Genomic DNA, 113651 nt, shown 5'->3' on the forward strand with positions numbered 1-113651 from the left:
CGCCCACGCGATGGCGCGGCTGCGCACCAGCTCCACGCTCATCGCGCTCGACGCGATGGTCGACGAGCAGCTGATCAGCCCGATCGACGCCGAACAGCTCACCGAGGCCTGGAAGCTGTGCACCCGGGTCCGCTCCGCGACCACCGTGTGGAGCGGCAAGACCGCCGATGTGCTGCCCTCGGCGCGCCGAGATCTCGACGCAGTGGCCCGTTGGTGCGGGTTCCCGCCCGGAGGCAGCGCCGACTTCGAGGACCACTACCTGCGCACCACGCGGCGCTGCCGGCAGGTCTACGAGCGATTGTTCTACGACGAGGTCTAGGAATCGAGGTGGACGGCGTCTCAGGGACTCAGGCCCCCCAGCGCCTCTGGGCACTGCGGCGGATCATGATCTCGTGGTGGAGACCCGCGTTTAGTGGCTTGGACGTCTCTGTGAGGTTGCTCAGACCAGGCCGCCGTTGGCGTAGAGGGTCTGGCCGCTGATCCACCGTCCTGGCCAGGGCTTACGGAGAATTCAAGGGCGGCGATGGACATCATGGTTGTGCTGCTGAAGAGCGCGGATGCGCCTGTCGTGTGGCGCATGGGTGCCGTTCTGTCGTCAGGGCTGCTGTGTCGTCGAAAAGGGTTCGTCGACGAGCGCGGCCATCCGGGCGTGGATCGGATTGGTGTGCTGGCGGGCAGCGTCGTCGGAATGCTTGTCCACGCGTCACCTTCCCGTGCTGCGCCGGCGAGAGTTATGGACGCACCGAACCGATGACGGAGAGCAGCTGCAGCTTTTCGTAGCTCTCGGAGCCTGGCGATGCTGTGTAGACCAGCAGCAGATGGAGCTGGTGGCGATCCACGAGCGTCTGGCAGTTCAGTTCCAGTGCTCCCACCTGGGGGTGGATGAAGTGCTTCACCTCGCCGGGTCGGATTCCGACTTCGTGGTTGTTCCATGCCTCCTGGAACTCCGCATCGTCCTTGAGCAGCTCGACCAGGTGTGCGGCTTCTGACCCGGGGCCGCGCAAGGTCGTGACCTGACGCAGGTGAGACACCCACATCCTCGTGAGAAACGGATGATCCTCCGGACGGTAGAAGTCCCGCGCGCCCGGACGGGCGAACCAGCGATAGCCGATGCTGCGCTCGGGACCGGTGAATGAGGTCAGGTTCCCGCTCAGGGCGACACCGAGCGGCGTCTGTTTCAGAGTCTGTCCGAGCTCGGTGACGATCTCGGCCGGCGTGTCGTGGAGGCGGTCGAGGATCCGCAGCAGACCGGGACTGATGTGCGCGCTCTCAGGCCCCCGACTCGGTGCGTTGCGCCCATTGAGTACGAACAGGTGATCCCGTTCATCGAGGGAAAGGTGAAGCCCCTGGGCGATGGAGGCCAGCATCTGCTCGGACGGCTGCGTGCCGCGCTGCTGCTCCAGCCGGGTGTAGTAGTCGGTGGACATGTGGCAGAGCACTGCCACCTCCTCTCGCCGCAGCCCGCCGGTGCGTCGTCGTTCCCCGCGGGGGAGTCCGACGTCCTCGGGCTGCAGCAGCTCGCGGCGCCTTCGGAGAAACTGCGCCAAGCCGGCGCGATCCGTGGTCATCGGTGTCTCCTTCATCTGGTGTCCCTCAAGTCTTACCGGCACGCGGGTTCCGCCACCAGGGACTGATGGTCCCCCTCGCCGGCGAACCAGGGACTGCCAGTCCCGGGATGAGCCGACACTGCCTCGTCTGCTGAATTCTCGGCACAGTAAGTGGCACCACCCCACAGGAGGAGCGAATCATGAAACAGAGATTCAACATTTCAGTCCCGGATCTCTCGGGCCGCAGAGCGGTTCTTACCGGAGGCAGCGACGGAATGGGTCTTGAGATAGCCGCGCGTCTTGCCGACGCGGGGGCAGATCTCATCCTGCCGGTCCGCAATCGCAGAAAGGGCGAGGCCGCTGTCTCGTCGATCCTGCAGCGAAGCCCCGGAGCCCGGGTCGAGCTCGGCGAGATGGATCTCTCGTCTCTCGACTCGATCGCAGAATTTGGGAGCACCATGCAGGACGCTGGGAAGCCGATCCATATCTTGATCAACAACGCCGGCGTCATGACTCCGCCTGACCGGAGGGCGACCTCGGATGGGTTCGAGCTGCAGTTCGGCACCAATCACCTCGGACACTTCGCGCTGACCGCGCATCTCTTCCCGCTTCTGCGTGCCGGGGGCGCCCGGGTGACCTCCCAGCTGAGCGTCGCGGCCTCCCGCGGGTCCATCAACTGGGATGATCTCCATTGGGAGCGTGCGTATCGGGGAATGGAGGCGTACCAGCAATCGAAGATCGCGTTCGGACTGTTCGGGCTGGAGCTGGATCGGCGCAGTCGAGCGCATGGCTGGGGTCTCAGCAGCAACATCTCGCACCCGGGGATCGCCCCGACGTCCTTGCTCGCGGCGCGGCCCGAGCTTGGGCGGGCGCAGCCCACTCCCGGTCGGCGGCTCATCCGGGTCCTCTCCCGGCTCGGACTGACCGGCACCGTGGAAAGCGCCGGACTGCCTGCGTTGGCAGCGGCCACCTCGAAGGGGGCTCAGGGCGGGCAGTTCTGGGGGCCGTCAGGATTCCAGCATCTCGAAGGTGCCCCGGGTCTGCAGCGGCTCTACACCCCCTTGGAGGACCTGAATCAGGCCAGGCGCATCTGGTCGAAGTCGGAGGAACTCGCGGGCGTGTCATTTCTCTCTGAGTCGAGGAGTCAAGTTCGGTGATCCTGGGTCACCGCGGACGTCTGCGGTGACGGAGCACCGCACCACCAGATCTGGAGAGAGGAGGGCATCACCAGTGCGAGTTCATGGAGTGTCCGGCAGGGGGTGAGAGACCCCCAGATCGAGGGGAGGCCGCTTTGGTCCACTGGACAGCACGATGTGGCGCTGGCGCTGCGGGAGCGACTCCGCCCTCGCAGCGTCGGCGCGGTTCATCAGTGACCTGACGTCCAGGCCTCGACGTCAGAGCGTGAAGATGGCGGCGTCGAAGGTGACTCGCAGCAGGGCGCGGGGTGAGCGGGTCTCGTCCGGCTGGGCCCAGGCGACGAGGGCGACGTCGAAGCACGCGAGGCTGGCTTGAACGATCGCCTCCGCTCGAACCTCAGTGTCCTCGCCGGTCAGTCGCTCGGCGGCGAGAGGGGCGAGCATTCGCGCCCAGGCAAGGTGCTTCTCGAGGTGACGAGCCCGCAGCGTGGGAGCAGTGATCAGGACGCGCATCGTCAGCTTCTGTCGGGCCTGGTCTGATTCAAATGCCGCAATCATCAGATCGTACGCGGCATGCAGCGAATTCCATACGGGCTCATCGGTCGGCCGCTTCACGAAGGCTTCCCGGATGAATTCGCCCCAGAGCGGCGCGTCGCCCATGACCGCGTCCTCTTTGGTCGGGAAGTACCGGTTGAAGCTGCGAGAGGAGATTCCCACAGTTGCTGCGATCTGGTCGACGGTGACCCGCTCGAACCCATGCTCGGCGAACAAGTCGATCGCGGCGTCTGCGATGCGAGCGCGCACGACGTCGCGCTTCAGCTGTCGCAGCGACCGCTCAGGAGTCAGGGATGGGTCAGTCACCCCATAATTGTATGCGGTGAGCCAAAAGTGTCTGACTAAGACATTTTAGGCGTATGCTGACACCACCAATCTACGAGAGGATCCACCATGCAGATTCGCACCCTCGGCCAGCAGGGCTTCACCGCATCGGCGATCGGCTACGGCTCTATGGGAACCAAGATGGCCTACGGCCCGAGCGACGACACCGAATCGATCACCGCAATCCGTCGGGCGCACGAGCTTGGCGTCAGCCACTTCGATACCGCCGAGCTCTACGGCTGGGGCGAGGGCGAGAAGCTCCTGGGCGAAGCCCTCGCGCCGGTTCGCGACGAGGTCACGATTGCGACCAAGTTCGGCTTCACCTCGTCGTTCGGCACCGATTCCCGGCCCGGCCACATCCGAGGCGTTGTCGATGCCAGCCTGCGCAACCTCGGCACCGACCACATCGATGTGCTCTACCAGCACATTGACGACACCGACGTTCCGATCGAGGACGTGATCGGCGTTATGAAGGAATACGTCGACTCCGGCAAGGTCTCCTACCTCGGCCTCTCGAATACCACCCCGGAGAATATTCGCCGGGCCCACGCGGTGCACCCCATCAGCGTGCTTCAGACCGAGTACTCGCTCTTCGCCCGCGAATCTGAAGAGGTCCTGCCGGTCCTGGAAGAGCTCGGGATCGGTCTCGTGGCCTACTCCCCGCTAGCTCGCGGATTCCTCACCGGCGTGGCGAAGCCGCGCTCAGAGTACGCCGAGGATGACGCCCGCCAGCAGACCCCGTGGTGGGCTCCGGGCAACTTCGAGGCGAACCAGGCTGTCGTCGCCGAGCTCACGGCGATGGCGGAAAGCAAGGACGCCACCATCTCGCAACTTTCACTGGCATGGCTGCTGGCGCAGCGGGGCTCCATCGTCCCCATCCCCGGTTCCCGAAGCACCACCCGCGTGGCCGAGAACACTGCCGCCGCAGACCTGACTCTGACCACCGAAGATCTCGCCCGCATTCAGGCCATCGTCCCCGACGGCGGAATCGGCGGACGCCTGGCGTTCTGACATCTCGAGACCAGCCGGCTCAGCATCGAAGTTTGTGGTGAGCCGGCCGGACTCGAGGCCGGCGGGCAACGGATGTTCACGGGGCAACGCCAGCGGCGGCGCGACTCTGGTCACTCCGGCTTCGGGATGGGGTGATCAGACGGAGGTCAGATGGAGCTGCGACTGGTGCACCCGACTCATTCCCGCTGCCGGGTGAACCCCAGGGCCGGATCCGTTCCGTATCTCGGCGAGACGATGGGCTGGTGGGCTCGGTGGATGCTCAAAGGGGGATGCGCTGATCGAGGGGAAGTGCTGCGCCTCGCAGATGACGAATCGTATTCTTCGTTCGAGGTCCAGGAACTCCATCTGCGCCAGCAGGATGATCTCCCCTGCAGTCGGGCCGATGCGGGCGTTCGTGAGAGATGCAACGTGGGTGCAACTCAAGTGTGACTAGAGTCACTCTCAGAGGCCGCGTGAAGAATAGCCCGCTCTGGGGAGTCGGCGTGGTCCAACCGCAACCCCGACTGGTGCCGAAGCGATGGCCAGGGGCAGGCGCTATCAAGCAGCCTCCGTCTGGACCCGGACCCCAAGAGAAGTGCCGCCACGATCTAGGAGCCATCATGAGCAATGCCACCGTTTCCTCCGCCCATACACACTCGGACATTCGACCAGGCCGCCACACCACGATGAGGGCAGCGGTCGTCGAGGTCTTCGGCCAGGACCTCGCCATCAAAGAGGTCGCCATTCCCGAGCCAGGGCCGGGACAGGCCCTGGTCAAGCTGATCTCCTCGGGTGTCTGCCACACCGACCTGCATGCCGCCGAGGGCGACTGGCCGGTCAAGCCCAGTCCGCCGTTCATCCCCGGCCACGAAGGTGTGGGCGCCGTGGAGAAGCTGGGTGAGGGAGTCACCGAGCTCTCGGTGGGGCAGCTGGTGGGCAATGCCTGGCTGTGGAGCGCCTGCGGAGCCTGCGAATACTGCCGCACCGGGTGGGAGACGCTGTGCGAGTCTCAGAGCAACGGCGGATACAGCGTCGACGGATCATTCGGCGAGTACATGATCGTCGACGCCAAGTACGCCCCCCTCATCCCCGAGGGTTCCGACCCCTACGAGGTCGGACCGGTGCTCTGCGCCGGCGTGACCGTCTACAAAGGGTTGAAGCAGACAGAGGTCCGCCCCGGCCAGTGGGTGGTGATCTCGGGCATCGGTGGTCTGGGCCACATCGCTGTTCAGTACGCGGTGGCCATGGGCATGCGAGTCGTTGCGGTGGACGTCGCTGACGACAAGCTGGCCCTGGCCAAGCAGCACGGGGCCGAGATCGTGGTCAACGCCATGGTGGCGGATCCGGCCATCGAGATCCAGGAGAAGACCGGCGGGACCCACGGCGTTCTGGTCACCGCCGTGCACCCCAAGGCATTCGGCCAGGCCATCGCCATGACACGACGCGGCGGAACCATCGTGTTCAACGGTCTGCCCCCGGGAGAGTTTCCCGCTCCGATCTTCGACATCGTGCTGAAAGGGCTGACCATCCGCGGATCGATCGTGGGTACCCGCCAGGACATGGTGGAAGCCTTGGAGTTCTACGCCCAGGGAAAGATCCATCCCACGTACAGCCGCCGTCCACTCGAGGACATCAACGCGGTTCTCGACGAGATGCAGCACGCCAAGATTGAGGGGCGTGTGGTGGTGGACTACAGCGCCACCCCGCAGCGCTGACCGAAGCCGCACCCGTGGACGGTCGAAAGTGCCGTCCGTGAACAATACGAAAGAAATACGAGCGTGGGAGAAAATATATGATGCATTATGAGTCATCTGACGCGAAGTACATGCAGAATATCAAGGAAAGATATCCGAAAGGATTCGAGGCTTTCGCGGCGTTCGACGGCGCCGTATTCTCCGAGAACGACCATGTATTGTCCAAGAAGACCCGCGAACTCATTGCGATCGCAGTAGCGACCACTACCCAGTGCCCGCACTGCGTGGAGATCCACTCCAGGGGTGCATTCCAGGCTGGGGCTTCCGAGGAGGAGATCTCCGAAGCCGTCATGGTCTCCGCAGCGATTCGGGCAGGTGGCGCGGTGACCCACGGTTGGATGGCGATGAAGTTCTTTCAGGATGAGGCAGACAGTGGGTGAGGTGCGTTCCTGGTCAGCCCTCGCCGCTCCAGGGCCCGCTCACTGATGAGGCTCGCAGGAGGCTGCCTCATCGAATAAGCCTGCCCAGCCCGGCTGGGGAAGTCTGAGACTGCCCCAGCCGGCCGGGCCGATGTCCGATTCAGGCTGCGAGCTTGGCGATCAGCGCCTCTGCGGTCTCCGCGGAGGACTGCGGGTTCTGACCGGTGATCAGCAGGCCATCCTCGACCACATAGGAGCTCCAGTCCTCGCCCTTGGAGTACCTGCCGCCGAGTTTGGTGAGCTCGTCCTCCACCAGGAACGGCACGACGTCGACCAGGTCGACCCCGGCCTCTTCGGTGTTGGTGAATCCGGTGACCAGCTTGGCCGCCACCAGCGGGGTGCCATCCTCGTTCTTGGTGTGGCGCAGCACTCCAGGGGCGTGACAGACCAGCGCCACCGGCTTGCCGGCGCGCAGCGTGGTCTCGATCAGACGGATCGAGGCGGGGTCCTCGGCGAGGTCCCAGAGCGGGCCATGGCCGCCCGGGTAGAACACCGTGTCGTAGTCGGGCTCGAAGACGGTGTCCAGGCGCACGGTCTCGGCCAGGGCGGCAGTGGCCTCGGCGTCGTCCTCAAAGCGGCGTGTGTCATCGGTCTGGAAGTCCGGCGTGTTGCTCGCGGGATCCAGCGGCGGCTGACCGCCCTGCGGGGAGGCCAGGGTGATCTCGTAACCGGCGTCCTTGAACCGGTAGTACGGGGCGGCGAGCTCTTCGAGCCAGAACCCGGTCTTCTTACCGGTGTCGCCGAGCTCATCGTGTGAGGTGAGGACGATCAGGACCTTCATGGGGAACTCCTTGAGATAGACGGTCTTACGGTGGTGACGAGGTCGTACCGCGCGTGCTGAGGCGCGCGCAGCGACCTGGGTTCAGGGGTCAGGCGACCTGCGAGCGGGTCTGCGGGGAGACGCTCACGCTGGGTGCGAGCAGCTCCAGGGTCCGGTGCTGGACCGCCTCCTCGGGGGCCAGGTTCACCAGCATCAGCTCATCGGCCTGGACCTCCTCGGCGAAGGCATCCAGCCAGGAGACGACCTCCGCCTGCGTCCCGACGGCGGCCCGGGAGAGCATGCTCAGCACCTGCTGGCCGGCGGGATGGTCGCGCAGCATCACCACATCCTCGTCGGTGATCGCACGGTTGCGGCCCAGGTGGTTCTTGATCCATGCGTTCTCGGCCAGGGTCTTCTGCTCCCGGGCGATCTCGGCGTCGTCGTGGGCGATCACGTTGGCCGCCGCGATGAAGTGCGGCTGAGCGTCCGGGCCCATCAGCGAATGGGTGGCGTCGAAATGCTCGCGGTAGATGTGGGCCGCCTGGTTCAGCATCTGCGGGGCGAAGTGTGAGGCGAACGCATAGGGCAGGCCCAGCTGCGCGGCGAGCTGGGCGCCGAAGAGCGAGGACCCCAGGATGTAGAGCGGCACATCGGTGCCCGAGCCGGGATACGCGTTGACCCCGGGGATCCGGCTGTGACCGGTGAGGTATCCGCTGAGCTCCATCACATCGGCCTGGAAGCGGTCGGCCTCGGTGCCGTCACGGCGCAGCGCGCGCATGGTCGGGCCGTCGGTGCCCGGCGCACGGCCCAGACCCAGATCGATCCGGTCGGGGTAGAGCGTCGCCAGGGTGCCGAACTGCTCCGCGATCATCAGCGGGGCATGGTTGGGAAGCATGATGCCCCCCGAACCGACCCGCACGTTCTCGGTCGCTGCCGCCACATGCTGGATCAGCAGGGCCGTGGCGCTGGAGGCGATATTGGGCATGTTGTGGTGCTCGGCGAACCAGATGCGCGTGTAGCCCAGCTTGTCCGCGGTCTTGGCGAGCCTGACGCTGCGAGCGATGCCGTCGGCGACGGTCTCGGGCGGGCGGACGAACGCGAGGTCAAGAAGGGACAGCGGGCGCGAAGCGGTGTTGGGCATATTGGATGCAACAGCCTGGGGGAGTGTTCTCATTCCGCGACGTGAGCACCGGCACCCCCGCGGGGTCTCGGGGCGTCACTCCGGTGAAGCCGGAGCGGGTGGGGGATCGAAGAGTCTCCGGGTGCCTCCGCGGGCCAGCATCAGCACGATGATCAACGCGGTGACCAGGAAGAACCCGCCCAACTGCACCTCGCCGCGGAAGATCAGAGCGGTGAGCTCCAGGACCACGAACTTGCTGCCCGGCAGCACCAGGATCAGGACCAGTCCGTTGAGGGCGCGTCGCACGCCGCGCCGCGCCCGGAGCCGTGCCACCAGGGACTTCTTCGCCGAGGTCACCAGCTCGAGCACCAGCTTCAACAACACTGCCGTGAGCAGCGTCATCGAAAACGACTCCGAGATGACCTCCGGGAAGAACTGGACGAAGAGCCCCAGCACCACGGTGTAGACGAAGACGTCGACCACATCCAGCGGTCCTGGCCGTGTCATATAGCCAGTCTAACGAGCATCGTCTGGTCAGGTCAGCGGCTCACGGGCTACCGTGAGGCCATGGCTCTCATCAACAGCAACGGGCTGGCACACGTCCGGCTCACCGTCACCGACATCGCGCGATCCAAGGCGTTCTACGACCAGGTCTTCGGCTGGCCCGCCGTGGTGGACACCTCGGCACACGCCGATGACCCAGCGGTCCGGAGCTCCCAGGAGCAGTTCTACGGCGGAGTGATCTACCAGACGCCGCAGGGGACGCTGGTCGGTCTGCGTCCGGTGGGGGAGACCTCCTTCGACGCCGAGACCACCGGACTCGATCACCTGAGCTTCGCGGTCGATTCTCGAGATGCGCTGCAAGACGCGGCGCAGGCTCTGGCCGGCGCGGGCATCGAACACGGAGAGATCAACGATCTTGATGATTCTGGGCTCGCGATCCTCTCCTTCCAGGACCCCGACGGCATCAACCTGGAGCTCACCGCGCCTCTGGGCTGATGTTCTCCAGTCCTGGACCGTGCTGGTCTGAACCCTGCTGTCCCGGACACCGGCACAGCTGACACAGCCGACACAGATACAGCTGCGGCCCCGCACCGATGGATCGGTGCGGGGCCGCAGCTGTTGAAGCTCGGTGTCAGATCAGACCGAGTAGTACAGCTCGAACTCATAGGGGTTCAGCCGCAGGTTCAGCGGAGCGATCTCTTCTTCACGCTTGTACTCGATCCAGGCCTTGACCAGGTCCTCGGTGAAGACCCCGCCCTCGAGCAGGAACTCGTGGTCGGCCTCCAGGGCCAGCAGCGCCTCTTCCAGCGAGCCGGGAGCCTTCTGGATGCTGGCAGCCTCTTCGGCGGGCAGCTCGTAGAGGTCCTTGTCGATCGGGTCTGCGGGCTCGATCCGGTTGCGGATACCGTCCAGGCCAGCCATCAGCTGTGCCGAGAAGGCCAGGTAGGGGTTGGAGGACGGGTCCGGTGCGCGGAACTCCAGGCGCTTGGCCTTCGGGTTCGCTCCGGTGATCGGGATGCGGATCGCCGCCGAGCGGTTGCCCTGCGAGTAGACCATGTTGACCGGAGCCTCATAGCCCTTGACCAGGCGCTTGTAGGAGTTCACGGTGGGGTTGGTGAAGGCCAGCACGGCGGAGGCGTGCTTGAGCAGACCGCCGATGTACCAGCGGGCGGTGTCGGAGAGGTTCGCGTAGCCCTTCTCGTCGAAGAACAGCGGGCTGCCGTCGGTCCACAGCGACTGGTGGCAGTGCATGCCGGAGCCGTTCTCGCCGAAGATCGGCTTGGGCATGAAGGTGGCGGACTTGCCGAACTGATCCGCGGTGTTCTTCACGATGTACTTGAACTTCATCAGGTCATCGGCAGCGTGGGTCAGGGTGTTGAACTTGTAGTTGATCTCCTGCTGACCGGGGCCACCGACCTCGTGGTGGGAGCGCTCGACCTCCAGGCCGACGGCGTCCAGCGCCACGCAGATCGCGTCGCGCAGGTCTGCGCTCTTGTCCTGCGGGCTGACCGGGAAGTACCCGCCCTTGGTGGCCATCTTGTGACCGAGGTTGCCGCCGGGGATCTCCTCGGAGGACTGCCAGGAGGCCTCATCGGAGTCCAGTGAGTAGAAGGAGGCATCCGGGCTGGACTGCCACTTCACATCGTCGAAAAGGAAGAACTCGGCCTCGGCGGCGAAGAACGCGGTGTCGGCGATGCCTGAGGCCTCGAGGTACTCCTCGGCCTTCTGCGCGACGCCGCGGGGGTCACGGGCGTAGGGCTCGCCGGTGCGCGGGTTCACGATCGAGAACGTCATCACCAGGGTCTTCTCCACGCGGTACTCGTCGAGGTACGCGGTGGTCACATCGGGGATGAGCTGCATGTCGGACTCGGCGATGCCCTGGAACCCTCGGATGGAAGAGCCGTCGAAGAGCTGTCCGTTCTCGAAGAAGTCAAGGTCAACGGTCTTGGCCGGGAGGTTGAAGTGGTGCTGAAGGCCAGGAAGGTCGGTGAAGCGGACGTCGACGAAGACGACATCCTCTTTCTCGATGAACTTCAGAACTTCGTCAGGGCTTGTGAACATACGTCCGTGCTCCTCGTCAGGTGGCTGGGCTTGCGTGCGTCACTGGGATGAACGCTCAATCCCACGCTATGGGCCGGGCGTTTCCCGGCCATCACGCAAATGTTTCCGTCATGTAACTTAAGTTGCTCATGGGCCCGTGACAAGGCGTCCCCGGTCGGAGGAATAGACTGACCAGGGCCGTGCTCGTACGGCCACATGTCAGACATCACTCTCTCATATCCGAGACAGAAGGAGATCTGTGGCGAAGAACGACGGCGCACCCCCCAACGGCTCCGCGGCGGGGGCGGAAGGACCTCGATGGGCCGGGGACCAGCTGGGTCTGCCGGAGTCAGGTCCCGGCAGCATGGCGCCCTGGAGTCGACGCCTCCTCGCCCTTTTCATCGACTGGGGGATCGCGACTGTGATCTCGATGGCCTTCTTCGGCGGCGATGAGCTGGTGACCCTGGGCATCTTCGCGGCCAGCCACATCATCCTGATCGGACTGCTCGGGGTGACCATCGGCAAGCGGCTGATGCGGATCCAAGTGGTCCGCGGCCAGAACCTCCCGGGCCCGATCTTCTCCACGGTCCGCACACTGCTGCTGATGCTGATTCTTCCGGCCATCCTCATCGGGACCGACGGTCGCGGCGCCCACGATCGGGCGGCTGGCACCGTCCAGCTGCGCATGTGAGCGCCCCCGGACCCGCACGGGTCAGTCGACTCAGCGGTCGCCCGGGCCGCGGCCTGGCGGTGATCTGCGCCAGCGCGCTCAGCACCCAGTCCGGCGCCGCCGTCGGCTCGCTGGCCTTCAGCGGCCTCACCCCGGTCGGGGTGGTCGCGGCTCGCCAGCTGGTGGCCGCCACCGTCCTGCTGGCGATCGCCCGGCCGCGGTTCTGGCGCTTCACCGGCAGCCAGTGGTCGCCGGTGCTGCTGCTGGCCGTGTTCTTCGCCGGCATGAACACCGCGCTCTACGCCGCCCTGGACCGGCTGGGACTGGGCACCGCGGTGACCATCGAGTTCCTCGGACCGCTCGCCGTCGCCGTCCTCTCCTCCCGGCGCCCCCGCGACGGGCTGTGTGCCCTCATGGCCCTGACCGGAGTGGTGCTGCTGACCCGCCCGGGCCCCACGAGCGATCTGCTGGGCCTGGGCTTCGCGGTGCTCGCGGCGGGTTGCTGGGCCGGGTACATCCTGACCCACCGAGTGGTGGGCCAGCGCCTGGAGGGGGTGCAGGGCGTTGCGGTGGGCACCGCCATCTCGGCGCTGGGACTGCTGCCCATCGCTGCGGTGATCGTCTGGCAGCTGCAGCCGCCGCTGGAGGCGTTCCTCTTCGCCGCCGTCGCCGGAGTCCTGGCTTCGGCGGTGCCGTACTCCCTGGATCTCATCGTGCTGCGCCACATCTCTCCAGTGGTGTTCGGTCTCGGCATGTCCCTGCACCCGCTCTTCGCGGCGCTGATCGGGGCCGGCTTCCTGGCCCAGCACCTGCCGCTGATCGCCTGGGCCGGCATTCTGCTGGTGGTGCTGAGCAACGCGCTCACGCTCAGCGGCCCGCTCCGGCGGCCCCCGCCCCGCGTGCCGACCGATCCTGGTCCCTCGCATTGAGGGCACATTGACAGGCTCTATCCTTGAAAGCCGATATTGCAGGCTGTAGCCTGTCTCTATGTTTGTCGTCACCGCTGATCAGCGCCGCAGCACCGAGACCGGGGAGCGCGTCGATGCCCTGATCGAGGAGCTCACACCCTGGAGCGCACGCCGGGAGAAGCAGATCGTGCTGCCGCTGGAGCGCACCGTGGGCGATGAGGTGCAGATCCTGCTGAGCAGCGCCGAGGCGGCGGTCGATCTCGCGCTGGCGCTGTGCCGCACCGAACTGTGGGCCGTGGGCATCGGGGCCGGAGCCGTGGAGCGCCCGCTGGGCGCCAGTGCTCGGGCCAGCTCCGGGAGTGCGTTCATCCAGGCCCGGTATGCCGTGGAGCGGGCCCGCAGCCGCACCGAACCGGTCCCGCTGGTGGTCCAGGGGGACCACCAGGACGCTGCCGTGGCCGCCACCGCGGTGCTGCAGCTGCTGGGCGGGGTGGTGCGACGACGCGCGGACACCGGCTGGGAGGTCAGCGACCTCACGGCGCAGGGGCTCAGCCGAGCGCAGATCGCCGAGAAGCTCAGAATCACCGTGTCAGCGGTCAGCCAGCGGGCGCGCTCTGCGATGCTGGAGGAGGAGCGGCGCAGCCGACCTGTCGCGGCGGCCCTGATCTCCGCCGCCGCTGGTGAAGGCAGCTGGAGGATCGACCCTGCACAGGATCAAAAAGGTGGACATCTATGACATGGCTTGTGATCTCGGCGGTGGTGCTGCTGTCCCTCGGCCTCTCGGCGTTTCTGGGCGTGTTCCTGGTGGGCTGGCTGCTGCGCCGGGTGGAGCCCGAGGGCTACGGTCCGGGCATCCTGCGCGGGGGGACCTGGATCGGGATCCTGGAAAGACTGGCGATCACCGGTGCGGTCTTCGGCGGCTATCCCGAGGCGATCGCGGTGGTCCTGGCGGTCAAGGGCCTTGGCCGCTACCCGGAGCTGCGCGCCTGGCAGGCCGACCAGCGCGCGAAGGCCACCGAACGATTCATCATCGGCACCCTGGCCAGCTATATCTGGTCCGGTGCGGTGGGCCTGATCGGTGTGGCGGTGATCGGCGCGATCAGCTGAGCGCCCCACGCCGCCCGGTGAGCGACGTCGCGCCGGCTGGAAGCTCCGCGCCCTGGGTCAGCCGGCCCTCGATCGCGCGAGCCAGCTCGGCGGCGGCCGCGGGTGCGCGGTGCAGGTTCAGTGCGGGTTCGAACAGCTCCGCCTCCAGCAGCACGGTTCCGTATCGGGCGGAATCCACCACATCGATCCTGGCGTAGAGCGGGGTCTCGGTGCCGGTCCTTCGGGCCGCGGCGGCCAGGGCGCGCTCACCGAAGCCGATCTCTGCGGCGGTGGCCTGGACCAGCTGCGGATCCTCCAGGTAGGTGCCGCCGCGCAGACCTCCGCCGCGGGCCAGCAGCGCGCCCTTGGAGATCGCATGCGTGTGGTGCCCATCGATGAAGTACAGCGCCTTCTCTCGTCCCTGACTCAGCTCTGGGATCTCGGGCTGGAGCATCACGGTGAGGCCGCGGGCCAGGATCCGTTCCCCCAGGGTGCGCGCCGCGGCCGAGTCCGCGCGCAGCAGCTCGGTGTCGAAGGCACCGGCGGAGATGCTGGGCTTGATCACCACCCACTCGTCGCCGTGCTCGGCCAGACCGCGGCGCAGCGCGGCCCCGTCCTCGGCCCAGCTGGTGGGCACACCGGCGAGCCCTTCAGCCTCGAGCTCGCGCAGGTAGACCTTGTCCAGGTTCCAGCGGATCAGCTCGGGACTGTTGAGCACCGGGAGCTGCGCCTCTGCGCGCTCCAGCCAGCTCAGGAACTCCTGGGTCCGGGAGGAGTAGTCCCAGGGGGTGCGGATGACCAGCAGGTCGAACTCCGGTCCCGGCTCCCAGCGGTGCCAGATGACCGGCTCGGCCGCGATCTCACACCGCTGCAGCGCCGCGATCAGCGGATCGGTGTCCCGGTCAGGAGCCTTCGAGTAGTCATCGGTCACCACGATCCCGACCCGTCGGGGCCGTGGTGCGGGGACCAGGCTGTGTTCGGGAAGCCACCGGAAGCGTTCGACGACGATCAGCTCATCATCGCCCAGGCCGGGTCCCTGGGTCCCGCCGTCGGCGACCTCGCCGGTGCTGCGCCAGAATTCCTCATGGGAGGCGCGCCAGGCCGCCACGGAGGCGTAGCCCTCGCCCTCGCCGCGGGCCACCTCCTGGGAGATCTCGCCCAGCGGCACCAGTGCCACCTCCACCACCTCGACGACGCCCAGGCTCTCCTCCTCGACGCCCAGGAGGCGCTGCAGCCCAGGCGTCGGCAGCGGCTCGGCCTCGGCGAGGTAGCTGCGGTGCAGGCTGGTGGTCATGGTCTTGACCCCGGTGATCACCGCGCGGGTGAGCCGCGCGCGCAGCTCCCCGGAGGCCAGGTCCATCACCGGCAGCGCGTCGACCTGTTCAGGTGTCACGGCTTCATCCGGCCGTTGCGCTGGTAGTTCTCGTGCCAGCTCAGTGCCTCGCCCAGCAGGTGCGGGGTGTGCCTACCGCGCTGGTTCTGCGCCACCGCCCGATCGAAGTAGTCCTGCAGCAGGTCCTGGTAGTCCGGGTGGGCGCAGTTGCGGATGATCGTGCGGGCGCGGGCCGCGGGGGAGAGGCCGCGCATATCCGCCAGGCCCCGTTCGGTGACCAGGATCTGGGTGTCGTGCTCGGTGTGGTCGATATGGCTGGCGAAGGGCACGATGGAGGAGATCGCGCCGGCCTTGGCCATCGAGCCGGAGACGAAGAAGTTCAGGTAGGCGTTGCGGGCGAAGTCCCCGGAGCCTCCGATTCCGTTGATGATGGAGCTGCCCATCACATGGGTGGAGTTCACGTTGCCATAGATGTCCGCCTCCACCATCCCGTTGATCGAGATCCCGCCGAGCCGGCGGATCGCCTCCGGGTGGTTGGAGACCTCCTGGGTGCGCAGCAGGATCCGCCCCTTGTACTCCCCGGCGCGGGCGTTGAACTGTTCTGCGCGTTCGGCGGAGAGCGAGAAGGAGGTCGCGGAGACCGCGGTCAGCTTGCCGGTGTCGATCAGGTCGAGCATGCCGTCCTGGATGACCTCGGTGTAGGCCAGCAGGTCCTCGAACTCGCTGTGCGCCAGCTCGGCCATCACCGCGTTGGCGACATTGCCGATCCCGGACTGCAGCGGCAGCAGGTTCTTGGGCAGCCGGTCCTGTTCGATCTCGTAGCGCAGGAAGTCCACCACGTGGGAGGCCATGGCCTTGGACTGCTCGTCAGCGGGCTTGAAGGGCAGGTTCCGATCCGGTGCGTCGGTCTGGACCACCGCGACCACCTTCTCCGGGTCCACGCGCAGGTAGGGATCCCCGATCCGCTGAAGCGGGTCGGTCAGCTGCAGCGGCCGCCGCTCCGGGGGCAGCTTGGTGCCGTAGTAGATGTCGTGGAAGCCCTCGTAGGCGCGCGGGTGCCAGTCGTTGACCTCCAGGATGACCTTGTCCGCGAGCTGCAGCCAGGTCTTGTTGTTGCCCACCGAGCTGCCCGGGACCAGCAGTCCGTTGGGCAGGATCGCGGCCACCTCGATGACCGCGACGTTGAGCTTGCCGTAGAAGCCGAACCAGGCCTGCTGGGCGGAATGGCTCAGGTGGGTGTCGATGTAATCGGTCTCGCCGGTGTTGATCGCCTCACGCATGGTGGGGTCCGACTGGAAGGGCAGTCGTCGGCGCACCGCGCGGGCCTCGGCGAGCACGCCGTCGAGCTCCGGCGCGGTCGAGGCGCCGGTCCAGAGGTCGATCCCGAAGTCCTCGCCGCGGTCATGGGCGTCCTTGGCCCGTTCGGCCAGGGCCGCAGGGACCGCTTTGGGGTACCCGGCCCCGGTGAAGCCGCTCATCCCGACCCGATCACCGTCGTGGATGAAGCGGGCGGCCTCCGCGGCGGTGGTGACCTTGGTGGCCAGGGTGGGGCAGGTGATTCGACTCGAAGCGGCGCTCATTCTCCCAGCCTAGGCGAACAGAGACCCTGCCGGGATTCGCGCGTCTGGCGCTACGCTGGGTGACACGAGGCGGGGTCGGCCCGCAGCTGGACCCGCACCTCAGCCCCAGCTCACAACGGAGGACGCACCATGAACGGATTCGTGCCCTATCCGGTCCGAGACACCTACCGGCTGATCGAGCCGGGCCCCACGGTATTGATCTCGACCTCCGACGGCGTCCGCGACAACATCATGACCAACGCGTTCAACATGCCGGTCCGCCACGACGGGATCCTGGCGGTGATCGTGGGCACCTGGGACGCGAGCTTCGCGGCGCTGCAGGCCACCCGGCAGTGCGTGATCGGCATTCCCGGCGCCGATCTGATGCGCACCACGGTGCAGCTGGGGAACTGTTCCGGAGAGGACCTGGACAAGTGGGACCATTTCGGGCTGACCCGGGTGCCAGGCGTCAGCGTGGCGGCGCCGCTGATCGGGGAGTGTGTGGCCAATATCGAGTGCAAGGTCGAGGATGACTCGCTGGTCGAGGACTATTCGCTGTGGCTGCTGCGCACCACCGCGGCCTGGATCAGGCCCGATGCCGCGCCCACCCCGGAGTTCCACCATCGAGGCAACGGAACATTCTCCACCAACGGTGAGCTGCATGACCTCAGCGACGAGATGACGAAGTGGAAGTACTTCACGAACTAGGGTTACGAGGGTGCTCGGCGCGGCGCCCGGGCGGAGGCCTCTAGCGCTCCTCGAGGCCCCAGGGCGACCCGTAGCCGACCGGTGCCTCGGCCGCCAGCAGCTGAAGGAACGGCCGGGAGTCGAAGGCCTCCGGGCCCAGGACGCCGGTGCACTGCCAGGTCCCGTTCGCCAGCAGCTCCAACGCGATCACCGGGTTCACCGCCGTCTGCCACACCACGGCCTGTGAGCCGTACTCGGCCATCGACCACTGGTTGTCCACCACGTGGTAGAGGTATACTGCCCGGGGTTCACCGTCGGTGCCGAATCCGGTCACGTACAGGCCTGCACAGGTCTTTCCCGTCATGCGATCACCCAGGGTGGCTGGATCGGGCAGCGCCGCGGCGACGACGTCGCGTGGGGCCACAGGCACGCCCTTCACCAGCAGCGGCTCGGTGGAGTCGAGACCCAGCTTGTGCAGGGTCTTGAGCACGTCGATGAACTCGTCGCCGAGCCCGTACTTGAAGGTCACCTTCCGGGCCTTGGTCCAGCGGGGCATCAGGATGACCTCCTCGTGCTCCACATTGACGCACTCCACGTCCCCGATGCCTTCGGGGAAGTGGAAGACCTCGGTCTCGCTGAAGGGCTCGGTGGTGTACCAGCCGGTCTCGCGCTCGAAGATCACCGGTGGGTTCAGGCACTCCTCGATCGTGGTCCAGATCGAGAAGGACGGCGCGAAGGCCGGCTCGCCGTCGGCCCCCGCCACGACCAGATTCGCGCCGTCGCGCACGCCCAGCTCCTCGATCGAGGAGAATAGCTCATCCTCGGCGTAGCGGGCGAAGACGTCGGAGAGTCCCGGCTCCACGCCCATGCCCACCAGGGCCAGCCGACCGGCCTGCTCCCACTGCGGGGCCAGGGCGAACTGTTCCTCGCCCAGCATCACACCGGTCTTGGAGTAGGGCTGCTCCGGGTGCCGGACCGAGAGGCTCATCGCCATGTCGAGGTAGGTCGCGCCGGCGGCGAAGCTGCCGTTGAAGATCGGCATCACGAACCGCGGATCCACCGCATTGAGCACATGGGTGATCTGGTGCCTCCTGGCGACCTCGGCCACCGCCTCCACCGAGGAGGCGTCCACCTGCGCGGCCACCAGTCGATCGTCCTCCAGGGAGTCCACCAGGGCCTGCGGCCGTGAGGGATCGTAGTCGGCGATCACCAGCAGGTCGAAGAACTTGCGGCGGACGGCGATCCGGACGGCGGCGGATCCCACGCCGCCGGCTCCGATGATGAGAATGCGCATCAGGTCAAGCCTCCATTGCTAGGACGTGGGCGTACATCGGGTGCATCGGGGGAGTCGGGCACGAGCACGGCGGTCTCGGCGTTCAGGCTCTCCCCGCGGAAGAACGGCAGTGATCCGGACCGGGTCCGCCAGAGCAGCATCAGCACCAGGCCGAGGGCCAGTGAACCGATGCCCACGACGAAGGTGCCGCCCACGCCGAGGAGCACGCTGTATCCGTAGTCGACGTCTGCCATGTCGATCGCTGACTTGATGAATGCCGCGCTCAGGATCAAGGCGCCCAGCAGCGGGAGCAGGAAGCGGAAGACGAAGTTGTGGCCCGAGGTGAACAGCTCTCGGCGGAAGTACCAGACGCAGGCGTACCCGGTGATGGCGTAGTAGAAGGCGATCGCCAACCCCAGGGACAGGATGGAATCGGCCAGGATGTTCTCGCTGACCAGGGTCATCACCACATAGAACCCGATCCCGGAGATCCCCATGACCAGCGTGGAGAAGGACGGGGTCTTGAACCGCGCGTGCACCGTGCTGAACCTGCTCGGCAGCGCCCGGTATACCGCCATGGACAGGGTGCCCCGGGCGGTGGGCAGGATGGTGGTCTGGGTGGAGGAGACCGCAGAGACGAGCACCGCGACCACGAGCAGCCATGCGGCGGGGCCGAGGACGACATCCTTCAGCGCGAAGAACACGTCCTCTGCATTGCCCTCGTTTCCCAGGCCGACCCCCTCCTCGCCGACTCCGGCGTACATCATGGCGGCCACGGTGACCCCCACATAGGTGATCAGCAGCAGCACCGTGGAGATCAGGGCGGCCAGGCCTGGGATTCGACGGGCATCGCGGGTCTCCTCGTTCAGCGCCAGGCAGGCGTCCCAGCCCCAGTAGATGAACAGCGCCAGCAGCACCGCCTCGGTGAAACCGGCGAGGCTCTCGAAGGCGAAGGGGTTGAACCAGTCCAGGGACGGTGCGGTGGCGTTCTCGGCGGTCCCGTTGGCGATCCCGATCAGCGCGAACACCACGAAGAGGCCCAGGGCGAGGTACTGGATTCCCAGCAGGACGTTCTGCAGCTTGGCGCCGATCTCGACCCCGCGGTAGCTGATGTAGGTCATGGCGGCGATGAAGAAGACCCCGGTGGCGGTGACCACCAGGGAGTTCTCGGCGAGAGAGCCGTCGCCGATCAGCAGCCAGAGGTAGATTCCGGCGATCTGCGCCAGGTTGGCCAGCACGATGATGCCCGCGACCGCCACACCCCAGCCGGCCATCCAGCCCACCCACGGGCCGAAGGCCTTGGTGGCCCATGTGAAGGAGGTGCCGCAGTCGGGAATCTCGCGGTTGAGCTCTCGGTAGGCAAAGGCGATGAACAGCATCGGGATGAACGCGAGGATGAACGCGATGGGCGCCTGAGCTCCGACCGCGAGGACCACGAACCCCAGGGAGGCGGCGAGCGAATAGACCGGTGCGGTGGAGGCGAGTCCGATGACCACCGATCCCCAGACGCCGAGCGTGCCGGCGGAGAGACCCTTGCCCGCACCCGGGGGCGCGCCAGGGAGATTCTTCCCGAGAGCTGCCTGACTCATGGTGCTCCTCCGATCCCCGGCCGGGCCAGCGTGAAGGACCCGGATCAGCGTGATGCGCGCCACTATACCGACTAGTCGGTTTTTTCGATAGGCCTTAGAATCGCTGTCATGGGCCATGCTGCGAGCACCGTTCACCGGCTGATCACCGCGTACCAGGACATCCTGGTGTCCGAGGGGGAGCGCAGCGCCACCCTCGAGGCCATCGCTGCGCGCGCCGGGGTCTCCAAGGGCGGTCTGACCTATCACTTCAGATCCAAGGATGAGCTGGCGGCAGCGCTGTTCGAGCGGCTGCAGGTACTGGTGGAGGCCGATCTGGCGGTGATGCGGTCGGAGCCCTCACAGGCCGCGGACTATTACATCAGAAGCTCGCTCGACGTGCAGAGCCCGCTGGAGCGCTGCAACATGGCGGTCACCCGGCTGGCGCAGGGGTCGCACCCGGAGGCCAACGAACTCCTCGCCAGGTGCCGGACCCAGTGGTTCGAGGTGCTGATGGACGCGGTGGGGCACGAGGACATGGTCCACCTGGTGATGCTGCTCGGCGATGGGATCTATTTCAACGCCTCGCTCACCGGCACCGGCGCCATGCCCGAGGAGACCGATCCGGCCACGATCGACCGGATCGTCCGCCTGATCGGCACCATCCGGTACTGAGCGCCTGGTGCCAAGGACTAGGCGCCGTGCGGCGCGCGGCGCTCAGTGCCTTCCGACCTCGCGGGCCGCCGTCACGGCCGCCTCTGCCCCTTCGGACCAGACGGCCCCATGACCGGGGAGCAGGTGCTCGGCCTCGGTGAGTGCGATCGCGTCCAGCGAGCGGATCGCGCGCGCAGTGTCCTTCGTGGCGGCCCCGGCGACGATCTGCGGACCGGTCTGCCCCGTGTAGGGGTCCAGGGTGACCAGTGCGTCCCCGGTGAAGACGGCTCTGCGGTCCGGGAAGTGCAGGATGCAGTGTCCATCGGTGTGTCCCGGGGTGTGCACCGGCACAGGGAACCCAGGAACCTCCAGCACCGATCCGGCCGTCATCAGCTGCACCCCATGGACGCCCTTGACGGTCAGCGCGCCGGAGCTCACCATCCGTCCCAGCAGCGGCAGCGACCGCGGGTGGCCCAGCGGGTAGAGCAGTCGATTGCGCTCGGTGGCGTAGCGATACGGCGTCGTGGCCAGCTCGGCGTCCTCGTGGTGGATGATCACCGGAACTCCCAGGCTCTGCTGCGCGCGCAGCGCGAAGCCCAGGTGATCGAAGTGACCATGGGTCAGCACCAGCGCCTTGACCTCATAGGGCATCCGTTGGCGCGTCTTGAGCACCTCCATGACCTCGTGCCACATCCGGGGCAGTCCGGCGTCGATCAGGGTGATCCCGTCCTCGGCCTCGACGACGTAGCAGTTCACATTGGCCTGCGAGATGAGATGGATGCCAGGGGCGACGCCGTATTCGATCATGAGCTGCGCTTCCGTTCCGTGGGGGGTTTCCTCAATCCTTGTTCTCCACACGGGGGTTGGTCAAGCGTCACCCGGGCGCAGAGACCTGTGGCCCCCACCCGGACGCGGGTGAGGGCCACAGGGGCTGGACTCAAGAGTCATGCGAGGCTGCCAGAAGGCTCCGGCCGCCTCAGGTTCAGATCAGCGTGCCGGGCGCGAGGACCGTCCCGCTGCGGCTGCACCGCTGCGACCCGAGGGGCGTCCGCCGCGGGCGGGTCCGCCGGAGCCGCCGCGAGCCTGGCCGCCGGAGCCGCCGCGACCGCCACGTGCCGGACCGCCGCCACGAGGCGAGGAGGTGCCGGGACGACGGCGGGGCTGCTGCTGCTGGACAGGGGCCCGTGGGGCGGGCTTGACGAACTCGGCGGTGGGACCGACCAGCTCGCTCACGGCCTCGGACTCGGAGTTCACCCGGACCGGGTGCACGGCGATGGCTGCCTTGCGCAGCAGCGCCTGGGTGTCGCGGCGCTGCTCGGGGAGCATCACCGTGACCACGTCGCCGGCGCTGCCGGCGCGGGCGGTGCGACCCGAGCGGTGCAGGTATGCCTTGTGCTCGGCCGGCGGATCCACGTGGACCACGAGCTCCACCGAGTCCACGTGCACGCCGCGGGCTGCGACGTCGGTGGCGACCAGGACCTTGATGTCGCCCTCGCCGAAGGCGGCGAGATTGCGGTCGCGCTGGGACTGGGAGAGGTTGCCGTGCAGGTCCACCGCGGGGGTGCCCTGATCGGTGAGCTGCTTCGCGAGCTTCTTGGCCTGGTGCTTGGTGCGGGTGAAGAGGATCCGGCGTCCGGTGCCGGAGGCCAGCTGCTTCACCAGGTCACGCTTATCGTCGTTGTGGACCTCGAAGACGTGGTGGGTCATCGCGGAGACGTGGGAGGTGGCCTCGTCTACCGAGTGCATCACCTGGTTGTTCAGGAAGCGCTTGACCAGCTTGTCCACGCCGTTGTCCAGGGTGGCGGAGAAGAAGAGCCGCTGACCCTTGGAATCGGTCTTCTCCAGCAGCCGGGTGACCACCGGGAGGAAGCCGAGGTCGGCCATGTGATCGGCCTCGTCGAGCACGGTGATCTCCACCGATTCCAGGCTCAGGGCGCGCTGGTTCAGCAGGTCCTCGAGGCGGCCGGGGCAGGCCACGACGATGTCCACGCCGGACTTCAGGGCGTTGATCTGGCGAGATGCCGTCACGCCGCCGAAGATGGTGGTGGTCTTGAGGTTGTACGAGGCGGCGAGGGGCTCGAGCACCGCGTTGATCTGGGTGGCCAGCTCGCGGGTCGGGGCCAGGACCAGGCCCAGCGGGCGGCCCGGGCGGCGGTTCTTGGCCGCGTTCTTCTCACCGAGGCGTGCCACCATCGGGATGGAGAAGGCGAGGGTCTTTCCGGAGCCGGTCTTGCCGCGGCCGAGGACGTCGCGTCCGCTCAGCGTGTCGGCCAGGGTCTGCTGCTGGATGGCGAATGCATCGATCTTGCCGTCTGCAGCGAGAGCGCGCACCAGCGGTGCGGGAACGTTGAGGTCGGCGAAGGTCTGGGTCTCAGAAATGGCGGGAGCCTTTCAGAAAGCGCCAGACACAGAGGAGGCAGGGGTATACCCGCCTGAGACTGGTCTGGCTTGGGGCGAAGGCATCGGTTGATGCACTCGGTCGCCGCGAGAAAATCACTGCTGAAACGTGGGCCGGTGGATGACACGGCCCCGTTGATCAAGGCGTTCTTACGACGCGGGCACTCACACGAGGTGGGCACCAGAATCTCCACCATACCCCATGTCTGCTCCCGTCAGACCCAGGTCACTTGCCGCTGATCTGGCTGTAGTGCTCCAGCGCCTCCTCGCGCGAGGCCTTCAGGTCCACGATCGGGGTGGCGTAGTCGGGGGAGTTCAGCTCCGGGATCCAGCTGCTGACATAGGTCCCCTTGGGGTCGAAGCGCTCCCGCTGCCGCTCCGGGTTGAAGATCCGGAAGTAGGGGGCGGCGTCCATCCCGCAGCCGGCCACCCACTGCCAGTTCGCGGGGTTCGAGGCGGCATCGGCGTCGACCAGGGTGTCCCAGAACCAGGCCTCACCCTCGCGCCAATCGATGCCCAGGTTCTTGATCAGCAGGCTCGCCGAGGCCATCCGCACCCGGTTGTGCATATGTCCGGTCTCCCAGAGTTGCCGCTGCCCGGCATCCACCCAGGGGAACCCGGTCTCGCCCTTGGACCAGGCGTGGAAGTCTTCGGGTGCGTCGTGGCGCGACTTCCAGGGGTAGGCATCGAACTGGGTGCGCAGATTGGTGTGCGGCAGCTGCGGGAAGTGGAAGAGCAGATGCCAGCAGAACTCCCGCCAGCCGATCTCCGAGAGGAACTTCTCCACCGCCTCGTCGGTCTGCTGGTGCGCGGCGTGCCACACCTGGCGCGGACCGAGCTGGCCGAAGCGCAGGTAGGGCGAGATCCGCGAGGTGCCGTCTCCGGCTGGGACATCCCGGGCGTCGTCGTAGTCCTCCACCTGATGCTCCAGGAACTCACGCAGCCGCTCCTGGCCCCCGGCCTCGGTGGGGGTCCAGTTCTCCCACAGGCCCCCGGCCCAGTCCGGACGGGTGGGCAGCAGCTCCCAGGCCTGAAGATCTCCGGCGCCGTGTTCCAGGGTGGGGAGCGCCGCCTCGGCCTGGGCGAGCGTGCCCAGCGCGGCGGGACGCTCATGTGGCGCCCCAGGATCTCGGACGCTGATCTGCTTCCAGAAGGGGGTGTAGACCTTATAGGGTCCGCCGGTGTTGGTCTCCACGGTCCAGGGCTCATGCAGCAGCGAGGCGTTGAAGCTCTCCACCTCGATGCCCAGCTCGGGCAGCGCGGCCTTGATGCCGGCGTCCACCGCCCGCTCGGGTCCGCCGTAGCGCCGTGACCACTGCACCTTCTCCGCACCGAGCTCCTGAGCCAGGGCGGGCAGGATCGCCGCGGGGTCTCCGGCGCGCAGCAGCAGCGGGATGCCGAGCTCGGCAAGTTCTTCCCGCAGCGACTCCAGCGCGTGATGCAGCCACCACTTCACCGCACCGCCCAGCGGACGCACCCCCGGACTCACCTCATCGAGGACATAGAGTGCGACGACGTCGCCCGGATTCTGCGCGCGCTGACACGCGGTGAGCAGCGCTTCATGGTCTGCGGTGCGCAGATCGTCGCGGAACCAGAGGAGCGTGCGGGTCATCAGTGCCCTTTCGGCGAAGCGTCGCCGCGCGAGCGGCCGTCCTGGCTGGCACAGTAGCAGGAGTGCCCGTTCATCCACTGGGCCGATGAAGGAGATGTCGATGGCCGAGGAGACAGGATCCGCCCGGGAGTCCGAGCGCTGGCTGGTGATCAAGGGGCGACGCTGGCGCCGCACCGATCCGGCGCTTCCCGAGGAGCTGGTGGCCGCGCTGAAGTCACACCTGGGCCGCGGGAGATCCGGGGTCGGGGCCGGAAAGAAGGCTGACGACCAGGAGCGGGTGACCGCCTCGCGCAGACGAGTCGGTCTCGCCAAGACCGGGCTGGGGGAGCGCGGCCCGTACTGGTGGGAGCTTCCCGAGGCCCAGCGGATCGCGGCGGCCGAGGAGGCGCTGGCCGAGCTCGATGCGTTGGACGACACAGATGCGAGTGCGTCTCAATAAATATATTGCAATATTCTTATATGTCTGGTGTTCTATTGCGGTGAGTGACAACCCGGCGCTGAGCAGCGCGGCCCAGCTGTTCAAGGTGCTCGGTCATGAGTCGAGGCTCCGGCTGCTGTGTCTGATCGGAGATTCTCCCAAGACCGTGAACGAGCTCGTGGAGCGGACTTCGATGTCTCAGCCGCTGGTCTCGCAGCATCTGCGCACGCTCAAGCAGGCGGGCCTGGTGCTCGCCGAGCGCCAAGGCCGGGAGATCGAGCACCGCTTGGCCGACGAGCATGTCTCCCATGTCATCGCCGACGCCGTTGCGCACGTCCAGGAACCTTCACCCGCGGAACTTTCACCCGCGGAACCATCACCCCTAGAATCGGCGGACGAGTCCGCCGGTGAGGAGCACCATCATGACTGAGCACCACACCGCCGAGCACCAGACTGCCGAGCACCGCGCCGCTGAGCACAAGTTCGAGGATCACACCCACGGCGAGAACTGTGGACACGAGGCCGTGGAGCACGGCGACCACGTGGACTACGTCCACGACGGACACCGCCACGCCGCCCACGAGGACCACTACGACGAGCACTGAGTCGCTCGCACACCAGAAGGGGAGCCCCCACGAGGAGCTCCCCTTCTGGTGCACACAAGTGCTACTGGCTGATCACATGCGGCTGAGCGACCTCCTTCAGCCCGGCCACGCCGAACTCCATGCCGAACCCGGACTCTCGGGCACCGCCGAAGGGAATCCGCGGATCCACCGCGCCGTGCTTATTGATCCAGGTGGTGCCCGCCACAAGTCGGGCCGCGACCTCGACCGCGCGTGCAGGGTCCGCTGACCAGACCGAGGAGCCCAGGGCCTCGTCCAGGGCGTTCGCCCACTCGATCGCCTGATCCAGGTCCGTGTACCGGATGATCGGCAGCGCCGGCCCGAACTGTTCCTCGAGGACCAATGGGTTCTGCGGGTCGATGTCGGCCACCAGCGTGGTCGGGTAGAAGTTCCCGGCGGCCTCCAGGTCGGGGTCGCCGCCGAGCAGCACCCGCGCGCCGGAGTCCTTCGCCGCCCGCACCAGCCGATCCACGATCTCCCACTGCGCCCGGTTCTGCAGCGGACCGAGCACATTCTGCTCTTCAAGCCCGATGCCCATCGGCATGGTCTTGGCCACCTCCACGAGCGCCTCACAGACCTCGTCATAGATCGCGTCCGGCACGTAGAGCCGCTTCAACGCCGCACAGGTCTGCCCGGTGTTGATGAACGCTCCCCAGAAGATCCCCTCGGCCAGAGCACGGGGGTCTGCATCCTCGAGCACGATCCCGGCGTCGTTGCCGCCGAGCTCCATGGTCATCCGCTTCATGGTCTCCGAGGCGGCCTTCACGATGGACTTCCCGGTCTCGGTGGAGCCGGTGAACATGATCTTCGCGACATCTGGGTGCCGGGAGAGCCGGTCACCGATGTCACCGCGGCCCGGAACTGCGAGCAGCACATCCGCCGGCAGCGCAGAATTGAGCACCTCCACCAGGGCGAGCACGCTCAACGGGGTGTACCCGCTGGGCTTGATCACCACGGTGTTGCCCATTCGCAGGCTTGGCGCGATCTGCCAGATCGAGATCATCATCGGCCAGTTCCACGGCCCGATCGCCCCGACCACGCCCAGCGGACGGTAGTGCATGATCGCTCGGCCGGATTCATCGTCGACGATCACCTCTGCCTCCAGGGGCAGATCGGCGGTGGTGCGCAGCCAGGCCACGCAGGCGCCGACCTCGAAGCGGGCGTTGGGGCCGTTCAGCGGCTTGCCCTGCTCCCGTGAGAGCAGTCGTGCCAGCTCCTCGGCGTGGGCCTCCACCGCGTCCGCCGCGGCATGCAGGGCCCGCCTGCGGGTGTCCTCCCCGGCGGCGGCCCAGCCCGGCTGCGCCGCGTGGGCGCGGGCCACCGCGGCGTCGAGGTCCTCGGCGGTGGCCTGAGGGGCGAAGCCCACCCGTTCGCCGGTGGCCGGATCGAGGATCTCACGCCCCGCCTCGGGGTCCTGGACACGGTCCAGCAGGTCAGTGGTCTGGGTGCTCATCGGGTGACTCCTTTGTCGGTGGGGGATGGTCCTGGGATCAGGATGGCCTCGTTCGCGTGGATCGAGATTGACTCAGCGTGCAGGGCACTGTTGCCTGTCTGCACGCCTGGCGCTGGGCCCGGCAATTCTGCGCGGCGCGTCGGCGCGACCCCTCGGCGCAGCAGGATCAGCGCCGTGACCGCCAACAGGATCTCCAGCGCCGCCAGCCCGGAGGCCACCGGCAGCAGCACCTCGTGCAGCAGCCCCGGGCCGGATCCGGGCTCTACGACAGCGGCGGTCGTGCCTGCGGGCAGGCCGGTCTCGAATGCGCCCGCAGCCGCATGGTCATGGGCGCTCAGCGCAGCCTGATCGGCGCCAAGCGTCCGGCTCACTGGGTGCGGGTGCCCCTGCTCGGTCCCGGTGATCATCCAGAGGTGCAGCCCCAGCATGGCGGTATTCATCGTCGCGATCGTGAACCAGGTGCCCGGACTGGGCGTCCGCCAGAGATGCCCGGCGCAGGGCAGGCAGATGATCGCCATCCCCGCCATCGCCAGGGCCAGGCCAAGGTGGTGGCCATGGGTGAGCATGACCAGATGCAGCAGGCCCGAGAGGGCGGCGCCCACGGCCGCCGTTCGACGAAGCGCGATCGTCATGTGCATCTGACCCTTCCGTAACGCATGTGAAATATGTCATATTTATTGTTGAGCGTGCGCTCAACTATAAGGAGGATCACCATGGCTGACAAGACCTCAGACCCGCAGTCCCGCCACCCGCTGACACCGCTCTCGGTCCCCGAGATCGAGGCGATGCGCGGCGTGCTGGAACGCGAATCGCTGCTCACCGATGCCACCCGCGTGTCCTACGTGACGCTGCGTGAACCCAGCAAACAAGACGTCATCGCTTGGCGCCCCGGGGTGCGGCTGCCGCGTCAGGTGGCGCTGCTGCTCACGGACCTGAGCACGCTGACACTCACCGAGCTGGTGCTCGACCTGGACCGGGAGGCCGTCGTGGAACGCCGGGAAGTCGACGCGGTGGAGAAGGGCTCGGCCCCGAGCTTCGACGAGGACCTTGCCGGCGCGGACCCGATCGTGAAGGCAGACCCGCGCTGGGTCGAGGCGGTCGCCAAGCGGGGTGTGACCGATCTGGACAAGGTCGTCGTCGTCGGGCTCTCGGCTGGGATCTTCGGCTATTCCGATGAGGTCGGGGTGCGCATGGTCCGCGCGCTGGCCTTCCGCCAGGACTACCCGAGCGACTCGGTGTGGGCACATCCGATCGACGGAGTCGTGGCCCACGTGGACCTGACGAATAAGAAGGTCCTGCGAGTGGTGGAGACCGAGGTGATGCATGTGCCCGAGGAGTCCGGTGACTACCTGGACCCCGCCGTGCGGGGGGAGTACCGCACCTCGCTGAAGCCGATCTCCATCACCCAGCCCGAGGGGGTCAGCTTCAGCCTCCAGGACGGCGTGCTGGCCTGGGAGAACTGGAAGGTCCGGGTCGGGTTCAACGGCCGCGAGGGTCTGACCCTGCACCAGCTGAGCTTCCATGATCGCGGCGTCGACCGGCCCATCCTCTACCGCGGTTCGATCGCGGAGATGGTGGTCAACTACGGGGACCCCACGCCCACCCACGCCTGGCAGAACTACTTCGATGTCGGTGAGTACCAGTTCGGTCGGCTCGCCAACGCCTTGGAGCTCGGCTGTGACTGCAAGGGGGAGATCACCTATGTGGACGCCGTCGTCGTCGATGACCACGGTCGGCCCACGACGTTGCCCAATGCGATCTGCATCCACGAGGAGGACTACGGCATCCTCTGGAAGCACACCGACGACTTCTCGGGCACCAGTGAGGTGCGCCGCCAGCGCCGACTCGTGATCTCCTTCTTCGTCACGGTGGGCAACTACGACTACGGCTTCTACTGGTACCTCTACCTCGACGGCAAGATCGAGCTGGAGTCCAAGGCCACAGGAATCGTCTTCACCTCCGGCATGCCCTCGCCCGACTACCCCTACGCCACTGAACTCGCCCCGGGCCTGGGGGCACCCGTGCACCAGCACCTCTTCAGCGCCCGGCTGGACATGACCGTGGACGGGATCAGGAACTCGATCGACGAGATCGACGCGGTCCAGGTGCCCACCAGCGAGGAGAACCCCTGGGGCAATGCCTTCACCCGCAGCGTCACCCGGCTGCGCTCGGAGAAGCAGGCCGTGCGCGACGCCAAGGGCTCGGTGGGACGGGTCTGGCAGATCAGCAGCGCCGAGCATACGAACCGGCTCGGAGCTCCCACCTCGTATCTGCTGCACCCTGAGGAGAGTCCCACGCTGCTGGCCGCCGAAGACTCCTCGATCCGGCGCCGCGCCGGCTTCGCCGGGCACCACCTGTGGGTGACCCAGCATCATCCCGACGAGCAGTTCCCGGCCGGTGACCAGGTGAATCTCAACCCTGGATTCGGCGGGCTGCCCAGCTACATCGAGCAGGATCGCTCGCTGGAGGGTGAAGACCTGGTGTTGTGGCACACCTTCGGGCTGACCCATTTCCCGCGGACCGAGGACTGGCCGATCATGCCGGTGGACTATGCCGGGTTCACGCTGACCCCCAACGGCTTCTTCGACCGCAACCCGACCCTGGACGTGCCCCCGGAACCCTCTGGGCACTGCGCGGCGACCACGGAGGGCTCCGGCGGCTGCGGCTGCAGCTGAGCCGGTTCACCCGGGGGCGGGCAGCCTTGAGGCGCTGACCGCGGCATGGCCCGTTTCGGTCAGCCAGGGGGAGAGGCAGTGGTGGATCATCCGCCACTGCCTCTGCGTCTCTGCCAGCGGTGTGCGTAGCGCGCATTCCACCTGCAGGCCAGTGATCAGGACCATCACGACGTCGGCGAGATCCTCCACTGGGGTTGCGGGGAGGAGCTCCTTGGCCTCCACCGCCTCGGTCAGACGGTCGGCGATCTGGCGCCGCCACATCGCACCCACCTCGGTCTGGACCTTGCCGAACTCGGGCTTGGAGGACGCTCGACCCCAGAAGTTCGTCACGATCAGGGCTTCGCGTTCGGTCTCCTGACCTACGGGGAGCACCTCCCGCAGCATCGCGTTCAGCGCCTTCAGACCTGAGCGCCTGCCGACCTGCTCGGTGATGCGGGAGTTCGTGCGATCGAAGATCAAGGTGAAGGCGCGAAAGACGACGTCGTCGAACCCGGTGAAGTAATGCCAGAGCGACCCGGTCGAGACTCCCAGCTCGCTGGCCACGGCTCGGGAGGTCGCCGCCTCCAGTCCATCTCGGTCAGCGATGCGCAGGTAGGTCCGCACGATCTGCTGGCGGCGGTCTTCACGGTCGATCTTCTTCGGCATGAGCCGATTCTCCCGCATCCGGCGAGCTCAGGCGGCCCGCGACCCCACGGCCAGACGCTGCCGGCGGTACACGCTCGGGGATTCGCCGTACTCGGCCTTGAACAGCCGGGAGAAGTGCGCGGCGTCGTGGAGGCCCCAACGGCCCGCGATGCATGAGACGGCGCGATGTGCGTGGAGCGGGTCGAGCAGGTCCCGGCGGATATGCTCCAGCCGACGCGTGCGGATCCAGGCGGAGATCGTGTCGCCCTGCTCCGCGAAGATCGTGTAGAGGTAGCGCAGCGAGACGAAGTGTGCGGCGGCGATGGAGGCCGGGGTCATGGTCTCGTCGCTGAGGTGATTCAAGATGTACTCGCGGATCTCCCGGTGGAGACTTCCGGTGCAGGAGCGGGGTTCCTCGCGGCGGCTGTCGAGCTCCTGGGCGAGCATGGTCACCATCAGGTCCAGCGCTGAATGGACCAGCCGAGCGCCATAGGCCCCTGGCAGCTGTTCGATGCTGTTGCAGAGCTCGACGAAGAACGGGTTGACCAGTCGTCCGAATCCGCGGTCCTGGGAGAAGCAGGTGGCGGTGACCCCAGCGATCTGTTCCGCGGTGAGCTCCACCGGGTCGCGAGGGATCACCATCACCATGGTCCGGCTGGGCTCCGGGAAGTGCAGGGCATAGGGCCGGTGGGTGTCATAGATGGCCAGATCCCCGGGGCCCAGGTCGGCGCGGCGGCCGTCCTGCTCCAGGATGCCCCGTCCGGAGAGCTGCAGGCTGAGCTTGTAGAACCTGGGGTCGTGTGTGGAGATCAGGTTCGGGGTGCGCCGGACGGTATGGGCGGTGGTGAGCAGCTCATAGACGCCCACGCCGTCCACGCAGGAGCTGCGGATGCGCCCGGCAAAGGTGGTCCCTGGTTTCGTCTGGATGTCGAGCGGCACGACGGCGGCGGCGATGGCCTCGCGCCAGGTGGCGAGGTCGGTGGTGGGAGGGGAGAGCTCGGGGGAGGGCCGCTCGAGGTCCGTGCTCGTGGCGTGGGGGGTGGGCATCGTCTCTCCTGTGCAGGGGGCCGCGGTGCAGGGTTCATCCCAGATTATTGAGCGCATGCTCAAAATCGGTGACACAGGGGTTTCGAGCACGTGAACCTGGGTGATTTCTGAGTGTGACAGTGCTCACAGGGAATGTAAAGGGTGGGGCGGGGCAACCGGGCAAGCGCGGTGTGCCGAGAGGTCTCAGCCCGGATCCGCAAGGCCTGTGCACCGTGGTGCAAGAGCCATACCTCCGCGTCTCGGGATACTTCGAAGCACCGGCAGCTGCACCCGGCCGGCACCTGCGAAGAGATGGAGCACCTGATGACTGAGCACTCTGCCTCAACCCGGCCCGCGGCGGTGGCGGACACCGCACTGGCGCGACGCACGCTCGGCGTTCCCGCCCTGGTGTTTCTGATCATCGCCGCATCCGCGCCGCTGACGGTTCTGGCCGGCGGTGCCACCACCAGTTTCGCGATCACCGCGCAGTCCGGCGTGCCGGTGGGGTACCTGCTGCTGGGCGTGATCCTGGGTCTCTTCGCCGTGGGCTACGGTCGGATGAGCACCTACGTGCAGAACGCCGGCGCCTTCTATGCCTATGTGGCTTCGGGGCTCGGCACCCGGCCCGGCATCGGCACCGCATTCCTGGCGCTGATGACCTATAACGCGATGCAGATCGGCATCTACGGCGTGTTCGGGTTCACCGCGTCCTCCCTCATCGAGGGTCTCTTCGGCGTCACGATCGCCTGGTGGATCTGCGCTCTGGCCGGGTGGCTGCTGGTGGCCTGGCTGGGTGTGAACCGGATCGACCTCTCCGCGAAGGTGCTCGCGGTCATCGTGTTGCTGGAGTTCCTCGTCGTGATCGTCGTGAGCCTGCTCTCGCTCTCCGCGGCTCCCGAGGGGGTGACCGCGGCCCCGCTGCTTCCGCAGAACTGGATGAACGGAAGCCTGGGAGCGCTGCTTGCGTTCGGCATGGCGGCCTTCATGGGCTTCGAGTCCGGAGCGATCTACTCCGAAGAGGCGAAGAACCCGGAACGGTCCGTGGCTCGTGCCACCTACATCGCCGTCGGGATCATCGCGGTCTTCTATGCAGCATCCTCCTGGGCGCTGGCCATCGGCCTCGGCCCCTCTCAGATCGTGGCGCAGGCCCAGGAGTGGGGGCCGGACCTGGTCTTCGTCTTCCTCGAGGGCAGGCTCCCGGCCCTGCTGGTCGATCTTGCCGCGGTGCTCTTCCTGACCAGCATCATGGCGGCACTTGTGGCGTTCCACAATGCCGCCGCCCGGTACTTCTTCTCCATGGGCCGCGCCCGGGTGCTGCCTGCAATTCTGGCGCACACCGGGGCACGCAGCGGTGCGCCGGTGGTCGGTTCTCTGGTGCAGAGCGGACTCGGGCTCGGCTTCATCCTCATCTTCGCGATCGCCGGGGCCGGATCGGAGCTGGGTCCGCTGTTCCCGGTGCTGACCATGTTCCCCTGGCTGACCAATGCTGCGGGCTTCGGCCTGGTGCTGCTGCTGTGCATCACCTCCGTGGCGGTGCTGCGCTATTTCAACCGAGATCCTGGGCAGCATCCGCTGTTCGTGCGCACCATCGCTCCGCTCTTGGCGGCCATCGGACTGGGCATCATCGCGGTGCTCATCATGTTCAACTTCGAGGTGATGATCGATTCCTCCAGCTCCCCGGCGCTGGTGGTGATCCTGCCCGGTGTGATCGTGGGATCCGGGGTGGTCGGGCTGCTCTGGGCCCAGTACCTGCGGGTGAGGCGCCCGGAGGTCTATGAGCGAGTCCGCCAGGCGAACATCGGCTGAGCAGGGCCTGCCGAATCGCGCTCGCCAAGCCGCCCCTCCGCCACTGTCACCCGTCCGCCCTCTCGCCGCACCACCCGACGGCTCTCCCGCATCGAGTGTGCAATTCGAGCGCCGTTCGGCGCGATTTCGGCGGAAGAACCTGCACAGATTGCACACTCGATGCCGGAAGCCAGCGATTCCACGGAGGCACTTGTGCGCCGCATCACATACCGTATACGATCTGAAATATTATCCGCCGGAGGGATCCGGGAGGGCTCGAGGAGGAGACCATATGAGCGCACAAGATCTGGGCACACCGGGCAAGATCGTCGCCGTCCACATCAGCTACGAGTCTCGTGCCGCGGAACGGGGCCGACGTCCCGCCACCCCGTCCTACTTCTTCAAGCCGACCAGCTCGCTGGGCGTCTCCGGGGACGCGGTGCAGCGCCCCGGCGGCACCGAGCTGCTGGCCTTCGAGGGTGAGATCGCGCTGGTCATCGGCACAGAGGCGCGGCAGGTCACCGCCGATCAGGCCTGGGGCCATGTCCGGGCGGTCACCGCGGCCAACGACTGGGGGCTCTACGATCTGCGCGCCGCCGACAAGGGCTCCAACGTCCGCAATAAGGGGCGCGACGGCTACACCACGGTCGGTCCGGAGCTCATCGACGCCGCCGCGGTGGACCCGACCCAGCTGCGCGTGCGCACCTGGAAGAACGGCCACCTGGTACAGGAGGGCGCCAGCGACTCGATGATCTTCCCGCTGACCCAGCTCATCGCCGACCTCTCCCAGCACCTGACCCTGCAGCCCGGGGACATCATCCTCACCGGCACCCCGGCGGGCGCCTCCGTGGCGGAGCCAGGGGACACCGTCGAGGTCGAGGTGGACGCGGCCGGCGGGCTCAGCAGCGGCCGGCTGATCAGTCCGGTCACCGAGGTTCCGGGAGAGTTCGATCCCGCACTGGGATCTCTGCCCACCGTGGATGACACCCAGCGCGAAGAGGCCTGGGGCTCTCGCGAGGCGGCCGGACTCCCGCCGAAGCAGGCTCCCGGGGTGCACGCCGAGCTGCGCGCCGTGCTCGAGCAGGTGCCGGTGGCCGCGCTCTCCCAGGAGATGCGCCGACGCGGCTACAACAACGTCACCATCGACGGCGTGCGCGCCACCCGGCCAGGCGCCACGCTCATCGGCACCGCGCGGACCCTGCGCTTCCTGCCCCACCGTGAAGACCTCTTCGCCTCCCACGGCGGCGGCTTCAACGCGCAGAAACAGGTGTTCGACTCCGTGGACCCGGGCGAGGTCATCGTGATCGAGGCCCGCGGTGAGCGCGGCTCCGGCACCCTCGGAGACATCCTGGCGCTGCGCGCCCTGCACCGCGGTGCGGCCGGCGTCGTGACCGACGGAGGGGTGCGCGACTACTCCACCGTGGCTGAGATCGGTCTTCCGGTGTTCAGCCAGGGCCCGCACCCAGCGGTGCTGGGCCGCAAGCACGTGCCCTGGGACGCGGACCTCACCGTGGCCTGCGGCGGGGCCACCGTCCAGCCCGGGGATGTCATCGTCGGCGACGACGACGGCGTGATCGTGCTTCCCGCGGCGATCGCCGCGGAGGTGGCCCAGGCGGCGTTGGTCAAGGAGACCGAGGACGCCTGGGTCGCGGAGCAGGTCCGGGCCGGACACCCGGTAGACGGGCTGTTCCCGATGAACTCGACCTGGCGGGCCCGCTACGAGATGGAGCAGGGGCGCGCCGGCGCCGAGGCCCCGGTCGAAGCCGGAGAAGGTCCGTGATCCGGATCGACGAGCGGATCAGCAAGTCCGAGCTGACCTACGACTGGATCCGCGAGCGCATCATCGGCCGCGAGTTCAACCCCGGCTACCGGCTGGTCCTGGGCGCCATCGCCAAGGAGCTGGGCATCAGCGTGGTTCCGGTCCGCGAGGCGGTGCGCCGGCTCGAGGCCGAAGGGCTGATCGAGTTCGAGCGCAACGTGGGGGCCCGGGTCGCGATGGTGAACCAGGACGAGTACATCGACACCATGCAGACCCTCGGCGTGCTGGAGGGTGCCGCCACCGCGCTGGCGCTGCCGCTGATGAGCGAGGCCGACCTCGCCCGTGCCCAGGCGATCAACAATTCCATGCGCGCGATGCTGGAGGACTTCGACCCGGTGGCCTTCACCTCGCTCAACGAGAAGTTCCACCGGGCTCTCTTCCAGCGCTGCCCCAACCCGCACATCTCCGAGCTCGCCGACCGCGGCTGGAACCGGATGTCCGGTCTGCGCAGCTCCACCTTCGCCTTCGTCCCGGACCGGGCACCCCGCTCGGTGCAGGAACACGACGACATCCTGACACTCATCCGCGAGAACGCCGAGCCGCTGGAGATCGAGCTGGCCGTGCGCCAGCACAAATGGCGCACCGTCGAGGCCTACCGCCAGCAGCGCACCTCTTCCTAAGGAGACCCACCAGAGATGAACGACTACCAGAGCCCCGTCCCGGCCGATCTGCCGGATCGGATCCAGCACTACATCGACGGCGAGCTCCTCGACTCGGCCGAGGGCGGCAGCTTCGAGGTGCTCAACCCGGTCACCAACGAGGTCTACGTCAGCGCCGCCGCCGGGACGAAGGCCGACGTCGACCTCGCCGTCGCCGCTGCCGCCCGGGCCTTCGAGACCGGACCCTGGCGTGAGACGCTGCCCCGGGAACGCTCCCGGGTGCTGCACCGGATCGCTGATCTCGTCGAGTCTCGCGGCGACCGGCTCGCCGAGCTGGAGTCCTTCGACTCCGGGCTGCCCATCACCCAGGCGCTCGGGCAGGCCAGACGCGCCGCGGAGAACTTCCGCTTCTTCGCCGACCTGATCGTCGCCCAGGCCGATGACGTCTATAAGGTGCCGGGTCGCCAGATCAACTATGTCAGCCGCAAGCCCATCGGGGTGGCCGGTCTGATCACGCCGTGGAACACCCCGTTCATGCTGGAGAGCTGGAAGCTGGCCCCCGCCCTTGCCGCGGGCAACTCGGTGGTGCTCAAACCCGCCGAGTTCACGCCGCTCTCCGCCAGCCTCTGGGCCGAGATCTTCGAGGAGGCAGGACTGCCCAAGGGCGTGTTCAACCTGGTCAACGGGCTCGGTGAGCAGGCCGGGGATGCCTTGGTGAAACACCCCGACGTGCCGCTGATCTCCTTCACCGGAGAATCCAGCACCGGGCAGATCATCTTCGCCAACGCGGCACCGGCGCTGAAGGGGCTCTCCATGGAGCTCGGCGGGAAGTCGCCCGCCGTGGTCTTCGCCGATGCGGACCTTCAGGCGGCCGTCAACGCCACCATCTTCGGGGTGTTCTCGCTCAACGGCGAGCGCTGCACCGCGGGCAGCCGGATCCTGGTGGAACGCAGCATCTATGCGGAGTTCCTCGAGCGCTACGCCGCTCAGGCCGAACGGGTCAAGGTGGGGCTGCCGCACGAGCCCGGCACCGAGGTCGGCGCCCTGGTGCACCCGGAGCACTTCGAGAAGGTCATGAGCTACATCGAGATCGGCAAGCAGGAGGCCCGGCTGGTCGCCGGCGGCGGCCGCCCCGAAGGGTTCCCCACCGGCAACTTCGTGGCTCCCACGGTCTTCGCCGACGTCGCGCCCGAGGCAAGGATCTTCCAGGAGGAGATCTTCGGTCCGGTCGTGGCGATCACCCCCTTCGACTCCGATGAGGAGGCGCTTGAGCTGGCCAACAACACCAAGTACGGGCTGGCCGCATATATCTGGACCAATGACCTCAAACGCTCGCACAACTTCGCCCAATCGGTCCAGGCAGGCATGGTCTGGCTGAACTCCAACAACGTCCGTGACCTGCGCACCCCCTTCGGCGGGGTCAAGGCCTCCGGACTGGGCCATGAGGGCGGCTACCGGTCGCTGGACTTCTACACCGACCAGCAGGCCGTGCACATCAACCTCGGCGAGGTCCACAACCCGGTCTTCGGCAAGGCCGACTGAGCCGGTTGATTCGACCGAGCCGGCTGATTCGACCGAGCCGACTGAGCCGACCGAGCCGGCGGTCCGGCCAGCAAGGCTGTCCCGCCACTGCCCACCGCAACTGCGCACTGCCGCAGGACCCGCCAGCCCGCACTGTCACACCGGCAGCGCAACACCCGCACACCTTCCACATCGAGCAAGGACGCTTCTGATGACTGACACCCCCACCCAGGATCGGATCCCGACCCCCGCCTCCCCGCCGCCGGACATCCTGCGCTGCGCCTATATGGAGCTGATCGTGACCGATCTGCAGCGCTCCCGGGACTTCTATGTCGACGTCCTGGACCTCACGGTCACCGCCGAGGACGAGGACGCGATCTACCTGCGCTCCATGGAGGAGTTCATCCACCACAACCTGGTGCTGCGCCGCGGCGAGCAGGCCGCCGTCGCCGCCTTCTCCTACCGGGTCCGCGCCCCGGAGGACCTGGACAAGGCCGAGGCCTTCTACACCGAGCTTGGCTGCGAGGTCATCCGCAACAGGGAAGGCTTCACCCGCGGCATCGGGGACTCCGTCCGAGTCCAGGACCCGCTGGGCTTCCCCTACGAGTTCTTCCACGACGTCGAGCACGTGGAGCGCCTGGCGTGGCGCTACGACCTCTACACGCCCGGCGCCCTGGTCCGGCTGGATCACTTCAACCAGGTCACCCCGGACGTGCCCAAGGCCGTGGCCTATATGGAGGACCTCGGCTTCCGGGTCACCGAGGACATCCAGGACGAGCACGGCACCACCTATGCGGCCTGGATGCGGCGCAAGCCCACGGTGCACGACACCGCGATGACCGGTGGCGCCGGACCTCGGATGCACCACGTGGCCTTCGCGACGCATGAGAAGCACAACGTGCTCGCCATCTGCGACAAGCTCGGGGCGCTGCGGCTCTCCGATCACATCGAGCGCGGCCCGGGCCGTCACGGCGTCTCCAACGCCTTCTACCTCTACATCCGTGACCCCGACGGGCACCGGATCGAGATCTATACCCAGGACTACTACACCGGAGACCCGGACAACCCGGTGGTCACCTGGGACGTGCATGACAACCAGCGCCGTGACTGGTGGGGCAACCCGGTGGTCCCGTCCTGGTACACCGAGGCCTCCACGGTGCTGGACCTGCATGGTCGCCCGGTGCCCTCGGTGGAGCGCACGGAGAACTCCGAGATGGATGTGACCATCGGCGCCGACGGGTTCTCCTATACCCGCAAGGAGGACGAGGAGTCCATGCCCTCCGGGAAACAGGGCGAGTACAAGCTGGGCCACCAGCTCTGATGCCACCTGCTCTGATACCCCCAGCGACCATGATCCGGAGAAGACCATGCTGACCCCAGAACAGATCACCGCCATCGCCGACGAGCTCGCGGCGGCCGAGGCGCAGCGCAGCACGATTCCGCTGCTGACCGCCCGCCACCCCGAGATGACCATCGAGGACTCCTACGCGGTGCAGAACGAATGGCGACGCCGCGCCGTCGCCTCGGGCCGCCGGATGGTGGGCCGCAAGATCGGGCTCACCTCCAAGGTCATGCAGGTGGCCACCGGGATCACCGAACCCGACTACGGGGCGATCTTCGACGACATGGTCTTCGAGAACGGCTCGGTGATCGAGCACGACCGCTTCTCCAACGTCCGCATCGAGGTCGAGCTCGCCTTCAAGCTCGGCAAGCCGCTGAAGGGCCCCGGGATCACGGTCTTCGACGTCCTGGATGCCACGGACTACGTGGTCCCCGCGCTGGAGATCCTCTCCAGTCGGATCGAGATGGCCGGACGCACCATCGTGGACACCATCAGCGACAACGCCGCGATGGGCGCCATGGTCTACGGCGGCACCCCGGTCGCCCCGGATGCGGTGGACCTGCGCTGGGTCTCCGCGCTGCTCTACCGCAACGAGACCATCGAGGAGTCCGGCGTCGCCGCGGCCGTGCTGAACCATCCTGCGATGGGCGTGGTCTGGCTGGCGAACAAGCTCGCCTCCCATGGCGACAGCCTGGCCGCCGGCGAGCTGATCCTCGCCGGCTCCTTCACCCGACCGATGTGGGTGGAGCCCGGGGACACCGTGACCTGTGACTACAAAGAGCTGGGAACCCTGACATGCCGCTTCAACTGACCCCTACCCTGCGCGAGGAGCTCGCCGCCGCCGACCGTGCGCTGATCGGCGGCTGGGTCTGCTCCGGGTCACCCGTGATGGCCGAGATCATGGCCGGCTCCGGCCTCGACCTGGTGCTCATCGACATGGAACACGCCCCCAACGGGTTGGAGTCCGTGCTCGCCCAGCTGCATGCGCTCTCCGGCTACCCGGTGACCCCGCTGGTCAGGCTCTCCTCCGACGATCCGGTCAGCATCAAACAGGTGCTGGACCTCGGCGTGCAGAATCTGCTGATCCCGATGATCTCCACCCCCGAACAGGCCCGCGCGGTCGCCGCGGCGACCCAGTACCCGCCGGCCGGTCGGCGCGGGATCGGCAACGCCCTGGCCCGCTCCGGGCGCTGGAACCGGGTGCAGAACTATCTCGACGACGCCGCCGCCCACATCAGCGTCTATCTTCAGATCGAGACCATGCAGGGGGTCGAGAACGCCGAGGCCATCGCCGCGGTGGAGGGCATCGACGGGATCTTCGCCGGTCCCAGCGATCTCTCGGCCTCGATGGGTCTGCTCGGTCAGCAGACCCACCCCCAGGTGGTCGAGGCCGTGAAGGCCACCTTCGGCGCCGCGCAGCGTGCCGGCGCCACGGCCGGCGTCAACGCCTTCGATCCAGCGGCCGCCCGGGACTACCTCGACGCCGGAGCGTCCTGGGTGCTCGTGGGCGCCGACGTCACGCTCGTGGCCCGCGGCTCGGAGCAGCTCGCCGCCGACTTCATCCCACGCACCGCTCACTGAGGAGTCCTCCATGCAGTTCCACCACCACGGCTACGTCTCCAAGAACCCGCGCGTGCAAGCACCCGCCGGCATCGGATTGGAACGCCCGCAGGAGCTTCCCGAGCACATGGACGTGCTCATCGTGGGCACCGGCCCGGCCGGGATGATCGCCGCCGCACAGCTGGCGCAGTTCGCCGAGGTCCATACCCGCATCATCGAGAAGCGCGCAGGCCGCCTGGAGGTCGGGCAGGCCGACGGCATCCAGGCGCGCAGCGTGGAGACCTTCCAGGCCTTCGGCTTCGCGGACGAGATCTCCAACGAGGCGTACCACATCACCGAGATGGCGTTCTGGAAGCCCAACCCCGAGGCGCCGGAGGACATCGTGCGCACCGCGCGTCCCGCCGATGATCCGCACGGGATCAGCGAGTTCCCGCACCTGATCGTCAACCAGGCGCGGGTGCTGGACTACTTCGGAGAGTCCATGGCCAACTCGCCCTCCCGGATGGCCCCAGACTTCGGCTGGGAGTTCGTGGACCTGACCGTGCACGAGTCCGGGGAGCACCCGGTCGAGGTGACGCTGCGCCGCACCGCCGGCACCGATGGCGACGCGACCGGCGCCGCCGCCGGAGCCTCAGCCGAGCCGGGGGAGCAGCGCACCGTCTGGGCGAGGTATGTGCTCGGCGCCGACGGGGCCCGCAGCGGGGTGCGTGCAGCGATCGGTCGAACCCTGGAAGGGGACAAGGCCAACCATGCCTGGGGCGTGATGGACGTCCTGGCGGTCACCGACTTCCCGGATATCCGCCGCAAATGCGCCATCCAGTCGCGTTCCGGAGGCAGCATCCTGCTGATCCCGCGGGAGGGCGGACACCTGTTCCGGATGTATGTGGACCTCGGGGAGGTCCAGCCCGGAGAGGGCGCGCAGGTCCGGCAGACCAGCATCGAGACGATCATCGACCACGCCAACCGGATCATGCACCCCTATACGGTGGAGGTCAAGCACGTGGCCTGGCACAGCGTCTACGAGGTCGGTCACCGGGTGACGGACAGGTTCGACGACGTGCCCGCCGAGCTCGCCGCGCAGCGCACCCCGCGGGTGTTCATCGCCGGGGACGCCTGCCACACGCACAGCGCGAAGGCCGGGCAGGGGATGAACGTGTCCATGCAGGACGGCTTCAACCTCGGCTGGAAACTGGGACAGGTGCTCACCGGACGCAGCCCGGCGGCCCTGCTGAGCACCTATTCGGACGAGCGTCAGGTGATCGCGCAGAACCTGATCGACTTCGACAAGAAGTGGTCCACCCTGATGGCGCAGAAGCCCGAAGAGATGGAGGACCCCTCCGCACTGGAGGACTTCTATGTCAAGACCATCGAGTTCCCCGCCGGATTCATGACCGAATACACCCCCTCGATGATCACCGGGAGGGCCACCCATCAGGCGCTGGCCACCGGCTATCCAGTGGGCAAACGGTTCAAGTCCGCCCTGGTCTCCCGGGTCTGCGACGGCAACCCGCTGCAGCTGGGACACCTCGCCACGGCAGACGGCCGCTGGCGGATCTACGCCTTCGCCGACGCCCCCGCCGCGGGTGCGCCCTCGGCGCTCACCGACTGGGCGCACTGGCTGCACACCGACCCCGGATCACCGGTGCTGCGCCACACCCCGGCAGCCCAGGACGAGGACACGCTCTTCGACATCAAGGTGATCTATCAGCAGCCGCATGAAACCTTCGACGTCACCGAGGCGCCGCGCGCGTTCCTACCCACGGTGGGACCCTTCGGGCTCACCGCCCGGGACCGGATCTTCGGCACCCACCCCGAGCAGGACATCTTCAGCGAGCGCGGGATCAGCCGGGAAGGCTGCGTCGTCGTCGTGCGACCCGACCAATACGTCGCCCACGTGTTGCCGCTGACAGAGACCGCGGCGCTGAGCGCCTTCTTCGCCGGAATCTTCATGGAGGCCATCTGATGACTGCTGACCACGCACAAGACCGCATGCTCGCGGTGCGCAACCCCGCCACCGGAGCCGTCCTTGACCAGGTTCACGACCACTCCGCGGAGCAGGCCGCAGCCATAGTCGACGCCGCGGCGGCCGGATTCCGCTCCTGGCGCGGCACCACGCCCCGGCAGCGCTCCGAGGTGCTCATGGCGGCCTTCCACGGCATGCGCGAACAGGCGCAGCGGCTCCGGGACCTGATCGTGGCCGAGAACGGAAAGTCCCAGGCCGACGCCGCCGCCGAGGTCAGCTACGCCGCCGAGTTCTTCCGCTGGTACGCCGAAGAGGCGGTGCGCAGCCCGGGGGACTACACCGAGGCGCCGGCGGGGGGAGTGCGCAACGTGGTCACCCGGCACCCGGTGGGCATCGCGGTGCTGATCACCCCCTGGAACTTCCCTGCCGCGATGGCTACGCGCAAGATCGGCCCTGCGCTGGCGGCGGGGTGCGCGGTGCTGCTCAAACCCGCGAGTGAGACTCCGCTGACCGCCTTCGCGATCGCCGAGATCCTCACCGAGGCCGGGGTCCCGGAAGGGGTGGTCCAGGTTGCGGCGTCGAGCTCCGCGAGCCGTGTGGTCACCGCCTGGCTCGCCGATGACCGGGTGCGCAAGCTCTCCTTCACCGGCTCCACCGGAGTCGGCAGGCGGCTGCTGGCGCAGTGTGCTGAACGTGTGGTCAACACCTCCATGGAGCTGGGCGGAAATGCGCCGTTCATCGTGACCTCCGGGGCCGACATCGACGCCGCCGTGGACGGAGCGATGCTCGCGAAGTTCCGCAACGGGGGTCAGGCCTGTACCGCGGCGAACCGCTTCTACATCCACCAGGACGTGCTGGGGGAGTTCACCGAGAAGTTCGGTGCCCGGATCGCACAGCTGCGCGTGGGCGATCCGGCCTCCGGCGCAGACATCGGCCCGATGATCACCGAGCAGGCGGCGCAGGAGATTCGCGGACTGATCCGGCGGGCGACCGAGCAGGGCGCGGTCATCGCCGCCCAGGCGCACCTGCCGGAGGGGGCCACTGGAGCGTTCCTCGCCCCGACCCTGCTCACGGGCGTGCCGCTGGACGCAGAGATCCTCCGCGAGGAGATCTTCGGGCCGGTGGCCCCCGTGGTGGCCTGGACCGATCTGGACGCCGTCATCGAACTGGCCAATGCCGCGGAGGTCGGGCTCTCCGCCTATGTCTATGCCGGCAAGCTGCAGACCGCGATGAAGATCGCAGAACGGCTCGAGGCCGGAATGGTCGGGATCAACCGCGGGATCGTCTCGGACCCCAGCGCGCCCTTCGGTGGGGTCAAGCAGGCAGGAATCGGCCGCGAGGGCGGGGACTTCGGCATGGAGGAGTTCACCGAGGTGCAGTACCTGAGCGTCGATTGGTCCTGACCGCTTGAGGGTCACTGCCTGGGCCCCGCGGGGCGGGCTCAGCTGCGCAGCACCTTCTGCATCGCCTTGCCCCGCGCCATCTCGTCGATGAGCTTGTCCAGGTAGCGGATCTCGCGCATCAGCGGCTCCTCGATCTCCTCCACCCGGATCCCGCAGATCACCCCGGTGATCAGCGAGCGGGAGGGGTTCATCGCAGGCGCCTGGGCGAAGAACGTCTCGAAGTCGACCTCCTCGTCGAGGACGGTCTGCAGCTGTTCCGCAGAGTATCCGGTGAGCCACGTGATGATCTCGTCGACCTCGGCCTGGCTGCGTCCCTTGCGCTCCGCCTTGGTCACATAGTGCGGATAGACGCTGGCGAAGCTCATCGTGTAGATCCGGTGGGCGGGCATCGGGGCTCCTCGTCAGGCACGGAACGCTGCGGACTTCTGGTGTACCAGGGTCCCATGGTCCGCAGCCCTGGTTCAACGGCCGAGATTCCGCGCAGGTGGATCCATCTCGCGCACCCCGGGCCTGATGCGGCGCCTGGCGGTTCCTGGCGGTTCGCGGGAGCCCGGCCCTCATGATCCTGCGCGTCAGAGGAGGGTCTCGTCAGAGAGTTCCCCTCCTTGCGGAGGGGGAGAGGTCCGTCCCCGAGGAGGGGGCGTCTGCGCGCGACCCGCGATGGACTGGAGTCACCGACGTTCGGGAACACCGAACAACCACCACAGGCGCCCCGGCGCCGGGACGGACACCGATGACCACCCCCACACCCGCTCTGCAGATCACCGGGCTCTCCAAGAGCTTCGGCTCCACCCAGGCGGTGACCGATGTGAGCCTGATTGCGAACCCCGGCCGGGTCCTCGCACTGCTCGGCCCCAACGGAGCCGGCAAGACCACCACCATGCGGATCCTGCTGGGCCTGGTGGCGCCTGACGCCGGAGAGGCGCTCATCGAAGGACGCCGCTACGCCGAGATCCGCCACCCCGCCCGGCGCATCGGCGCGGTGCTCGACGCCGGCGGACTGCACCCGGGCCGCACCGGCGCCCAGCACCTGGGCATCACCGCGGCCATGATCGGTGCCACCCGCCAGCGGGTCACCCAGCTGCTCCAGGAGGTGGGACTCACCGAGGCTGCGCACCGCCGGATCGGCGGCTATTCCTTAGGCATGCGGCAGCGTCTCGCGCTGGCCAACGCGCTGCTCGGGGAGCCTGCGGTGCTGGTCCTGGAGGAACCCGCCAACGGACTGGACCCGGCCGGGATCCGCTGGCTGCGCGAATACATCCGTAGCTTCGCCGCCGCCGGAGGCACCGTGCTGATCTCCACCCACGTGCTGAGCGAGGTGGCCCTGGTCGCCGATGACCTCGTGATCATCGACCGCGGCCGCAGCCTGCTCTCCGGCGCGCTCGAGGAGCTCACCTCGGCGGAGGGCCGTGACCTGGAACAGCTCTACCTCTCCATCACCACCACCTCCACCGGCGCAGCTTCTGAAGCCGCCCACAGCGGAACCGCCGCTCACACCGAAACGGAGCCCCTGCGATGATCCGCGCAGAACTGCTGAAACTGACCTCCACCCGTGCTCCGAAGATCGCCGCAGCGGTCGGGATCATCGGGGTGGCCGCGACGCAGCTCGCCAGCAGCTGGCTGCTTCCCGCCATCAGTCACGTCGACCCCGACCTTCAGGCAGGCGTCGCGGAGCTCTCGACCTCCACGGCCGAACGTCAGCTCACGGCGATGAACGTGCTCGGCGGGGGAGGCGGGATGGCCTCAGGATCGGTGACCATCGGTCTCGTCGCGATCCTGCTCCTGGGTGCTCTCGCAGCCACAGCCGACTTCCGCCACGGCGGGATCATCACCACCGCGCTGGCTGCCCCGCGGCGGGGTCGAATCATGAGCGCAAAGGCTGCCGCCGTCGCGATCGTCGCGGGGCTCACGGGCCTGGGCTACGCGCTGGTCCAGGGACTCCTGGTCGCCCTGGCGCCGAGCACCATGGGCGCCGGCGGGCTCAGCGCCGGCCTCTGGGACATCACCGAGGTGCTGGGCCGCGGCGTGCTCGCCGTCGTGCCGCTGGCCCTGCTCGGGCTCGCTGCCGGTGTGCTCATCCGCAGCCAGAGCGCGACCTTCCTGGTGCTCATCGGCGCCGCGGTCGCCGATGTGACCCTCGGCGCGATCCTCTCCCTGATCCCGGTCGCCAGCTCCTGGACCCCGTACCTTCCGCTGGCGCTGGTCTCCTCCGCCACCAGTCCCGATGGCGCAGCGGGCCTCGCGCCGGTTCCTGCGCTGGTGCTGCTGACTATGATGGCGCTGGTGGCCGTGAGCGTGGCCTGGCTGTCGCTGCGGCGGCGTGACCTCTGATCCCACGCGGGAGGGTGAGCGGAGACAGATGATCAACAGGCCTGACGTGCCGCTGGACCGGCGCCGCTTCTCCACGGTTCCCGCACTGATCGTGCTGGCGCTGATCCCGCTGCTCTTCGCCGTGCCGGAGTTCCTGGACTCCGGCACGGTGGTGTACCTGACCACCGGGATCCTCCTGGTGCAGGCGCTGTTGCTGCTCGTCTGCGCGCATCGTCCCGGTCTGGTGCTCGCCGGCATCACCGCCGCCGACTGTGCCCTCTACATCCTGGACCCGGGCAACACCAGCGCCGGGCTCGCCGTCCCACTGGCCGTCTACGTGGTCCGTCGGGCCCTGCCGCGGCGCGCCGCCGCCCAGCGGATCATCCCGCTGGCAGCAGTCAGCGCGGTCATGGCCGCTGTGGTCGGGTCCGGGGGAGAGCTGGCGGCCGCCGGGGAGATTCCACTGGGCATCGCGCGGGGGCTGCTGCTCTATCTGTTGCCCTGGGTGATCGCCGAGGTCGTCATCGGACGCACCCAGCTGATCCAGGCGCTGACTGAACGGGCAGAGCTGGCCGAGCGCGAGCAGGAGCTGGCCGCACGCCAGGCGGTTCAGGAGCAGCGCACCATGATCGCCCGGGAGCTGCACGACATCGCCGCCCACCATCTGACCGGGATCATCGTCAGCGCCCAGGCGGCCACCGCACTGACCCGGACCGACCCGCCAGCTCAGCATCGGTACCTGCAGGCGGTGCAGTCCGACGCGCGCTCCGCCCTGGAGAACCTGCGCCGCACCGTGGGTCTGCTGCGCGCGGACGAGGAGTCCACCACCACGCCCGCACCCTCGATGAGCGACCTGCCGCAGGTGATCGACGCCGCCCTGGCACGCGGGACCCGCGTGAAGCTGCACGAGACCGGCGTGGCCTGGTCGTTGGGACCGGTGGCCGGCGTCGTCGTCATCCGCGGAATCGAAGAAGCGCTGGCCAATATCGCCAAACACGCGCCCGGTGCGGAGGCCGGGCTGGTGGTGCGCTGGGAGCCGGCGCGGCTGAGTCTGGAGATCACCGACGACGGCGCCGCCAGCACCGCACCGATGCTGCCTGCCAGCGGCTATGGCCTCGCTGGACTCCGGGAACGGCTCGCGCTGGTCCACGGGAGTCTGCAGACAGGATCTGATGGCACAGGCTGGCGCACCGCGTTCAGCATCCCCCGAGAACACGCAGCCCGAGAAGGAGAGTCGGCATGATCCGAGTGCTGATCGTCGATGACCAACCGATCGTCCGCGCCGGGCTTGCCGTGGTCCTCGACGCCGAAATGGACCTTCAGGTGGTGGGGCAGGCGGGTGACGGCGCGGAGGCCGTGCGGCTGGCCGCTAGGCTGAGTCCCGATGTCGTCTGCATGGACGTTCGGATGCCCATCATGGACGGCATCACGGCGACCCGGCAGATCACCGCCGCACAGGATGCGGTGAAGGTGCTCATTCTGACCACCTTCGACATCGACGAGGACGTCTTCGCCGCCCTGGAAGCCGGTGCCGCGGGATTCCTGCTCAAGGGGGCCGAGGAATCCGTGATCGCAGAGGCGATTCGCTCGGCGGCCGCCGGCACCGGGACGCTGGATCAGCGCATCACGCATAAGGTCATCACCGAATTCGCCGCCCGAGGACGCAGCGGTGGAGCCAGAGCCTCGGCTCCGGAGGCCGAGCTGACGCCCCGAGAGACCGAGGTGCTGCAGCTGATCACCCAGGGCCGCTCCAATGCCGAGATCGCCCGAGCGCTCTTCGTGGAGATCACCACGGTGAAATATCACGTGCAGTCCCTGCTGATGAAGACGCACAGCCGCGATCGACTCCAGGCCGCGATCTGGGGTCTGCGTCACGGCATCACCTCCGCGTGACCTCGTCTCCAGGTCACCCCTCGGATGCGGCCGCAGTGGGACCAATGGCCCTAGGCGGTCAGTCCGCTGCCTACGAGAGTGGGGGAGGGCTCGAGGATAGCGAGCATCGAACGAAAGGGTGCGCCGATGGAGACCGCGACAAGGACCACCACCCCTACCGCCGACGTCACGGTGGACCTCTGTGCGTTGAGACAACTCACCGAGTCCGTGGTCGCTCGAGCCGTTGAAGCGGCCCTGAGCAGATCACCTTCCGTGCCCGAAGGCGTCGCCGCCCAGGTGGTGGACCGGCGCGTCACCCTGACCGGTCAGGTGGACTGGGTCTACCAGCGCGAGGCCGCCGAGCGAATCGTTCGTGGCCTGCCCGGTGTGGGATCAGTGGAGAACCAGATCACCACCGTCGCGCGGACACCTCTGCAGAATGCCCAGGAGCGCCTGAACAACGCCAGGTTCCGGGACCCGCAGATCGAGCCAGACCACGTCGTGGTGACCATCACGGGTCAGACAGCGGTTCTGAACGGGTATGTCAGGTCGCTCGCGGAGAAGCGGCAGGCAGGGCTTGCCGCCTGGATCGCCCCAGGCGTGACCGCCATCGAGAACCGTCTCGACATTCGGCCACTGTGACCGTCGAACCACTGTGACCTTCGAACCACTGTGACCGTCAAGAGGAGCAGAACATGAAGAACAAGACCGTGATGAAGAAGCACCCCGTGGAGGGCGCGAAGAAGAGCTCCAAGAAGAGCTGGAAGGACATGAGCCCGGAGCGCAGGCTCGGCACGATGGTGCTGGCCTCGATCCAGATCTCGCTCGCCGCGGCGGCCTGGATCGATCTGGCGCGGCGGCCCGCGGATCAGGTCAACGGGAACAAGGGCGTGTGGGCGGGCGTCATTGCGGTCAACTACGTGGGCCCGATCGCGTACTTCCTCAAGGGCCGGCAGACCAGCTGAGCCCTGTGTCCGGGATCAGCCCGTGGCGGGGGCTTCGCCGAAATCCCGCGCGGGATCAGGACTGAGCTGGAAGTGGCGCCCGGTGATCTCGGCAGGAGTCACGCGCACGTAGTTGTCCTTCAGCGTGGGCACCCAGGGTCGAAGCTGCAGCTCCTCGGCGGCCTCGATCTCCGAAGAGGTCTGCAGCCAGTGCGCCTGGCCACGGACCGTCACGGTCCATGCGGTGTCGGTCGAGACCTGGTCGGCTTCGAACAGGACCTCAGCGTTGATCGCGAGCTTGGCAAGTTTGGTGCCCGGGGCGGTGCGGAAGATCAAGGTCCGGTCAGGCGCCGCGGCGTAGTTGATCGGGAAGACGTCGGCCCGCTGGCCCGCGACGACGACCAGTCGCCCGAAGCGGCCGGGTTCGATCAGTCCCCAGCTCTGCTCGGCGTCCAGCACCAGGATCGGTGCGCCGTCTGCGTGTTCGAAGATCATCACAATGTCACTCGTGGTGCTTATGGGTCGGCACCACCAGAACCGGACACACTGCACGGTTGAGGACCGCCTGGCTCACGGACCCCAGAAGCAGCCCGGAGAAGCCGCCGTGACCTCGGGTGCCGAGCACCACCAGCGAGGCCGTCCTGGAGGCCTCCGAGAGCACACCGGCCGGTGAGCCGTCGAAGAACTGCCAGCGCACCGACACGGTCGGGAACGCCCCAGTCACCTGTTCAGCAGATTTCTGCAGATGCTCGACGTAGGGGCGGCGCAGATTGGGTATCTCGAGGTTGTGCTCGACGGTGTTGGGCCACCAATGCCCCTGTGCGTTCAGCGGTGCAGCCGAAACCAGGGTCAGCGGGTTCTGCAGCAGGGCGGCGGCCTGCGCCGCCAGGTCCACAACCAGGTCAGGCTCGGTCTCGACGTCGATGCCCACGACGATCTCGGAGTCAAAGTTCAGATCCTGATCCACGTTGGCGAAGTGCCGGCGCTCATGGGACCGCGGGCTCGACTCCTCGACCTGAGTCAGCGGCTCAGACGGCGCCCCATGGTCGGAGGGCAGGTCCTGGGCCGGGGCCAGCAGCTCCGCTGCGGACTCGTTCTCCCAGCGCTCGGGCACCACGAGCGTGGGGCAGCTTGCATGAGCCGCCAGCTTCGCGGAGACGCTGCCCAGGACACGACCGGCGAAGCGGTTTCGCCCGCGCTTGCCCACGACCACGACCTGCGCCGATCGGCTCTCCGCCACCAGCTCTGATCCAGGATCGCCCTGCACCGCCCGAGTGGTGACCGGCACCCCGGCCTGTTCCGCCTGGGCCGCGTACTCGCCCAGCATCTTCTGGACTTCCTGCACCACCGTCTCGAAGTACTCATCCATCATCGGGACGTAGTAGGCGTCGGTGACCACCGGCCGGGGGAATGTGCCGACCAGCCGCAGCGGGAGATTCCGCTGACGCGCGATCCTCAGGCCGGCTCGGAAGGCGCGCTGACTGGCCGGTGAGCCGTCCATGCCCACCAGGACGCCGGGCTCGCGGTCAGAGTGACTCTCCTGTGATGGATTCATGGCCCAACCATACGTCTCATCGTCGAAAGGTCTAGGGTCTTTAGACCCTGGCAGGAAAGCTGTTTCCGAGAGAGAAGTTCTGCGCAAACCGGCGGCCTCCGCGCTTCGGTCCCTGCTCGGGGAAGCCTGCGGGACCAATGGCCCTGCCCGTGCCGCCGGGGAAGTCCCATAGTGAGGGGCAACGTCGGGGGGACCCGAACGGCGACCCGAAGGATTCCTCCTATGACATACCTGAGAAAGAACCTCAACGGCCACCCTCTGGAATCCGCAGCAGCCGCGGAGCCCAGGGAGGATGGCAGCGTTCGAGAGCACTCTGCGTCGCCGCGCAGTGATGCGTCGATCACGAGCCGCGCCGCAGGGATTCTCGCGGGGTCCATGGGCGTACCCAGCACGGTCCGAGTTCGCGTGCAGAACCACACCGCGATCCTCTCCGGTCAGGTGGAGTGGAGCTTTCAGCGAGAACTCGCCGTCCGTGTCGTGAGAGACATCGCGGGAGTCGATCGGGTGGAACAGCAGATCAGTCTTCGGGCGCGCGCCCCGAGCGACAGCCCGTCGCAGCGGGTCATGAAGGCGCTGGCGCTGAACAAGAAGATCGACGCCAGCCACATAGTGGTCACCATCACCGGCAGCACCGCGGTGCTCAGCGGGTATGTCAGATCTCTCTTCGAGAAGAAGCAGGCCGGTCTCGCAACCGGTGCATCCCACGATGTGACGCGGATCGAGAACCGGCTGGCGGTGCGTCGACACCACTCTGGGTCGTTCCGAAGTCACCGATGATGTAGCGAAGCTCCGAGAGGATCACCATGAAGGCACTGCAGTACGTCGCCGTCGGCCAGCCCCCAGAGGTGCGCGAGGTCCCCACCCCGGAGCCCGGTCCCGGCGAGGTCCGGCTGCGTATCACCGCGGCCGGAGCGTGTCATTCGGACAGCTTCGTGATGGGCCTCAGTGCGGAGCAGTACGCCGGCTTCGGCTACCCGCTGCCGATGACGCTGGGCCACGAAGGCGTCGGCGTGGTCGACGCGCTGGGGGAGGGCGCCTCCGGCGTCGAGCTCGGGGAGCCCGTTGCGGTCTATGGTCCGCAGGGCTGCGGACGGTGCCACAGCTGCGCTGCGGGCATCGAGAACTACTGCCCCCATGCCGCCGCCCTGGGCATCACGCCCCCGGGACTGGGCAAAGACGGGGTGATGGCTGAATACATGATCGTCACAGACACGCGGCTGCTGATCCCGCTGGGAGGTCTGGATCCTGTGGCCACGGTCGCGCTGACCGACGCCGGGCTCACCCCCTATCACGCCATCATGGGCTCTCTGGAGCTGCTGGTGCCCGGCAGCGTCGCCGTCGTGATCGGCGTCGGCGGTCTGGGCCACCTCGCGATCCAGCTGCTGCGCACCCTGACCTCTGCCACGGTGATCGCGCTGGACATCAGCCAGACCAAGCTCGATTTCGCCCGGGAGTTCGGAGCCCATCACGCCTTCCTCTCGGATGACCAGGCCGCTGCCCGCGTCGCCGAAGCGATCGGCGCGGGTCCGGTCACGGCGGTCTTTGACTTCGTGACCACCGAGCCGGTGCTCAAGATCGTCCGGTCACTCAGCGGACCGGGTACGGACCTGGTGTTGGTCGGGGCAGGAGCGGTTGAGACCACGGTGGGCCTGCTGGGACAGCCCTTCGGCTCGAGGATCCGGGCTCCCTACTGGGGCTCCCGCCCGGAGCTCATGGAGGTCCTCGAGCTGGCACGCACGGGCCGGCTCAGCGTGGACACCGAATCCTTCAGCCTTCAGCAGGGTCCTGAGGCGTACCGCAGGCTCCACGACGGCGAGCTGCGCGGCCGCGCCGTGGTGGTTCCCTGATCACAGGTCGAGGAATAGGATCAACGACTAAGCGGGCGAATTCCAAACCATGGGGGCGTCGCTCGCGTCGGCCGAGGTCAGGCCCCCGGGAAAGGCACATCATGGACAAGGACATCCACTCGGCGCCGAGGCCTGTGGCCTTTGACCGGGCCACCCGCGATCTCGGTGTGCTGGTCGGTTTCGACGGTTCCCGACAGTCTATCCTGGCGCTCCACTATGGTGCTCTGGCGGCGCAGCGCAGCGGGCGGGTGCTGACCGTGGTGAGTGCCTACAGTGTTCCGACCCCGGTGTACACGACCCTGGCCGCGGTGCCGAACAAGTCGGAGGCCGAGGCCGCCAGCGCCGCTGCCAAGAAGGTGCTCGAGGAGGCCCGGCGATATCTGCAGGACTATCCAGGCAAGGTGATCTACCGGATCGAGCGCGGCGATGCCGCCGGGGTTTTGGTGGACCTCTCCGCCCTCGCCGAGCTCGCCGTGGTGGGGGCCCGGGGCAGGGGCGGCTTCTTGGGCCGGGTACTGGGGTCGGTCTCCTCGGCGCTGCCGGCCCACGCGGACTGCCCGACAGTGGTGGTCCCGAGGCAGTACAAGGTGAGCGAGGCTGGGGGCGCTGCGCGGTTCGCCCAGGGAGAGGATCGGCGGCCTGTGGTGGTGGGGATCGATCGCTCCCCGGCGAGCAGGGTTGCGGTGCTCCAGGCGGCGTTCGCCGCGCAGAACCGCGGGGTGACTCTACAGATGCTGCTGGTGCTGCCCTCGCTGGAGGGTTGGCTCGAGTGGTACCCGGAACTCGAACCCAGTGATGCCGGGGTCACCGACCGGCGCCAGACTCAGCTGGAGAAGGACCTGGAGACAGAGGTCCAGTGGGTCAAGGAGCACTATCCCGCGGTGGAGGTCACGGCTGCGGTGAAGCCGGGGGATCCTGTCGCGCAGCTGGTGAAACAGACCCGAGAGGCCCAGCTCACCGTGGTGGGCACCCGCGGGCGTGGCGGTTTCACCGGAGCACTCCTGGGTTCGGTGTCTCGTGGGGTGCTGCTGCGCGCGATGGGGCCGGTGATGGTGGTCCCTGAGCTGCAGGAACCCCGGTTGAGCGACCAGCCCGGATCGTCCCGGTGAGCCGCGGGACGCCTGGAGACCGGCCCGGACCGTGGGCGGGTGATCGGACGCCAGATGCACCTGTGCTACGCCAACGGTGCTGGATCCGCCCAGATGAAGCGGGCAGCGGTCACCCACGCCCTGGGGGTGGCAGGCACTTCCCGTAACCCCAACACGGTGCCTAAGCTCATCGAGCTCGCCGAGACCTGACATCGGCTGCTCGGCCGTGACGTGTATGGCCCGACCATCGATGTCGGTGAGGCCGGCCGATCCGCCACGGAGCGGGCGGCTCAGCTTCGCTTGGCTCGCTGGGCCGCCTTCTCGTAGAGGTTCTCGACCACGCGCTGGAAGTCACGCATGACCTCGGCGCGGCGGATCTTCAGGGAGGGTGTCAGGTGCCCGGAGTCGATGGTGAAGTCGTCCTCGAGCACGGTGAAGCTGCGGATGGACTCGGCCTTCGAGACACTCGCATTGGTCGAGTCGATGACCTGCTGCAGATGTTCCAGAACCTGAGGATGCTCGGTGAGTTCGCTCATCGGGGTCTCCGGGTCGAGTCCTTTGCTGCGCAGCCAGGCCGGCATGACATCGCCGTCCAGGGTGATCATCGCGGAGATGAAGGGTCGCCCGTCGCCGACGACCACCGCCTGGGAGACCAGCAGGTCTGCCCGGATGGAGTCCTCGAGCTGAGCGGGGGCGACGTTCTTGCCCCCGGCGGTCACCAGGATCTCCTTCTTGCGTCCAGTGATGATCAGCCGTCCCGCATCATCAAGCCGTCCCAGGTCGCCGGTATAGAACCACCCGTCGGCGGTGAAGGATTCAGCGTTCAGCTCGGGCCGGTTGTGGTAGCCGCGGAAGACGCTGCTGCCCTTGACCAGCAGCTCTCCATCGGCTTCGACGCGCACAGCGTTGCCGGGCAGCGGGATCCCGACGGTGCCGATCCGGTAGACCGAGGGGATGTTGCCGGTGACCGGCGCAGTGGTCTCGGTGAGTCCGTAGCCCTCGATGATCTGGATGCCCACGCCGTTGAAGAAGTGCCCCAGCCGCTCGCCCAGCGGAGAGCCCCCGGAGAAGGCGTGGGTGACGTTGCCGCCCATCCGGTGGCGCAGCTTCGAGTAGACCAGCTTGCTGAACACTGCGTGCTTGAGCCGCAGTCCCAGCGGGACACGGCCCTCGGCGGAGGCCCGCGACCAGTCCACGGCCACATCAGCCGCCACGGTGAAGATCCGCTTCTTCCCGTCGCCTTCGGCCTTGAGCGCCGCGGCGTTGTAGATCTTCTCGAAGACTCGCGGGACCCCGAGCAGGAACGTCGGGCGGATGATTCCGAGATCCTCGATGAGCTGCTTGATATCGGGGGTGTGTGCCACGCGACCCCCGGCGGCTACGAAGATCACCGAGATGAATCGCGCGAAGACATGCGCCATGGGAAGGAACAGCACGGTGGAGGAGCGTTTGCCGACGACGCCGTCCATGGCGGCCAAGGTCTGCAGGCTGTGGTCCACGAAGTTGCCGTGCGTCAGCTCGCAGCCTTTGGGCCGACCGGTGGCTCCGGAGGTGTAGATGATGGTGGCGAGGTCTGCGCCCACCGCCCTGGACCGGCGGTTCTCCAGATCCTGGTCCGGGACGGAGGCACCGGCCACACGGAGCTGGTCGAGGGCGGTGGACTCGATCAACAGCACTTCGGGGGGCTTTGGCAGTCCTGAATCCTGCAGGCCCTGAAGGATGGTCTCACGGTGCGAAGGCGTCTCGGCGAAGACCAGGCTGAGCTCAGAGTCCTCCGCGATCCAGGCGATCTGCGCGGCCGAGGAGGTCTCATAGACCGGTACCGAGACGGCGCCGGCGTACCAGAACGCGAAGTCCAACAGGCTCCACTCATACCGGGTGGCCGACATGATCCCGATCCGATCACCCGGCGCGACACCGCGCTGGATGAGGCCCTTGGCGAGAGCTTCCACGTCCGCGTGGAAGGCGGCGGCGGAGACCTCGGTCCATTCGCCTGACGCGTCACGGCGGGTGAAGAGGATGTTTTCGGGGTCCTCGGTCCGCTGCTGCTCCAGAAGATCGGTGGTGTTGATATCTGACGGCACATCGATCAGCGCCGATATCGCGGTTTCCTGCACGGAGTTCCTCCCGGTCTGGTGACGCGCTCTTCGGCGAGTGCTGCTGGTGATCCGGTGGCGACCACTGCCTGGGCAAGAATATCCTGCCCGCGGTGCCGGGTGTTCAGGGGCGAAATCCCGCGACCTCGTGTGAAGCGCCCGTTCGTGCTGACCTGACTGCTCTGGCCCCGGCCTGCCCGGATGCGATGTGTCGCCTCCGGCGGAGGGTCTAGACCGACGGGAGATCGATCTGTCTGATCGCGCCGTCCTGCAGGCGCAGCAGAACGCTGCGCGGCGCGCGACCGAGGTCGCTCTGATACCGGATGCTGAACGGCTCCTCGGCCGCCAAGGTGATCGGAAGGTTCAGCGGGTCCCGCTGGAGAGACTCAGCCAGACTGTCACCGTCGTTAAGGACGGCGACGACCGTGGCGTCGAGACTGCTGGTCAGAGTGATGATGCCAGGCTGATGCGAGGCGGTGATCCGTGCGTCCTTGCCGGCGTGCCCACGCGCAATGGCCACCACGATGGCCGCCACCGCCAATATTGCGATCGCGCCGGCAGCGAGCCCGTTGGCGGAGAGAAAGTCCATGGACCCAACCCTACTCACCTCGTCAGAAGCCGATGACGCTGGGGGAGCGGTGCAGGGCCCGATCCCCGGGCTCCAGAGCCCCCGACCCTGAAGCTTGTGGACCGAACTCGATGGCTGCGAAAAAATCCGACGCGGGGTTGAACGAAACCACGGTGAATGACGTATCCCCTAGACCACCCCACCCGTCGACCGAGGGGACACGAGGACATGAGCACCCGAGCTGAGCTAGAGGACCAGGCCCACTTCGCCCTGATGGACGTGAACAAGCACTGGTTGGAAGCACTCACCGCGGAACAGGCGAGGGATCGGACCGGCTCGCACTCCGCGTTCGAGGACATCATCACCGCCGCGCGCGCTGGCAAAGCTGCGCTGGAGGCCCTGGAGAGCATGGGCGAGGAGCGCCGGCGCCGAGGACACGCGGCCTGAGCCCAGGCGCCATCCAACAACGCTCGGCCGCCACCGCGCAGCTGCCTGACGGTCAGAGCGTGATGTCCCGGCCACGCCAATCTGCCCTCAGGACGAAAAACGGCCCTGGTCGAATGACCAGGACCGTTCCATGGGGTGAGCGACGGGGCTTGAACCCGCGACCCTCGCGACCACAACGCGATGCTCTACCAGCTGAGCTACGCCCACCATGTGGAGCCGAAATCGACTCCTGTGCTCGCTGCGGATCAGCCTCGAGCGGCTGAAAGCAACGCATGTCAGTCTACACAGATTCTCACCGGATCCGGAAATCGGCTCAGTTCTGCTTGAACACCGTCCGGCGATAGTGCCGAAGCTCCTCGATGGAGTCCTGGATATCGCCCAGCGCCCGGTGGTTGCCGGTCTTCGCCGGCGCGGCCTTCTTCGCCTCCGGGTACCAGCGCGAGGAGAGCTCCTTGATGGTGGAGACATCGATCAGCCGGTAATGCAGGTGCTTCATCAGCTCCGGCATGGCCACCCGCAGGAACGCCTTGTCCGCGTGGATCGAGTTCCCGGCCAGCGGTGCGACCCCGGCCTCGGGGATCCAAGCCTTGACGTAGTCCAGGACCTTCTGCTCGGCGACCTGCACCGAGACCCCGTGCTTGAGATCCTCGAGCAAACCCGAGGCTGTGTGCATCTTCTGCACAATGGGCTCCATGGTCTTGAGTCGTTCGGCCGGGTCCGGGGCGATGACGACCTGCACCCCTTCGCCGAGGACGTTCAGCTCGGCGTCGGTGACCAGTGCAGCGATCTCCACCAGGACATCGTGATCGGGGTTCAGCCCGGTCATCTCACAGTCGATCCACACCATCCGGCCCGCCCAGGAGCCCCCGGGGGTGACCGGGACGGTTGCGGCGGATGAGGCGTTGGTCTCAGTCTCTTGGGAAGTCACGCTGCTCACTCTACCGACCGCCCGCCCGGCGCCGGGCTGTGCGGCACCAGTGGTGATAAATTCAAGGGCGATGAGCGCTGAGGCTGGAGCCGCCGAGAACAGCCCTGCACCGCGCGGTGCCGAGGGCGCCGTCGGGCTCGGCAACCCCGCCCACCCCGCCGAGGGTGCAGCTGATCGGCCCACGCAGCGCAAGCGGGACATCTGGCTGCACATCCTGCGCTCCTCCACCCGGCCCAAGAGCGTCTGGTCCCCGATGGTCGAGGGCCTGCTCGGGTCGATGCTGGTGCTGTTCGGCTCCTTCGGCGTCGGATGGCTGGTGAGCGTGTCTCCGTTGTCCCGCCAGCCGTGGATCATCATGTTCCGCACCGAGCCGGTGGGCGTGGTCCTCGCCACGATCGCGCTGACCCTGGGCTGCTGGGTGATGCTGCGCGCCTGGCTGCGGCTGGGCCGGGTGCTGGAGCACCCCGACCCGAACCAGGCGTGGCCCAGCCGCTCGCTGCGCACGGTCAACGCCGCCGTCGTGCTCTGGTCGCTCCCGCAGCTGGTCACGATCCCGATCTTCTCGCGTGACGTCTTCGCCTATCTCAACCAGGGGCGACTGGTCCTGGCCGGGCAGGACCCCTACACCACCGGGGTCTCGAGCTTGGCCAACTGGTTCCAGCTGGGCACCGACATCCTCTGGGCTGAATCCGAGACCCCCTATGGTCCGCTGTTCCTCTGGCTCGAGGCCGCCGTGATGCGCATCGCCGGAGACAGCCCCGACCTTGCGCTGTTCCTGTTCCGGCTCGCCTGCGTGGGCGGGGTGGTCATGATGATGATCTTCGTGCCCAAGCTGGCCCGGATCCACGGGGTCGACCCGGGCCGGGCACAGTGGATCACCCTGGCTAACCCGCTGCTGATCATCAGCTTCATCTCCAGCGCCCACAACGATGCGATCATGGTCGGCTTCGCTCTCGCCGGGGTCTACGCCGCGGCCCACAGCCGCGGAGTGCTCGCCACGCTGCTGGTCGTGGTCTCGATCGGGATCAAACCGATCACCATCGTGCTGCTGCCCTTCATCGGACTGCTCTGGGCCGGCCCGGGCGCCTCCTGGTCGCGGAAGTTCACCTACTGGTTCCTCACCGCCGGGATCGCCGGCACCGTGATGATCGGCATCGGCCTGGTGCAGGGCTACGGGTTCGGCTGGCTCGCCGTGTTGGCAGGCACCGGCACCGGCAGCGTCTTCTGGTCCCCGATCGGGATCGCCGACGGCTGGCTGGGCACGCTGTTGCGCTCCTTCGGACTCGACAGCGGCTGGACCCTGGAGGTCTTCAAGGTGGCCGGTCGGATCCTCTCGGTGGTCGTGGTGCTGTATCTGATGTTCCGCGGCGATGAGAAGTTCATCGTCCAGCGGATGGTCTGGGCGTTCACCGCGCTGGTGGTGCTCTCCCCGATCATCCAGCCCTGGTACCTGCTGTGGCTGCTCCCGCTGTTCGCCATCACCGGGATCCGCAAGGACTGGCAGTTCAAGTGGGTGGTGTTCACCATCGTCTTCTTCCTGGCCTTCGGCGCCTCGGACCAGCTCTCGATCTACCAATTCCTGCAGCTGGACCAGGAGATGCTGGCGCTGTCGATCACCGTGTCCTGGATCTGCATCATCTGGCTGGGGCTGCTGGATCGGCAGACCCGCTGGGTGGTCTGGGACGGCTGGGGACTGCCCGCGGTCCGCTGGGAATGGCCCAGGCTGCGCGGCCGCCGCGCCGCCGAGGACGCACGTGGCGACGACGCAGCACCAGTCTCCGCAGCACCGATCAGCGCAGCACCAGTCTCCGCAGCACCGCTCACAGCCGAGCCGGCCGCCACGCCGGTCGCGCCGCCCAGGGGAGAGGAGCCCACCCCCGGTGCGCGCTAACCTGGTCTCCCGCAACGCGCTGCGCGTCCGGTCCTTCCTGGGTCAATGGCCGCCGACCGCCTGGCTGATCGGCGGAGACGAGGCCGCCGCCTCGCACACCGCACGTCAGGGGCTGCTCGCCTCGATCATGATCATGCTCGGCTCCTGGGGCGTGGGCTGGCTGGCGATGACCCCGCAGTCGCTGCTCGCCGTGAACCCGCTGCTGCTGCCGCTGCGCACGACGACGGCGGGGGTGGTCACCTGCACGGTGCTGCTGGTCTTCGGCGCGCTGCTGCTCGTGCGCTCCTGGCTGCGGCTCTCCCAGCGGGTCGGGTCCTGGTCGACCCGGACGACCCCGGTGATGCGCCGCACCTTGTTCATGTGGGCCACCCCGCTGATGTTCACCCTGCCGATCTTCTCCCGCGACGTCTACTCCTACCTAGCCCAGGGCCGGGTGCTGCACGCCGGGCTGAACCCCTATGAGCACGGGGTCTCCGAGCTCCCCGGCTGGTTCATGGAGGGAGCCGATGGGCTCTGGGCCGAATCCCCGTCGCCCTACGGACCGCTGTTCCTGGTGCTCGCGCAGCTGGTCTGGTTCGTCTCCGGCGGTGTCCCGGAGATCGCCATCCTGCTCTTCCGCGGACTGGCTCTGATCGGGATGGCGCTGATGCTCTACTGCATCCCGCGGCTGGCCAGAGCCTTCGGCTCCGAGCCCTCCTGGGCGCTGTGGCTGTGCCTGCTGAACCCGATGACGCTGCTGGTGTTCCTGCCCGCGGCGCACAACGACGCGCTGATGATCGGGCTGATGCTCGCCGGCACCCTGGCCGGGCTGCGTCGAAGACGTCTGCTGTGCATCGTCCTGCTGGTCGCGGCGATCGCGGTCAAGCCCATCGCCATGGTGGTGCTGCCCTTCATCCTGCTGCTTCCGCTGCGCAGCACCGCGGCGCTGCGCCATCGATTCCGTGAATGGGCCATCGGCGGCACGGCCGCGGCCGTGCTGCTGGTGGGCTCCGGCGCGGCCCTGGGCATCGGGCTGGGCTGGGTGGCCGCGGCCCTCGGCGCCGGTGGCGCGGTGCTGCAGGCTGCACCGGTCGGACTGCTGGGCATCGGTCTGGGCGCCGGGCTGGCGGCGCTGACCGGTGTGGAGGCCGCCGTCGTCACCGAGATCTTCTACAACCTGGCGCGCGCCGCGGCCGGCGCGATGATCGCCTGGATGCTGCTGCGCCGCAACATCGGCAACCCGGTGCTCTGGGCCGGCTACGGTCTGACCCTGGTGGTGCTGACCTCCTCGATCATCCAACCCTGGTACCTGCTCTGGCTGCTGCCCTTCTACGCCGTGGTGCACATCTACCGCGGGCGTGTGCTGGTGCTGGTCACCACGGTCATCACCGTGATGGTGCTGCTCTCCATGGTCAGCCAGCTCTCGGTGGCGCAGTGGATCGATGCCGCCGTGATCCACACCATCGCGATCGCAGTGGTCACGCTGTATCTGATCTACGTGGTGTTCCTGGACCCGAACACCACCGACTTCTTCGACATGCGCCGCCGCTCCCAGCGTTGGAATGCGCAGCACGGGTGGCAGCGGCTGAGAGGATTGAGCGCGCCGCGCACCTCCTGGGCGGCCGAGGACATCTACGAGAAGGACACCACGTGAAGCTCCCCGGCTCCCGACTGCTCTGGCTGCTGCTGACCGCGACCACCCTGGGCGCGGCGCTCTCGGTGGTCGCCGTGCAGTGGTGCCGGATCAACGGCTGGACCGACCCTGACCAGCACATCCACATGTGCTATTCCGACTTCTCGCTGCTGTTCAGCCAGCGCGGACTCGCCGAGGGACTGTTCCCCTTCGTCGACGACGTCCCGGCGGACCAGGTCATGGAGTATCCGGTGCTGCTGGTCATGGTGGCCGGGGTGCTGGCCCTGCTGGTCCCCGGGCAGGGCATCACCGAAGAACGGATCCTGGCGTTCTACGACCTCAACCACTTCGCGGTGGTGCTGTGCTGGCTCGGCGTGGTCCTGGCCACCGCCTACTCCACCGCCGGGCACCGCCGCAAGGACGCCCTGATGGTCGCCCTGGCTCCGGGGATCATCCTCTCGCTCTCGATCAACTGGGACATGTGGGCGGTCTTCCTGGGCGCACTGGCGCTGCTGCTCTGGGGCCGGTCGCATCCGGTCTGGGCCGGAGTGCTGATCGGTCTGGGGACGGCGATGAAGCTCTACCCGCTCTTCTTCCTGGGTGCGATCCTGGTGCTGTGCCTGCGCAGCGGAAGGCTGCGCTCCTTCGCCGCGACCACGCTCGCCGCGGTGCTGACCTGGCTCGCGGTGAACCTGCCGTTCATGCTTCTGCAGTTCGAGCAGTGGTCGACCTTCTACCGCTTCTCCTCCGAGCGCGATGTCAGCTTCTCCTCGGTCTGGCTGTTCTTCAGCTGGCTGCCGCTGGACGGAGCCGCGTTCTCGCTGCTCTCCAACGGGCTCTTCCTGCTGTGCTGCCTCGGCGTCGCCTACCTGGGCCTGGCCGCGCCGACCCGACCGCGGATGGCGCAGCTGTGCTTCCTGATCGTCGCCAGCTTCCTGCTGCTGGGGAAGGTCTACTCCCCGCAGTTCGTGATCTGGCTGATCCCGCTGCTGGTGCTGGCCCGCCCGAAGGTCCGCGGCTACCTTCTCTGGCAGGCCGCGGAGGTCTACCACTGGGTCTCGGTGTGGATGATGAGCGCGAAGATCACCTCCGGCGGGGAATTCGCCGGCGGCACCGAGCTCATCGACTGGGCCTACCACCTCGGGATCCTGGCCCATATGGCCACCCTGATCTATCTGATGGTCCAGGTGGTCCGCGAGATCCTGGATCCTGAGAAGGACATCGTGCGCGTCCGGGACCGGGTCACGGCGAGCGCTTCAGCGGCCGACGACGAGGCGCGCAGCTCCGAGGGGCTCATCGCCGAACCGCGGCCCCAGGAGCTGGGGGAGAGCGACCCGCTGGCCGGGGTCACCCGCGGGCAGCCGGAGACCTTCGCGCTGCCCGGACTTGGCCGGGCCACCTCGTGGAGGCTGCACTGGTGAACCGGCCTCGGAGACCACAGGTCCGCGCGGATTCCGGTGACGGAGGGCTTCCACGGATCCCACGGCTCCCACGGCCCCGGAGGCTCTGATGCTTGAGATGCTCGCGGTGATCGGTCCGATGTTCCTGGTGCTCGGCGTCGGATTCACCGCCGGGTTCGTCCCGCGCTTTCGCAGCGCCCAGGACCACCTCAACGGCTTCCTGTTCTACTTCGCGCTGCCCACGTTCATCTACACCGCGATGGTCACCGCTCCGCCCACCGCGGGGTTCCCGGTGCTGGCGGTGGCGATCGTCGCCGTGGTGACCCCGTTGGTCTCCATCGCGCTGTACTACGGCAGCTTCCTCTTCGGTGACCGCGGCCGGGAGGGCGCGGCGGCGACCTCATTGGCCGGCAGCTTCGGCAACGTCGGGTACTTCGGGATCCCGGTCTCGATCAGCGTGATCGGCCCGGAGGCCGGACTGGCCGCCGGGATCGTGCACATGATGCACAACCTGATCTACCTCAACGGCTACCCCTTGGTGCGCACCATCGTGGCCGCCCGCGCCGAGCCGTCCGCGGCGTCGGGCGCCAATGCGGCCGACGCCAGGAAGACCGGCCGGGCCGCCGGCGTCGGGCAGCTGCTGCGCACCCAGATCTGGCCGATCCTGAAGCGTGCGCTGCTGCTGAACCCGGTGTTCATCGCCATGGGGCTGGCGCTGCTGGTGGTGTTCAGCCCGCTGGGCCTGCCGGCGCCGATCAACGAATCGGTGAGCCTGCTGGGGCAGACCGCGGTGCCACTGGCGCTGTTCTGCGTCGGCCTGGCGCTGCACCCGGCGATCGAGGGGATCCGCAGCGGGGGAGTCCCCAAGCGACTGATCACGCTGGGCACGCTGGGCAAGATCCTGGTCCTGCCGCTGCTGACCTGGCTTGCGGTGCTGCCTTTCTACGACCAGCTCGGACCGGTCTGGGCCGGCACGCTGATCATCATCGCCGCCATGCCCTCCTCCACCACGGTCTACATCTTCGCGCAGCAGTACGAGGGTGACGGCCGCCTGGCCGCCTCGATCCTGGTGACCAGCACGCTGGCCTGCCTGATCACGCTTCCGCTGCTGGCCGAGCTGCTGCTCTGATCCGCCCGGCGTCGATCTCGTAGACGCTGCTGACATGGCGCAGCACCGCGCTGCGGTGGGCGATCATGATCACCGTCGCGCTGGTGGCCTGGGGCATGCGTCGCAGGATCTCGGCCTGGGTGAGCGGATCCTGCGCCGAGGTGATCTCATCGAGGATCAGCACCGGGCTGCGGCGCAGATACCCCCGGGCCAGCGCCAGACGCTGGGACTGGCCTCCGGAGAGCCGCGCGCCCTCAGCTCCCATCGCGGTGTCCAGACCCTCGGGCATCGCGGCGATGTCGCCGTCGAAGCAGGCCGAACGGCACGCGGCCAGCACCTGCTCCTCGGTGGCCGCCGGGCTGCCCAGCAGCAGGTTCTCGCGGATGCTGCCGCTGATCAGCACCGGGCGCTGCTCCACCACGGTGATATGGGCGCGCAGCGCGGCCAGCGAGAGCTCACGCACATCGGTGCCGCCGAGTCTCACCTCGCCGGCCTGGGGGTCCCAGACCCGGGTCAGCAGCGAGGCGAGCGTGGATTTTCCGGATCCGCTGACCCCGACGACGGCGGCCACCGCGCCGGGTTCGATCCGCAGGTCCACCTCATGCAGCACCTCCCGCTCGGTGCCGGGGTAGCCGAAGCTGACGCCGTGGAAGGACACCGAGGCGGCGGCCTCGTGCTCGGTGTGCACCGGGGAGGGGTGCTTCGGCTCGGTGACCTCCGGGGTGCTCTCTTCGAGCTCGCGCAGGTTCGCCGCGGAGGCCAGCGCTGCGGGCAGCGAGATCCCCAGCGCCTCGATCGCGGCCAGGGCCGGTGCGGTGCCCGGCACCAGGGCCAGCACCAGCAGCAGCTCGGTGTAGCCGATCGCGCCTGCCTGGGCCTGGGGGAGTCCCAGGAGCAGCAGCACGAAGAGCGCGAGCACCTGCCAGCCCTGGCCGGAGGCGGCGCGCAGTCCCTGCAGCACCGAGGCGCCGCGTGAGGTCTCACCGATCTGGGCACCGATGCGGTCCACCCGCTCTGCGCGCTGTTCCTGAGCGCCGAAGATGGTGATCTCCTGCCGGCCGCGCAGGTCATCGCTGATCTCCTGGGCCAGCGCGCCGCGTGCCCGGACCGCGGTGGTGCTGCTCGCACGTGCCCCGCGGCGCCCGAGGCCGATCAGCGTGGCCGCGGCGGCCAGGAAGATCAGCAGCAGCCCCAGCGCCAGCGCGGGCCCGGTGAGGGTCCACGTGAGCAACACCGCGGTGGCGGGGATGACCACGGCGGTCACCACCGGGGCCAGGGTGTGCGCGAAGAAGACCTCTACCCGGTCCACGTCGCGGGTGGCCGCCGAGAGCAGCCGGCCGCTGCCGCGGGAGGCGGTCACCGCCGGGGCGAGCGGGATCAGCTTCTCGTAGAGCCGGACCCGCAGCTGCTCCAGCAGGGCGAAGGCTGCGGTGTGCCCGGAGAGCTGCTCGGCGTAGCGGGTCAGGCCCTTGGCCGCGGCCAGGGCGATCATCACCGCGATGACGCTGCCCAGCGGCGGGACCTGTTGACCGTCGGCGAGGCGTCCGACCAGCCAGGCCGGGTAGACCAGCAGGGCGGCGCCGCAGAGCAGGGTCAGTGTGCGGGCGAAGGCTGAGAGGGCGAGCAGCCCGGCGGAGCCCCGGGCCAGTGTCAGCAGATGCAGGATCATCGGTCTTCTCCTTCTCCGGCCGTGGCCTGCGCGTAGTAGCCGGACTGGGCGAGCAGCTCCTCCGGGGTGCCCAGCGCGGCGGGTTCTCCAGCCTCGAGCACCAGGACCTGATCGGCCCAGCGGGTGGTGGTCAGCCGGTGGGCGATGAGGATCAGCGTGTGGTCTCGGGCGAGGCCGCGCAGGGTCTCATCGACCAGGCGTTCCGCCCTCCGGTCCAGGTCGGCGGTGGGCTCATCCAGGATCAGCAGCTTGGCCCCGGAGAGCAGCGCGCGGGCGATCGCCAGGCGGCGGATCTGCCCGCCGGAGAGCGCTCCGCCGTCCTCGCCGACCTGGGTGGACAGCCCGCGTGGCTTCGCGGCGATCTCCGCGTCCAGGCGTGCCTGGGTCAGGACCTCCCAGAGCTGGTCATCGGTGGCCTCGGGCCGGGCCAGGCGGAGGTTCTCCGCCACGGTGCCGGAGAAGATGAACGGCTTCTGCGCGACGGTCACGGCGGCCCGCTGGAGCGCAGTCGAGTCCGCAGCTCGGCCTTCCAGCAGCAGCTCCCCGGTGGCATGCGGGATCAGTCCCTGCAGCACCTGGGCCAGTGTGGACTTCCCCGCCCCGGAAGGTCCGACGACGGCGATCGCGGCGCCGCGGGTCACGCTCAGCGTGACCCCGCGCAGCACGCGCTCGCCCCCGCGATCCACCCCGAGGTCCTCCAGGCGCAGCAGCTCCGTGGCCCGGGCTGAGATCTGGGCGGGGGCCTGCGCTGAGGACTGGGCTGCGGTCTCGCCGGGGGTGCTGGATGTGCTCTGCCCCGGGGTGCTCAGGGTCTGGGTGAACAGTCCCTGCTGGGTCCGCCCGGCCATCGCCACGTAGAAGGAGCGCCCGAGCTTGTCGATGGGTTCATAGAGCAGCGTGGTGAGCAGCACCACGGCGAGGAAGTCGCCGGCGGTGATCGCACCGTCCTGGAAGCGCCACAGCGCAAGGCCCACGGCGGAGGTGATCATCACCAGGGAGAACAGGGCATCGTTGACCAGGATCATCAGCTGGCTGCGCCTGAGCAGGGCCACCGCCTGGACCCGGAGCGCGGCGGCTGCCTCAGCCACGCTGCGCCGTCCGGCATCCTCGGCGCCGAGCAGCACCAGGCCCCCGAGCGAGCGCAGGACCTCCTGGAACTTCGCGGTCGCAGCCCCGGCGAGCCGCCGGTAGGCGGCGGTGGGGCCGCGGAAGCGTTTCAGGAAGAACCGGACCAGGACCGGAACCAGCAGCACCAGGACCAGCAGCACGACCGCGATGATCGGGTCCACGAAGCTGCCCAGCATCAGCAGCACCAGCGCCGGGGCGGTGAAGGCCGCCAGGGCCGGACCCAGAAACTCCGCACGGTATTCGGCGATGCGCTCGACCCCGCCGGTGAGCAGATCAGCCTCACCCATGCCGGGACGCCCAGCACCGGCGTGCCCGCCTGGACGCCCACCGGGACGCCCACCTGAATGGCCGCCCGCGCGCCCCGCCGTCTTCCCCGCCGCTTGTCCCGCCGCGCCCGCCGTCTCACCCGCCGGGTCGCGGTGCAGGGCCGCCCGGATTCCGCTGCCGCGCCAGAGCTGCTCCTCCACGGCGCGCAGCCGAGGCGGGACGGCTGCGGCGATGCCGGAACAGGTCACCGCCACGGCGCCGGCGACCGCGCCGAGGACCAGCCCACCGGTGATGTCCGTGGCGTTCAGCGCGGCGTCGAGCACCCGCCCGAGAGCGAGGAACAGCGTGGCGAGCGCGAGCGTGCGCACCCATTGCAGGGCGGTCGCGATCCAGGCGCGGGGAGGCATGTCTTCCAGAAGCACGCCTCAGATCATTCCAGGTTCAGCGGCCCTCCGGGAGCGAGTGCAACATTTGCGAAGCGGGTCCCGATCCGATGCTGAGCCGCAGTGTCCGGGTGCAGCTGGTCCGGCATCGGCAGCTCCGCCTCGTCGGACTCCCCGAAGAGATGCAGACCGTCGAGGAAGTGCAGCTGCGGATCCTCCTTGCGGCGTGCCTGGACGATCTCGCGCAGCGCACGGCGGATCACCTGCAGGGTGAGCTTGCCGGAGGCGACCTCGCGGGAGTCGCCCATCGAGGAGAAGCGCGGGCCGGACTCCAGCAGGTCCATCTGCAGCGGTCCGGGCCGGGTCTCCTGGATCGAGCAGTGCAGCGGGGAGACCAGCAGCAGCGGGGTCTCGGCGTGGGGGCCCTCGCGGATCGTGTCGAGGAAGCCGTGCACCGCGGGGATGAAGGTGCGCAGGCGCATGGTGTCCCCGTTGGTGATGTTGATCCCCAGCTTCAGGCTGATCACATCGGCCTCGGCGGAGCGGATGGTCCTGGCGGTGAACGGGTCCAGCATCGCCTGCCCGGCGAGCCCGAGGTTGGTCAGCCGCACCCCGGCGGCCCGGGCGGCCACCACGGGCCAGGTGCCGGTGGGATGGCGCACGGCGAAGCCGTGGCTGATCGAGCTGCCGTGATGCAGCCAGCGGGTCATGCCCTCGGCTCCAGCAGGGATCACCGCGGCGTCGGATTCGAGTCCGACCAGCTCGGTCCGCTCATCGTGGGGCAGCCAGATCTGCACATCGTGGGTGCCCGGGGGCAGCCCGGGAAGCTCGATCCGGGCGTCCTCACTCCTGGTGCTGGAGACTTCACCGGTGATCGGGTCGCTGCGGCGAGTGGTGCCCACACCGTCCACCGGCGAGGGCAGCTGCGCATAGAGCTCCCCGTCCACCAGCACGTCGTAGACCGCCCCGTACGGGGTCTCATCCCCGGTGAGCTCGCGGGTCGGGTGGGTGATCAGCGTCAGTCTCGAGGCCTCGGTGCGGACGTCGAGGTGGACGCCGCTGGGCTCTGCGGCCACGCGCTCCACACCTGGATCGGTGCTCTGGCGCCGCGCGGACGCGGGCAGTCGCCAGGGCAGCAGACCACGGTCGGTGAACTCGTGCTCCAGCGCGCCGCGCAGCATCGGCCCCAGGGCCTCGGCAGAGATTCTCATATGTGTCCCCAATCCCAGGAGTTGCTGGGCTGAACAGTACCAACCGGCGGGCGGGGTCTGTTCAACCGCTGTTAACCTTCCTGCCCGAGTGTGGGGCCCGATGACTGAGCATTCAGCGGACGACGCCGGCCCCGCCGCCTCCCGACATCCCGGCACCGTGGCAGAGGTCTTCCTGGTCTTCCTGCGTCTGGGGCTCACCTCATTCGGCGGCCCGGTGGCCCACCTGGCCTACTTCCGCGATGCCTTCGTCACTCGCCGGCAATGGCTGAGCGAGAAGGCCTACGCGGACCTGGTGGGACTCTGCCAGTTCCTGCCCGGGCCGGCGTCGAGCCAGGTGGGCATGGCGCTGGGTCTGCAGCGCGCCGGCTACCCCGGGATGATCGCGGCCTGGTTCGCGTTCACGATGCCTTCCGTGGCGCTGCTGGTCGCCTTCGCGCTGGGAGTCCAGCACGCCGGGGACCTCACCGAGGCCGGATGGATCGATGGGTTCAAGGCCGCCGCGGTGGCAGTGGTGGCGCACGCCGTGCTCTCGATGGCCAAGACACTCACCCCGGATGCTCCGCGCGCCTCCATCGCCGCCGCCGCGATGGTGCTGGTGCTGCTCGTGCCGCACCCCCTGATCCAGGTCGCGGCGATCCTGATCGCCGGTATCACGGGATTCCTCTGGCTGCGCGGCCCCGAGGCCGGACCCAGGTCCGAGGACGCCTTCACCGTGCGCGTCTCCCGGCGCGTCGCATGGACCGCCGCGACGCTCTTCGCCGGGCTGCTGGCTGGACTGCCGGTGCTCGCGGCCACCACCGGCGCCGGATGGACCGCGATGATCGACTCGTTCTACCGGGCCGGGGCGCTGGTGTTCGGCGGCGGGCATGTGGTGCTTCCGCTGCTGCAGGCCGAGACCGTCCCCGCCATGGTGGATCCCGAGGTCTTCCTCGCCGGCTACGGGGCCGCCCAGGCGGTGCCTGGGCCGTTGTTCACCTTCGCCGGGTTCCTCGGCGCCTCCAACATGGGCGAGCCCACCGGTGTGCTGGGTGCGGTCCTCGCCGTGCTGGCGATCTTTCTGCCCGCGGCGCTGCTGGTGATCGCGGCGCTGCCGTTCTGGGAGCGGCTGCGTGGCAACGTGTCTGCACAGAAGGCGCTGGCCGGGGTCAACGCCGGCGTCGTCGGGATCCTGGCCGCGGCGCTCTACACCCCGGTGTTCACCGCCGGGGTGCTCGAGGTCGGGATCGGGGCGCTGGTGCTGGCGGTTCTGGCCTTCGTGGCGCTGAACAGCTGGCGGGCCCCGGCCTGGTCGGTGGTGCTCGCCGCGGGGCTGCTGGGCTGGGCGCTGCTCTGAGCGCCTCGACTGGCCGGGGGACACATATCGAGCCAAAGCTCAGGGCCGAGAGGTACAGTTCTGGGGTACTTGACCGCTCTGGCGAGGAGGGCCCTGCCGCATGCTGAGCTCCCAAGCTCGCGGGCTGAGTCGCCTCTATGCCCTCGACGTGGCGCGGGCCGCCGCGGTGTTCGGCATGATCATCGTCAACGTCGGTCCCTACAACACCGACGGCTGGGCCTCCTGGATCGTCCGGGCGCTCAATGGGCGTGCTTCGATCCTGTTCGTGGTGCTCGCCGGGATCGGTGTGACCTTCCTGGCCCGTCGCTCGCTGACCAAGGGCATCACCCGACGCAGCACGCTGCTCTGGCGGGGTCTGCTGCTGCTCGCGCTGGGGCTGGGTCTGCAGACCCTCGAGCACGGGGTCAACGTGATCCTCTCCACCTACGCGGCGCTGTTCTTCCTTGCCGCGTTCATGGTCAAGATGACCACCCGCTGGCTCTTCTTCTCCGCCACCGTCTCGGCGCTGTTGGGACCGGTGCTCTGGATCCTGGCGCGGCAGACCACCCATTTTCAGATCGAACCGGCCCAGATCGGGGACTCACCGTTCGAGATCATCGGCGCCATCCTGGTCTCCGGTCCGTATCCGCTGGTGGTCTGGATCGCCCCGTTCTTCCTCGGGGTCTGGCTGGGCCGGCAGCCGCTGGGCAACGCCAAGGTCCAATGGCGGCTGGTCTATCTGGGCGCGATCGCCGGTTTCGGCGCGTTCGGCCTCTCTGAGGTGCTGGTGCGGGCCCTGGGCGAACCCGACACCACGCAGGTCGGCTTCGACCGGATGATCTCTGCGGTGGGACATTCCCAGATGCCGCTGTGGCTGATCAGCTCCATCGGCACCGCGGTGATGCTGCTGGGCATCCTGCTGATCGTCGTCCCGCACATCAGCCAGCGCATCCGACTGCTGGTCGTCGTTGGGCAGATGCCGCTCACGGCCTACACGGTTCACCTGGTGATCATCGCGCTGGTGATCTACCCCGGTCCGGAGAACCCCATCGAAGGGTTCCTGATCAGCTGCGCGATCATGTTGGGGCTGATCCTCTTCGCCGTGGTGTGGATGGCCAACTTCCGCTACGGTCCGCTGGAGACGCTGCTGCGCAAGACCCCCGGATTCCTGCGGGTCACCTACCGGCTGCCCGAACGCCACCGCCGCCGCCAGCTCGCCCGGCCCTACCCGCGCCGAGCGAAGCCCGGGTCATCCATGGAACAGAAGCCGACGCCTTCCTGAGGGAGACGAAACATGCAGCCGAAGAACCAGCAGCCGCGCAGCCACGCATCACACACTCTGAGCGCGCCTCGGCGCACCGGGGGAGGCAAGCTCGTGCGCACCACGGCCCTGCTGGCCGCCTGGGGCATGCTTGCCGCCTGCGCCGTCGAGGAAGAGCCGCCCCCACCGCCGGCGCCCAGCGAGGAGCCCGAGGAACCCACCAGCACTCCGGAACCGGTGGAGGATGTGGTGACCCAGCAGGGGGTCAGCGCCGGGCATCCGCTCGCCGTCGAGGTCGGGGAGCAAGTCCTGATCGATGGCGGGAACTCGGTGGACGCCGCGATCGCCACCGCCCTGGCCATGTCGGTGGTGGAGCCCTTCGCCTCGGGCCTCGGCGGCGGCGGCTCCGTAGTCATCGCCGGCCAGGACGGGGATCCGCTGTTCTATGACTACCGCGAGATGGTCGGCGTAGAGGGCGAGATCCCCGAGAGCGGCATCGGCGCGCCCGGATTCGTCGCCGGCATGGGACGGCTGCACCAGGAGCACGGAAGCCTGGAGTGGGACAGGTTGATCCAGCCCGCCCAGGAGCTGGCGGCCGAGGGCTTCGAGGTCTATGACTTTCTGGCCACCCGGATGACCGAGGACCTCGGGCCCGAGGCCATCGAAGGTGTGGAGCCCTTCGAGGTCGACGGCGAGGCGCTGGAGTCCGGAGACCAGCTGGTCCAGACCGAGCTGGCCGCCACTCTCGAGACGCTCGCCGCGGAGGGCTGGGAGTCCTTCTACACCGGTGGCCTCTCCGAGGAGCTGATCCAGGTCGAGGGCATCGACGCGCAGACCCTCGCCGACTACGAGGTCACGGCGTCTGAGCCGGTCTCCGGGGAGTTCGGCGACTACGAGATGCTTGCCGCCGCCCCGGCGCTGCCGGGCCCGGCGATGGTGCAGCTGCTGCAGATCGCCGAGGCCCAGGGGATCGCCGAGATGGAACCAGGTTCCGCGGAGTACATCGAGACCCTCTCGGAGGCCTGGCTGGTGGCGGAGGAGACCGTGTTCACCCAGATCGGTGACCCCGCCTTCGTCCAGGTGCCGGTGGAGGAGATCACCGACCAGGCGGCCAACGCCGAGGCTGAGATCTCCACCCAGTCGGCCCCGCAGTCCCAGACCGAGCCCCAGCCCCAGGCCGGTGCGCCGGCGTCTGCGCAGGTGGAGGCGGAGACCGAGGCGCAGGCCCCACAGGACGCCAACACCACGCATGTCTCGGTGATCGACGACGAGGGCATCATGGTCTCGATGACCAACACGCTGACCAACTTCTGGGGCGCCGGCGAGATCAGCGGGGGATTCTTCCTGAACAACCAGCTCAGCCGGTTCGAAGCGGTGGACTCCCCGGCGAACCGACCAGAGGCGGGCAGGAAGTCCGTGACATGGTCGATGCCCACCATCATCCTCGACGACCAGCAGCGTCCCGTGCTCGGCATCGGGACCCCCGGCGGACACCAGATCCTGAACATCATGGGCACCGTGCTCACCCAGTGGGGACTGCAGGACGCGCCGTTGCAGGAGGCCGTGGACGGGCTGCGCTTCCGTCTGATCGGGGAGGACGAGCTGCTGGTCCTCGACGATGAGCCCGAAGACGAGACCCGTGAGGCGCTCGAGGACCTCGGCTGGGAGCTGCAGGTCTGGCCCGATGAATGGGGCGGCTTCGGGTCGGTCCAGGCGCTGGAGGTCGACTACGAGACCGGCGAGGTCACCGGCGCCGACGATGACCGGCGCGTGGGCAGCCACAGCGTGATCGACTGACCCGGGACGGGCGCTGCGGCTCCGAGCCGCCGGACCGTCTCCGGCCGGCGCCAAACCGCCAAGCCGCCGGAGCGCCTCCGGCCGTCGCCGCGCCCCGGTCCGCCGGACCGGTGGGAGCTGCGTGGGCCGATTAGCATGGAGCCATGAGTCTCACGTCACCGCGCAGCATCCCCAACATCCTCTCGATCGCCGGCACCGATCCCACCGGCGGTGCCGGCATCCAGGCGGACCTCAAGAGCTTCGCGGCGCACCGAGGATATGGGATGTGCGTGGTGACCGCTCTGGTCGCGCAGAACACCCAGGGGGTGCGCGAGATCCATCTGCCCCCGGTGAGCTTCCTGCGCGCACAGCTGGACGCCGTGTCTGATGATGTGGCGCTGGACGCGATCAAGATCGGAATGCTCGGCACCGAGGAGATCATCAGCACCGTGGCCGCATGGCTGGATGCCCTCGCTCGCAGCGGCCGCCAGGGCCACGGCAGCGACGAGGGTGCTCATGACGACGAACGTGCTCATGACGACGATGGTGCCCACGACGACGCCGTGGGGCCGCGGCCGGTGCTGGTGCTGGATCCGGTCATGGTCGCCACCTCCGGGGACCGGCTGCTCGACGCCGCCGCCGAGTCGGCGCTGATCGGCTTCCTGCACCGGGCGGATCTGATCACCCCCAACGTGCCCGAGCTCGCGCTGCTGGCCGGGTCCGAACCGGCGACCGATCCGACCGGTCTGATCTCCCAGGCCCGAACCGTTGCCGATGAGCACCAGGTCGTGGTGCTCGCCAAGGGTGGACATCTCGACGACGCCTCGGCGCAGGAGGTCGTCGTCGACACGCTGGTCTATCCGGAGTCCTCCGGGGTGCGTCCGGCCGAGGAGCAGTTCCTCTCGCCAAGGATCCATACCCAGAACACCCACGGAACCGGATGCTCGGTCTCGGCGGCACTGGCCACGCTGGCCGCCCGCGGCCACAGCTGGTCCACGGCGCTGCCGGTGGTCAAGGACTGGATGACCGAGGCGCTGAAGGACTCCGAACGCCTCGACGTCGGACAGGGCCACGGCCCGATCCAGCACTTCGCGCAGCTCTGGCGCTGATCACCCAGGCCGCGCCGCGGTCCGGACCCTCATACAGTCGGGCCGGGCCGGGGTTTCAGCTCTGCGGCGCCTCATGCGGACCGCCGGCATGATTGGCGATGTCCTCCCACTTCCAGGTGGTCCCCATCGCGTCATCGGAGGGGAACCACGCCCCGGTGGTCGCGCGATCCCGCGGCGTGGGACCGGTGGCGCCCTGCCCGGAGACCGGTGCCTGATCCTTCAGCGCGGTGACCCGATCCCTGATCGAGGCCATCTGCTGATCCAGGGCCGCCGCCTGGACGGCGGCGTCACGGAGCTCATCGAGGATGTCGCCGGGCACCTCGCCGTCGTAGGTGTAGTAGATCTTGTGCTCCAGCGAGGCCCAGAAGTCCATCGCCACGGTGCGGATCTGGACCTCCACGTAGACGAACTCGGTGCGGTTGGACAGGAAGACCGGCACCTGGACGATCACATGCAGGCTCTGGTAGCCGTTGACCTTGGGGGTGCGGATGTAATCCTTGACCTCGACGACCCGCAGGTCGGGCTGGCTGCACAGCATCTCCGCGACCCAGTAGGCGTCTGAGACGAAGGAGCAGGTGATCCGGATCCCCGCGATGTCTCGGATCGAGTGTCGGATGCTCTCCAGGGTGGGCTCGGCGCCGTAGCGCTGGACCTTGTCCAGGATCCGGTCCAGAGACTTCAGCCGGTAGTTCACATGTTCGATGGGGGAGTAGTCGCGGGTGTGCTCGAACTCCTCACGCAGCACATTGATCTTGGTCAGCACCTCGTCCATGCCGAACTTATAGTGCAGCTGAAACTCGGTGAGCTGACGACGGATGTCGACCATTCGGACCGCCACCCCGTCGCCCCCCTCACCGGCGCCGCTGTGCAGCTCCGAGAGCAGGGCGCGGTAGACATCTGACTCACTGCGCTGCGCCTGCTTCGTCTGCTTCGTCTGTTTCCCCACGGGTGCCTGCTGGGCCAGATCCCTGCCCGGCGGAACCCGGACTCCGGCGCTGAGCGAGACCCCCTCTGGGGCCTCGACGGGTAGGAAGTGGTGGTCAGTGGCAGGAGCGTGTCCAGCGGACATGGGGAAGGTTCTCCTAGGGGTTCAGGGGCTCACCGCGCGGGGCAGCGAGTCGACGGTCATAGGACCGGTGCTTTGATTCTCGACCCTAGGCGCATTGTCTGTGAAGTCCCGCAACATAATCGTTGTGATCGCCGGGACCTCCCCGCCGCTAGGCTGGAGGCTAGGATCCTCCACGGTGAGCGATGCCGCGGAATGCGGTCAGCATGCTCGGTCGAATGAGACCCCAACCACAACATCTGGTGAAGATCCGAGGGCGCAGACGCAACATCTTCTGGTTTCGAGCATCAGACACGCCGAGACACGCGGTGCTTCGAGAAACTTCTTCTTGGGAGCAACGAACTCCACAGCTGTGGAGGAGCGCCCGGGAGGGGTGCCGCTTCCGCGTCATTGCAGGGGAGTCGTGGTCCACAGGTCCTGTGGACAGCCGGTGGAGAACTACATCGGTGCAAGTACATCATCTAGTGGCTGCTGATATCTCCGGACCCAAGATGTAGTATTGAGCCATAGCCAAAACGTCACGTTCGAATCGGGGAGTCCCATGTCTGTCACTGTCTACACCAAGCCCGCATGCGTTCAGTGCAACGCCACTTACCGCGCCCTGGACAAGAACGGCGTGACCTACGAGACCGTCGACATCACCCAGGATGCCGAGGCTCTCGAGCGGCTGCGCGGCCTGGGCTACATGCAGGCCCCCGTGGTCATCACCGAGGCCGATCACTGGTCCGGATTCCGTCCCGACAAGATCTCCGAGCTGGCCGTACAGCACGCTGCGATCAGCTCGGTCGCCTGATGCAGCCGTGAACACCACGGCAAGGCTGATCTACTTCTCCTCGGTGTCGAACAACACGCACCGCTTCGTGGAGAAGCTTCAGCACGGGGCGGGGGAGGTCGCAAGGCTTCCGCTGCGCACCAAGGATGAGACCCTCGCGGCGGAGCGGCCCTTCGTGCTGGTCCTTCCCTCCTACGGGGCCGACGCCGGTGAAGGCTCGGTGCCGAAACAGGTCATCAAGTTCCTCAATGTTGAATCCAACAGGAACCTCCTGCGCGGAGTGATCGGCGCGGGCAACACGAATTTTCACGAGAGCTACTGCATCGCCGGGGACATCGTCGCCGCCAAGTGCCGAGTCCCTCACCTCTACAGATTTGAACTGATGGGCACACCGGAAGACGTGACCACGGTTCAAACGGGATTGGAAGAGTTTTGGAAACAGCAACCAAGCCATTGAACGCGGCGAGCACCGCCCAGACCCAGGACGGCCGGGGCTCCATGGACGCACCGCTGGCCAAGGTCATGCCTGCCCAGTGGCAGGGCCTGAGCTACCACGAGCTCAACGCCATGCTCAACCTCTACGGTCCCGAGGGTGAGATCCAGTTCGAGGCCGATCAGCTCGCGGCTCGGCAGTACTTCCTGGACCACGTGAACACCAACACGGTCTTCTTCCACAACCTGGAGGAGAAGCTGGGCTACCTGGTCGAGAACGACTACTACGAGCCCGAGACGCTTGAGCAGTACTCCCAGGAGTTCATCCGCGCCATCTTCGACCGGGCCTACGCCGCGAAGTTCCGCTTCCCCACCTTCCTGGGCGCCTTCAAGTTCTACACCTCCTACGCGCTGAAGACCTTCGACGGTGACCGCTACCTGGAGCGCTACGAGGACCGCGTCACCATGGTCGCGCTGCACCTGGCCCGCGGCGATGAGCAGCTGGCATACAAGATGGTCGATGAGATGATCTCCGGGCGCTTCCAGCCGGCGACCCCGACCTTCCTGAACTCCGGGAAGAAGCAGCGCGGCGAGCTCGTCTCCTGCTTCCTGCTGCGCATCGAGGACAACATGGAGTCCATCGCGCGCGCCATCAACTCCTCGCTGCAGCTCTCCAAGCGCGGGGGAGGCGTGGCGCTCTCGCTGACCAACATCCGGGAGAACGGCGCCCCGATCAAGCACATCCAGAACCAGTCCTCCGGAGTGATTCCGGTGATGAAGCTGCTGGAAGACTCCTTCTCCTACGCCAACCAGCTCGGCGCACGCCAGGGCGCCGGCGCGGTGTACCTCAACGCCCACCACCCCGACATCTTCCGCTTCCTCGACACCAAGCGGGAGAACGCGGACGAGAAGATCCGGATCAAGACGCTCTCGCTCGGCGTCGTCGTCCCGGACATCACCTTCGAGCTCGCCAAGAAGAACGAGCCGATGTACCTGTTCAGCCCCTATGACGTCCAGCGCGTCTACGGCAAGGCGTTCAGCGAGATCTCGGTGACCGAGAAGTACCACGAGATGGTCGACGACGCGCGGATCCGCAAGACCAAGATCAACGCCCGCGAGTTCTTCCAGACCCTGGCCGAGATCCAGTTCGAGTCCGGCTACCCGTATGTGATGTTCGAAGACACGGTGAACCGGGCGAACCCGATCGCCGGACGGATCTCCATGTCCAACCTGTGCTCGGAGATCCTGCAGGTCTCAGAGCCCAGCGAATACGCCGATGATCTGAGCTACTCCGAGATCGGCAAGGACATCTCCTGCAACCTGGGCTCGATGAACATCGCCAAGGCGATGGACTCCCCGGACTTCGGGCAGACCATCGAGACCGCGATCCGCACCCTGACCGCCGTCTCGGACATGTCCTACATCAACTCGGTGCCCTCCATCGCTGAGGGCAACCGCCGCTCGCACGCGATCGGTCTGGGCCAGATGAACCTGCACGGCTACCTGGCCCGGGAACGCGTGCACTACGGCTCCGAAGAGGGCCTGGACTTCACCAACATCTACTTCTACACGGTGCTCTACCACGCACTGCGCGCCTCGAACCAGATCGCGATCGAGAGCGGTCAGAGCTTCGACGGCTTCGAGAACTCGCAGTACGCCTCCGGTGAGTTCTTCGAGAAGTACACCGAGCAGCTCTGGGCCCCGGTCACCGAGAAGGTCCGCACCCTGTTCGGTCATGTGAGCATCCCGACCCAGGAGGACTGGCGCGAGCTCAAGGCCTCGGTCATGGCCCACGGCATCTACAACCAGAACCTGCAGGCGGTGCCGCCCACCGGCTCCATCTCCTACATCAACAACTCCACCTCCTCGATCCACCCGGTGGCCTCGAAGATCGAGATCCGCAAAGAGGGCAAGCTCGGGCGCGTCTACTACCCGGCGCCCTATCTCACCAACGACAACCTGGAGTACTACCAGGATGCCTATGAGATCGGGTACGAGAAGATCATCGACACCTACGCCGCTGCCACCCAGCACGTGGACCAGGGCCTGTCCCTGACGCTGTTCTTCAAGGACACCGCCAGCACCCGCGACATCAACAAGGCGCAGATCTACGCCTGGCGCAAGGGCATCAAGACGCTCTACTACATCCGGCTGCGTCAGCTCGCGCTGGAAGGCACCGAGGTCGACGGCTGCGTCTCCTGCATGCTGTGACCTCAGGTCCCATCCGGGCCGTGATGACCATGGCCCCTCCCGGAACTCCACGCTTTTTCTAGAAAGAGACTCCTGACGTTGACACCATCTAAAGCGCTCCTCGAGCACGTCGAGGCGATCAACTGGAACCGCCTCGAAGACGAGAAGGACAGCGAGGTCTGGAACCGGCTGGTCAACAACTTCTGGCTGCCGGAGAAGATCCCGCTCTCCAACGACGTCCAGTCCTGGGCCACGCTGACCGAAGAGGAGAAGACCCTCACCATGCGGGTCTTCACCGGGCTGACCCTGCTGGACACCATCCAGGGCACCGTGGGTGCTGTCGCGCTGATCCCGCATGCGCTGACTCAGCACGAGGAGGCGGTGCTGACCAACATCTCCTTCATGGAGTCGGTCCACGCCAAGTCCTACTCCCAGATCTTCTCCACGCTGTGCTCCACCAAGGAGATCGACGAGGCGTTCCGCTGGTCCAAGGAGAACGTGAACCTGCAGCGCAAGGCGCAGATCGTCATGGACTACTACCACGGCGATGACGGACTCAAGAAGCGGGTGGCCTCGACCATCCTGGAGTCCTTCCTCTTCTACTCCGGGTTCTACCTGCCCATGCACTGGTCCTCACGGGCCAAGCTGACCAACACTGCAGACATCATCCGGCTGATCATCCGTGACGAGGCCGTGCACGGGTACTACATCGGCTATAAGTACCAGCGCGCCCTGGAGCGCGAGACCCCGGAGCGCCAGCAGGAGCTCAAGGACTACACCTACGAGCTGATGTACGAGCTCTATGAGAACGAGCTGCAGTACACCCACGACCTCTACGACGGCGTGGGCCTCAGCGAGGACGTCAAGAAGTTCCTGCACTACAACGCCAACAAGGCTCTGATGAACCTGGGCTACGAGGCGATGTTCCCCAAGGAGATCAGCGACGTGAACCCCGCGATCCTCTCGGCGCTGAGCCCGAACGCGGACGAGAACCACGACTTCTTCTCCGGCTCCGGCTCCTCCTACGTCATCGGCAAGGCCGAGGAGACCGAGGACGACGACTGGGACTTCTAGAGCTTCTGTTCTGAGTCTTGCTGCACGAAATCCCGCAACGGCCCTGATCTGCAGTCTCTGCAGATCGGGGCCGTTCTCGTCTAGAGGGCAGGCCTGGACTGGCTTATTCTTCACCTACGCGTGTCAAGGATCCGCCGCCACAGGAGACCACCATGGAAGACCCTCGCACCTCATCGAGCACCATCGACCGACACAGATCCACGGCCCTCACAGAGAGCTGGGTCGCCCTATGGAACGGCGACTACGACATCGCTGAGCAGATCATCTCTGAGGACAATCGCGTGCACGCGGCCATGTTCGACGGAGGCGACGGCAGCGCAGTCGGTGGCGTCTCGGGCATGCGGGAGATCGTCACTCAGATGCGCTCACTCATGTCCGACCTCAGCTTCACCGTCGACGTGGGCCCCGTGGTCGACGGCGACCTCATCGTGGTGCGATGGCAAGCCACCGGGCACTACGGCGGAGGCATGCCCGGAGCGGCCGCACCCGCAGGCACCCCCGTGGTTTTCCACGGCACGGACATCCTGCGGGTCGCAGAGGGCCGAATCGTCGAGTACTGGCTCAACGCGGACAGTCTCGCGCTCATGACCCAGCTGCAGGTCGGGGCCGGCTGAGCATGGCGCCGATCGGCACAACGTTGCCGGCGCGCGGGCCTGGCGTCCATGATGGGGCCAAGACCTGAGCCTGCCGTGACCCGAGGCTCCCTGGGAGGCATCGATGAATCCTGCAGAGCGCGGCCATATCGAGGGTGCAGCGATGCGCTGCGTCGTCGTGGGCAGTGGATTCGGAGGTGCGGTGGCTGCTGCACGTCTCTCCCAGGCGGGATTCGATGTGACCGTCGTCGAACGGGGCAGACGGTGGGAGCCCGGGTCGTTTCCTCGTGATGAATCTGATCTGAACAACCGTTGGCTGTGGGAGAAGGATCGCGGACTCTACGATCTGCGGTGGCTCGACAGCATGATCAGCGTCCAAGCAGCGGGCTGGGGCGGTGGTTCCCTCGTCTACGCCAACGTCTTCGCGCGCGCTCCAGGAGATGCCTTCGATCAGGGGTGGCCGGCGAGCTACAACCGCCGGGAGCTGGACCCCTACTACGACCTGGCGGCACACATGCTCGAGGTGCGGCAGGTGAGTCGAAACCCCTACACCACAGCGTTGCCGACGCGCACGCAGTCGATGGACGCTCTGGTCTCGAAGCTCGGGCGCTCCGCCGGAACCGTTCATCCCCACCTCGCCGTCCAGTTCGCCCCGCCCGGCACACCGGTTGTGAACCGCCATGGTCAGCCGCAGTTCGGCTGCACATTCGTCGGGGAGTGTGTCCTCGGGTGCAACGTAGGAGCAAAGAACAGCCTCGACCACAATTATCTGGCGCTGGCCGAGAAGCATGGAGCGACTTCGCTGACCGACACCGAGGTCCGCGCGATCCGGGACTCTGGTTCGGGGTTCGTGCTGAGCGTTCGCGACCTGGAATCCGAACGCGAATGGGAGATCTCAGCGGACTCGGTGTTCGTGGCCGCCGGTGCGATCGGGTCATTCGAACTGCTCATGCGCTCCCGCGGCCTCGCTCACGGACTGCCTCGCCTCTCCAGCACGCTCGGGACCAACTTCTCCGGGAATGGAGACTATCTCGCGTTCATCAAACGGCGCGGAGTCTCGGTCGATGCCGATGAAGGGCCCACGATCACCACCACGACGATCGTCGATTTCGACCTGAACAAGAATCGGGTGTGGTTCCAGGTGCAGGATGGCGGCTATCCTCGGGCCCTTCTGAACCTTGTCGCGCATCTGGATCCCACGCGAGCGACCCGAACCGCAGTCTCCAGAGGGTTGGCGAGGGCCATCGCGAGGTTGAAGATCGACCTCACCGATCGCGCGTCTGCCCGCGGCCACATCATGACCCTGCTCCTGATGGGACGGGACTCCTCGGACGGGCGCCTGAGCCTCGATCACCACGGCGAGGCTCGAGTGACCTGGAACAATCGGAAGAACGCCCGACTGTACCGCGCTGAGGGCCAGGTCGCCAGGCTCGTCGCCAAAGCCCTGGGAGGAAGCATGACGGCCTCACCTGCGTGGCGCTATCTGCGCAAAGGTGTCACCGTCCACAACCTGGGCGGAGTGCCCATGGGAGTCGACATCGCGCACGGCGTCGTCGATGACGCAGGAGAGGTCCACGGCTATCCGGGGCTGTTTGTGATCGACGGATCGACCGTGCCCACCGCCACCGGGGTCAATCCGTCAGCGACTATCACCGCCATGGCAGAACGCAACATCGAAGCGGTGATCCGTCGGCATCTACGCGATCCTCTGTGGAGAGCTCCGGAGTGGCGCCACGTGCAGCCGGGCACTGTTCCAGAGGATGAAGCCATGAGAGCCATGAACAGGTCCCGGATCGAACGCTCCGGTCACGGCGTGGTGTTCCACGAGAAGATCAAGGGCCGGCTCTGCGCGACCGGCGACGACGAAGGGGCGCAGCTCGAGCTCACACTGGAGCTGGAATGTCGGATCAACGGCTGGCGGGTCTTTCTTCAGGACCCGCTGCGCAAGGTCACCGTGACCGGGTCAGCAGACGTGCAAGGTCTTCGCGCGCCAGCGGCCGTCACCGGAACCATTCAGCTCTTCGCACCGGACAACGACGAGGCCATGCAGTACGAGCTCAGGCTGGTGGCCGAGGACGGTCGGACGTGGAGCCTCAATGCGGTGAAGGCGCAGCAGGCAGGTAGGCCGTGGAGGATGCTTCACGACCTGACGACTCTGGACTCGCGCCTCACCGGGTCGACCTCGCCCGAGCCCCTTGCGGGGACCCTCGCCATCTCCGCCTCAGACGTCGTACGACTTGCATGCTCGGTCCGGGGCTCGGCGTTCTCCCGACCCCAGCGACTGGCCGCGGTCGGTCGCTTCCTGGCCTACTTCGCCCGACAGGCCGCGCGCGGCGTCTACGGCCGGGATCAGTGAAGTAAACTGGTACGTCCTGCCAGCTCACGACCCACAGGCGACTGACACACCCCATGACACATATTCCATGACGGCGAAGAAGTCGCTTCAGGTCTATCGACAGTCCACCAGCGGCGGCGCCGAGGCTGATCTCGAGCGGGCACTGACTCTCCTGCACCGCACCCGAGACGCGAACCGCACCCGGGACGCAGCAGGCCTGACCGACGTCGACGTCTTCCCGCTGCTGCGGCTCTACCGGCCGGAACCCACCGTGGCCTTCGGACAGCGCGACGAGCGGCTGCCAGGATTCGCCGCCGCGGCCCAGGCCTGCCGCGAGGAGGGCTTCACGCCGCTGGTGCGTCGAGCCGGCGGACGTGCCGCGGCCTATCATCGAGGGTCTCTGGTCATCGACCATATCGAGCCGGACCCGGACCCGATCCGGCACTCCCAGGCCCGGTTCACCGAGTTCGGCGAACTCCTGCGCGAGGCGCTGGAGGCTGCAGGGGTCTCGGCCCGGCTGGGTCCGATCCCGGGGGAGTACTGTCCGGGGGACCATTCGGTCCATGGGGTCTCACGGGAGCTTCCGGATGTCCGGATCAAGCTCATCGGCACCGCCCAGCGGGTCATCGGCTCCGGCTGGCTCTTCTCCTCCTCGATCATCGTCCAAGACGGAGCACCGATCCGTCGGGTGCTCTCCCGGGCCTATGCGGCGCTCGGGATTCCCTGGGACCCGCTCACCGCCGGTGCGATCACTCAGCTGGGTGTGGACATCACCGTGGAGAAGATCGAAGCCGCGGTGCTTCAGGCATACAGCCGGCGCTGGACATTGGAAGGGATCGACGAACCCTCGCCGATCCCTTCCAACATCGCTTCAACCGACTGACCAGCTCAACGGCTGGTCAATTCAACTGCTGATCACTCGCCGCGATCGATCCATTCCTGCAGATGCGGCGACTCAGCCCCGATGGAGGTCGAGGGGCCGTGCCCGGTGTTGACCACCGTCTCGCCCGGCAGCTCCTGGAACAGCCGGGTCCGGATCGATTCGATGATGGTCTCGAAGCTCGAATAGGACCGACCGGTGGCACCGGGTCCGCCGGAGAACAAGGTGTCCCCGGAGAACAGCACCGGCGCGGTGGCTCCGTCCGGCCCGGTCAGAGACTCGGAGTAGAAGCAGGTGGATCCGGGGGAGTGGCCCGGGGTGTGGATCGCCACGAGGGTGGCGTCTCCCACGGTGAACACGTCGCCGTCGCTGATGTGGACATCCGGCACGGTGCCCTCATGCACGGCGTCCCAGAGCATCTGGTCCTCCGGGTTGAGGTGGATCCTGCCACCGAGGCGCTTCTGGACCTCCAGTGCCTGACTGATGTGATCGTCGTGGCCATGGGTCAGCAGGATCGCGCTGACCGCGCGCTCACCTACGGCCGAGGCCACGGCATCGGCGTCGTGGGCAGGATCGATGATGATCACCTCGTTCTCATCGCCGATGATCCACACGTTGTTCTCGACATCCCAGGTGCCTCCGTCGAGCGAGAAGGTTCCGGAGGTGACGAGATTCTCAAAGCTGGTGCTCATAGGGTTCCTCAATTCTGGGTGGCGGACTGGAGCTCCACGACCGAGCGCAGCACCTCGCCGCGATTCATCGTGTCGAAGGCCTCCTGGACCTGGTCCAGGCTGACGCGTTCGGTGACGAACGCATCAAGATCGAGGTTGCCGTTGCGGTAGTGGCTCACCAGCATCGGGAAGTCTCGGGAGGGCAGGCAGTCGCCGTACCAGGAGGACTTCAGCGATCCGCCGCGGCCGAAGAAATCAGCCAGCGGCAGCTCCAACATGAGCGAGGGATCTGGAACGCCGACCAGCACCACGCGTCCGGCGAGGTCGCGGGCGTAGAACGCCTGCTTATAGGTCTCCGGACGCCCCACGGCATCGATGACCACATCGGCGCCGAAGCCCCCGGTCAGCTCCCGGATGGTCTCGACGGCGTCGGACTCATTAGAGTTGATCGTGTGGGTCGCGCCGAGCTCGGCGGCCTTGGCGAGCTTCCGGTCGTCCAGGTCCACCGCGATGATGGTGGTGGCTCCGGCCAGCTTGGCCCCGAGCACTGCGGCGGTCCCGACGCCGCCGGCGCCGATCACGGCCACGGACTCACCGCGCTGGACCTCACCGGTGTTGATCGCGGCACCGATTCCGGCCATGATCCCGCAGCCCAGCAGCCCGACGGCGGCATTGGACTCCGAGGGGAGGTCCTGGATCACGGTGCACTGTCCGGCCGCGACCAGGGTCTTCTCGGCGAAAGCACCGATGCCCAGGGCGGCTTCCAACGGGGTGCCGTCGGTCAGCGTCATCTGCTGCTGCGCGTTGTGGGTGTCGAAGCAGTACTTCGGCTCACCCTTGCGGCAGGCGCGGCATTCACCACAGACCGCACGCCAGTTCAGGATCACGGTGTCACCGACCTTCACGTTGGTCACACCCTCGCCGATCTTCGAGACCCGGCCGGTGGCCTCGTGGCCCAGCAGGTAGGGGAAGTTGTCGCCCACCTCGCCCTGCTGGTAATGCTGATCGGTCTGGCACACGCCGCAGGTCAAGACGTCGACCACGACCTCACCAGCGATCGGATCCGGCACGATGATCTGCTCGAGGACGGCGGGGCCGTCCTTCTCTTTGACGACGACGGCACTAACGGTCTGGGACATTGCCAGCTCCTAAATATCTGCAGGTCACACTTCGGCGAGTCTCGCACGCCGGTTTCCACGATATCTCAGGAGGAAGACCCTGAGCTCAGCCGGTGAAGACCTGAGGGAACTGCACGATGATGCTGCCGGCCACCACCAGGTAGATCAGCACGATGACCACCCACCACCAGTCCGCGGAGAGCTTCTGCAGGCCCGGACCGACGGGCAGGGCGCCAGTGGCGATATTGCGAGTCGTCACGATCACGAACATCGGGATGACCGCAGCCCAGACCACCATGCAATAGGGGCACAGCGCGCCGATGACGAACACCGCCTGGGACCAGAGCCAGATGCAGAAGAGCATCGCGAAGCTCACCCCGGCCTGCAGCCCGAGCCAGTACCAGCGGGGCAGTTGGACCCGGCCCAGGATGGTCACCGCGACCAGGATCGCCATCGGGAACCCGATGACGCCGAGGAAGATGTTCGGGAAGCCGAAGCTCGACGCCTGCCAGGAGTCCATCACGAGACCGCAGGAGACCCAGGGGTTGATGTCGCAGGCCGTGGTGTAGTCGGCGTCCCGCCAGAGCTGGATGCGCTCGTGCATCAGCAGCCCGCTGGCCACCGCGCCGACCACGGAGGTCAGCAGCAGCCACAGCCCCACCGAACGCGTTCCGGCGATGTGGGGACGAATCAGCTGCTCGGTCGGGTGAAGGGCCATGCGGGGATTCTACGCAGGTTCTCTGAAGGGGTATGCGATACTGAGTAACATCGGCGAGCGGACCACACCCGCAGACCGAGAAGGCTTTCATGCCATCACCTGGGCCCCATAGACGCCGTTGTGAGATACGTCACAGCAAGGGACCAAGGGCTGATGAGCAGCCACTGGAAGGCCGCGCAGAGCGCGCTCCGTGAAAGGGAGCAGCGCCCGGAAGGCCAGTGGAGCTAAGAACATAGGTTTGAGACAACATCAATATGTGGAATGAGCAGGTCGCACCCTCTGTGAGAGACAGGGTCAACGCGACCGGCTGAATCCACCTAAGCAGAGCCGCGGACGCGGTGAGTGTGGCACCGTGGGAGCGGTCAGGAGCAACTCCATAATGTCCCACCCCGAGACCCCCGCGGACGACGCAGCGGGCAGCAACGACATCTTCAATCCGTTCAGTGCACCGCAGCCCTCGACGGAGAGCCCCCAGCCCTCCAGCGACGCGGCCGAAGCGCCAGAGCCCGAAGAGCCCCGGGCCGCCGCCCAGGACGACGCCGTGAACGTCTTGTTCCAGGCGCCGGATCTGGCCACGGTCAAGGCCCGCACCCCCTCGAAGACCCGCAGCGCCGACGATGCGGACTCCGACTCCCGGGGCTCCTCCACGTCGAGCCGCGATTCCCAGACCAGGGATTCCGAGGACGACGACTCTCAGGACTGGGATGCCCAGTCCGAGAATGATCAGGACGACGACGGCTCGGGCCGCCGCTCACGCCGCAAGCGCCGCCGCGGCGGACGGAACAAGAACCGCGGCTCCGAGGACTCCCGGGGCTCCAGCGACTCCGAGTCATCGCAGGCGCAGTCCACAGCCGGGGACTCCGCGGACTCCGGGAACGGCTCGCAGTCCAACGGCACGAAGAACTCAGAGTCGAAGAACTCAGAGGCGAAGAGCCTCGATTCCGGCAACGGGTCAGGCTCGCAGAACCGTGGGGACCGGGAGACCGACTCCGCCGAGGACGACTCACCGGTGATCCGCAAGCGCCGCCGTCGTCGTCGGGGCAGCGCCGACCTTGAGGTCGAGTCCAATGAGGATGATGCCCACACCGTGACCCGGGTCCGGGCTCCGCGTGAGGCCGCCGAGGCCCCGGTCTCGGACAAGGTCACCGGGCTCAAGGGCTCCACCCGGCTCGAGGCCAAGAGGCAGCGCCGCCGGTCCTCCCGAGACACCGGACGACGTCGTCAGGTGATCACCGAGGCCGAGTTCCTGGCCCGCCGCGAATCCGTGGACCGCAAGATGATCGTGCGCCAGCGCGGGGAGCGGATCCAGATCGGCGTGCTCGAGGACGGCGTGCTCGCGGAGCACTACGTCTCGCACACCACCCAGGACTCGCTGATCGGCAACGTCTACCTGGGCAAGGTCCAGAACGTGCTGCCCTCCATGGAGGCCGCCTTCGTGGACATCGGTCGCGGCCGCAACGCCGTGCTCTACGCCGGTGAGGTCGACTGGGCCGCCTCGCGCCTCAACGGCGGTCCGCGCAAGATCGAGAACGCGCTGAAGTCCGGCGACTCCGTGCTGGTCCAGGTCACCAAGGACCCGGTCGGACATAAGGGCGCCCGGCTGACCAGCCAGATCTCGCTTCCCGGCCGCTACCTGGTGTTCGTCCCCGGTGGCTCGATGACCGGCATCTCCCGGAAGCTGCCAGACACCGAGCGCGCCCGACTCAAGAAGGTCCTGAAGGACCACATGCCGGACAACGCCGGCGTGATCGTGCGCACCGCCGCGGAAGGCGCCTCCGAGGAGGAGCTGACCAACGACATCAACCGGCTGCGCTCGCTCTGGGAGCAGATCCAGCGCCAGTCCGATGACAAGAAGGTGCTGGCCCCTGAGCTCTTCTACGCCGAGCCCGACCTGACCATCAAGGTCGTCCGTGACGTGTTCAACGAGGACTTCTCCTCCATGGAGGTCCAGGGTGAAGAGACCTGGGACAACATCGAGGCCTATGTCACCTATGTGGCGCCCCACCTGCTCGACCGGCTCCAGCAGTGGATCCCCGAGGAGCAGCAGGCCAACGACATCTTCTCCCACCACCGGATCGACGAGCAGCTGAACAAGGCACTGGATCGCAAGGTCAACCTGCCCTCCGGCGGCTCGCTGGTCTTCGACCGCACCGAGGCCATGACCGTGGTCGACGTCAACACCGGCAAGTTCGTCGGATCCGGTGGCAACCTCGAGGAGACCGTCACCAAGAACAACCTCGAGGCCGCCGAGGAGCTTGTCCGGCAGCTGCGCCTGCGCGACATCGGCGGGATCATCGTGGTCGATTTCATCGACATGGTCCTGGAGGCCAACCGGGACCTGGTGCTGCGCCGGCTCGTCGAGTGCCTCGGACGCGACCGCACCAAGCACCAGGTCGCCGAGGTGACCTCGCTGGGCCTGATCCAGATGACCCGCAAGCGCATGGGCACCGGCCTCCTGGAGGTCTTCTCCGAAGACTGCGAGCACTGCGCGGGCCGCGGCGTGATCACCCACGCCGAGCCGATCGAGCACGGCGGATCCTTCACCTCGCACGGGGACCCGCAGAAGGCTCGGGCACCCAAGAAGCGGCGCAAGTCCAAGGGGCGCCGCTCCGAGGACGAGAATGACTCCGCGCAGTCCGCACCGGAGGTGAGCGCCGAGGAGAAGGAGCGCCAGGAGAAGGCACGCCAGGCGCTCGCCCAGGTCGCCGCCGCCTCGAAGCACACCGATCAGGAACAGCGCCCCGCCGGGGAGGATCGCCGCAAGGAGACTGACGCCGATTCGGCGCAGGGCTCCGCGGGCGACGCCGAGAAGTCCGGCGATCGCAGCCACGACGGAGCCCGGGCTGAGAACCAGCAGTCCGGTCCTGCCTCAGGATCCGCCTCGGGGTCTCGACCGGCACGTCGCCGAGGCCGCCGCAGCGCCAGCCAGCCTGCCGGCAGCACCGGGCAGGGCGACAATGCTCAGGCCGGCGCCGCACAGGAGGCCGCCGAGCAGAAGGACGACGCACAGAGCAGCGCCAAGCAGGCCAGCGCCGAACAGGCCAGCACCAAGCAGGCCAGCACCAAGCAGGCCAGCGCCGAGAAGTCCGGCGCCTCCAGCGAGAAGGTGCTCAAGATCGGCGGCGAGGAGGTCCCGCTTCCACGCGCCGAGAAGCGCGAGCGGCAGGCGTCCTCCTCCGCAGGCGGCTCCGGCCAGGACAAGCAGGCCTCGCTCGACACCCTCGGGCAGGCGCTGGACTCGCGTGAACCGCGCAGCCCGGCACCGGCTCGTCGCCGTCGTCGTGCCGCAGGGTCTCTGCAGGGCGTCTCCGGTGAGGTCCAGCAGATCCCCACCGCCCAGAAGCCCGAGGGCAAAACCTTCTCCTCGGCACCGTCCGAGCAGAGTTCCGCCGAGACCCCGAAGAAGAAGCCCGCGAGCGAGCCGGTGATGTTCGGGGTAGGGGTCAAGGCCGAGGAGATCGCCCGCCCCGAGTAGCCGGTGGGCCGTGCCCGATCCCTCAGCAGGGGATCGGGCATGGCCAACTTGCTGTCCCAGGGGTCCTCGCGTAAGGTTGATCCTTGGTGTGATAAGCACCGACATGTCTTCCGCGCAGATCTGCGGAGAGTCTCCGTTCCAGGAGGACCTCCGTGGATATGCGCGATTGGTTAAGTCCGAAATGATCATCGAGAGAAGTGAGTCCCAAGTGGTGTACGCGATTGTCCGCGCTGGCGGCCGCCAGGAAAAGGTTTCCGTTGGAGACCTCGTGACCGTTGACCGAGTTCCGGGCGCGGCAGGCAGCACCATTAAGCTGCCGGCAGTGATGCTGGTGGACGGGGACAAGGTCACTACCGCAGCAGATGAGCTCGCCAAGATCACGGTTGAGGCCGAGGTCCTGGAGAACCTGCGCGGTAAGAAGATCGTCATTGAGAAGTTCAAGAACAAGACCGGCTACCGCAAGCGCCAGGGTCACCGTTCCGAGCTCACCCGCATCAAGGTGACCTCGATCGCCTGAGGCGATCCAGGTTCGCAGTTTCCCCGTTCTTCCCGAGAGGTAGGCAGACCCAATGGCACATAAAAAAGGTGCGAGCTCGACTCGCAACGGCCGCGATTCCAACGCCCAGTACCTGGGCGTGAAGCGCTTCGGCGGCCAGAACGTCTCCGCTGGTGAGATCCTGATCCGCCAGCGCGGCACCAAGTTCCACCCCGGCGTCAACGTCGGACGCGGTGGCGATGACACCCTCTTCGCACTGGCAGAAGGCGCCGTCGAGTTCGGCAGCCGTCGCGGTCGGAAGGTCGTCAACATCGTCCCAGCAGCCTGATCCAGGCCTGCACAGACGTTTCGCACGTAAAGTCGAGGGTGGGCCCACTTGATGGGCCCACCCTCGACTTGTCTTAAGTCAGAATTTTCTTCAAGGAGTCTCCAGCCATGGCACATTTCGTCGACCGAGTGGTCCTCCACACCACGGGCGGTAACGGTGGCCACGGCTGCGTCTCCGTGCACCGCGAGAAGTTCAAGCCCCTGGGCGGGCCCGACGGCGGCAACGGCGGCGACGGCGGCTCCGTGGTCCTCGTGGTCAACCCGCAGACCACCACGCTGCTGGAATACCACCACCGGCCCCACCGCCACGGCGAGAACGGCGGAGTGGGCCAGGGCGATCTGCGCCACGGCACCCGCGGTCCGGTCCTGGAGCTGCCCGTGCCCGAGGGCACCGTGGTCAAGGACAAGGACGGTCGGGTCCTGGCGGACCTGGTCGAGCCCGGCGCTCGCTACACCATCTCCGAAGGCGGCCAGGGAGGACTCGGCAACGCCGCACTCTCGTCGAAGAAGCGCAAAGCCCCCGGCTTCGCGCTGCTGGGCACACCCGGCGAGGCCAACGACATCGTCCTGGAGCTGAAGTCCGTGGCGGACATCGCCCTGGTCGGCTTCCCCTCCGCCGGAAAGTCCAGCCTGATCGCCGCGATGAGCGCCGCGCGGCCCAAGATCGCTGACTACCCCTTCACCACCCTGGTGCCCAACCTGGGCGTCGTCGAAGCCGGTGCGACCCGCTTCACGGTGGCCGACGTGCCCGGGCTGATCCCCGGCGCCGCCGAGGGCAAGGGGCTGGGACATGAGTTCCTGCGCCACGTGGAGCGCTGCGCGGCGCTGGTCCACGTGCTCGACTGCGCCTCGCTGGAGAGCGACCGTGATCCGCTGGGCGACCTCGACGCCATCGAGGCAGAGCTCGCGGCCTACGCCCCGGACAAGGTCGAGGGCGCCGGCGGCACGGAGGACAACTCCTCCAACGCCGTTCCGCTCAATGAGCGGCCCCGCCTGATCGCGCTGAACAAGACCGACCTGCCCGACGGCGCCGCGATGGCCGAGATGGTCCGTGCCGACCTCACTGAGCGCGGCTACCGGGTCTTCGACGTCTCCGCGCTGAATCGCGACGGTCTGCGCGACCTCGGCTTCGCGATGGCCGAGCTGGTCCTGGAGGCCCGCGCCCAGCGCGAGATCGAGCCCGCACCGGTGCCGGTCACCGTGCGGCCCCGCTCGGTGAACCGCAAGCAGTTCACCGTCACGGCGGAGTCCAAGGGCGGGGAGCCGCTGTGGCGAGTCCGCGGTGACAAGCCCGAGCGCTGGATCCTGCAGACCGACTTCGGCAACGACGAGGCCGTGGGCTACCTCGCCGACCGCCTCGTGGCGGTGGGCATCGAGGACGAGCTGTTCAAACAGGGCGCCAAGCCCGGCGAGGCCGTGGTCATCGGCTCCGAGGAGGACGGCGTGGTCTTCGACTGGGAGCCCACCATGGCCGCCGGCGCCGAGCACCTGGGCGGACCTCGCGGCACCGACCTGCGCCTGGATGACCATTCCCGGCCCACTCGCGCGGAGAAGAAGCAGGAACAGGCGGACCGCCGCGCCGCGAAGGTCGCCACCCGCGCCGAGATGGAGGTGGAGTACCGCGCCCAGAACGGCGCACGCACCAAGCGCAAGGACGACGGCGCGCCCACCAGCGTCACCGACGAGGACGGCGTGGAGATCTTCTACCCGCACGGCAACCCTGACGATCTGCAGGACGAGGGCTTCGGCACTGATGAGGCGGAGGCCGACCGGCCATGAGCACGCCCCGGCTGACCGAGTCGATGGTCACCTCGCGCACCGATCTGGTCGATGCCCGGCGCGTGGTGGTCAAGATCGGCTCCTCCTCGCTGACCACCCTTGACGGGGGCATCTCCGTGGACGCGCTGAATCGCCTGGTCGCGGACCTGCAGGTGCTGCGTGAGCGCGGCACCGAGGTCGTGCTGGTCTCCTCCGGCGCCATCGCCGCAGGCCTGGCGCCGCTGGGTCTGGGCACCCGGCCCGCGGACCTGGCGACCCAGCAGGCGGCAGCCGCCGTCGGCCAGGGGCTGCTGCTGGCGCACTACACCCGGGCGTTCGCCCAGTACCACACCACGGTCTCGCAGGTGCTGCTGACCGTGGAGGATCTGATGCGGCGCACCCAGTACACCAACGCGCTGCGCACCTTGGAGAAGCTGCTCAGCCTCGGCGCGGTGCCGGTGGTCAATGAGAACGATGCGGTGGCCACCCACGAGATCCGCTTCGGCGACAACGACCGGCTCGCCGCGCTGACCGCGAACCTGCTTCGCGCCGACGCGCTGATCCTGCTCTCCGATGTGGATGCGCTCTACGACGGCCCGCCCGAACAGGGAGGTTCTCCGGTCTCCCAGGTCTCCGGCCCCGAGGACCTCACCGGGGTGACCCTGGGTCGTCGCGGCAAGGCCGGTGTCGGCACCGGCGGCATGGTGACCAAGGTCGAAGCCGCGCAGATCGTGGCCTCCAGCGGCATTCCCGCGCTGCTGACCTCCGCGCCGAACGCCCGCCGGCTCTTCCACGGCGAAGACGTGGGCACCTTCTTCGAGGCCAGGGGTCGACGCCGCGGGGCCCGCTCCGCCTGGATCGCTCATCTGGCGCACCCGAAGGGTCGGCTCAGCATCGACGACGGAGCGGTCGCCGCCGTGGTCGAGGGCCGTCGCTCGCTGCTGCCCGCCGGGATCCTCTCGCTGACCGGAGACTTCGAGGCCTCTGATCCGGTGGAGATCCTTGACCGCGCCGGCACCGTGCGAGCCCGAGGACTGGTGGGATATTCCTCCACCGAGCTCCCGCAGATGCTCGGCCGATCCACGGCCGAGCTGGGCACCGACCTCGGGCCGGAATACGAACGCGCCGTGATTCACGCAGATGACATCGTACGGATCGAGACTAGGCTGTGAGCATGGCTGAAGAGCAGAAGACCCAGCAGACCGAGACCAGCTCCGCGCAGAACACCGCCGCCGAGGGCGTCCAGGACGTCTCGGGGGAGAACTCCCAGGAGGTCTCGGGGGAGATCGCGGAGGGCATCCGTGCGGTCGCCGAGCGCGCCCGCGACGCATCTCGCGGACTGCGCGGCCTGGACCGCGAACACAAGGACCGGACCCTGGCGGCGGTGGCCTCCGGGCTGCGCGAATCCTTCGCCTCGCTCACCGAAGCGAACCAGGAGGACCTGGATCGGGGTCGTGAGGCCGGGCTCAGCCGTTCGCTGCTGGACCGCCTGGCGCTCAGCCACGAGCGCATCGAGGCCCTCGCCGCCTCTGTCGAGGAGATCATGGCGCTCAGTGACCCCGTCGGCCGGGTGCTGCAGGGCCGGACGCTGCCCAACGGCCTGCGCCTGACCCAGGTCAGCGTCCCGCTCGGGGTGATGGGCGTGATCTACGAGGCCCGCCCCAACGTCACCATCGACATCGCCGCGCTCGGACTGAAGTCCGGCAACGCGGTGATCCTGCGCGGCGGATCAGCCGCACAGAAGACCAACGAGATGCTGTTGGCCATCATCCGGGACGCACTGCGCACCACGGCGGTGCCGGTCGACGCGGTGCAGTCCATCGACAGCTTCGGCCGCGAGGGCGCGACCGCGCTGATGGCTCAGCGCGGCTCCGTCGATGTGCTGATCCCGCGCGGCGGCCGGGAACTGATCCAGCATGTGGTGCAGAACTCCCGCGTCCCGGTGATCGAGACCGGGGAGGGCAACGTGCACATCTACATCGACGCCCACGCCGATCCCGAGACCGCGCGCAACATCGTGGTCAACGCCAAGACCTCCCGGCCCAGCGTGTGCAACGCGGCCGAGACCCTGCTGCTCCACGCCGAGGCCGCAGATGCCGGCCAGGAGGTCCTGCGCGGACTGCTGCGCAGCGGCGTGAACCTGCATGTGGACTCCCGAGCCCGCAAATGGCTGCCGGAGACCCAGCCGGAGAGCCTCACCGAGGACCCGGTGAAGTTCGGCACCGTCACCGAGGTCACCGAGGAGGACTACGCCACCGAATACCATGACCTGGAGCTGGCGGTCGCCGTGGTGGACTCCCTCGACGAGGCCATCACGCACATCACTCGGTACTCCACCGGCCACACCGAGGCGATCGTGACCGATTCGGTCTCGAACGCCGACCGGTTCGTCGCCGAGGTCGATGCCGCTGCCGTGATCGTCAACGCCTCGACCCGGTTCACCGACGGCGGCCAGTTCGGCCTCGGCGCCGAGGTGGGGATCTCGACGCAGAAGATGCATGCCCGCGGGCCCATGGGCATGGCCGAACTGACCACCACGAAGTGGATCGTCCGGGGTGAGGGCCAGGTCCGGGCCTGATTCCGCGTACACTGGGGACCGATCAATCCACGTTCATCCCATACGAGGGAGAAGCATGCTCAACCTGCACGTCATCGCCACAGTCCTGGGCGCCGAGGCCGAAGAGGCCAGTGCTCTGCCGATCCCTGCGCTCTGGTTCGGACTGATCATGTTCGCGCTCCTGATGTTCCTGCTGCTGATCACCGTGAGCTTCGCCGGCAAGGGCCGCCAGCTGCCCGCCGCGCCGCACGGCGATCACTGAACCCGCTTGGCGCAGCGTCACCCGCGCGTCGCGGCGACCTCAGAGCGAGCCCCAGGTCGACTGCGGCTGGGAATCATGGGGGGTACCTTCGACCCCATCCACCACGGGCACCTGGTCGCGGCGAGTGAAGTAGCCACCGAGTTCGGGCTCGATGAGGTCATCTTCGTGCCCACCGGGGAGCCGTGGCAGAAGGTCGGGCGCGAGGTCGCGCCGGCCGAGCACCGTTACCTGTTGACCGTGGTCGCCACGGCGGCGAACCCACGCTTCACCGTCTCCCGGGTGGACATCGACCGCGGGGGAGCGACCTACACGATCGACACCCTGCGCGATTTCCGTGAGATGTATCCCGATGCTGAACTGTTCTTCATCACCGGGGCCGACGCCATGGCCCAGATCATGTCGTGGAAGAACGTCGATGAGCTCTGGGAGCTCGCGCACTTCGTGTCGGTGACGCGTCCCGGATACATCTCCGAGGACTTTGGTCGGACCAATGAGATCTCTCTGATGGAGATCCCCGCGATGGCGATCTCCTCCACGGACTGCCGCCAAAGGGTCCGCGCCGAGAAACCTGTCTGGTACCTGGTGCCCGACGGGGTCGTGCAATACATCGCCAAACACCGGCTGTACCAACGAGATCCGGCAGACCACGCGCGTTGAGCGTCTCGGATGCTCACGCCTCGGCATACGATGGACACCCGTTCTTCACCGTCGAGACCACTTTGAACCAGGGCAATGTTCCGGCTCGGACAGCATTGTCCGACCAGGGACCTCAGGAGGCCGCAGGATGACCGCAGAGAACACCGAGCCGAACGACGCCTCAGGCGGCGATGATCTGCGCGCACGGTACCTTCCGGTCTCACGCAAGGAGCTGCGCCGCAAGCGCGAGGCCGAGCTCGCCAAGAAGCGTCCCGGACGACGTCGCCCGCCGAAGCCGGCCATCGACACGGCCATCGACGCAGCCGCGGCCCCTGCACCCGTTGCTGCGCATGACGGTGCATCCCGTGAGGAATCCCCGCGTGGAGACGTTGAGTCCCGCACCGAGGACCAGCCCAGCACCGCCGTCGAGACTGACGCCGCCGTCGAGACTGACGCCGCCGTCGAGACTGGCACCGACGTCGACTCCGGCACGGATCTCACACCCGAGGCTGACCAGGACTCGGGAGCGGATCAGGCCTCGGAGGCAGTCCAGGATGCCGGTGCTGCTCCTGCGTTCACGACGGGTTCCGAGTCCACCAGCGGACTCAGCTCCAGCTCAGCGCCTGTCGCCTCCTGGGAATTCTCCCTGCCAGCCGCCTCCGGTCCGGACGCCACACCTGCTTCGGCACCCGCAGCGGCCGCGGAAGCAGAACTCGCGAAGACTCAGGAAGCAGCAGAGGCCGAGTTCTTCGGCACCGAAGAGTCCGACGCGCCGGAGGACCGGGCGGAGACAGACTGGTCCGAAGCCGAAGCGCCAGAGGAGACTGCCGGAGAGACGGTCGAGGAAGAATCCGAGGACGAGCCCGAGGGCGACTCCTGGGGCTACTCCGAGGTGGCGGCGTCATCGGAGGACGAGGCAGACCCTCGGCCGGAGCTGACCCACACCCCGGAGGCCGATCCCGCCCCTGAACTGCAGTCCTCACGGCCGCAGGATCTTCCTGGCACCGAGCTCGATGACCAGGATGAGGCCCCGGTGCCTGCCTCCCGGAAGTCTCGCCGAAGCCTGGAGGTGACCGAGAACTTCGCCGCGCTCTCCGAGGACAAGCTCGCCGATCTGCAGGAGCTCAGCCAGGCGCTGGCCGCCACCGACGACCCGAACCGCGTGGATCCAGAGCTGCTGAAGAAGCAGCAGGCACTTGCGGCTCGGGCGATGCAGGCCAACCAGGAACGGCTGCGCCAGGAACAGGTCGAGGCCGACCGTGACGCGAAAGAGCGTCATCGTCGACTGCGGCCCGAGTCCGAGGTGATCACCCGCAAGACTCTGCGGGCGCACATGGAATCCGATGAACCCGCGGAACCCACTGACCGCCCGACCGGATCCATCGAACCGATCCACGCTCAAGGAGCGCACGGTCTCGAAATCGACGCGATGGTCGAACACAGCACGCGTCAGGGAGCGCGTCAGTCCATGATGGGCTGGCTCGTGATCATCCTCGTCGTGCTGCTGATCGTCGCGCTCGGTGTTGTACTCTCATTCATCCTCTAAGCTTGGACGTCATGGCTATCACCGAACTTGTGCTCTCTGAACTCCGCACCGCTGCCTCTGCGGCAGCGGACAAACTTGCGACGAACATCGTCGGGCTGGATGTGGGGGAGCGGCTCGGCATCACTGACGCCTTCCTGGTCTGCTCGGCGCCCTCGGAACGGCAGATCGGCGCCATCGTCGATGAGGTCGAGCGACAGCTCAAGGAGGTCCACGACTCCTCGCCGCTGCGCAGGGAAGGTCGAGGCACCGGCACCTGGGTGCTGCTGGACTACGGACACATGGTCGTCCATGTCCAGCACGAGGAGGAGCGCGCGGTCTATGGCCTCGACCGGCTCTACGCCGATGTCGACAAGGTCGATCTGCAGCTCCCCGACGCACAGTAGATTGGGTTGTATAACCCCAGGTCAGCGACTGGTCCGAGCGATTCTCCCGGGAAAGGGATCCGATTTGCGCAGCGATTCGGGTTCACAGTAGAGTAGGGGAGTTGCCGCGGCGCAGACGCTGATCCGGGGTGATGATCTGGGGGTATGGCGCAGCTGGTAGCGCGTCCGCATGGCATGCGGAAGGTCAGGGGTTCGAATCCCCTTACCTCCACCAGAGCGAAGCAGGTCCGGAGTCCAACAGGGCTCCGGACCTTTTTCGTATGCCAGCCCTGTCCTCCTCGATCTTCCTGTCGGCCTGCACCTGACCTGCATCTGACCTGCGGCTGGAGCTGCACGGCGCTTTCGAGTCAGGCACCCGAGACGTGTCCTGGGTCAGGAGTAAGGTAGGAGGCAGACGTCACACCCAACCTCGGAGGTCCCTTCATGCAGCACCGTGTCCTTGGCCGCACCGGCCGCGAAGTATCCACCATCGGTCTCGGCACCTGGCAGTTCGGCGGGGACTTCGGTCGCGTCGAGGAGGCAGACGCCTACGCCGTCATGGATGCCGCAGCCGAGCACGACGTCACCATCTTCGACACCGCCGACGTCTACGGTGATGGACTCAGCGAGCAGCTGATCGGCAAGTGGCTGGCGAAGAACCCCGAATGGACGGGTCTGGTCGCCACCAAGATGATCCGCCGCGCGGAAGAGCCCAGCCTGGAGCACGCCACGGCCGAGAACTTCCAGGCCTGGGTGGACCGTTCGCGGAAGAACCTCGGGAGAGACACCCTCGATCTGGTGCAGCTGCATTGCCCCAACGACGACGTCTTCGCTTCAGACGCCGTCTTCGATCGCCTGGATGCCTTGGTGGAGTCCGGTGCCATCGCGCACTACGGCGTCAGTGTCGAGACCGTGGATCAGGCCCTGAGCGCCATTGCCCGGCCCAATGTGGCCTCGGTGCAGATCATCCTCAACGCCTTCCGGCAGAAGCCGCTGGAGAAGGTGCTCCCGGCGGCACGGGAAGCTGGAGTGGGCATCATCGCTCGCGTCCCGCTGGCCAGCGGACTGCTCAGCGGCCGCTACACCAAGGACACCACGTTCGAGGCCTCGGATCACCGCAGCTATAACCGCTCTGGCGAGGCCTTCGACATCGGCGAGACCTTCTCCGGAGTGGACTTCGCGACCGGTGTCGATGCAGCGGCGGAGTTCTCCGAACTTGCCCAACAGGAGGGCCTCAAGCCCACGACCGCGGCCCTGGCCTGGATCGTCCAGTCCTCCGGCGTGAGCACCGTCATCCCCGGGGCGCGCAATGCGGAACAGGCCCAGCACAATGCTGAGGCCGGCGCGGCACCACAGCTCTCCGATGACTTCCGAGCCGCTGTGCGGAAACTCTACGCCGATAAGATCGCCCCCTCGGTCCAAGACCGCTGGTAGACCGCCTAAGAGGCACCCCTGGCAGACACCGCCGAACAGACACCCCTGATCAGGAGGATCTATGCGTATTGCCGTCATCGGAGCGACAGGCAACGTCGGGACGGCGGTGCTGCGGCACCTGAACGGCCGTACCGAGGTCGAGAGCGTGCTCGGCATCGCGCGACGACTCCCGGACACCGACGCCGCTCCCTACGCGGATGCCCAGTGGCATCGCGCAGACATCCAATACAGCGAAGTCGTGCCGGAGCTCGCCGAGGCGCTCTCCGGCTGTGACGCCGTGATCCACCTGGCGTGGCTGATCCAGCCCAACAGCGAGCGGAGCCTGCTGCGCCGGGTCAACGTGGACGGGACGCGGCACGTGCTGGAGGCCGCTGCACTGGCGGGGGTGGGCCAGGCCGTCGTCGCGTCCTCGGTCGGGGTGTACTCACCAGCCGAGGACGCGACCCCTCGCGATGAGCAGTGGCCCACCGAGGGCATTCCCGGGTCGCACTACAGCCAGGACAAGGTGGCCCAGGAGCGCGTCATGGATGAGTTCCTCCAGGCGCACCCTGGATTCTCTCTGGCACGGCTGCGCCCCGGACTGGTCTTCCAGCGTGAGGCAGGATCCGAGATCCAGCGCTACTTCGCCGGAGATCTGGCACCGGTGCAGCTGCTGCAGCTCTTCCGCCCACCGGTGGTGCCGGTACCCGGTGGGATCCGCACCCAGGCCGTGCATGCAGACGATCTGGCTGCCGCTTACGCACAGGCCGCCATACTCGGGGCTCGGGGCGCGTTCAACGTCTGCGCGGACGACCTCCTCGACGGTGAGGCCATCGCGAAGGTCGTCTCCGGGAAGAAGACGCCGGGGATTGCCCTCCCACTGCCGGCCGCCGCGCTGCGACCACTGATGAAGGCCGCCCATCGAGCCCGGATCCTCCCCGCAGATGAAGGCTGGCTGGATATGGGCCGTCATGTGCCGGTGATGGACAACTCACGAGCGAAGCAGGAGCTCGGCTGGGCGCCGCAGCATTCCGGGGCCCAGGCCCTCGAGGAGCTGGTCCAGGGCATGGCCGCTGGTGTCGGCGCCCCCTCGGTTCCGCTGCGCCCCCGGGACATCGACGCCGCGGACCGGCCGGAGCTTCCTTCCACCGACCACGAACTCGGTGAGGAGATGGACGCCCTGCTGCTGCGCCAATACATGTCAGACCATCTCGCCGGTGCCACGGCGGGAACGAATCGGATCAAGCGCATGGCGGCGGACTACGTGGACACGCCGGTGTTCCCTCAGATCTCCGAGGTGGCTGAAGCCATCACGCGTGAACGAGGCTTCCTGGTGGAACTCATCCAGCGCCAGGGCTTCACGACGCCACCCGGATCCACGACCATCGCCTGGCTGGGGGAGCGGGTGGGACGGCTCAAACCCAATGGCAGGCACCCTGGCGGTCGATCACCCTCGACGCTGGTGCTCGAGGCGGAGGTCATGATCACTGCTGTCACCGGCAAGCTTCATGGATGGTCCGTGATGAAGGACCATGCCGCGGCCCTTGGAGTAGACCCACAGGTCTTCCAGGGCCTGATCGACGATGCAGAGGCGCAGCGCGAGCAGCTGGAGACCGTCCACGAATACGCCCGGCACCGCGCCTTCCGTCGAGACCGCGATACCTTCGAAAAGACACGCTGAGCACGTAGTTCTGAATTACTCGTAATAACATCTCGATCTTGCTAAGGTCGAAGAGTCCACAAGATAAGTCTGCCCGCCACATGTCGGGCCGGTGAGATCCGCTGATGCCTGCGTCAGGCGCAAGGGATCTCGCCTCAGCGAGAAGGAGAGCGAATTGGCACAGACCGATCCGATCCTGACCACTCGACAGGGTCACCCTGTCACCAACAACCAGAACCAGCGCACCGTGGGCAACCGCGGGCCCGCCACGCTGGAGAACTACCAGTTCCTCGAGAAGATCAGCCACTTTGACCGGGAGCGGATCCCGGAGCGTGTGGTCCACGCCCGCGGCTTCGTCGCCTACGGCGAGTTCGAGGCCACGGGGATGATCGGTGACGAGCCGGCATCGAAGTACACCCGCGCAAAGCTCTTCCAGGAAGCCGGCAAGAAGACCGATCTGGCGATCCGCTTCTCCACCGTCATCGGTGGCCGTGACTCCTCCGAGGCCGCCCGGGACCCCCGCGGCTTCGCCGTGAAGTTCTACACCGAAGACGGCAACTGGGACCTGGTCGGCAACAACCTTCCGGTGTTCTTCATCCGCGATGCGATCAAGTTCCCCGACGTGATCCACTCGCTGAAGCCGGACCCGATCACCTTCCGCCAGGAGCCCAACCGGATCCTGGACTTCATGAGCCAGACTCCCGAGTCGATGCACATGCTGACCCACCTCTTCAGCCCGCGCGGCATCCCGGCGACCTACCGCCACATGGAGGGCTTCGGCGTCAACACCTACAAGATGGTCAACGCCGAGGGTGAGACCGTGCTGGTGAAGTACCACTTCCACCCGCGCGCCGGCGTCGCCTCGATGACCGAGGCTGAGTCGGCCAAGGTCCAGGGCCAGGACCTCGGCCACGCCTCGAAGGACCTCTTCGAGTCGATCGAACGCGGCGATTTCCCGCAGTGGGACGTCCATGTCCAGATCATGGAAGACCACGAGCACCCTGAGCTCGGCTGGGATCCATTGGATGACACCAAGATCTGGCCCGAGGATCAGTTCCCGCTGCGCAAGATCGGCGTCATGACGCTGAACCGCAACGTCGGCGACCACCACAACGAGAACGAGCAGATCGCCATGGGCACCGGTGTCCTGGTCGACGGTCTGGACTTCTCGGACGATAAGATGCTGGTGGGGCGGACGTTCTCCTACTCAGACGCTCAGCGCCACCGTGTGGGTCCCAACTACCTGCAGCTGCCCGTCAACCAGCCCAAGGGACGCGATGGGCAGGTCTACACGAACCAGCGCGGCGGGCTGATGTCCTTCGGCAACGACGTACACCCTGAGCAGAACCCGCACGTGAACTACGAGCCCTCCATCCATAACGGACTGCACGAGTCCCCGGAGTCGCAGCCGAACAACGCTCCGGCCGTGGGCGGGAAGCTGGTGCAGGCGAACCTGGATCGCCGCAACGACTACCTGCAGGCCCGAGGCCGCTACAACACCATCATGGACTGGGAGCGCGATGAGCTGATCAACGTGCTCACCGGCATGTTGGAGCAGTCGGAGCGCGACGTGCAGGAGCGCATCGTCTGGCACTTCTTCATGATCCACGACGACTACGGTCAGCGGATCGCGAAGAACATCGGCCTCACCGTCGATGACGTCAAGCACCTGAAGCCGCTGGCGGTGCAGAACTTCACCGAGGAGGAGGAGCAGCGCCTCGCCAACCTCGGCAACAACGGCGACACCATCGATCCCGAGCAGTGGGGGACCTGGACCGCGTCCGTGGAGAACCGCCAGGCCTCCGGCGAGGACGTTCTCGCCGGCAACCTCGGAAGCCCCAGCTACAGCAAGTGATGAGTCCTAGACTCGCCACCTGAGGCCGACATGACAATGGCCGGGAACCCTGCAAGGTTCCCGGCCATTGCTGTGTGTTTTACTCTGCGTTAAGTCGCCCTGCGGCGAAACCTCGGCTCAGCCAGGAATCGTCTGCCCCGAAAGCGGCTCAGTGGTTGCGCAGTGCGTCGATCAGCTCATCCTTGTTCATCTGCGAGTACCCGCTGAGGCCAAGCTCCTTGGCGCGATCCTGCAGCTGCGCCACGGTCCGGTCCTCGTAGTTCGACGCCTCCCCGCCCTTCTCGCCCTCGCTGCTGCGGCCTTCCTTGGCAGCGGCGTTGGCGATGCGGGCGGATTTCTCCTTGGAGTTTCCCTCCTCGCGGAGGCGTTCGTAGAGCTCCTCGTCCTTCACGCTCGAACGTGCCATCTCTGCGATCCTTCCCCGTCTCGTGCTGCTCTGCGGTGCTGCGGTTCAGAAGCCCTTGCCGCCGGTGACCGGAATGACCGAGCCGGAGACGTAGGAGGCCTCTTCGCTGGCGAGGTAGACATACGCCCCGGCCAGCTCCGCGGGCTGTCCTGGCCGGCCCAGGGGAGTGTCCTGACCGAACTGAGCCACACCATCAAACCCGGTGGCTGGAATCAGCGGGGTCCAGATCGGTCCTGGCGCCACACCGTTGACCCGGATGCCCTTCTCCGCGAGCTCCCCGGCCATCGACTCGATGAACGCGACCTGTGCGGCCTTGGACATCGCATAGTCGAACAGGGGAGCCTTGGGCTCGACCGCCTGGATCGATGTCGTGACGATGATCGAGGCACCGGGATTCATATGCGGCACTGCCTCACGGGTGACCACGATGTGCGCAATGAGGTTGGTCTCAAAGACCTTGCGCACCTCGGCGGTCGGCACCACATCGATGCCGTCCCGCGCCCGCTGATACGCCGCGTTGAGGATCAGCACATCGATGCCCCCGAGGTCCTCCACGGTGCGCCGCACGATCCCGACGGCGCTCTCCTCCTCGGTGAGGTCCACCGGGTAGGTCGCGCACTTCTGGCCTGCATCCCGGACGTGCTGCGCCGTGACCTGCGCGTCTTCCTCCTCCTCCGGGAGGTAGGCGATCGCGATGTCCGATCCCTCACGTGCGAAGGCGATCGCTGTCGCCCGACCGATGCCGGAATCTCCGCCCGTGATCAGCGTCCTGCGGCCCTTGAGTCGACCGTGGCCGACCCAGCTCTGTTCACCGTGATCCGGGTCTGGCCCGGTCTTGCCGGTCAGCCCTGGCTGATCCGACTGTTCCTGCTCGGGAAGATCGCTGTGGCGATACTTGGTCCGAGGGTCCTGCTGGGTATATGAATCTGTCGTCATGGCTGAATCCCTTCGACTGTGTTGAGACCGACCAGGGGCCGGCCCAGGCTGAAGTTCCCGATCAGACCGCCGACTTGGTGGGGTCCAGGACGACCTTGATGCAGCCGTCTTCCTTCTTCTGAAACATCTCGTAGGCGCCAGGGGCATCGGTCAGCGGCAGGGTGTGGGTGATGAAGTCGTCCACACCCAGCGGATCTGCAGGGTCCTCGAGAAGCGGCAGGATCTTGTCGGCCCAGTTCTTCACGTTGGCCTGACCCATCTTGAAAGTGATCTGCTTGTCGAACATGGTGATCAGTGGAAGTGGGCTGGCGGCACCGCCGTAGACGCCGCTCAGTGAGATCGAGCCGCCGCGGCGAACCAGATCGATGGCGGAGTACAGTGCCGCGAGGCGGTCCACGCCGACGGTCTGCATCATCGCCTTGCCGACTGCGTCGGGCACGAACTGCGCGGAGATCTGCGCCGCCTTGGCGACGGGGGAGCCGTGGGCTTCCATGCCCACAGCATCTACGACGCCGTCGGGGCCGCGGCCACCGGTGGCCTCGCGGATTTGGTTCAGCGACTCCTCCCCGGTGTCGAAGACCATGACGCCGTGGCGGGCGGCCATCTCGCGGCGCTCGGCCACGGGATCGATGGCGTAGACCTTCATGCCGTGGTGCTTCGCGATCCGTGCCGCGAACTGCCCGATCGGACCGAGTCCGATGATCGCGATGCTGTCACCGCTCTTCAGCCCGGTGTAGGCCACGCCCTGCCAGGCCGTGGGGATGACGTCGGAGAGGAAGAGGTAGCGGTGATCCGGGAGCTCGTTGCCGACCTTGATCGGGCTGTAGTCGGCGTGGGGCACCCGCAGGTACTCGGCCTGACCGCCCGGGACGGCCCCGTACATGGCGGAGAAGCCGTAGAGTGCGGCACCCATGCCCTGCTCGCGGACCTGCGTGACCTCACACTGGGTCTGCAGGCCGCGCTGGCACATGAAGCAGCTGCCGCAGGAGATCTGGAACGGGATGACCACTCGGTCACCGGTGGCAAGGTTCGAGTCGGGACCCGCCTCGACCACACGGCCCATAGGTTCATGGCCCAGGATGTCCCCGGGGGTCATGAACGGGCCGAGCACCTCGTAGAGGTGGAGGTCGGAACCGCAGATCGCGGTGGAGGTGACTTCGATGATGGCGTCGTTGGCCTGCTGGATCTGTGGATCCGGGACGGTCTCCACACTGACCTTGTGGTGGCCCTGCCATGTCACTGCTTTCACGCGGTGTCTCCTCAGAAGTCTGTCGGTAGGCGAGTCAAGGCTCAAACGTCAGACGTCACTGCCTTGCTCACCCTTACACGCCTACGCTATCGAGTTTCACCTTGACGCTGGCTGAACGCCAGCATGAGATTAACCGGCAAGCCTCTCGTGGCGAGGCGCGAGCAGCCGTCCGGTGGCCCATCGACGGCCCGCGAGGAGCACCCCCAACACGCCCAGTGCCACCAGGATGAAGGACCATTCCGTCCCTCCACCGCCGCTGAGCACGCGCACCGACATGCCCAGTGCCACGGTGCCGAGGATCACCACGACGGCGTCCGGCCAGAGTCGCGAGGGGCTGCGCCAGAAACGCACGGCCAGTGAGCTGACCAGGAGTCCGAGCAGGAACGGAGCTGCGGTGCCCATCACGTCGAGCAGGGCGAGGCCGCCCTCATGTGAGCGATTGCCCAGCGCGGCAAAACCGACGACCAAGAGGCCGTCAAGGACCAGCAACAGCCAGGGGAGTGCGGCCCGGCGGGTCGGGACTGGCTGCGGGGCAGGGGAGGAGTGCATGTGCTGAGTCTAGGTCGCGGAATCGGCGTGGGTCGGGGCCGCCCGATGATCGATCGAGGCCGTGCAGGCATCGATGCGCTCGATCGCCGCCGTCAATGTCTCGACGCTGTTCCACAGCCTGGGGTGCTGGTCGTGGATCTCTTCCAGAGTGGAGCCCGAGGACTTCAGCGTCGCAAGGTCAAAGCTCGCGTTGGTCCGTGCGCCTGCGACCGCAGCGCGCAGGGCCCCGAAGGCGACGACGACGTCGGCGATCACGGCTCGCTTGCCGTGCTCTGCCAGCCAGGAGAGGTCCTCGATGGCGGCGACGGCGTGGTCGCCGAGCTCGGCCGAGGTCTGCGCCGCGCCGATGGCGGCCTCGCGGATCGCCTCCTCGCGCTCCGGGCCCTTCTCCAGCGTGAAGGCAGCGCCGAACGCGCGAGAGGCGGTGGCGTCGTCGTCGGCCAGGTGCAGAGCCGACTGCCGCAGCGTCTCGGATCGAGTCAGGATGGCCCTCAGGCGGTCTCGGCGTTCGGGGTCAGCCTCGGTGTATCCGGCGACCATGGAAGTCAGCGACGCGGCGATGCCGAGCATCACTCCGGCGCCGGCGCCACCGCCCGGGGAGCCGGTAGACTGGGCCAGGCCCTCGGTCCACTCATCGACGGTCGAACGTTGCGTGGTGATCTCTTCTGCGTCAGTCATGGGTCCAGTCTGTACTACAGGAAGAACGAACCGCGCCACTGAACGAGGGGCGGTGATCCGCACCAGTTCCCCTCTCAGCACGGGGACTACGGGTCACTGATTTCGAGAGTCTCTGGGCGAAGACTCCACAATGCACGTTCACGCGGCGCTCCAGGGGTTCTCGACTCCGACGTACTGGGTCGTCGTGTATTCAGAGATACCTTCAGCCCCACCTTCGCGACCCAGACCCGATTGCTTGACCCCACCGAAGGGACCCGCCGCGTTGGATATGTTGCCGACGTTGAGGCCCAACAGTCCAAATTCCATACGATCACCGATACGCAGCCCACGAGAGATGTCTTCGGTGAACACGTACGATGCCAGACCGTACTCAGTGGAGTTCGCTAGAGCCACTGCCTCGTCCTCGTCACTGAAAGTAAGCACCGGAGCGATGGGGCCGAAGATCTCCTCGCGCAATACGCGAGCCTCCAGTGGAACGTTTCGCAGCAGCGTCGGTTCAAAGAAGTATCCAGGACCGTCAGCGCGTCGACCTCCGACCACTACATCTGCGCCTCGATCCACAGCGTCAGCGACGAGCGACTCCATCGAGTCTCGAGCTTTGGCTTCCACCAGAGGGCCCACGTCGACACCGTCATCGATGCCGGAGCCCAGGTTCAGCGCGGACATCTTCTCCGCAAGCTTGGCCACGAACTCTTCAGCGCGTGATTCGTGGACCAAGAGACGATTGGCCGCAGTGCAGGCTTCACCCATGTTGCGCATCTTTGCCGCCATGGCTCCGGAGACTGCCTTGTCGATGTCGGCGTCCTCGAACACGATCAGGGGTCCGTTGCCGCCCAGTTCCATGGATGTCCGGAGTACGTTCTCAGCTGCCATCTTCATGAGGTGTTTGCCCACTGCGGTGGACCCGGTGAACGAGACCTTTCGCAGACGTGGATCGGCCATGATCGTCTCGGAGATGGCCGCAGCCGAGTCTGTCGAGGTCACGTTGAGGACGCCAGCAGGCAACCCCGCGTCAATCATGATCTGAGCGAAATAGTTGGATGTCAGGGGCGTCAGTGCGGCCGGTTTGAGCACCATGGTGCACCCGGCGGCCACGGCCGGGGCGACTTTGCGGGTCGCCATCGCCAGCGGGAAGTTCCAGGGAGTGATCAACAGACAGGGGCCCACTGGCTTACGGGTGATCAGCATGCGCAGATTCCCTTCGGGGGAGTGCGCGTAGCGGCCGTAGTCTCTGACCGCTTCCTCGGAGAACCAGCGCAGGAACTCCCCACCGTAGGTGACCTCGCCACGTGACTGCGCCAGGGGTTTGCCCATTTCCAGAGTCATGAGCAGGGCCAGGTCTGAGGCGCGGTCTCGGACGAGTTCGAATGCTCGACGCAGGATCTCGGACCGAATGCGTGTAGGTGTTTGCGCCCAGGACCCTTGGGCGTCTGCGGCGGCGTCCATGGCCGTCTGAGCATCAGAAGCGGTGGCCGAGGCCATCGTGGCGAGGGTATGACCGGTGGCTGGGTTCTCCACGTCGAAGGTGGAACCGTCGGAGGATGCCCGCCATTCTCCGTTGATCAAGAGTCCGGTCGGGGTTTTCGCGAGTACGGCGTCGACGCGTTCCTGGGTAGTGGTCGCCGACTTGGTCGTGTTCCCAGTGCTCATTCTCATGCCTTTCAAATAGTTCCTGGCTCAGTCCTGCTTCGCGAAGGTCCCATCGTCCTCGCCCACGAAGAACTGGCGTCCGTAGATGACTGCGCACAGCAAGATTCCGACGGCGAGTCCCCAGCCCGCTCCCATGAGCGCCAGGGCGCCCGCGGTCACACCTGCGATTCCTAGATCACGTTGGCTGCGAGCTTGCATGATGCCGATGCGCACACTGACGAAAGCTTGAATGAGCAGGGTCAAGGCCAACGCCACTCCGAGGATCGGTTCTACGAGCGTGACGATGGGCAGCAGAAGGAGTCCGGTGTTGGTGCCCCAACGGAAGGACCCCATGCCCCCGTAGAGGTTCTTCATCGCCTTCTTGCCCTCTTTGTAGCGCTCGGAGATGACCACCTGCATGGCAGCCCAGACGGGTCCGGCCATGGCGACATCGGGACCGATGACTCCCATCAGCGTGTTGCGGGCGCCGAAGATCATGTGGGCCCGGTCAGGGTTGTATTCCACGTTCTGGTCGGGCCGAGCCTTGTCTGCCTCTTTGATGACCGCATCTGCCTGCAGTGAATCCCCGAAGACCACGATGTAGGTGGCCAGCACCGTCGGGATGGCCATGAGGAACATCGACATTGGGGGCAGCCCGAGGCCGAAGACCGTGTATTCGCGCCACAGGGTCATGAAGTCTGGTTGGATGATGCCCCATTCCACGTCAGACCATTCCGCCTCTCCAGCGAGGGGAGCGACTACTACGGCGACCAAGATGCAGGGAAGCACCCCCAGCTTGCCTATCTGCATGGCGAATCTGTTGCGGGCGCGCCAGGACGCGAAGCCGCGTGAATACATGAGGAAGAACGCTAGTCCTACGGCGATAGTGATGGTGATGGGGAAATCATGGAACTCCCCTCCTTCACCGAAGATGCGCTGGACGGCAGCGATTCCTGCGCCCATGAGCACCCCAGCTTTGATCGCGGAAGGAATGGCTGTGACCACACGCCGCGCCAGACCGGTGACTCCAAGCATGATGGAGAAGAGTCCCAGCAGAATCTGGAAAGAGATGAGCGCGTGGATTCGCTCTTCGCCCTCGGGAAAGGTTTCGCAGTACACCATCACGAGGGGAATGGCGGGAGTGATCCAGCCAGGCACCACCGGGTCCCCGAGCATGTGATGGGTCAGGTAGAGAAGACCGTTGATCAGGACTACTGCCAGAGCTACTTCGAAGGGCATGCCGAGAAGGCTGACCATGAGCGGGATGGCCGCCAGGTCGACGGCGCACATGAACAACCCCTGGGTGTAGTCGGGCCATTCGATGCGGTAATGCTTGAAAGGAAGCCGAACTTCGAAGGGTCCGGCCTTCCAGTGGGGCGAGGGCGCTGGGCCCTGCGGGTCATCCTCTTCAGGGGTCGGCCCCGCACTCTTGACGGTGTCGGACATGACTACTCTCCCTGCTCTTCGAATTCGATGACCTGACGCACGGCACGACCGGCGGCCAGGTCGTCCATGGCCTGGTTGATGTCTTCAAGACGGATGCGGGAGGTGATGAGCTTCTCAACGGGCAATCTGCCCTCGCGCCAGAGCTGTTCGTAGTGCGGGATGTCACGACTGGGCACCGAAGACCCCAAGTAGGATCCGATGATGGTTCGGGCCTCTGACGTGATGGTCAGTGGTGAGATCGTGGCGGTAGCAGAGGGGTTGGGTAATCCGGTGGTCACGGTGCGGCCACCGGGCTTGGTGGCGCGGAAGGCTGTTTCCAAGGCCAGGGGATTGCCGGCACATTCGATCGCGTGGTGGGCCCGGATCTCTTGATCCTCGACCTCTTGAGGGGTGTACACCTCGTGGGCTCCCATGGCACGGGCCATCGCGAGCTTGTCCTCTGACATGTCGACACCGATCACACGCGGGCATCCCTCGGCCAGCGCGGTCAGCAGTGCGGCCATGCCGACACCGCCGAGGCCAACAATCATCACGCTCTGCCCTGTTGCGGGTTCAGCAGCATTGATGAGGGCGCCGCCGCCGGTCAGGACCGCACAGCCCAGCACCGCGGCTACCGCAGGCGGGACATCAGCGCCGACAGGGACCACCGTGGCACGATCGACCACGACGTAGGTGGAGAACCCGGAGACGCCTAGATGGTGATGAACCGTCTCACCGTTGCGGCTGAGCCTGCGGGCTCCGGAGAGGAGGGTGCCGTCATTGTTGGCCCGCGAACCTGGGGTGCAGGGGAGCTGGCCCCCGGCCGCACAGTTCTCGCAGTTCTCGCAGCGCGGCAGGAAGGTCATGACCACACGTTGACCCACCGGTACGTCCACCACGTCCTTGCCGACCGCTTCGGCGATCCCTGCGGCCTCGTGTCCCAGCAACATCGGGACTGGTCGCGGACGGTCGGCGTTGACCACTGAGAGGTCCGAATGGCATACCCCTGCAGCTTCAATGCGGACCAAGAGCTCCGAGGGTCCCGGACCCTCCAGCTCCAGGCTCTGAACGGTGATCGGACGGGTGTGGGCGTACGGACCGGGACGGCCGACTTCTTCCAGGACTGCACCAGTGATGCGCATGAGAGTCTCTTCTTCCCCTTCATCGGAAGCGTGTGATTGTCATCACGTCTCTGGGTGATATAACCAGCATTTGGGAAGGGAATCCACCACAGTGTGTGGTTTTAGTCACCATAATCAGACATAAGGTATGTGCATGACTGACATTCAAGCCGGAAACCGGGAAGCATTCCTACAGGCCCTTCTCGACATCACGGCAGAACTGTCCAGCCTCCAGGACGTGGAGGCAGTTCTCATGTCGATCGTGCGACATGCCCGAAAACTGATGGGATCCGACATGGCCTACATCAGTCTCAACGACTACGCCACGGGGGAGACCTATATCCGGCAATCGGATGGCGTGCTGACAAGCGAGTACCGCACCATCCGCATGCCGATAGGCACCGGCATCCTGGGCCTGGTGGCCTCCGGCGTCGCGCCCTACCAGACCACTGATTACCTGAAGGACGATTCGGTGCCACACATCGCGCGCATCGACGAGATCGTGGCGGCAGAGGGCGTGCGAACCATCATGGGCGTGCCAGTGCTGGTCCGTGGGCGAGTGATCGGCGCCCTACTCGCCGCAGAACGCACTCCACGGGTGTTCAGCCCTGGTGAGGTGGACATGGTCAGCTCTTTGGGCACCCATGCCGCCATCGCCTTGGACAATGCCCAGAAATATGCTCAAGCGCTGGAAGACGCGGAAGCTCTCACTCGACGAAACAAGGAGAGCCTGCAGGAGGTCCTCTCGCTGCGGCGGACGGCCGAGTTCGATGATGAACTCATGCACCAGCTTCTCGAGGGGAACGACGAAGACGGCGTATTGCGTGTGACGGCCGCAGCTTTAGGAGGTGCAATCATTCTGCTCGACGAGATGGGGCGAGCGGTCTCCATGGGCTCGCCTTGGGCTGCCGAGTCGACGCGGGGTGTTGACCCGCAGCAGCTAGTCTGGACACTCGGCAGAGACCCACGGCAGGCGTTGGACTCCGCCGCAGGTACCGGACGCGCCCAGCACTTACGGGGCCCCGACGAAAACGTCGTCGGGACAGTCGCGGCAGTACGCAGCGGTCGAAGCCTGCTGGGTTTCCTCTTCACGACTGCCGAGCTGACTTCCAGTCAGCAGCTGCTGCTTGAACGCTCGGCAGTCCACTGCGCTCTTGCGCTGTTATTCGTCCAGGCCGAGGAGGATGCGCAGCATCGCATGCAGGTCGATGTGTTTGAAGAGCTGCTCTCCGGAGACCCGATTCCTCCGGCGCGACTAGATCGGAGGCTTCGCCCGTGGGGGCTGACCTCGAGGGAGGTTGTATCGGTTGCACTGATACGTCACCCACAGGTCTTCGAGCGAGACTTCCAACGCACACTTCGGCAGCTGAGCGGCACGCGATTCCTCGCCCCCGCGCAGGATGATCTGTGTGTGATCTTCACCGATCGGGAGTGGATACAGAGTCTCGCGTCCCTGGAGGAGAGCCGGGGAATGGGACTGCTGGCAGCGGTCTCGGGTCCTATGCCTGACATCACTGGCCTGCCAAGCACCTTCAGGCAGGCGCAGGCGGCATTGTCCGTACTCGAATACGCCGGTGAGACTGGAGTGATTGATTCAGCCGAGGTCGGCTTGGTGGGGACCGTGATCCATCTTGCGCAGGAGTCTGACACGGTCGATCTCGCTGAGGGAGTGCGTGCGCTGATCAATTATGACGAGGCCAGGGGGACCTCGCTGTCGGAGACTGCACTGAGATTCTTTGACTGCGATAGGCGCATCGACCGCACGGCAGAGTCCCTCTTCGTCCATCGAAATACCGTCACTCAACGTCTTCGCACTATCGAGAAGTTGATGGCCCCAGGATGGGACCGCGCCCCTCGAGCATTGGATGTGCACCTGGCATTGCGGGCGTGGTGGCATTCCCCGGCCGCAGGTAGTCGCTAAGTTTGGGCGCGGGGTTTTTCGGGGTCTGCCCGGTCAGCCGTGCTGTGCAGCACCACGAGTCGAAGAGCGTGCCAGGGGAGCGGATCCACGATCTCCGAGTGCGGCTGGTCGCGCGCCAGCGAGTCAAGGCGTTGAAATGCCCCCTGCGAGGTATCAATGACTGGACCTCGAAGACGAGGTCCGAGCATCCATAGGTGTCCGTCGCTGCAACGGGGAGCTCTGCTGTGCAGCGCGGCCTCCGTCGCAGACGAGAGGCCACAGTCAGATCACCGGCTCGCGGATTGGCGCCCTGTGGCATGGGTCGGCAACTGCAACCTGACATAATGTAGATTATCGGCGCTTTAGTGAGAGTGGTGCACACGCTGTGGGAACTCGTATGTTGTGCCACCGCATCCGCCGTCCACATCCGTTCCTTGCCGGTGAACAACTTCGTCCCCTTGAGCGGCTGGGACCGTCCGGTGCTGAACCTCACGCCACTGCTGCAGGCCGCTGAGATTCCGCGGCGGCCGGGAATCACTCGACGGTCTCGCGACTCGTCGGCGGAGATCACCGAGTCTGCGTTGACTACAACTACGTCGTCGCCTTCCGGCCAGCTCGGACGAACGGTGGGACCAATGACCCTGGGACAACTCCTCACCGGAGCTCATGGTGGAGTCAGGCCCGCAACATCGCGGGCCGGAACGCGCGGACCTTGTAGCCCCGGTTCGGTCGGGACCCGTCACGCGGATTCATCCTCTGTGCCGAGCAAGACCTGCGCGTCCTTGAACTGACCAGACGTCTCTGCGTGTCCCGCATGTGACCTGATGCACTGCGAAGGGATTACCCGCGATGAGCACCCTGACGACCGCCTCCCAGGACCTGCAGCTTCAGTCCGCAGTCCTGGAGGAGCTGCATTGGACGCCGAACCTCAAGGCCGCCGGCATCGGAGTCACCGTCCACGACTCCACCGTCACGCTTTCCGGAGAGGTCGCGGACTCGGAGTACCTCCCGGTAAAACGGGCTGCCATGCGGGTTCACGGAGTGTCGAACATCGTTGATGAGCTCATCGTCCGGCCCAAGATGCCACGGCATCTGAATGAGGCCGAGATCGCTGAAGAGATCGAATGCGCATTGACCTGGGCCTCCAATGTGCCACCGACCGTCAGGGCCCAGATCGACGGAGCCAACGTCACCCTGACCGGTGAAGTCGACTGGGACTTCCAGCGCGAAGCGGCCCAGCATGTGATCGCGCACCTGCGCGGCATCCATACCGTGGTCAACCAGATCAGCCTCACCGCGCGGCCCTGCTCTGAAGAGGCGGTCCGCCGGATACGAAACGCGCTGAGCCGCAACGCCCAACTCGACGCCACTCACATCACCGCCACACTCACCGGGACCACAGCCACCCTCACCGGCCACGTGCGGTCCTGGGCGGAGAAGAAGCAGGCCCGAACAACAGCCTGGTCCTCACCGGACGTGGTCCATGTCGATGACCGTCTCGACGTACACGCCCACTGAGCACTCCCCTCGAAACTTCTAACCTTCAACCTTCAACCTCAGCCTCAGCCTCAACAGAAGGACGACACACCATGACACACACCCTCGTACGCTTCGACCCGTTCGCCGGCTTCGAAAGCCTCCGCCGGGAGCTCTTCGACGACGGTCCGCTGCGCGGGCGGCTCGGCAAGCTGCCCACCACCGATGTCTACACCAACGACAACAGAGAACTTGTCATCGAGGCGCACCTGCCGAACTTCGAAGAGGAGAACGTCACCGTCAACCTCGGGCAGGGCGCCCTGGTGATCCAAGCCGAACGTCACGAACACGATGAGGACAAGAAGAAGAAGTACGTGATCCGGGAGAGCAGCAGCAGCTTCTATCGCAGCATCGACCTCCCGGAGCAAGCAGAGACCGAGCGGATCAATGCGAGCTTTGACGACGGGGTCCTGAAAGTCACCGTGCCGCTGAAGGAACTCTCGGTCCCCACCCGGATTCCCATCACCGGTGGCCACAACGGAGAGTCCGCGCCTGAGGAGAGCTGAGCCATCGGATCTCCCGGCCGGCTGGCTGTGCGCG

At 67.0% G+C, this 113651-nt stretch carries 105 protein-coding genes and 2 tRNA genes (1 of these 107 running past the window's edge); 68 read left to right on the forward strand and 39 right to left on the reverse strand.

Annotated features, from left to right (window positions below; all coding sequences use genetic code 11):
• Positions 1-319, forward strand: partial view of a bifunctional [glutamine synthetase] adenylyltransferase/[glutamine synthetase]-adenylyl-L-tyrosine phosphorylase gene (locus tag I2487_RS09210; protein WP_207172096.1) — the 3' end only. 2798 nt of this gene lie to the left of the window's left edge; the window shows 319 of its 3117 coding nt (coding positions 2799-3117); its start codon lies off the left edge, out of view; it ends in the stop codon at positions 317-319.
• Positions 320-731: 412 nt separating this feature from the next.
• On the opposite strand, the gene I2487_RS09215 is transcribed toward I2487_RS09210, so the two are convergent.
• The gene (locus tag I2487_RS09215) at positions 732-1568 is read right to left on the reverse strand and encodes a helix-turn-helix transcriptional regulator (protein ID WP_207172094.1); all 837 of its coding nucleotides are present in this window, start codon (positions 1566-1568) and stop codon (positions 732-734) included.
• 179 nt (positions 1569-1747) lie between these two features.
• Between I2487_RS09215 and I2487_RS09220 the strand changes: the two genes are divergently transcribed.
• Positions 1748-2704, forward strand: coding sequence for an SDR family oxidoreductase (locus I2487_RS09220; protein WP_207172092.1), 957 nt, complete (start codon positions 1748-1750; stop codon positions 2702-2704).
• A gap of 237 nt (positions 2705-2941) precedes the next feature.
• Here the strand turns inward: I2487_RS09220 and I2487_RS09225 are convergent, their stop codons facing one another.
• Positions 2942-3544, reverse strand: coding sequence for a TetR family transcriptional regulator (locus I2487_RS09225; RefSeq protein ID WP_207172090.1), 603 nt, complete (start codon positions 3542-3544; stop codon positions 2942-2944).
• An 87-nt stretch (positions 3545-3631) separates the two neighbouring features.
• Here I2487_RS09225 and I2487_RS09230 point away from each other — a divergent pair, with 87 nt between their 5' ends.
• The 3 genes from I2487_RS09230 (at position 3632) to I2487_RS09240 (ending at position 6686) form a co-directional block, all read left to right on the forward strand.
• Positions 3632-4573 carry an aldo/keto reductase gene (locus tag I2487_RS09230; RefSeq protein ID WP_207172088.1) on the forward strand — a complete coding sequence of 314 codons (942 nt, stop codon included), beginning with the start codon at positions 3632-3634 and terminating at the stop codon, positions 4571-4573.
• 665 nt (positions 4574-5238) lie between these two features.
• Positions 5239-6267: an alcohol dehydrogenase AdhP gene (adhP, locus tag I2487_RS09235; protein WP_207172102.1), complete on the forward strand. Its 1029-nt coding sequence runs from the start codon at positions 5239-5241 to the stop codon at positions 6265-6267.
• Between the two features lie 77 nt (positions 6268-6344).
• Positions 6345-6686, forward strand: coding sequence for a carboxymuconolactone decarboxylase family protein (locus I2487_RS09240; protein ID WP_207172086.1), 342 nt, complete (start codon positions 6345-6347; stop codon positions 6684-6686).
• A 139-nt stretch (positions 6687-6825) separates the two neighbouring features.
• On the opposite strand, the gene I2487_RS09245 is transcribed toward I2487_RS09240, so the two are convergent.
• The 3 genes from I2487_RS09245 to I2487_RS09255 all read right to left on the reverse strand — a co-directional run bounded on the left by I2487_RS09245 (position 6826) and on the right by I2487_RS09255 (position 9112).
• Positions 6826-7506, reverse strand: a complete 681-nt coding sequence (locus I2487_RS09245; protein ID WP_207172084.1) for a type 1 glutamine amidotransferase domain-containing protein — start codon at positions 7504-7506, stop codon at positions 6826-6828.
• An 88-nt stretch (positions 7507-7594) separates the two neighbouring features.
• Positions 7595-8626 (reverse strand): LLM class flavin-dependent oxidoreductase, encoded by a 1032-nt coding sequence (locus tag I2487_RS09250; RefSeq protein WP_207172082.1) that lies wholly within the window; start codon positions 8624-8626, stop codon positions 7595-7597.
• A 75-nt stretch (positions 8627-8701) separates the two neighbouring features.
• Positions 8702-9112, reverse strand: a complete 411-nt coding sequence (locus I2487_RS09255) for a hypothetical protein (protein WP_207172080.1) — start codon at positions 9110-9112, stop codon at positions 8702-8704.
• Positions 9113-9172: 60 nt separating this feature from the next.
• Between I2487_RS09255 and I2487_RS09260 the strand changes: the two genes are divergently transcribed.
• Entirely contained in the window at positions 9173-9604 is a 432-nt protein-coding gene (locus I2487_RS09260) for a VOC family protein (RefSeq protein WP_207172078.1), read from the forward strand.
• A gap of 141 nt (positions 9605-9745) precedes the next feature.
• Here I2487_RS09260 and glnA read toward each other — a convergent pair whose 3' ends face one another.
• Complete coding sequence (gene glnA, locus I2487_RS09265; RefSeq protein WP_207172076.1) at positions 9746-11170, reverse strand: type I glutamate--ammonia ligase; 1425 nt, start codon at positions 11168-11170, stop codon at positions 9746-9748.
• A gap of 238 nt (positions 11171-11408) precedes the next feature.
• Between glnA and I2487_RS09270 the strand changes: the two genes are divergently transcribed.
• The 4 genes from I2487_RS09270 to I2487_RS09285 are packed head-to-tail and all read left to right on the forward strand — an operon-like array spanning position 11409 to position 13834.
• A complete protein-coding gene (locus I2487_RS09270) occupies positions 11409-11840 on the forward strand; it encodes an RDD family protein (RefSeq protein ID WP_207172074.1) in 432 nt (143 codons plus the stop codon).
• Positions 11837-12748, forward strand: a complete 912-nt coding sequence (locus tag I2487_RS09275; RefSeq protein WP_345941385.1) for an EamA family transporter — start codon at positions 11837-11839, stop codon at positions 12746-12748. The genes I2487_RS09270 and I2487_RS09275 overlap by 4 nt, the downstream gene beginning before the upstream one ends.
• Positions 12749-12806: 58 nt before the next feature.
• Positions 12807-13463: a hypothetical protein gene (locus I2487_RS09280; protein ID WP_207172072.1), complete on the forward strand. Its 657-nt coding sequence runs from the start codon at positions 12807-12809 to the stop codon at positions 13461-13463.
• Positions 13460-13834 carry a hypothetical protein gene (locus I2487_RS09285; protein ID WP_207172070.1) on the forward strand — a complete coding sequence of 125 codons (375 nt, stop codon included), beginning with the start codon at positions 13460-13462 and terminating at the stop codon, positions 13832-13834. The genes I2487_RS09280 and I2487_RS09285 overlap by 4 nt, the downstream gene beginning before the upstream one ends.
• Here the strand turns inward: I2487_RS09285 and I2487_RS09290 are convergent.
• Both I2487_RS09290 and scpC read right to left on the reverse strand, forming a co-directional pair.
• Positions 13827-15206, reverse strand: coding sequence for a DcsG N-terminal domain-containing protein (locus tag I2487_RS09290; protein ID WP_207172068.1), 1380 nt, complete (start codon positions 15204-15206; stop codon positions 13827-13829). The genes I2487_RS09285 and I2487_RS09290 overlap by 8 nt on opposite strands.
• Entirely contained in the window at positions 15203-16726 is a 1524-nt protein-coding gene (scpC, locus tag I2487_RS09295) for a succinyl-CoA:acetate CoA-transferase ScpC (protein ID WP_207172066.1), read from the reverse strand. Before scpC ends, I2487_RS09290 begins: the two co-directional genes overlap by 4 nt.
• A 129-nt stretch (positions 16727-16855) precedes the next feature.
• On the opposite strand from scpC, the gene I2487_RS09300 reads away from it, so the two are divergent.
• Positions 16856-17413, forward strand: a complete 558-nt coding sequence (locus I2487_RS09300; protein ID WP_207172064.1) for a flavin reductase family protein — start codon at positions 16856-16858, stop codon at positions 17411-17413.
• 40 nt (positions 17414-17453) lie between these two features.
• On the opposite strand, the gene I2487_RS09305 is transcribed toward I2487_RS09300, so the two are convergent.
• Positions 17454-18686, reverse strand: coding sequence for a saccharopine dehydrogenase family protein (locus I2487_RS09305; RefSeq protein WP_207172062.1), 1233 nt, complete (start codon positions 18684-18686; stop codon positions 17454-17456).
• Positions 18686-20254 (reverse strand): APC family permease, encoded by a 1569-nt coding sequence (locus I2487_RS09310; RefSeq protein ID WP_207172060.1) that lies wholly within the window; start codon positions 20252-20254, stop codon positions 18686-18688. The genes I2487_RS09305 and I2487_RS09310 overlap by 1 nt, the downstream gene beginning before the upstream one ends.
• Positions 20255-20362: 108 nt before the next feature.
• On the opposite strand from I2487_RS09310, the gene I2487_RS09315 reads away from it, so the two are divergent.
• On the forward strand, positions 20363-20905 hold the full coding sequence (locus I2487_RS09315) for a TetR/AcrR family transcriptional regulator (RefSeq protein WP_207172058.1): 543 nt from the start codon (positions 20363-20365) through the stop codon (positions 20903-20905).
• 42 nt (positions 20906-20947) lie between these two features.
• Here I2487_RS09315 and I2487_RS09320 read toward each other — a convergent pair whose 3' ends face one another.
• The 3 genes from I2487_RS09320 to I2487_RS09330 form a co-directional block, all read right to left on the reverse strand.
• A complete protein-coding gene (locus tag I2487_RS09320) occupies positions 20948-21691 on the reverse strand; it encodes an MBL fold metallo-hydrolase (RefSeq protein ID WP_207172056.1) in 744 nt (247 codons plus the stop codon).
• A 180-nt stretch (positions 21692-21871) separates the two neighbouring features.
• Complete coding sequence (locus I2487_RS09325) at positions 21872-23215, reverse strand: DEAD/DEAH box helicase (protein ID WP_345941386.1); 1344 nt, start codon at positions 23213-23215, stop codon at positions 21872-21874.
• Positions 23216-23507: 292 nt separating this feature from the next.
• On the reverse strand, positions 23508-24893 hold the full coding sequence (locus I2487_RS09330) for a cryptochrome/photolyase family protein (RefSeq protein WP_207172038.1): 1386 nt from the start codon (positions 24891-24893) through the stop codon (positions 23508-23510).
• A 100-nt stretch (positions 24894-24993) separates the two neighbouring features.
• On the opposite strand from I2487_RS09330, the gene I2487_RS09335 reads away from it, so the two are divergent.
• Genes I2487_RS09335 through I2487_RS09345 form a run of 3 tightly spaced genes read left to right on the forward strand, consistent with a single transcriptional unit; the run spans position 24994 to position 25916 of the window.
• A complete protein-coding gene (locus I2487_RS09335; RefSeq protein ID WP_207172036.1) occupies positions 24994-25332 on the forward strand; it encodes a biopolymer transporter Tol in 339 nt (112 codons plus the stop codon).
• A 40-nt stretch (positions 25333-25372) separates the two neighbouring features.
• Positions 25373-25741, forward strand: coding sequence for an ArsR/SmtB family transcription factor (locus I2487_RS09340; RefSeq protein WP_345941387.1), 369 nt, complete (start codon positions 25373-25375; stop codon positions 25739-25741).
• Positions 25734-25916 (forward strand): zinc transporter permease, encoded by a 183-nt coding sequence (locus I2487_RS09345; protein ID WP_207172032.1) that lies wholly within the window; start codon positions 25734-25736, stop codon positions 25914-25916. Before I2487_RS09340 ends, I2487_RS09345 begins: the two co-directional genes overlap by 8 nt.
• 61 nt (positions 25917-25977) lie before the next feature.
• On the opposite strand, the gene I2487_RS09350 is transcribed toward I2487_RS09345, so the two are convergent.
• Positions 25978-27387 carry an aldehyde dehydrogenase family protein gene (locus tag I2487_RS09350; protein ID WP_207172030.1) on the reverse strand — a complete coding sequence of 470 codons (1410 nt, stop codon included), beginning with the start codon at positions 27385-27387 and terminating at the stop codon, positions 25978-25980.
• A complete protein-coding gene (locus I2487_RS09355; RefSeq protein ID WP_207172028.1) occupies positions 27384-28019 on the reverse strand; it encodes a hypothetical protein in 636 nt (211 codons plus the stop codon). Before I2487_RS09355 ends, I2487_RS09350 begins: the two co-directional genes overlap by 4 nt.
• Before the next feature lie 81 nt (positions 28020-28100).
• Here I2487_RS09355 and I2487_RS09360 point away from each other — a divergent pair, with 81 nt between their 5' ends.
• The gene (locus I2487_RS09360) at positions 28101-30062 is read left to right on the forward strand and encodes a primary-amine oxidase (protein ID WP_207172026.1); all 1962 of its coding nucleotides are present in this window, start codon (positions 28101-28103) and stop codon (positions 30060-30062) included.
• 6 nt (positions 30063-30068) lie between these two features.
• On the opposite strand, the gene I2487_RS09365 is transcribed toward I2487_RS09360, so the two are convergent.
• Both I2487_RS09365 and I2487_RS09370 read right to left on the reverse strand, forming a co-directional pair.
• Positions 30069-30707 carry a TetR/AcrR family transcriptional regulator gene (locus I2487_RS09365; RefSeq protein ID WP_207172024.1) on the reverse strand — a complete coding sequence of 213 codons (639 nt, stop codon included), beginning with the start codon at positions 30705-30707 and terminating at the stop codon, positions 30069-30071.
• A 27-nt stretch (positions 30708-30734) separates the two neighbouring features.
• Entirely contained in the window at positions 30735-31733 is a 999-nt protein-coding gene (locus tag I2487_RS09370; protein ID WP_207172022.1) for an AraC-like ligand-binding domain-containing protein, read from the reverse strand.
• A 303-nt stretch (positions 31734-32036) separates the two neighbouring features.
• Here I2487_RS09370 and I2487_RS09375 point away from each other — a divergent pair, with 303 nt between their 5' ends.
• The 9 genes from I2487_RS09375 (at position 32037) to I2487_RS09415 (ending at position 43704) form a co-directional block, all read left to right on the forward strand.
• Positions 32037-33518, forward strand: a complete 1482-nt coding sequence (locus tag I2487_RS09375; RefSeq protein WP_207172020.1) for an APC family permease — start codon at positions 32037-32039, stop codon at positions 33516-33518.
• A 271-nt stretch (positions 33519-33789) separates the two neighbouring features.
• Positions 33790-35277, forward strand: coding sequence for a fumarylacetoacetate hydrolase family protein (locus I2487_RS09380; protein WP_207172019.1), 1488 nt, complete (start codon positions 33790-33792; stop codon positions 35275-35277).
• A complete protein-coding gene (locus I2487_RS09385) occupies positions 35274-35936 on the forward strand; it encodes a GntR family transcriptional regulator (RefSeq protein ID WP_345941388.1) in 663 nt (220 codons plus the stop codon). Before I2487_RS09380 ends, I2487_RS09385 begins: the two co-directional genes overlap by 4 nt.
• A gap of 15 nt (positions 35937-35951) precedes the next feature.
• Positions 35952-37457 (forward strand): 5-carboxymethyl-2-hydroxymuconate semialdehyde dehydrogenase, encoded by a 1506-nt coding sequence (gene hpaE / locus I2487_RS09390; RefSeq protein ID WP_207172017.1) that lies wholly within the window; start codon positions 35952-35954, stop codon positions 37455-37457.
• Positions 37458-37647: 190 nt separating this feature from the next.
• Positions 37648-38757, forward strand: a complete 1110-nt coding sequence (gene hpaD / locus I2487_RS09395; RefSeq protein WP_207172015.1) for a 3,4-dihydroxyphenylacetate 2,3-dioxygenase — start codon at positions 37648-37650, stop codon at positions 38755-38757.
• Between the two features lie 46 nt (positions 38758-38803).
• Positions 38804-39589 (forward strand): 2-oxo-hept-4-ene-1,7-dioate hydratase, encoded by a 786-nt coding sequence (gene hpaH / locus I2487_RS09400; RefSeq protein WP_207172013.1) that lies wholly within the window; start codon positions 38804-38806, stop codon positions 39587-39589.
• Positions 39574-40359, forward strand: a complete 786-nt coding sequence (locus I2487_RS09405) for an HpcH/HpaI aldolase family protein (RefSeq protein ID WP_207172011.1) — start codon at positions 39574-39576, stop codon at positions 40357-40359. Before hpaH ends, I2487_RS09405 begins: the two co-directional genes overlap by 16 nt.
• Positions 40360-40369: 10 nt before the next feature.
• Positions 40370-42301, forward strand: a complete 1932-nt coding sequence (locus tag I2487_RS09410) for an FAD-binding monooxygenase (RefSeq protein WP_207172009.1) — start codon at positions 40370-40372, stop codon at positions 42299-42301.
• Complete coding sequence (locus I2487_RS09415; protein WP_255546154.1) at positions 42301-43704, forward strand: NAD-dependent succinate-semialdehyde dehydrogenase; 1404 nt, start codon at positions 42301-42303, stop codon at positions 43702-43704. Before I2487_RS09410 ends, I2487_RS09415 begins: the two co-directional genes overlap by 1 nt.
• Positions 43705-43742: 38 nt before the next feature.
• On the opposite strand, the gene I2487_RS09420 is transcribed toward I2487_RS09415, so the two are convergent.
• Entirely contained in the window at positions 43743-44093 is a 351-nt protein-coding gene (locus I2487_RS09420) for a DUF2200 domain-containing protein (protein ID WP_207172007.1), read from the reverse strand.
• 344 nt (positions 44094-44437) lie between these two features.
• Here I2487_RS09420 and I2487_RS09425 point away from each other — a divergent pair, with 344 nt between their 5' ends.
• The 6 genes from I2487_RS09425 to I2487_RS09450 all read left to right on the forward strand — a co-directional run bounded on the left by I2487_RS09425 (position 44438) and on the right by I2487_RS09450 (position 48851).
• Positions 44438-45223 (forward strand): ABC transporter ATP-binding protein, encoded by a 786-nt coding sequence (locus tag I2487_RS09425; RefSeq protein ID WP_207172005.1) that lies wholly within the window; start codon positions 44438-44440, stop codon positions 45221-45223.
• On the forward strand, positions 45220-46035 hold the full coding sequence (locus I2487_RS09430) for a hypothetical protein (RefSeq protein ID WP_207172003.1): 816 nt from the start codon (positions 45220-45222) through the stop codon (positions 46033-46035). Before I2487_RS09425 ends, I2487_RS09430 begins: the two co-directional genes overlap by 4 nt.
• A gap of 28 nt (positions 46036-46063) precedes the next feature.
• Entirely contained in the window at positions 46064-47257 is a 1194-nt protein-coding gene (locus I2487_RS09435; protein WP_207172001.1) for a sensor histidine kinase, read from the forward strand.
• Entirely contained in the window at positions 47254-47907 is a 654-nt protein-coding gene (locus I2487_RS09440; RefSeq protein WP_207171999.1) for a response regulator, read from the forward strand. The genes I2487_RS09435 and I2487_RS09440 overlap by 4 nt, the downstream gene beginning before the upstream one ends.
• Positions 47908-48033: 126 nt before the next feature.
• Positions 48034-48528, forward strand: a complete 495-nt coding sequence (locus tag I2487_RS09445) for a BON domain-containing protein (protein ID WP_207171998.1) — start codon at positions 48034-48036, stop codon at positions 48526-48528.
• A gap of 53 nt (positions 48529-48581) precedes the next feature.
• On the forward strand, positions 48582-48851 hold the full coding sequence (locus I2487_RS09450; RefSeq protein ID WP_255546156.1) for a PLD nuclease N-terminal domain-containing protein: 270 nt from the start codon (positions 48582-48584) through the stop codon (positions 48849-48851).
• Between the two features lie 15 nt (positions 48852-48866).
• Here I2487_RS09450 and I2487_RS09455 read toward each other — a convergent pair whose 3' ends face one another.
• Positions 48867-49325 carry a pyridoxamine 5'-phosphate oxidase family protein gene (locus I2487_RS09455; RefSeq protein ID WP_207171996.1) on the reverse strand — a complete coding sequence of 153 codons (459 nt, stop codon included), beginning with the start codon at positions 49323-49325 and terminating at the stop codon, positions 48867-48869.
• Between the two features lie 7 nt (positions 49326-49332).
• A complete protein-coding gene (locus I2487_RS09460; protein ID WP_207171995.1) occupies positions 49333-50385 on the reverse strand; it encodes a universal stress protein in 1053 nt (350 codons plus the stop codon).
• A gap of 222 nt (positions 50386-50607) precedes the next feature.
• Between I2487_RS09460 and I2487_RS09465 the strand changes: the two genes are divergently transcribed.
• From I2487_RS09465 to I2487_RS09480, 4 genes are all read left to right on the forward strand, one after another.
• Positions 50608-51162: a BON domain-containing protein gene (locus tag I2487_RS09465; RefSeq protein ID WP_207171993.1), complete on the forward strand. Its 555-nt coding sequence runs from the start codon at positions 50608-50610 to the stop codon at positions 51160-51162.
• A 26-nt stretch (positions 51163-51188) separates the two neighbouring features.
• On the forward strand, positions 51189-52232 hold the full coding sequence (locus I2487_RS09470; protein WP_207171992.1) for an NAD(P)-dependent alcohol dehydrogenase: 1044 nt from the start codon (positions 51189-51191) through the stop codon (positions 52230-52232).
• A gap of 101 nt (positions 52233-52333) precedes the next feature.
• Complete coding sequence (locus I2487_RS09475; protein WP_207171990.1) at positions 52334-53341, forward strand: universal stress protein; 1008 nt, start codon at positions 52334-52336, stop codon at positions 53339-53341.
• Between the two features lie 39 nt (positions 53342-53380).
• Entirely contained in the window at positions 53381-53530 is a 150-nt protein-coding gene (locus I2487_RS09480; protein WP_207171988.1) for a hypothetical protein, read from the forward strand.
• Positions 53531-53610: 80 nt separating this feature from the next.
• Here I2487_RS09480 and I2487_RS09485 read toward each other — a convergent pair whose 3' ends face one another.
• Both I2487_RS09485 and I2487_RS09490 read right to left on the reverse strand, forming a co-directional pair.
• The gene (locus I2487_RS09485; protein ID WP_207171986.1) at positions 53611-55437 is read right to left on the reverse strand and encodes an AMP-binding protein; all 1827 of its coding nucleotides are present in this window, start codon (positions 55435-55437) and stop codon (positions 53611-53613) included.
• 208 nt (positions 55438-55645) lie between these two features.
• Positions 55646-56005 carry a hypothetical protein gene (locus tag I2487_RS09490; RefSeq protein WP_207171984.1) on the reverse strand — a complete coding sequence of 120 codons (360 nt, stop codon included), beginning with the start codon at positions 56003-56005 and terminating at the stop codon, positions 55646-55648.
• A gap of 207 nt (positions 56006-56212) precedes the next feature.
• On the opposite strand from I2487_RS09490, the gene I2487_RS09495 reads away from it, so the two are divergent.
• On the forward strand, positions 56213-56431 hold the full coding sequence (locus tag I2487_RS09495; protein ID WP_207171982.1) for a hypothetical protein: 219 nt from the start codon (positions 56213-56215) through the stop codon (positions 56429-56431).
• A 131-nt stretch (positions 56432-56562) separates the two neighbouring features.
• Here I2487_RS09495 and I2487_RS09500 read toward each other — a convergent pair.
• Positions 56563-56638 (reverse strand) — tRNA-His (locus I2487_RS09500).
• 106 nt (positions 56639-56744) lie between these two features.
• The gene (orn, locus tag I2487_RS09505; protein ID WP_345941389.1) at positions 56745-57359 is read right to left on the reverse strand and encodes an oligoribonuclease; all 615 of its coding nucleotides are present in this window, start codon (positions 57357-57359) and stop codon (positions 56745-56747) included.
• Positions 57360-57429: 70 nt separating this feature from the next.
• Between orn and mptB (I2487_RS09510) the strand changes: the two genes are divergently transcribed.
• The 4 genes from mptB (I2487_RS09510) (at position 57430) to I2487_RS09525 (ending at position 63391) form a co-directional block, all read left to right on the forward strand.
• Positions 57430-59250: a polyprenol phosphomannose-dependent alpha 1,6 mannosyltransferase MptB gene (mptB, locus tag I2487_RS09510; RefSeq protein WP_207171981.1), complete on the forward strand. Its 1821-nt coding sequence runs from the start codon at positions 57430-57432 to the stop codon at positions 59248-59250.
• Positions 59240-60883 carry a polyprenol phosphomannose-dependent alpha 1,6 mannosyltransferase MptB gene (gene mptB / locus I2487_RS09515; protein ID WP_207171980.1) on the forward strand — a complete coding sequence of 548 codons (1644 nt, stop codon included), beginning with the start codon at positions 59240-59242 and terminating at the stop codon, positions 60881-60883. The genes mptB (I2487_RS09510) and mptB (I2487_RS09515) overlap by 11 nt, the downstream gene beginning before the upstream one ends.
• Complete coding sequence (locus I2487_RS09520; protein WP_345941390.1) at positions 60880-62283, forward strand: glycosyltransferase family 87 protein; 1404 nt, start codon at positions 60880-60882, stop codon at positions 62281-62283. The genes mptB (I2487_RS09515) and I2487_RS09520 overlap by 4 nt, the downstream gene beginning before the upstream one ends.
• An 88-nt stretch (positions 62284-62371) precedes the next feature.
• Positions 62372-63391, forward strand: a complete 1020-nt coding sequence (locus tag I2487_RS09525) for an AEC family transporter (RefSeq protein ID WP_207171976.1) — start codon at positions 62372-62374, stop codon at positions 63389-63391.
• Here the strand turns inward: I2487_RS09525 and I2487_RS09530 are convergent.
• From I2487_RS09530 to I2487_RS09540, 3 genes are read right to left on the reverse strand one after another with little or no spacing between them, the layout of a single operon-like run.
• A complete protein-coding gene (locus I2487_RS09530) occupies positions 63357-65039 on the reverse strand; it encodes an amino acid ABC transporter ATP-binding/permease protein (RefSeq protein ID WP_207171974.1) in 1683 nt (560 codons plus the stop codon). The genes I2487_RS09525 and I2487_RS09530 overlap by 35 nt on opposite strands.
• The gene (locus tag I2487_RS09535) at positions 65036-66856 is read right to left on the reverse strand and encodes an ATP-binding cassette domain-containing protein (protein ID WP_207171972.1); all 1821 of its coding nucleotides are present in this window, start codon (positions 66854-66856) and stop codon (positions 65036-65038) included. The genes I2487_RS09530 and I2487_RS09535 overlap by 4 nt, the downstream gene beginning before the upstream one ends.
• 8 nt (positions 66857-66864) lie before the next feature.
• The gene (locus I2487_RS09540; RefSeq protein WP_207171970.1) at positions 66865-68028 is read right to left on the reverse strand and encodes an SGNH/GDSL hydrolase family protein; all 1164 of its coding nucleotides are present in this window, start codon (positions 68026-68028) and stop codon (positions 66865-66867) included.
• A gap of 100 nt (positions 68029-68128) precedes the next feature.
• On the opposite strand from I2487_RS09540, the gene chrA reads away from it, so the two are divergent.
• From chrA to I2487_RS09560, 4 genes are all read left to right on the forward strand, one after another.
• A complete protein-coding gene (chrA, locus tag I2487_RS09545; RefSeq protein ID WP_207171968.1) occupies positions 68129-69361 on the forward strand; it encodes a chromate efflux transporter in 1233 nt (410 codons plus the stop codon).
• Positions 69362-69461: 100 nt separating this feature from the next.
• A complete protein-coding gene (locus I2487_RS09550; RefSeq protein ID WP_207171966.1) occupies positions 69462-70622 on the forward strand; it encodes a DUF418 domain-containing protein in 1161 nt (386 codons plus the stop codon).
• Between the two features lie 12 nt (positions 70623-70634).
• A complete protein-coding gene (locus I2487_RS09555; RefSeq protein WP_207171964.1) occupies positions 70635-72398 on the forward strand; it encodes a gamma-glutamyltransferase in 1764 nt (587 codons plus the stop codon).
• A 143-nt stretch (positions 72399-72541) separates the two neighbouring features.
• Positions 72542-73486, forward strand: coding sequence for a bifunctional hydroxymethylpyrimidine kinase/phosphomethylpyrimidine kinase (locus I2487_RS09560; RefSeq protein WP_207171962.1), 945 nt, complete (start codon positions 72542-72544; stop codon positions 73484-73486).
• A 55-nt stretch (positions 73487-73541) separates the two neighbouring features.
• On the opposite strand, the gene I2487_RS09565 is transcribed toward I2487_RS09560, so the two are convergent.
• Positions 73542-74555: a GTP pyrophosphokinase gene (locus I2487_RS09565; protein ID WP_255546158.1), complete on the reverse strand. Its 1014-nt coding sequence runs from the start codon at positions 74553-74555 to the stop codon at positions 73542-73544.
• 538 nt (positions 74556-75093) lie between these two features.
• Between I2487_RS09565 and nrdH the strand changes: the two genes are divergently transcribed.
• The 7 genes from nrdH (at position 75094) to I2487_RS09600 (ending at position 82831) form a co-directional block, all read left to right on the forward strand.
• Positions 75094-75345 carry a glutaredoxin-like protein NrdH gene (gene nrdH / locus I2487_RS09570; RefSeq protein WP_036475442.1) on the forward strand — a complete coding sequence of 84 codons (252 nt, stop codon included), beginning with the start codon at positions 75094-75096 and terminating at the stop codon, positions 75343-75345.
• Positions 75346-75352: 7 nt separating this feature from the next.
• A complete protein-coding gene (nrdI, locus tag I2487_RS09575; RefSeq protein ID WP_345941391.1) occupies positions 75353-75781 on the forward strand; it encodes a class Ib ribonucleoside-diphosphate reductase assembly flavoprotein NrdI in 429 nt (142 codons plus the stop codon).
• A 41-nt stretch (positions 75782-75822) separates the two neighbouring features.
• On the forward strand, positions 75823-77967 hold the full coding sequence (gene nrdE, locus I2487_RS09580) for a class 1b ribonucleoside-diphosphate reductase subunit alpha (protein WP_207172040.1): 2145 nt from the start codon (positions 75823-75825) through the stop codon (positions 77965-77967).
• A 78-nt stretch (positions 77968-78045) separates the two neighbouring features.
• Positions 78046-79020 (forward strand): class 1b ribonucleoside-diphosphate reductase subunit beta, encoded by a 975-nt coding sequence (nrdF, locus tag I2487_RS09585; protein ID WP_036475440.1) that lies wholly within the window; start codon positions 78046-78048, stop codon positions 79018-79020.
• A 152-nt stretch (positions 79021-79172) separates the two neighbouring features.
• Complete coding sequence (locus I2487_RS09590) at positions 79173-79634, forward strand: ester cyclase (protein WP_207171960.1); 462 nt, start codon at positions 79173-79175, stop codon at positions 79632-79634.
• A 103-nt stretch (positions 79635-79737) separates the two neighbouring features.
• Entirely contained in the window at positions 79738-81969 is a 2232-nt protein-coding gene (locus tag I2487_RS09595) for a GMC oxidoreductase (protein WP_207171958.1), read from the forward strand.
• A gap of 67 nt (positions 81970-82036) precedes the next feature.
• Positions 82037-82831: a lipoate--protein ligase family protein gene (locus I2487_RS09600; RefSeq protein ID WP_207171956.1), complete on the forward strand. Its 795-nt coding sequence runs from the start codon at positions 82037-82039 to the stop codon at positions 82829-82831.
• Positions 82832-82863: 32 nt separating this feature from the next.
• On the opposite strand, the gene I2487_RS09605 is transcribed toward I2487_RS09600, so the two are convergent.
• The 3 genes from I2487_RS09605 to I2487_RS09615 form a co-directional block, all read right to left on the reverse strand.
• A complete protein-coding gene (locus tag I2487_RS09605; RefSeq protein ID WP_207171954.1) occupies positions 82864-83520 on the reverse strand; it encodes an MBL fold metallo-hydrolase in 657 nt (218 codons plus the stop codon).
• Between the two features lie 8 nt (positions 83521-83528).
• On the reverse strand, positions 83529-84638 hold the full coding sequence (locus tag I2487_RS09610) for an S-(hydroxymethyl)mycothiol dehydrogenase (protein ID WP_207171952.1): 1110 nt from the start codon (positions 84636-84638) through the stop codon (positions 83529-83531).
• An 85-nt stretch (positions 84639-84723) separates the two neighbouring features.
• Positions 84724-85335, reverse strand: coding sequence for a vitamin K epoxide reductase family protein (locus I2487_RS09615; protein ID WP_207171951.1), 612 nt, complete (start codon positions 85333-85335; stop codon positions 84724-84726).
• Positions 85336-85714: 379 nt separating this feature from the next.
• Between I2487_RS09615 and I2487_RS09620 the strand changes: the two genes are divergently transcribed.
• The 14 genes from I2487_RS09620 (at position 85715) to I2487_RS09685 (ending at position 101682) form a co-directional block, all read left to right on the forward strand.
• Positions 85715-88810, forward strand: coding sequence for an Rne/Rng family ribonuclease (locus I2487_RS09620; protein WP_207171949.1), 3096 nt, complete (start codon positions 85715-85717; stop codon positions 88808-88810).
• A gap of 208 nt (positions 88811-89018) precedes the next feature.
• Positions 89019-89327, forward strand: coding sequence for a 50S ribosomal protein L21 (rplU, locus tag I2487_RS09625; RefSeq protein WP_036475557.1), 309 nt, complete (start codon positions 89019-89021; stop codon positions 89325-89327).
• A 52-nt stretch (positions 89328-89379) separates the two neighbouring features.
• Entirely contained in the window at positions 89380-89634 is a 255-nt protein-coding gene (gene rpmA, locus I2487_RS09630) for a 50S ribosomal protein L27 (protein ID WP_036475435.1), read from the forward strand.
• A gap of 107 nt (positions 89635-89741) precedes the next feature.
• Complete coding sequence (obgE, locus tag I2487_RS09635) at positions 89742-91412, forward strand: GTPase ObgE (RefSeq protein WP_207171947.1); 1671 nt, start codon at positions 89742-89744, stop codon at positions 91410-91412.
• Positions 91409-92563, forward strand: a complete 1155-nt coding sequence (proB, locus tag I2487_RS09640) for a glutamate 5-kinase (RefSeq protein WP_207171945.1) — start codon at positions 91409-91411, stop codon at positions 92561-92563. Before obgE ends, proB begins: the two co-directional genes overlap by 4 nt.
• A 2-nt stretch (positions 92564-92565) precedes the next feature.
• Complete coding sequence (locus I2487_RS09645; protein ID WP_207171943.1) at positions 92566-93969, forward strand: glutamate-5-semialdehyde dehydrogenase; 1404 nt, start codon at positions 92566-92568, stop codon at positions 93967-93969.
• A gap of 55 nt (positions 93970-94024) precedes the next feature.
• Positions 94025-94210: a hypothetical protein gene (locus I2487_RS09650; RefSeq protein ID WP_207171941.1), complete on the forward strand. Its 186-nt coding sequence runs from the start codon at positions 94025-94027 to the stop codon at positions 94208-94210.
• A 60-nt stretch (positions 94211-94270) separates the two neighbouring features.
• Entirely contained in the window at positions 94271-94867 is a 597-nt protein-coding gene (gene nadD, locus I2487_RS09655) for a nicotinate-nucleotide adenylyltransferase (protein WP_518523717.1), read from the forward strand.
• Positions 94868-94994: 127 nt separating this feature from the next.
• Positions 94995-96392, forward strand: a complete 1398-nt coding sequence (locus I2487_RS09660; RefSeq protein ID WP_207171937.1) for a hypothetical protein — start codon at positions 94995-94997, stop codon at positions 96390-96392.
• Between the two features lie 11 nt (positions 96393-96403).
• Complete coding sequence (gene rsfS, locus I2487_RS09665; protein WP_207171935.1) at positions 96404-96775, forward strand: ribosome silencing factor; 372 nt, start codon at positions 96404-96406, stop codon at positions 96773-96775.
• A gap of 138 nt (positions 96776-96913) precedes the next feature.
• A tRNA-Ala gene (locus tag I2487_RS09670) sits at positions 96914-96989 on the forward strand.
• A gap of 209 nt (positions 96990-97198) precedes the next feature.
• On the forward strand, positions 97199-98188 hold the full coding sequence (locus tag I2487_RS09675) for an aldo/keto reductase (RefSeq protein WP_207171933.1): 990 nt from the start codon (positions 97199-97201) through the stop codon (positions 98186-98188).
• Positions 98189-98249: 61 nt separating this feature from the next.
• Positions 98250-99848 carry an NAD-dependent epimerase/dehydratase family protein gene (locus I2487_RS09680; RefSeq protein ID WP_207173037.1) on the forward strand — a complete coding sequence of 533 codons (1599 nt, stop codon included), beginning with the start codon at positions 98250-98252 and terminating at the stop codon, positions 99846-99848.
• Between the two features lie 154 nt (positions 99849-100002).
• On the forward strand, positions 100003-101682 hold the full coding sequence (locus tag I2487_RS09685) for a catalase (RefSeq protein ID WP_207171922.1): 1680 nt from the start codon (positions 100003-100005) through the stop codon (positions 101680-101682).
• Positions 101683-101830: 148 nt separating this feature from the next.
• On the opposite strand, the gene I2487_RS09690 is transcribed toward I2487_RS09685, so the two are convergent.
• The 8 genes from I2487_RS09690 to I2487_RS09725 all read right to left on the reverse strand — a co-directional run bounded on the left by I2487_RS09690 (position 101831) and on the right by I2487_RS09725 (position 109696).
• Entirely contained in the window at positions 101831-102088 is a 258-nt protein-coding gene (locus I2487_RS09690) for a DUF7218 family protein (protein WP_207171920.1), read from the reverse strand.
• A gap of 45 nt (positions 102089-102133) precedes the next feature.
• Positions 102134-103024: an SDR family oxidoreductase gene (locus I2487_RS09695; protein WP_207171918.1), complete on the reverse strand. Its 891-nt coding sequence runs from the start codon at positions 103022-103024 to the stop codon at positions 102134-102136.
• A gap of 61 nt (positions 103025-103085) precedes the next feature.
• Positions 103086-104273, reverse strand: a complete 1188-nt coding sequence (locus I2487_RS09700) for an alcohol dehydrogenase catalytic domain-containing protein (protein ID WP_207171916.1) — start codon at positions 104271-104273, stop codon at positions 103086-103088.
• 129 nt (positions 104274-104402) lie between these two features.
• Positions 104403-104822, reverse strand: a complete 420-nt coding sequence (locus tag I2487_RS09705; RefSeq protein WP_207171914.1) for a DUF3054 domain-containing protein — start codon at positions 104820-104822, stop codon at positions 104403-104405.
• 9 nt (positions 104823-104831) lie between these two features.
• Entirely contained in the window at positions 104832-105500 is a 669-nt protein-coding gene (locus I2487_RS09710) for a cyclodeaminase/cyclohydrolase family protein (RefSeq protein WP_207171912.1), read from the reverse strand.
• Positions 105501-105638: 138 nt separating this feature from the next.
• Entirely contained in the window at positions 105639-107150 is a 1512-nt protein-coding gene (locus I2487_RS09715) for an NAD-dependent succinate-semialdehyde dehydrogenase (protein WP_207171910.1), read from the reverse strand.
• A gap of 27 nt (positions 107151-107177) precedes the next feature.
• Complete coding sequence (locus tag I2487_RS09720) at positions 107178-108575, reverse strand: solute carrier family 23 protein (protein ID WP_207171908.1); 1398 nt, start codon at positions 108573-108575, stop codon at positions 107178-107180.
• 2 nt (positions 108576-108577) lie between these two features.
• Positions 108578-109696: a zinc-binding dehydrogenase gene (locus I2487_RS09725; RefSeq protein WP_207171906.1), complete on the reverse strand. Its 1119-nt coding sequence runs from the start codon at positions 109694-109696 to the stop codon at positions 108578-108580.
• Positions 109697-109829: 133 nt separating this feature from the next.
• Between I2487_RS09725 and I2487_RS09730 the strand changes: the two genes are divergently transcribed.
• The 3 genes from I2487_RS09730 to I2487_RS09740 all read left to right on the forward strand — a co-directional run bounded on the left by I2487_RS09730 (position 109830) and on the right by I2487_RS09740 (position 113617).
• Positions 109830-111596: a helix-turn-helix domain-containing protein gene (locus tag I2487_RS09730; protein ID WP_207171904.1), complete on the forward strand. Its 1767-nt coding sequence runs from the start codon at positions 109830-109832 to the stop codon at positions 111594-111596.
• 828 nt (positions 111597-112424) lie between these two features.
• Positions 112425-113093, forward strand: coding sequence for a BON domain-containing protein (locus I2487_RS09735; RefSeq protein ID WP_207171902.1), 669 nt, complete (start codon positions 112425-112427; stop codon positions 113091-113093).
• 71 nt (positions 113094-113164) lie between these two features.
• The gene (locus I2487_RS09740) at positions 113165-113617 is read left to right on the forward strand and encodes an Hsp20/alpha crystallin family protein (RefSeq protein WP_207171900.1); all 453 of its coding nucleotides are present in this window, start codon (positions 113165-113167) and stop codon (positions 113615-113617) included.
• Positions 113618-113651 lie beyond the last annotated feature (34 nt).

The organism is Nesterenkonia sp. E16_10 (assembly GCF_017347085.1).
Taxonomy (GTDB): domain Bacteria; phylum Actinomycetota; class Actinomycetes; order Actinomycetales; family Micrococcaceae; genus Nesterenkonia.

Bases quoted from the DNA above. Each gene is read 5' to 3' on its own strand.
- I2487_RS09215 (WP_207172094.1), bottom strand. From the start codon at position 1,568: ATGACCACGGATCGCGCCGGCTTGGCGCAGTTTCTCCGAAGGCGCCGC.
- I2487_RS09300 (WP_207172064.1), top strand. From the start codon at position 16,856: ATGAACGGATTCGTGCCCTATCCGGTCCGAGACACCTACCGGCTGATC.
- I2487_RS09590 (WP_207171960.1), top strand. From the start codon at position 79,173: ATGGAAGACCCTCGCACCTCATCGAGCACCATCGACCGACACAGATCC.
- I2487_RS09220 (WP_207172092.1), top strand. From the start codon at position 1,748: ATGAAACAGAGATTCAACATTTCAGTCCCGGATCTCTCGGGCCGCAGA.
- I2487_RS09285 (WP_207172070.1), top strand. From the start codon at position 13,460: ATGACATGGCTTGTGATCTCGGCGGTGGTGCTGCTGTCCCTCGGCCTC.
- adhP (WP_207172102.1), top strand. From the start codon at position 5,239: ATGAGGGCAGCGGTCGTCGAGGTCTTCGGCCAGGACCTCGCCATCAAA.
- I2487_RS09315 (WP_207172058.1), top strand. From the start codon at position 20,363: ATGGGCCATGCTGCGAGCACCGTTCACCGGCTGATCACCGCGTACCAG.
- I2487_RS09375 (WP_207172020.1), top strand. From the start codon at position 32,037: ATGACTGAGCACTCTGCCTCAACCCGGCCCGCGGCGGTGGCGGACACC.
- I2487_RS09705 (WP_207171914.1), bottom strand. From the start codon at position 104,822: ATGCACTCCTCCCCTGCCCCGCAGCCAGTCCCGACCCGCCGGGCCGCA.
- I2487_RS09230 (WP_207172088.1), top strand. From the start codon at position 3,632: ATGCAGATTCGCACCCTCGGCCAGCAGGGCTTCACCGCATCGGCGATC.
- I2487_RS09660 (WP_207171937.1), top strand. From the start codon at position 94,995: ATGACCGCAGAGAACACCGAGCCGAACGACGCCTCAGGCGGCGATGAT.
- I2487_RS09600 (WP_207171956.1), top strand. From the start codon at position 82,037: ATGACGGCGAAGAAGTCGCTTCAGGTCTATCGACAGTCCACCAGCGGC.
- nrdE (WP_207172040.1), top strand. From the start codon at position 75,823: ATGGACGCACCGCTGGCCAAGGTCATGCCTGCCCAGTGGCAGGGCCTG.
- I2487_RS09260 (WP_207172078.1), top strand. From the start codon at position 9,173: ATGGCTCTCATCAACAGCAACGGGCTGGCACACGTCCGGCTCACCGTC.
- I2487_RS09650 (WP_207171941.1), top strand. From the start codon at position 94,025: ATGCTCAACCTGCACGTCATCGCCACAGTCCTGGGCGCCGAGGCCGAA.
- I2487_RS09335 (WP_207172036.1), top strand. From the start codon at position 24,994: ATGGCCGAGGAGACAGGATCCGCCCGGGAGTCCGAGCGCTGGCTGGTG.
- I2487_RS09455 (WP_207171996.1), bottom strand. From the start codon at position 49,325: ATGATCTTCGAACACGCAGACGGCGCACCGATCCTGGTGCTGGACGCC.
- I2487_RS09715 (WP_207171910.1), bottom strand. From the start codon at position 107,150: ATGAGCACTGGGAACACGACCAAGTCGGCGACCACTACCCAGGAACGC.
- I2487_RS09555 (WP_207171964.1), top strand. From the start codon at position 70,635: ATGCAGCCGAAGAACCAGCAGCCGCGCAGCCACGCATCACACACTCTG.
- I2487_RS09595 (WP_207171958.1), top strand. From the start codon at position 79,738: ATGAATCCTGCAGAGCGCGGCCATATCGAGGGTGCAGCGATGCGCTGC.
- I2487_RS09280 (WP_207172072.1), top strand. From the start codon at position 12,807: ATGTTTGTCGTCACCGCTGATCAGCGCCGCAGCACCGAGACCGGGGAG.
- I2487_RS09445 (WP_207171998.1), top strand. From the start codon at position 48,034: ATGGAGACCGCGACAAGGACCACCACCCCTACCGCCGACGTCACGGTG.
- I2487_RS09330 (WP_207172038.1), bottom strand. From the start codon at position 24,893: ATGACCCGCACGCTCCTCTGGTTCCGCGACGATCTGCGCACCGCAGAC.
- nrdH (WP_036475442.1), top strand. From the start codon at position 75,094: ATGTCTGTCACTGTCTACACCAAGCCCGCATGCGTTCAGTGCAACGCC.
- I2487_RS09690 (WP_207171920.1), bottom strand. From the start codon at position 102,088: ATGGCACGTTCGAGCGTGAAGGACGAGGAGCTCTACGAACGCCTCCGC.
- I2487_RS09465 (WP_207171993.1), top strand. From the start codon at position 50,608: ATGACATACCTGAGAAAGAACCTCAACGGCCACCCTCTGGAATCCGCA.
- obgE (WP_207171947.1), top strand. From the start codon at position 89,742: ATGGCACATTTCGTCGACCGAGTGGTCCTCCACACCACGGGCGGTAAC.
- I2487_RS09680 (WP_207173037.1), top strand. From the start codon at position 98,250: ATGCGTATTGCCGTCATCGGAGCGACAGGCAACGTCGGGACGGCGGTG.
- hpaE (WP_207172017.1), top strand. From the start codon at position 35,952: ATGAACGACTACCAGAGCCCCGTCCCGGCCGATCTGCCGGATCGGATC.
- I2487_RS09730 (WP_207171904.1), top strand. From the start codon at position 109,830: ATGACTGACATTCAAGCCGGAAACCGGGAAGCATTCCTACAGGCCCTT.
- hpaH (WP_207172013.1), top strand. From the start codon at position 38,804: ATGCTGACCCCAGAACAGATCACCGCCATCGCCGACGAGCTCGCGGCG.
- I2487_RS09425 (WP_207172005.1), top strand. From the start codon at position 44,438: ATGACCACCCCCACACCCGCTCTGCAGATCACCGGGCTCTCCAAGAGC.
- I2487_RS09645 (WP_207171943.1), top strand. From the start codon at position 92,566: ATGGCTGAAGAGCAGAAGACCCAGCAGACCGAGACCAGCTCCGCGCAG.
- I2487_RS09490 (WP_207171984.1), bottom strand. From the start codon at position 56,005: ATGGACTTTCTCTCCGCCAACGGGCTCGCTGCCGGCGCGATCGCAATA.
- I2487_RS09380 (WP_207172019.1), top strand. From the start codon at position 33,790: ATGAGCGCACAAGATCTGGGCACACCGGGCAAGATCGTCGCCGTCCAC.
- I2487_RS09740 (WP_207171900.1), top strand. From the start codon at position 113,165: ATGACACACACCCTCGTACGCTTCGACCCGTTCGCCGGCTTCGAAAGC.
- chrA (WP_207171968.1), top strand. From the start codon at position 68,129: ATGACTGAGCATTCAGCGGACGACGCCGGCCCCGCCGCCTCCCGACAT.
- I2487_RS09250 (WP_207172082.1), bottom strand. From the start codon at position 8,626: ATGCCCAACACCGCTTCGCGCCCGCTGTCCCTTCTTGACCTCGCGTTC.
- I2487_RS09710 (WP_207171912.1), bottom strand. From the start codon at position 105,500: ATGACTGACGCAGAAGAGATCACCACGCAACGTTCGACCGTCGATGAG.
- rpmA (WP_036475435.1), top strand. From the start codon at position 89,380: ATGGCACATAAAAAAGGTGCGAGCTCGACTCGCAACGGCCGCGATTCC.
- I2487_RS09470 (WP_207171992.1), top strand. From the start codon at position 51,189: ATGAAGGCACTGCAGTACGTCGCCGTCGGCCAGCCCCCAGAGGTGCGC.
- mptB (WP_207171981.1), top strand. From the start codon at position 57,430: ATGAGCGCTGAGGCTGGAGCCGCCGAGAACAGCCCTGCACCGCGCGGT.
- I2487_RS09495 (WP_207171982.1), top strand. From the start codon at position 56,213: ATGAGCACCCGAGCTGAGCTAGAGGACCAGGCCCACTTCGCCCTGATG.
- I2487_RS09675 (WP_207171933.1), top strand. From the start codon at position 97,199: ATGCAGCACCGTGTCCTTGGCCGCACCGGCCGCGAAGTATCCACCATC.
- I2487_RS09610 (WP_207171952.1), bottom strand. From the start codon at position 84,638: ATGTCCCAGACCGTTAGTGCCGTCGTCGTCAAAGAGAAGGACGGCCCC.
- I2487_RS09245 (WP_207172084.1), bottom strand. From the start codon at position 7,506: ATGAAGGTCCTGATCGTCCTCACCTCACACGATGAGCTCGGCGACACC.
- I2487_RS09620 (WP_207171949.1), top strand. From the start codon at position 85,715: ATGTCCCACCCCGAGACCCCCGCGGACGACGCAGCGGGCAGCAACGAC.
- I2487_RS09615 (WP_207171951.1), bottom strand. From the start codon at position 85,335: ATGGCCCTTCACCCGACCGAGCAGCTGATTCGTCCCCACATCGCCGGA.
- proB (WP_207171945.1), top strand. From the start codon at position 91,409: ATGAGCACGCCCCGGCTGACCGAGTCGATGGTCACCTCGCGCACCGAT.
- I2487_RS09305 (WP_207172062.1), bottom strand. From the start codon at position 18,686: ATGCGCATTCTCATCATCGGAGCCGGCGGCGTGGGATCCGCCGCCGTC.
- I2487_RS09355 (WP_207172028.1), bottom strand. From the start codon at position 28,019: ATGACGATCGCGCTTCGTCGAACGGCGGCCGTGGGCGCCGCCCTCTCG.
- glnA (WP_207172076.1), bottom strand. From the start codon at position 11,170: ATGTTCACAAGCCCTGACGAAGTTCTGAAGTTCATCGAGAAAGAGGAT.
- I2487_RS09410 (WP_207172009.1), top strand. From the start codon at position 40,370: ATGCAGTTCCACCACCACGGCTACGTCTCCAAGAACCCGCGCGTGCAA.
- I2487_RS09560 (WP_207171962.1), top strand. From the start codon at position 72,542: ATGAGTCTCACGTCACCGCGCAGCATCCCCAACATCCTCTCGATCGCC.
- scpC (WP_207172066.1), bottom strand. From the start codon at position 16,726: ATGAGCGCCGCTTCGAGTCGAATCACCTGCCCCACCCTGGCCACCAAG.
- I2487_RS09255 (WP_207172080.1), bottom strand. From the start codon at position 9,112: ATGACACGGCCAGGACCGCTGGATGTGGTCGACGTCTTCGTCTACACC.
- I2487_RS09735 (WP_207171902.1), top strand. From the start codon at position 112,425: ATGAGCACCCTGACGACCGCCTCCCAGGACCTGCAGCTTCAGTCCGCA.
- I2487_RS09405 (WP_207172011.1), top strand. From the start codon at position 39,574: ATGCCGCTTCAACTGACCCCTACCCTGCGCGAGGAGCTCGCCGCCGCC.
- I2487_RS09725 (WP_207171906.1), bottom strand. From the start codon at position 109,696: ATGCGCATCACTGGTGCAGTCCTGGAAGAAGTCGGCCGTCCCGGTCCG.
- I2487_RS09240 (WP_207172086.1), top strand. From the start codon at position 6,345: ATGATGCATTATGAGTCATCTGACGCGAAGTACATGCAGAATATCAAG.
- I2487_RS09695 (WP_207171918.1), bottom strand. From the start codon at position 103,024: ATGACGACAGATTCATATACCCAGCAGGACCCTCGGACCAAGTATCGC.
- I2487_RS09360 (WP_207172026.1), top strand. From the start codon at position 28,101: ATGGCTGACAAGACCTCAGACCCGCAGTCCCGCCACCCGCTGACACCG.
- I2487_RS09565 (WP_255546158.1), bottom strand. From the start codon at position 74,555: ATGTCCGCTGGACACGCTCCTGCCACTGACCACCACTTCCTACCCGTC.
- I2487_RS09720 (WP_207171908.1), bottom strand. From the start codon at position 108,575: ATGTCCGACACCGTCAAGAGTGCGGGGCCGACCCCTGAAGAGGATGAC.
- I2487_RS09550 (WP_207171966.1), top strand. From the start codon at position 69,462: ATGCTGAGCTCCCAAGCTCGCGGGCTGAGTCGCCTCTATGCCCTCGAC.
- I2487_RS09525 (WP_207171976.1), top strand. From the start codon at position 62,372: ATGCTTGAGATGCTCGCGGTGATCGGTCCGATGTTCCTGGTGCTCGGC.
- I2487_RS09435 (WP_207172001.1), top strand. From the start codon at position 46,064: ATGATCAACAGGCCTGACGTGCCGCTGGACCGGCGCCGCTTCTCCACG.
- I2487_RS09440 (WP_207171999.1), top strand. From the start codon at position 47,254: ATGATCCGAGTGCTGATCGTCGATGACCAACCGATCGTCCGCGCCGGG.
- I2487_RS09310 (WP_207172060.1), bottom strand. From the start codon at position 20,254: ATGAGTCAGGCAGCTCTCGGGAAGAATCTCCCTGGCGCGCCCCCGGGT.
- I2487_RS09450 (WP_255546156.1), top strand. From the start codon at position 48,582: ATGAAGAACAAGACCGTGATGAAGAAGCACCCCGTGGAGGGCGCGAAG.
- I2487_RS09460 (WP_207171995.1), bottom strand. From the start codon at position 50,385: ATGAATCCATCACAGGAGAGTCACTCTGACCGCGAGCCCGGCGTCCTG.
- I2487_RS09420 (WP_207172007.1), bottom strand. From the start codon at position 44,093: ATGCCCGCCCACCGGATCTACACGATGAGCTTCGCCAGCGTCTATCCG.
- rsfS (WP_207171935.1), top strand. From the start codon at position 96,404: ATGGCTATCACCGAACTTGTGCTCTCTGAACTCCGCACCGCTGCCTCT.
- I2487_RS09370 (WP_207172022.1), bottom strand. From the start codon at position 31,733: ATGCCCACCCCCCACGCCACGAGCACGGACCTCGAGCGGCCCTCCCCC.
- I2487_RS09530 (WP_207171974.1), bottom strand. From the start codon at position 65,039: ATGATCCTGCATCTGCTGACACTGGCCCGGGGCTCCGCCGGGCTGCTC.
- I2487_RS09350 (WP_207172030.1), bottom strand. From the start codon at position 27,387: ATGAGCACCCAGACCACTGACCTGCTGGACCGTGTCCAGGACCCCGAG.
- I2487_RS09605 (WP_207171954.1), bottom strand. From the start codon at position 83,520: ATGAGCACCAGCTTTGAGAATCTCGTCACCTCCGGAACCTTCTCGCTC.
- I2487_RS09415 (WP_255546154.1), top strand. From the start codon at position 42,301: ATGACTGCTGACCACGCACAAGACCGCATGCTCGCGGTGCGCAACCCC.
- I2487_RS09320 (WP_207172056.1), bottom strand. From the start codon at position 21,691: ATGATCGAATACGGCGTCGCCCCTGGCATCCATCTCATCTCGCAGGCC.
- I2487_RS09540 (WP_207171970.1), bottom strand. From the start codon at position 68,028: ATGAGAATCTCTGCCGAGGCCCTGGGGCCGATGCTGCGCGGCGCGCTG.
- hpaD (WP_207172015.1), top strand. From the start codon at position 37,648: ATGACTGACACCCCCACCCAGGATCGGATCCCGACCCCCGCCTCCCCG.
- I2487_RS09345 (WP_207172032.1), top strand. From the start codon at position 25,734: ATGACTGAGCACCACACCGCCGAGCACCAGACTGCCGAGCACCGCGCC.
- I2487_RS09365 (WP_207172024.1), bottom strand. From the start codon at position 30,707: ATGCCGAAGAAGATCGACCGTGAAGACCGCCGCCAGCAGATCGTGCGG.
- I2487_RS09430 (WP_207172003.1), top strand. From the start codon at position 45,220: ATGATCCGCGCAGAACTGCTGAAACTGACCTCCACCCGTGCTCCGAAG.
- I2487_RS09475 (WP_207171990.1), top strand. From the start codon at position 52,334: ATGGACAAGGACATCCACTCGGCGCCGAGGCCTGTGGCCTTTGACCGG.